The sequence below is a fragment of the Acinetobacter colistiniresistens genome, from assembly GCF_024582815.1.
Taxonomy (GTDB): domain Bacteria; phylum Pseudomonadota; class Gammaproteobacteria; order Pseudomonadales; family Moraxellaceae; genus Acinetobacter.
The window spans coordinates 2,248,578-2,363,920 of sequence record NZ_CP102099.1; the positions used below are offsets into that span (position 1 = coordinate 2,248,578).

The 115,343-nt window shown below is 41.0% G+C and carries 113 protein-coding genes, 1 other RNA gene and 6 pseudogenes (2 of these 120 cut by a window edge); 78 read left to right on the top strand and 42 right to left on the bottom strand.

Translation table 11 applies throughout. The annotated features are described in order from the left end of the window. The 3 genes from NQU59_RS10680 to NQU59_RS10690 form a co-directional block, all read right to left on the bottom strand. A protein-coding gene (locus tag NQU59_RS10680) for an IscS subfamily cysteine desulfurase (protein WP_005240848.1) crosses the window boundary here: on the bottom strand, positions 1 to 665 show its 5' portion. Its footprint begins 553 nt before the window's first position; the window shows 665 of its 1,218 coding nt (coding positions 1–665); the start codon lies at positions 663 to 665; the stop codon falls past the left edge of the window. A 1-nt stretch (position 666) separates the two neighbouring features. Further along, on the bottom strand, positions 667 to 1,140 hold the full coding sequence (locus NQU59_RS10685; RefSeq protein WP_005240855.1) for an Rrf2 family transcriptional regulator: 474 nt from the start codon (positions 1,138 to 1,140) through the stop codon (positions 667 to 669). Between the two features lie 107 nt (positions 1,141 to 1,247). After that, the gene (locus tag NQU59_RS10690; RefSeq protein WP_005240857.1) at positions 1,248 to 1,895 is read right to left on the bottom strand and encodes a hypothetical protein; all 648 of its coding nucleotides are present in this window, start codon (positions 1,893 to 1,895) and stop codon (positions 1,248 to 1,250) included. A 209-nt stretch (positions 1,896 to 2,104) separates the two neighbouring features. Here NQU59_RS10690 and NQU59_RS10695 point away from each other — a divergent pair, with 209 nt between their 5' ends. The 3 genes from NQU59_RS10695 to NQU59_RS10705 all read left to right on the top strand — a co-directional run bounded on the left by NQU59_RS10695 (position 2,105) and on the right by NQU59_RS10705 (position 5,012). Continuing rightward, positions 2,105 to 2,560, top strand: coding sequence for a phasin family protein (locus NQU59_RS10695; RefSeq protein WP_005240858.1), 456 nt, complete (start codon positions 2,105 to 2,107; stop codon positions 2,558 to 2,560). Positions 2,561 to 2,728: 168 nt separating this feature from the next. Next, positions 2,729 to 3,001: an HU family DNA-binding protein gene (locus NQU59_RS10700; protein WP_004639426.1), complete on the top strand. Its 273-nt coding sequence runs from the start codon at positions 2,729 to 2,731 to the stop codon at positions 2,999 to 3,001. A 139-nt stretch (positions 3,002 to 3,140) separates the two neighbouring features. Then, entirely contained in the window at positions 3,141 to 5,012 is a 1,872-nt protein-coding gene (locus NQU59_RS10705; protein WP_257063388.1) for a SurA N-terminal domain-containing protein, read from the top strand. 63 nt (positions 5,013 to 5,075) lie between these two features. On the opposite strand, the gene NQU59_RS10710 is transcribed toward NQU59_RS10705, so the two are convergent. Continuing rightward, positions 5,076 to 5,933 (bottom strand): YbgF trimerization domain-containing protein, encoded by an 858-nt coding sequence (locus tag NQU59_RS10710; protein WP_257063389.1) that lies wholly within the window; start codon positions 5,931 to 5,933, stop codon positions 5,076 to 5,078. Positions 5,934 to 6,256: 323 nt separating this feature from the next. Here NQU59_RS10710 and ffs point away from each other — a divergent pair. Further along, an RNA gene (gene ffs, locus NQU59_RS10715) (signal recognition particle sRNA small type) lies at positions 6,257 to 6,353 on the top strand. 10 nt (positions 6,354 to 6,363) lie between these two features. On the opposite strand, the gene NQU59_RS10720 is transcribed toward ffs, so the two are convergent. The 4 genes from NQU59_RS10720 to NQU59_RS10735 form a co-directional block, all read right to left on the bottom strand. Further along, a complete protein-coding gene (locus tag NQU59_RS10720; protein ID WP_257063391.1) occupies positions 6,364 to 6,852 on the bottom strand; it encodes a regulatory protein RecX in 489 nt (162 codons plus the stop codon). A 47-nt stretch (positions 6,853 to 6,899) separates the two neighbouring features. Beyond that, positions 6,900 to 7,946, bottom strand: a complete 1,047-nt coding sequence (gene recA, locus NQU59_RS10725; protein WP_005240862.1) for a recombinase RecA — start codon at positions 7,944 to 7,946, stop codon at positions 6,900 to 6,902. Positions 7,947 to 8,116: 170 nt separating this feature from the next. Then, complete coding sequence (locus NQU59_RS10730) at positions 8,117 to 8,545, bottom strand: RNA-binding S4 domain-containing protein (protein ID WP_004652990.1); 429 nt, start codon at positions 8,543 to 8,545, stop codon at positions 8,117 to 8,119. Further along, entirely contained in the window at positions 8,529 to 9,230 is a 702-nt protein-coding gene (locus NQU59_RS10735) for an HAD-IA family hydrolase (RefSeq protein WP_257063393.1), read from the bottom strand. The genes NQU59_RS10730 and NQU59_RS10735 overlap by 17 nt, the downstream gene beginning before the upstream one ends. Before the next feature lie 11 nt (positions 9,231 to 9,241). On the opposite strand from NQU59_RS10735, the gene NQU59_RS10740 reads away from it, so the two are divergent. From NQU59_RS10740 to NQU59_RS10755, 4 genes and pseudogenes are all read left to right on the top strand, one after another. Then, on the top strand, positions 9,242 to 10,099 hold the full coding sequence (locus tag NQU59_RS10740; RefSeq protein WP_257063394.1) for a 3'(2'),5'-bisphosphate nucleotidase CysQ family protein: 858 nt from the start codon (positions 9,242 to 9,244) through the stop codon (positions 10,097 to 10,099). 51 nt (positions 10,100 to 10,150) lie between these two features. Then, entirely contained in the window at positions 10,151 to 10,882 is a 732-nt protein-coding gene (locus NQU59_RS10745) for a histidine phosphatase family protein (RefSeq protein WP_005240865.1), read from the top strand. A gap of 184 nt (positions 10,883 to 11,066) precedes the next feature. Continuing rightward, positions 11,067 to 11,783 (top strand): annotated as a pseudogene (locus tag NQU59_RS10750) (ricin-type beta-trefoil lectin domain protein); the annotation flags it as partial. Positions 11,784 to 11,962: 179 nt separating this feature from the next. After that, positions 11,963 to 13,231 carry a hypothetical protein gene (locus NQU59_RS10755; protein WP_043970147.1) on the top strand — a complete coding sequence of 423 codons (1,269 nt, stop codon included), beginning with the start codon at positions 11,963 to 11,965 and terminating at the stop codon, positions 13,229 to 13,231. A gap of 47 nt (positions 13,232 to 13,278) precedes the next feature. Here the strand turns inward: NQU59_RS10755 and rpsT are convergent, their stop codons facing one another. Beyond that, a complete protein-coding gene (rpsT, locus tag NQU59_RS10760; protein ID WP_004652997.1) occupies positions 13,279 to 13,545 on the bottom strand; it encodes a 30S ribosomal protein S20 in 267 nt (88 codons plus the stop codon). Between the two features lie 213 nt (positions 13,546 to 13,758). Here rpsT and NQU59_RS10765 point away from each other — a divergent pair, with 213 nt between their 5' ends. From NQU59_RS10765 to NQU59_RS10780, 4 genes are all read left to right on the top strand, one after another. After that, positions 13,759 to 14,424, top strand: coding sequence for an NAD-dependent epimerase/dehydratase family protein (locus tag NQU59_RS10765; RefSeq protein ID WP_043970145.1), 666 nt, complete (start codon positions 13,759 to 13,761; stop codon positions 14,422 to 14,424). 12 nt (positions 14,425 to 14,436) lie between these two features. Next, complete coding sequence (rraA, locus tag NQU59_RS10770) at positions 14,437 to 14,949, top strand: ribonuclease E activity regulator RraA (RefSeq protein ID WP_005240879.1); 513 nt, start codon at positions 14,437 to 14,439, stop codon at positions 14,947 to 14,949. A 12-nt stretch (positions 14,950 to 14,961) separates the two neighbouring features. Then, the gene (locus NQU59_RS10775; protein WP_257063396.1) at positions 14,962 to 15,750 is read left to right on the top strand and encodes a glutathione S-transferase N-terminal domain-containing protein; all 789 of its coding nucleotides are present in this window, start codon (positions 14,962 to 14,964) and stop codon (positions 15,748 to 15,750) included. 117 nt (positions 15,751 to 15,867) lie between these two features. Next, a complete protein-coding gene (locus NQU59_RS10780; protein ID WP_043970143.1) occupies positions 15,868 to 16,221 on the top strand; it encodes a hypothetical protein in 354 nt (117 codons plus the stop codon). A gap of 85 nt (positions 16,222 to 16,306) precedes the next feature. Here NQU59_RS10780 and NQU59_RS10785 read toward each other — a convergent pair whose 3' ends face one another. Further along, positions 16,307 to 17,842: an acetyl-CoA C-acetyltransferase gene (locus NQU59_RS10785; protein ID WP_257063398.1), complete on the bottom strand. Its 1,536-nt coding sequence runs from the start codon at positions 17,840 to 17,842 to the stop codon at positions 16,307 to 16,309. Positions 17,843 to 18,065: 223 nt separating this feature from the next. Here NQU59_RS10785 and NQU59_RS10790 point away from each other — a divergent pair, with 223 nt between their 5' ends. The 3 genes from NQU59_RS10790 to NQU59_RS10800 all read left to right on the top strand — a co-directional run bounded on the left by NQU59_RS10790 (position 18,066) and on the right by NQU59_RS10800 (position 21,788). After that, positions 18,066 to 19,457 (top strand): 3-oxoacyl-ACP reductase, encoded by a 1,392-nt coding sequence (locus NQU59_RS10790; RefSeq protein ID WP_005271270.1) that lies wholly within the window; start codon positions 18,066 to 18,068, stop codon positions 19,455 to 19,457. A 142-nt stretch (positions 19,458 to 19,599) separates the two neighbouring features. Beyond that, on the top strand, positions 19,600 to 20,454 hold the full coding sequence (locus NQU59_RS10795) for a MaoC family dehydratase (RefSeq protein WP_257063400.1): 855 nt from the start codon (positions 19,600 to 19,602) through the stop codon (positions 20,452 to 20,454). An 80-nt stretch (positions 20,455 to 20,534) separates the two neighbouring features. Continuing rightward, positions 20,535 to 21,788, top strand: coding sequence for a serine hydrolase domain-containing protein (locus NQU59_RS10800; RefSeq protein WP_257063401.1), 1,254 nt, complete (start codon positions 20,535 to 20,537; stop codon positions 21,786 to 21,788). On the opposite strand, the gene NQU59_RS10805 is transcribed toward NQU59_RS10800, so the two are convergent. Then, the gene (locus NQU59_RS10805) at positions 21,785 to 22,303 is read right to left on the bottom strand and encodes a GNAT family N-acetyltransferase (protein WP_257063402.1); all 519 of its coding nucleotides are present in this window, start codon (positions 22,301 to 22,303) and stop codon (positions 21,785 to 21,787) included. The two genes, NQU59_RS10800 and NQU59_RS10805, sit on opposite strands and share 4 nt — an antisense overlap. 7 nt (positions 22,304 to 22,310) lie before the next feature. Beyond that, on the bottom strand, positions 22,311 to 22,901 hold the full coding sequence (locus tag NQU59_RS10810) for a TetR family transcriptional regulator (protein WP_005240889.1): 591 nt from the start codon (positions 22,899 to 22,901) through the stop codon (positions 22,311 to 22,313). A 126-nt stretch (positions 22,902 to 23,027) separates the two neighbouring features. Between NQU59_RS10810 and NQU59_RS10815 the strand changes: the two genes are divergently transcribed. Further along, positions 23,028 to 24,518, top strand: coding sequence for an MFS transporter (locus NQU59_RS10815; protein WP_043970132.1), 1,491 nt, complete (start codon positions 23,028 to 23,030; stop codon positions 24,516 to 24,518). 42 nt (positions 24,519 to 24,560) lie between these two features. On the opposite strand, the gene NQU59_RS10820 is transcribed toward NQU59_RS10815, so the two are convergent. Both NQU59_RS10820 and NQU59_RS10825 read right to left on the bottom strand, forming a co-directional pair. After that, the gene (locus tag NQU59_RS10820) at positions 24,561 to 25,154 is read right to left on the bottom strand and encodes a Maf family protein (RefSeq protein ID WP_005240891.1); all 594 of its coding nucleotides are present in this window, start codon (positions 25,152 to 25,154) and stop codon (positions 24,561 to 24,563) included. After that, on the bottom strand, positions 25,154 to 25,537 hold the full coding sequence (locus NQU59_RS10825; protein WP_004653014.1) for a DUF2237 family protein: 384 nt from the start codon (positions 25,535 to 25,537) through the stop codon (positions 25,154 to 25,156). Before NQU59_RS10825 ends, NQU59_RS10820 begins: the two co-directional genes overlap by 1 nt. Before the next feature lie 139 nt (positions 25,538 to 25,676). Here NQU59_RS10825 and NQU59_RS10830 point away from each other — a divergent pair, with 139 nt between their 5' ends. Together NQU59_RS10830 and NQU59_RS10835 are read left to right on the top strand one after the other, a co-directional pair. Further along, positions 25,677 to 26,864: a phosphoglycerate kinase gene (locus NQU59_RS10830; RefSeq protein ID WP_257063405.1), complete on the top strand. Its 1,188-nt coding sequence runs from the start codon at positions 25,677 to 25,679 to the stop codon at positions 26,862 to 26,864. A 154-nt stretch (positions 26,865 to 27,018) separates the two neighbouring features. After that, positions 27,019 to 27,264, top strand: coding sequence for a hypothetical protein (locus NQU59_RS10835; protein WP_005240893.1), 246 nt, complete (start codon positions 27,019 to 27,021; stop codon positions 27,262 to 27,264). 51 nt (positions 27,265 to 27,315) lie between these two features. Here NQU59_RS10835 and NQU59_RS10840 read toward each other — a convergent pair whose 3' ends face one another. Then, positions 27,316 to 27,696, bottom strand: a complete 381-nt coding sequence (locus NQU59_RS10840; RefSeq protein ID WP_005240894.1) for a hypothetical protein — start codon at positions 27,694 to 27,696, stop codon at positions 27,316 to 27,318. A 252-nt stretch (positions 27,697 to 27,948) separates the two neighbouring features. On the opposite strand from NQU59_RS10840, the gene NQU59_RS10845 reads away from it, so the two are divergent. From NQU59_RS10845 to ahpF, 20 genes and pseudogenes are all read left to right on the top strand, one after another. After that, a complete protein-coding gene (locus NQU59_RS10845) occupies positions 27,949 to 28,527 on the top strand; it encodes a nitroreductase family protein (RefSeq protein ID WP_010589949.1) in 579 nt (192 codons plus the stop codon). A 48-nt stretch (positions 28,528 to 28,575) separates the two neighbouring features. Then, a complete protein-coding gene (locus NQU59_RS10850; protein ID WP_257063406.1) occupies positions 28,576 to 29,649 on the top strand; it encodes an NAD(P)H-dependent glycerol-3-phosphate dehydrogenase in 1,074 nt (357 codons plus the stop codon). Between the two features lie 57 nt (positions 29,650 to 29,706). After that, complete coding sequence (locus tag NQU59_RS10855) at positions 29,707 to 30,162, top strand: SixA phosphatase family protein (RefSeq protein ID WP_005240912.1); 456 nt, start codon at positions 29,707 to 29,709, stop codon at positions 30,160 to 30,162. A 40-nt stretch (positions 30,163 to 30,202) separates the two neighbouring features. Next, entirely contained in the window at positions 30,203 to 31,342 is a 1,140-nt protein-coding gene (gspL, locus tag NQU59_RS10860; protein ID WP_257063408.1) for a type II secretion system protein GspL, read from the top strand. Further along, a complete protein-coding gene (locus tag NQU59_RS10865) occupies positions 31,342 to 31,821 on the top strand; it encodes a type II secretion system protein M (RefSeq protein WP_257063410.1) in 480 nt (159 codons plus the stop codon). The genes gspL and NQU59_RS10865 overlap by 1 nt, the downstream gene beginning before the upstream one ends. Positions 31,822 to 31,909: 88 nt before the next feature. Then, complete coding sequence (locus tag NQU59_RS10870) at positions 31,910 to 32,917, top strand: quinone-dependent dihydroorotate dehydrogenase (protein ID WP_005240919.1); 1,008 nt, start codon at positions 31,910 to 31,912, stop codon at positions 32,915 to 32,917. Position 32,918: 1 nt separating this feature from the next. Then, complete coding sequence (locus tag NQU59_RS10875; RefSeq protein ID WP_005240920.1) at positions 32,919 to 33,512, top strand: CvpA family protein; 594 nt, start codon at positions 32,919 to 32,921, stop codon at positions 33,510 to 33,512. A 24-nt stretch (positions 33,513 to 33,536) separates the two neighbouring features. Continuing rightward, on the top strand, positions 33,537 to 35,075 hold the full coding sequence (gene purF, locus NQU59_RS10880; protein WP_005240922.1) for an amidophosphoribosyltransferase: 1,539 nt from the start codon (positions 33,537 to 33,539) through the stop codon (positions 35,073 to 35,075). A gap of 100 nt (positions 35,076 to 35,175) precedes the next feature. Next, positions 35,176 to 37,065, top strand: coding sequence for a M48 family metalloprotease (locus NQU59_RS10885; RefSeq protein WP_026040172.1), 1,890 nt, complete (start codon positions 35,176 to 35,178; stop codon positions 37,063 to 37,065). Positions 37,066 to 37,191: 126 nt separating this feature from the next. Further along, complete coding sequence (locus tag NQU59_RS10890; protein WP_005271215.1) at positions 37,192 to 37,992, top strand: undecaprenyl-diphosphate phosphatase; 801 nt, start codon at positions 37,192 to 37,194, stop codon at positions 37,990 to 37,992. 106 nt (positions 37,993 to 38,098) lie between these two features. Continuing rightward, positions 38,099 to 38,896, top strand: coding sequence for a PaaX family transcriptional regulator C-terminal domain-containing protein (locus NQU59_RS10895; RefSeq protein WP_005240927.1), 798 nt, complete (start codon positions 38,099 to 38,101; stop codon positions 38,894 to 38,896). A gap of 122 nt (positions 38,897 to 39,018) precedes the next feature. Beyond that, on the top strand, positions 39,019 to 40,008 hold the full coding sequence (locus NQU59_RS10900; RefSeq protein ID WP_257063418.1) for a fatty acid desaturase family protein: 990 nt from the start codon (positions 39,019 to 39,021) through the stop codon (positions 40,006 to 40,008). A 50-nt stretch (positions 40,009 to 40,058) separates the two neighbouring features. Beyond that, positions 40,059 to 40,124 (top strand): annotated as a pseudogene (locus NQU59_RS18765) (thioesterase); the annotation flags it as partial. Between the two features lie 76 nt (positions 40,125 to 40,200). Beyond that, positions 40,201 to 41,407: pseudogene (locus tag NQU59_RS10905) on the top strand (IS256-like element ISAba26 family transposase). 44 nt (positions 41,408 to 41,451) lie between these two features. Further along, a complete protein-coding gene (locus tag NQU59_RS10910; RefSeq protein ID WP_257063420.1) occupies positions 41,452 to 41,802 on the top strand; it encodes a PaaI family thioesterase in 351 nt (116 codons plus the stop codon). 169 nt (positions 41,803 to 41,971) lie between these two features. After that, positions 41,972 to 42,964 (top strand): putative solute-binding protein, encoded by a 993-nt coding sequence (locus tag NQU59_RS10915; protein ID WP_257063421.1) that lies wholly within the window; start codon positions 41,972 to 41,974, stop codon positions 42,962 to 42,964. Positions 42,965 to 43,142: 178 nt separating this feature from the next. Then, complete coding sequence (locus NQU59_RS10920; protein ID WP_005240932.1) at positions 43,143 to 43,919, top strand: hypothetical protein; 777 nt, start codon at positions 43,143 to 43,145, stop codon at positions 43,917 to 43,919. A 12-nt stretch (positions 43,920 to 43,931) separates the two neighbouring features. Then, complete coding sequence (locus NQU59_RS10925; protein ID WP_010589946.1) at positions 43,932 to 45,062, top strand: toxic anion resistance protein; 1,131 nt, start codon at positions 43,932 to 43,934, stop codon at positions 45,060 to 45,062. Between the two features lie 30 nt (positions 45,063 to 45,092). Beyond that, positions 45,093 to 46,010, top strand: a complete 918-nt coding sequence (locus tag NQU59_RS10930; protein ID WP_257063425.1) for a hypothetical protein — start codon at positions 45,093 to 45,095, stop codon at positions 46,008 to 46,010. Positions 46,011 to 46,137: 127 nt separating this feature from the next. Then, the gene (ahpF, locus tag NQU59_RS10935) at positions 46,138 to 47,703 is read left to right on the top strand and encodes an alkyl hydroperoxide reductase subunit F (protein WP_005240935.1); all 1,566 of its coding nucleotides are present in this window, start codon (positions 46,138 to 46,140) and stop codon (positions 47,701 to 47,703) included. Positions 47,704 to 47,750: 47 nt separating this feature from the next. Here the strand turns inward: ahpF and NQU59_RS10940 are convergent, their stop codons facing one another. From NQU59_RS10940 to dnaE, 5 genes are all read right to left on the bottom strand, one after another. Continuing rightward, entirely contained in the window at positions 47,751 to 49,781 is a 2,031-nt protein-coding gene (locus NQU59_RS10940; protein ID WP_043974090.1) for an esterase/lipase family protein, read from the bottom strand. 124 nt (positions 49,782 to 49,905) lie between these two features. Beyond that, positions 49,906 to 50,805 carry an ABUW_2363 family tetratricopeptide repeat lipoprotein gene (locus tag NQU59_RS10945; RefSeq protein ID WP_005240938.1) on the bottom strand — a complete coding sequence of 300 codons (900 nt, stop codon included), beginning with the start codon at positions 50,803 to 50,805 and terminating at the stop codon, positions 49,906 to 49,908. Positions 50,806 to 50,919: 114 nt separating this feature from the next. After that, a complete protein-coding gene (cysE, locus tag NQU59_RS10950; RefSeq protein WP_043974093.1) occupies positions 50,920 to 51,732 on the bottom strand; it encodes a serine O-acetyltransferase in 813 nt (270 codons plus the stop codon). Further along, a complete protein-coding gene (locus tag NQU59_RS10955) occupies positions 51,725 to 52,564 on the bottom strand; it encodes an RNA methyltransferase (protein WP_043974096.1) in 840 nt (279 codons plus the stop codon). Before NQU59_RS10955 ends, cysE begins: the two co-directional genes overlap by 8 nt. A gap of 13 nt (positions 52,565 to 52,577) precedes the next feature. Next, the gene (dnaE, locus tag NQU59_RS10960; RefSeq protein WP_257063427.1) at positions 52,578 to 56,141 is read right to left on the bottom strand and encodes a DNA polymerase III subunit alpha; all 3,564 of its coding nucleotides are present in this window, start codon (positions 56,139 to 56,141) and stop codon (positions 52,578 to 52,580) included. Positions 56,142 to 56,357: 216 nt separating this feature from the next. On the opposite strand from dnaE, the gene NQU59_RS10965 reads away from it, so the two are divergent. Next, complete coding sequence (locus NQU59_RS10965) at positions 56,358 to 57,254, top strand: tetratricopeptide repeat protein (RefSeq protein ID WP_005240945.1); 897 nt, start codon at positions 56,358 to 56,360, stop codon at positions 57,252 to 57,254. Between the two features lie 35 nt (positions 57,255 to 57,289). Here NQU59_RS10965 and NQU59_RS10970 read toward each other — a convergent pair whose 3' ends face one another. Beyond that, complete coding sequence (locus NQU59_RS10970) at positions 57,290 to 58,720, bottom strand: pyridoxal phosphate-dependent aminotransferase (protein WP_005240946.1); 1,431 nt, start codon at positions 58,718 to 58,720, stop codon at positions 57,290 to 57,292. Between the two features lie 241 nt (positions 58,721 to 58,961). Between NQU59_RS10970 and msrB the strand changes: the two genes are divergently transcribed. The 4 genes and pseudogenes from msrB (at position 58,962) to NQU59_RS10990 (ending at position 61,439) form a co-directional block, all read left to right on the top strand. Then, the gene (gene msrB / locus NQU59_RS10975) at positions 58,962 to 59,381 is read left to right on the top strand and encodes a peptide-methionine (R)-S-oxide reductase MsrB (RefSeq protein ID WP_005240948.1); all 420 of its coding nucleotides are present in this window, start codon (positions 58,962 to 58,964) and stop codon (positions 59,379 to 59,381) included. Then, a complete protein-coding gene (locus NQU59_RS10980) occupies positions 59,378 to 59,863 on the top strand; it encodes a glutathione peroxidase (protein WP_005240950.1) in 486 nt (161 codons plus the stop codon). The genes msrB and NQU59_RS10980 overlap by 4 nt, the downstream gene beginning before the upstream one ends. Positions 59,864 to 59,932: 69 nt before the next feature. Next, a pseudogene (locus NQU59_RS10985) lies at positions 59,933 to 60,737 on the top strand (AraC family transcriptional regulator). A 72-nt stretch (positions 60,738 to 60,809) separates the two neighbouring features. Continuing rightward, positions 60,810 to 61,439 carry a LysE family translocator gene (locus tag NQU59_RS10990; RefSeq protein ID WP_257063429.1) on the top strand — a complete coding sequence of 210 codons (630 nt, stop codon included), beginning with the start codon at positions 60,810 to 60,812 and terminating at the stop codon, positions 61,437 to 61,439. 37 nt (positions 61,440 to 61,476) lie between these two features. On the opposite strand, the gene NQU59_RS10995 is transcribed toward NQU59_RS10990, so the two are convergent. The 3 genes from NQU59_RS10995 to NQU59_RS11005 all read right to left on the bottom strand — a co-directional run bounded on the left by NQU59_RS10995 (position 61,477) and on the right by NQU59_RS11005 (position 66,453). After that, the gene (locus NQU59_RS10995) at positions 61,477 to 64,626 is read right to left on the bottom strand and encodes an efflux RND transporter permease subunit (protein WP_257063430.1); all 3,150 of its coding nucleotides are present in this window, start codon (positions 64,624 to 64,626) and stop codon (positions 61,477 to 61,479) included. Position 64,627: 1 nt separating this feature from the next. Further along, complete coding sequence (locus tag NQU59_RS11000) at positions 64,628 to 65,818, bottom strand: efflux RND transporter periplasmic adaptor subunit (protein WP_257063432.1); 1,191 nt, start codon at positions 65,816 to 65,818, stop codon at positions 64,628 to 64,630. A gap of 182 nt (positions 65,819 to 66,000) precedes the next feature. Next, on the bottom strand, positions 66,001 to 66,453 hold the full coding sequence (locus NQU59_RS11005; RefSeq protein WP_005240958.1) for an Lrp/AsnC family transcriptional regulator: 453 nt from the start codon (positions 66,451 to 66,453) through the stop codon (positions 66,001 to 66,003). A gap of 152 nt (positions 66,454 to 66,605) precedes the next feature. Between NQU59_RS11005 and NQU59_RS11010 the strand changes: the two genes are divergently transcribed. Continuing rightward, positions 66,606 to 67,223: a LysE family translocator gene (locus NQU59_RS11010; protein ID WP_257063436.1), complete on the top strand. Its 618-nt coding sequence runs from the start codon at positions 66,606 to 66,608 to the stop codon at positions 67,221 to 67,223. Positions 67,224 to 67,292: 69 nt separating this feature from the next. On the opposite strand, the gene dapC is transcribed toward NQU59_RS11010, so the two are convergent. The 4 genes from dapC to NQU59_RS11030 all read right to left on the bottom strand — a co-directional run bounded on the left by dapC (position 67,293) and on the right by NQU59_RS11030 (position 72,952). Further along, a complete protein-coding gene (gene dapC / locus NQU59_RS11015; protein WP_257063438.1) occupies positions 67,293 to 68,462 on the bottom strand; it encodes a succinyldiaminopimelate transaminase in 1,170 nt (389 codons plus the stop codon). 25 nt (positions 68,463 to 68,487) lie between these two features. Further along, positions 68,488 to 71,151 (bottom strand): [protein-PII] uridylyltransferase, encoded by a 2,664-nt coding sequence (glnD, locus tag NQU59_RS11020; protein WP_005240963.1) that lies wholly within the window; start codon positions 71,149 to 71,151, stop codon positions 68,488 to 68,490. A gap of 71 nt (positions 71,152 to 71,222) precedes the next feature. Next, a complete protein-coding gene (gene purT / locus NQU59_RS11025; protein ID WP_257066254.1) occupies positions 71,223 to 72,440 on the bottom strand; it encodes a formate-dependent phosphoribosylglycinamide formyltransferase in 1,218 nt (405 codons plus the stop codon). Positions 72,441 to 72,562: 122 nt separating this feature from the next. Then, positions 72,563 to 72,952, bottom strand: coding sequence for a tautomerase family protein (locus NQU59_RS11030; RefSeq protein WP_257063440.1), 390 nt, complete (start codon positions 72,950 to 72,952; stop codon positions 72,563 to 72,565). A gap of 186 nt (positions 72,953 to 73,138) precedes the next feature. On the opposite strand from NQU59_RS11030, the gene NQU59_RS11035 reads away from it, so the two are divergent. Continuing rightward, positions 73,139 to 73,603: a hypothetical protein gene (locus NQU59_RS11035; RefSeq protein WP_257063442.1), complete on the top strand. Its 465-nt coding sequence runs from the start codon at positions 73,139 to 73,141 to the stop codon at positions 73,601 to 73,603. 59 nt (positions 73,604 to 73,662) lie between these two features. Here the strand turns inward: NQU59_RS11035 and NQU59_RS11040 are convergent, their stop codons facing one another. After that, the gene (locus NQU59_RS11040; RefSeq protein WP_005240970.1) at positions 73,663 to 73,980 is read right to left on the bottom strand and encodes a hypothetical protein; all 318 of its coding nucleotides are present in this window, start codon (positions 73,978 to 73,980) and stop codon (positions 73,663 to 73,665) included. A gap of 208 nt (positions 73,981 to 74,188) precedes the next feature. Beyond that, positions 74,189 to 74,896, bottom strand: a complete 708-nt coding sequence (locus NQU59_RS11045) for a Crp/Fnr family transcriptional regulator (RefSeq protein WP_257063444.1) — start codon at positions 74,894 to 74,896, stop codon at positions 74,189 to 74,191. A 106-nt stretch (positions 74,897 to 75,002) separates the two neighbouring features. Between NQU59_RS11045 and NQU59_RS11050 the strand changes: the two genes are divergently transcribed. From NQU59_RS11050 to NQU59_RS11060, 3 genes and pseudogenes are all read left to right on the top strand, one after another. Continuing rightward, on the top strand, positions 75,003 to 75,536 hold the full coding sequence (locus tag NQU59_RS11050) for an Mpo1 family 2-hydroxy fatty acid dioxygenase (RefSeq protein WP_257063446.1): 534 nt from the start codon (positions 75,003 to 75,005) through the stop codon (positions 75,534 to 75,536). 264 nt (positions 75,537 to 75,800) lie between these two features. Then, positions 75,801 to 78,671 (top strand): type VI secretion system Vgr family protein, encoded by a 2,871-nt coding sequence (locus NQU59_RS11055; protein WP_257063448.1) that lies wholly within the window; start codon positions 75,801 to 75,803, stop codon positions 78,669 to 78,671. Continuing rightward, a pseudogene (locus NQU59_RS11060) lies at positions 78,668 to 79,588 on the top strand (glycoside hydrolase family 19 protein); the annotation flags it as partial. The gene NQU59_RS11055 and the pseudogene NQU59_RS11060, both read left to right, overlap by 4 nt. 14 nt (positions 79,589 to 79,602) lie before the next feature. Here NQU59_RS11060 and NQU59_RS11065 read toward each other — a convergent pair. Beyond that, on the bottom strand, positions 79,603 to 80,472 hold the full coding sequence (locus tag NQU59_RS11065; RefSeq protein WP_161419859.1) for an IS982 family transposase: 870 nt from the start codon (positions 80,470 to 80,472) through the stop codon (positions 79,603 to 79,605). 99 nt (positions 80,473 to 80,571) lie between these two features. Between NQU59_RS11065 and NQU59_RS11070 the strand changes: the two genes are divergently transcribed. From NQU59_RS11070 to NQU59_RS18770, 4 genes are all read left to right on the top strand, one after another. Beyond that, entirely contained in the window at positions 80,572 to 80,889 is a 318-nt protein-coding gene (locus NQU59_RS11070) for a hypothetical protein (RefSeq protein ID WP_257063450.1), read from the top strand. Between the two features lie 372 nt (positions 80,890 to 81,261). Next, the gene (locus tag NQU59_RS11075; RefSeq protein WP_257063452.1) at positions 81,262 to 81,555 is read left to right on the top strand and encodes a hypothetical protein; all 294 of its coding nucleotides are present in this window, start codon (positions 81,262 to 81,264) and stop codon (positions 81,553 to 81,555) included. A gap of 223 nt (positions 81,556 to 81,778) precedes the next feature. Beyond that, on the top strand, positions 81,779 to 82,132 hold the full coding sequence (locus tag NQU59_RS11080) for a lysozyme inhibitor LprI family protein (RefSeq protein ID WP_257063454.1): 354 nt from the start codon (positions 81,779 to 81,781) through the stop codon (positions 82,130 to 82,132). A 327-nt stretch (positions 82,133 to 82,459) separates the two neighbouring features. Next, entirely contained in the window at positions 82,460 to 82,702 is a 243-nt protein-coding gene (locus tag NQU59_RS18770) for a hypothetical protein (RefSeq protein ID WP_306436569.1), read from the top strand. 124 nt (positions 82,703 to 82,826) lie between these two features. On the opposite strand, the gene ychF is transcribed toward NQU59_RS18770, so the two are convergent. The 7 genes from ychF to NQU59_RS11120 all read right to left on the bottom strand — a co-directional run bounded on the left by ychF (position 82,827) and on the right by NQU59_RS11120 (position 90,462). Then, positions 82,827 to 83,918 (bottom strand): redox-regulated ATPase YchF, encoded by a 1,092-nt coding sequence (ychF, locus tag NQU59_RS11090; protein WP_004653068.1) that lies wholly within the window; start codon positions 83,916 to 83,918, stop codon positions 82,827 to 82,829. 98 nt (positions 83,919 to 84,016) lie between these two features. Beyond that, the gene (locus NQU59_RS11095; protein WP_043973508.1) at positions 84,017 to 84,676 is read right to left on the bottom strand and encodes a methionine ABC transporter permease; all 660 of its coding nucleotides are present in this window, start codon (positions 84,674 to 84,676) and stop codon (positions 84,017 to 84,019) included. After that, positions 84,657 to 85,727, bottom strand: a complete 1,071-nt coding sequence (locus tag NQU59_RS11100) for a methionine ABC transporter ATP-binding protein (protein WP_043973509.1) — start codon at positions 85,725 to 85,727, stop codon at positions 84,657 to 84,659. Before NQU59_RS11100 ends, NQU59_RS11095 begins: the two co-directional genes overlap by 20 nt. Positions 85,728 to 85,738: 11 nt before the next feature. Further along, a complete protein-coding gene (locus NQU59_RS11105) occupies positions 85,739 to 86,569 on the bottom strand; it encodes a MetQ/NlpA family ABC transporter substrate-binding protein (protein ID WP_043973512.1) in 831 nt (276 codons plus the stop codon). 35 nt (positions 86,570 to 86,604) lie between these two features. Further along, a complete protein-coding gene (locus NQU59_RS11110) occupies positions 86,605 to 88,017 on the bottom strand; it encodes an LLM class flavin-dependent oxidoreductase (protein WP_043973514.1) in 1,413 nt (470 codons plus the stop codon). Next, positions 88,017 to 89,240 carry an SfnB family sulfur acquisition oxidoreductase gene (locus NQU59_RS11115; RefSeq protein ID WP_043973516.1) on the bottom strand — a complete coding sequence of 408 codons (1,224 nt, stop codon included), beginning with the start codon at positions 89,238 to 89,240 and terminating at the stop codon, positions 88,017 to 88,019. The genes NQU59_RS11110 and NQU59_RS11115 overlap by 1 nt, the downstream gene beginning before the upstream one ends. Before the next feature lie 10 nt (positions 89,241 to 89,250). Further along, positions 89,251 to 90,462 carry an SfnB family sulfur acquisition oxidoreductase gene (locus NQU59_RS11120; RefSeq protein ID WP_005240986.1) on the bottom strand — a complete coding sequence of 404 codons (1,212 nt, stop codon included), beginning with the start codon at positions 90,460 to 90,462 and terminating at the stop codon, positions 89,251 to 89,253. 358 nt (positions 90,463 to 90,820) lie between these two features. On the opposite strand from NQU59_RS11120, the gene NQU59_RS11125 reads away from it, so the two are divergent. Beyond that, a complete protein-coding gene (locus NQU59_RS11125; RefSeq protein WP_043973518.1) occupies positions 90,821 to 91,591 on the top strand; it encodes a glutathione S-transferase family protein in 771 nt (256 codons plus the stop codon). 456 nt (positions 91,592 to 92,047) lie between these two features. Then, positions 92,048 to 92,518, top strand: a complete 471-nt coding sequence (locus tag NQU59_RS11130) for an Lrp/AsnC family transcriptional regulator (protein WP_004661600.1) — start codon at positions 92,048 to 92,050, stop codon at positions 92,516 to 92,518. A 43-nt stretch (positions 92,519 to 92,561) separates the two neighbouring features. Here the strand turns inward: NQU59_RS11130 and NQU59_RS11135 are convergent, their stop codons facing one another. The 4 genes from NQU59_RS11135 to NQU59_RS11150 form a co-directional block, all read right to left on the bottom strand. After that, positions 92,562 to 93,311, bottom strand: coding sequence for a YebC/PmpR family DNA-binding transcriptional regulator (locus NQU59_RS11135; protein ID WP_005240991.1), 750 nt, complete (start codon positions 93,309 to 93,311; stop codon positions 92,562 to 92,564). Positions 93,312 to 93,453: 142 nt separating this feature from the next. Next, complete coding sequence (locus NQU59_RS11140) at positions 93,454 to 93,999, bottom strand: 1-acyl-sn-glycerol-3-phosphate acyltransferase (RefSeq protein WP_005240993.1); 546 nt, start codon at positions 93,997 to 93,999, stop codon at positions 93,454 to 93,456. A 542-nt stretch (positions 94,000 to 94,541) separates the two neighbouring features. Next, entirely contained in the window at positions 94,542 to 94,817 is a 276-nt protein-coding gene (locus NQU59_RS11145; protein ID WP_208727777.1) for a DNA-binding protein, read from the bottom strand. After that, a complete protein-coding gene (locus NQU59_RS11150; protein WP_257066256.1) occupies positions 94,818 to 95,069 on the bottom strand; it encodes a hypothetical protein in 252 nt (83 codons plus the stop codon). Between NQU59_RS11150 and NQU59_RS11155 the strand changes: the two are divergent. The 24 genes and pseudogenes from NQU59_RS11155 to NQU59_RS11270 form a co-directional block, all read left to right on the top strand. Beyond that, positions 95,011 to 95,625 (top strand): annotated as a pseudogene (locus NQU59_RS11155) (DnaB-like helicase C-terminal domain-containing protein); the annotation flags it as partial. The gene NQU59_RS11150 and the pseudogene NQU59_RS11155 sit on opposite strands and share 59 nt — an antisense overlap. 101 nt (positions 95,626 to 95,726) lie before the next feature. Further along, positions 95,727 to 96,128: a phage head morphogenesis protein gene (locus tag NQU59_RS11160; protein ID WP_257063464.1), complete on the top strand. Its 402-nt coding sequence runs from the start codon at positions 95,727 to 95,729 to the stop codon at positions 96,126 to 96,128. After that, a complete protein-coding gene (locus tag NQU59_RS11165) occupies positions 96,125 to 97,336 on the top strand; it encodes a DUF2213 domain-containing protein (RefSeq protein WP_257063466.1) in 1,212 nt (403 codons plus the stop codon). Before NQU59_RS11160 ends, NQU59_RS11165 begins: the two co-directional genes overlap by 4 nt. A gap of 11 nt (positions 97,337 to 97,347) precedes the next feature. Continuing rightward, positions 97,348 to 97,815 (top strand): structural cement protein Gp24, encoded by a 468-nt coding sequence (locus NQU59_RS11170; RefSeq protein WP_257063467.1) that lies wholly within the window; start codon positions 97,348 to 97,350, stop codon positions 97,813 to 97,815. 3 nt (positions 97,816 to 97,818) lie between these two features. Next, on the top strand, positions 97,819 to 98,814 hold the full coding sequence (locus tag NQU59_RS11175; protein ID WP_257063469.1) for a DUF2184 domain-containing protein: 996 nt from the start codon (positions 97,819 to 97,821) through the stop codon (positions 98,812 to 98,814). 70 nt (positions 98,815 to 98,884) lie between these two features. After that, a complete protein-coding gene (locus NQU59_RS11180) occupies positions 98,885 to 99,235 on the top strand; it encodes a hypothetical protein (RefSeq protein WP_257063471.1) in 351 nt (116 codons plus the stop codon). Between the two features lie 13 nt (positions 99,236 to 99,248). After that, positions 99,249 to 99,734, top strand: coding sequence for a hypothetical protein (locus NQU59_RS11185; protein WP_257063472.1), 486 nt, complete (start codon positions 99,249 to 99,251; stop codon positions 99,732 to 99,734). After that, a complete protein-coding gene (locus NQU59_RS11190; protein WP_257063473.1) occupies positions 99,735 to 100,121 on the top strand; it encodes a gp436 family protein in 387 nt (128 codons plus the stop codon). 2 nt (positions 100,122 to 100,123) lie between these two features. Beyond that, positions 100,124 to 100,567, top strand: coding sequence for a phage tail terminator protein (locus tag NQU59_RS11195; protein WP_257063474.1), 444 nt, complete (start codon positions 100,124 to 100,126; stop codon positions 100,565 to 100,567). 7 nt (positions 100,568 to 100,574) lie between these two features. After that, complete coding sequence (locus NQU59_RS11200) at positions 100,575 to 100,784, top strand: hypothetical protein (RefSeq protein WP_257063475.1); 210 nt, start codon at positions 100,575 to 100,577, stop codon at positions 100,782 to 100,784. Continuing rightward, positions 100,771 to 101,517, top strand: a complete 747-nt coding sequence (locus tag NQU59_RS11205) for a phage tail tube protein (RefSeq protein WP_257063476.1) — start codon at positions 100,771 to 100,773, stop codon at positions 101,515 to 101,517. Before NQU59_RS11200 ends, NQU59_RS11205 begins: the two co-directional genes overlap by 14 nt. Before the next feature lie 69 nt (positions 101,518 to 101,586). Then, positions 101,587 to 102,153 carry a hypothetical protein gene (locus NQU59_RS11210; protein ID WP_257063477.1) on the top strand — a complete coding sequence of 189 codons (567 nt, stop codon included), beginning with the start codon at positions 101,587 to 101,589 and terminating at the stop codon, positions 102,151 to 102,153. A 68-nt stretch (positions 102,154 to 102,221) separates the two neighbouring features. Next, positions 102,222 to 102,503: a hypothetical protein gene (locus tag NQU59_RS11215; RefSeq protein WP_257063478.1), complete on the top strand. Its 282-nt coding sequence runs from the start codon at positions 102,222 to 102,224 to the stop codon at positions 102,501 to 102,503. Positions 102,504 to 102,509: 6 nt separating this feature from the next. Further along, the gene (locus NQU59_RS11220) at positions 102,510 to 102,914 is read left to right on the top strand and encodes a Pmp3 family protein (protein WP_257063479.1); all 405 of its coding nucleotides are present in this window, start codon (positions 102,510 to 102,512) and stop codon (positions 102,912 to 102,914) included. A gap of 124 nt (positions 102,915 to 103,038) precedes the next feature. Further along, positions 103,039 to 106,929 (top strand): tape measure protein, encoded by a 3,891-nt coding sequence (locus tag NQU59_RS11225; RefSeq protein ID WP_257063480.1) that lies wholly within the window; start codon positions 103,039 to 103,041, stop codon positions 106,927 to 106,929. Beyond that, positions 106,929 to 107,351, top strand: a complete 423-nt coding sequence (locus NQU59_RS11230; protein WP_257063482.1) for a hypothetical protein — start codon at positions 106,929 to 106,931, stop codon at positions 107,349 to 107,351. The genes NQU59_RS11225 and NQU59_RS11230 overlap by 1 nt, the downstream gene beginning before the upstream one ends. Beyond that, positions 107,335 to 109,317 (top strand): hypothetical protein, encoded by a 1,983-nt coding sequence (locus tag NQU59_RS11235; RefSeq protein ID WP_257063484.1) that lies wholly within the window; start codon positions 107,335 to 107,337, stop codon positions 109,315 to 109,317. The genes NQU59_RS11230 and NQU59_RS11235 overlap by 17 nt, the downstream gene beginning before the upstream one ends. 1 nt (position 109,318) lies before the next feature. Then, positions 109,319 to 110,932, top strand: a complete 1,614-nt coding sequence (locus tag NQU59_RS11240; RefSeq protein WP_257063486.1) for a hypothetical protein — start codon at positions 109,319 to 109,321, stop codon at positions 110,930 to 110,932. A gap of 54 nt (positions 110,933 to 110,986) precedes the next feature. Then, entirely contained in the window at positions 110,987 to 112,246 is a 1,260-nt protein-coding gene (locus NQU59_RS11245; RefSeq protein ID WP_257063487.1) for a hypothetical protein, read from the top strand. A 41-nt stretch (positions 112,247 to 112,287) separates the two neighbouring features. Beyond that, positions 112,288 to 112,548: a hypothetical protein gene (locus NQU59_RS11250; protein ID WP_306436570.1), complete on the top strand. Its 261-nt coding sequence runs from the start codon at positions 112,288 to 112,290 to the stop codon at positions 112,546 to 112,548. After that, positions 112,545 to 112,940 carry a hypothetical protein gene (locus NQU59_RS11255; RefSeq protein ID WP_257063489.1) on the top strand — a complete coding sequence of 132 codons (396 nt, stop codon included), beginning with the start codon at positions 112,545 to 112,547 and terminating at the stop codon, positions 112,938 to 112,940. Before NQU59_RS11250 ends, NQU59_RS11255 begins: the two co-directional genes overlap by 4 nt. 14 nt (positions 112,941 to 112,954) lie before the next feature. Continuing rightward, positions 112,955 to 114,979 carry a hypothetical protein gene (locus tag NQU59_RS11260; protein WP_257063490.1) on the top strand — a complete coding sequence of 675 codons (2,025 nt, stop codon included), beginning with the start codon at positions 112,955 to 112,957 and terminating at the stop codon, positions 114,977 to 114,979. Continuing rightward, positions 114,972 to 115,202, top strand: coding sequence for a hypothetical protein (locus NQU59_RS11265; RefSeq protein WP_257063491.1), 231 nt, complete (start codon positions 114,972 to 114,974; stop codon positions 115,200 to 115,202). Before NQU59_RS11260 ends, NQU59_RS11265 begins: the two co-directional genes overlap by 8 nt. Positions 115,203 to 115,262: 60 nt before the next feature. Beyond that, on the top strand, positions 115,263 to 115,343 hold the 5' portion of the coding sequence (locus NQU59_RS11270) for a hypothetical protein (RefSeq protein WP_257063492.1). The gene runs 303 nt beyond the window's last position; the window shows 81 of its 384 coding nt (coding positions 1–81); it begins with the start codon at positions 115,263 to 115,265; the stop codon falls past the right edge of the window.

The following is a 115,343-nucleotide window of genomic DNA, read 5'->3' on the forward strand; positions in this document are numbered from 1 at the left end:
CTACGACGAACGAAAAGTGCACCAATGCCTTTAGGGCCATAAACTTTATGACCAGAGAAACTCATCAAATCAACTTTCATTGTTGAAAGATCAATCTCTACCTTACCAACAGCTTGAGCTGCATCGACGTGGAAGAATGTTTTGTTGGCACGAGTTAATTCACCAATCGCAGCAACGTCTGTTACGGTACCGATTTCATTGTTTACCATCATGAGGGAAACAAGAATTGTATCTGGACGTAGGGCTGCCTGAACCATTTCTGGGGTAATTAAACCAGTACGTGGTTCTGGTTCTAAATAGGTAATTTCAAAACCTTGTTCTTCCAGCTCACGGCAAGGATCTAGCACAGCTTTGTGTTCGATTTTACTTGTAATGATGTGTTTGCCTTTTGAACCGTAGAACTGAGCAATCCCTTTTAATGCAAGGTTGTCTGACTCAGTCGCACCTGAAGTCCACACGATTTCACGCGGGTCTGCTTTGATAAGATTTGCAACCTGCTCGCGCGCATATTCAGCTTTTTCTTCGGCTTGCCAACCATATGCATGTGAACGTGACGCTGGGTTACCAAAAGTTCCCTCGAACGTTAAACATTCCATCATACGTTCTGCAACTTCAGGCAGTACAGGAGTGGTTGCTGCGTAATCAAGATAAATTGGACGTTTCATGTCAAATACCTGTAACCGATAGAAGGGCTGAATCTAAACTTGAAGAATTTTGGCGTAAAGCAACAGTTTGGACGTTGTCACGCGCAATTAAATCAGCAAGCGTGATTTTTGCGAGATAATCGGCAATATGGTGGGAGAGTTCTTGCCATAAGTCGTGCGTTAAACACATCGCACCGTTCTGGCAGTTGCCTTTGTGGTCACAACGTGTTGCATCAACGGTTTCATTTACAGCTTCAATAATTTCTAGCACAGTAATTTCACTTGCATTGCGTGCAAGGTGATAGCCACCATTTGCACCACGAACGCTTGAAACTAACCCATGACGTTTGAGTTTCGCAAATAACTGTTCTAAATAAGCGACTGAGATGGATTGGCGTGCTGCTATTTCCGCAAGCGTGATCGTTTGTTCAGTTGGCTGCAAAGCTAAATCAAGTAGAGCAGTCACTGCGTAACGACCGCGAGTTGTAAGACGCATGATTCGGTACACATGGTTAGACTAGATGCTTAAATTTTATGAATTCCGACTAAAATAGTCAAGTTTTAAATTGCCATAATCAGCGTGAAAAGTGAAATATGTTGGAATTATTGTATCCACGTATTATAAACAAAAAAGGCAATGAAAATAAAGCTCAATACAGCAAAGCTAATGTTGATCAAGCGTTGACGTTTTTGCAGGCGATGAATGCGGTTCTGATATTGCTTAACTTCTACTAGCAATGTATTGATTTCAGAACGTTGTTGATCGATTTTTTCCAATAGTGGAGCAATACGCTGTTGGGTTGCAATGACTTCTGCTTCATCATTAAACAGGTTAAACCATTGTTTCCAGTTTGCTAAAATACTAGAGAGGGTTAGATGAGGAACTAAATCTAGAAACTCTTCTACAAGGGCTGCATCACCTAAAATGCGCATATTTGTAATGCTACGCTGATTGTTTAACACAAATATCTTAATCAAATCGATCAATGTGCTATTAATTTCCAGATCGATATTTCGATCCAGCGCTTTCATATCAAATAAAAGACCTTTTTCGGTAAATTGGATATAAAAGTCAAAGAAAGGAATATAACTATTGATTCGAATAGTCATTTTTTTGTCGATCAACTTTTTTGCTTGTAGGCGTAGGCCAGCATCATGCGTCAAGATGAAGGAGAAAAAAGTTTCTAAAACAATGATGACAATGTTTAGCAACAAATGGGGATGTTTATGTCTTTGTTGCGTATCACTCATAGATCTCTTTTCCTTACCAATAACGTTGCGAAACAATAAAATCTGTAAACCTGAGCATCCGTACTCAAATTATTAAAAATAATTTACATGACTTTATTGCTTTGTAGAACAGTTTTTTAAAACGATCAAGTCTTAACTTTGATATTATAAAAACATTTTTATGGTTAAATACGACATACTGTTTGTAAAGTGCTTAGGAGTAATGGTCAATGGATAACTCAAATATAGAAAATCCTAATGAAGAAGCTGAAGTAAAAACTAAGCCAAAATCAAAGAGTTCTAAAAAATCTGCACTTGATTTCAAAAAATATACACAACAAATTTGGCTGGCTGGTTTGGGTGCTTTTTCACGTGCTGAGGAGGAAGGCAATAAATTGTTTGACTCACTGGTCAAGGTGGGTGAGGAGCTGGAGTCTAAAACAGTCGATTTTGCCGATAACACTGTCGGCAAGGTGACAGAAAAAGCCAAAGAGTCTGTAACAGACACCAAAGACAAGGTTGAAAAGATTTTAGATACGAGTGTCAACCACTCGTTGAATCGTATTGGCTTGGTCACGCCAAAGGATCTACAGCATATCGAACAGTTACTGGTGCAACTCCATATTAAGGTTGATGCGTTGATCGAAGAAAATGATCAATTGAAGGCTAAATTGAATAAAAAGTAAAAAAATGGCAGGTAACTCGTCCGTTTATGTCGTATTTCAGTATTTATTTTAATTAAAAGGTCCTTCTAGTATTGCGTTCTCCCCCAAAGCATTGCTATAAAGGCGTCATGGCCTTTTAAACTATAGCCTTGGATCTTAACAAACGATATTAAGAGGATATTTTTTATCATGAATAAATCAGAATTAATTGATGCGATTGCTGAAAAAGGGGGAGTGTCTAAATCGGATGCTGGTAAGGCACTCGATGCGACAATTGCGTCAATCACTGAAGCACTTAAGAAAGGTGACACTGTTACTTTAGTTGGTTTCGGTACTTTCAGCGTGAAAGAACGTGCTGCTCGTACAGGTCGTAACCCTAAAACTGGTGAAGAGCTGCAAATCAAAGCAAGTAAAGTACCTAGCTTCAAAGCTGGTAAGGGTTTAAAAGATTCGGTTGCGTAATCTTTTTAAATCAATAAACGCACCATTTAGGGTGCGTTTTTTATTTATTGAATGAAAAAGTTAATTTGATTCTTATTCTGCATTCATTCGCCTTTGTTTTTCAGTTAAAATTGCCCCGAAATAAAATATTGGAATTCTTATGGAATCGTTTCGTACTCTCATTAAGGGTTGGCTTGGCAAAGTCCTGTTAGTTTTGTTTTTGACCCCTTTAGCACTTGTAGGTATTGAAGGATATTTTAGTGGCAGCAATAAAGCAGATGTTGCGAAATCGGTAAACGGTCAAGATATTTCTAATAAAGAATTAGAAAGTGCCACCAAAAACTATAAAGACCAATATCTCTCTTTGGTGAAAGGTGATGAGTCGCTTTTAAATTTACCTGTTATTCAGGAGAAAGCTTTAGATGCATTAGTTGCGCGTAGCTTATTACAGCAACAAGCTGAAAAGTTGGGTATGACTTTAAGTGATGTGCAACTTGAACAAATGCTGGCGCAGCAACCGAGCTTTCAAGAAAATGGTCAATTCTCTAAGACCTTATATGAAAATTATTTGCGTTCAGTGGGAATGACCAATCAAGCTTTAATTGCAAGCTTGCGTCAGGATCATGCATTGAAAATGATTTCAACGTCTTTAATGGATTATGCATTGGTTAGTAAGTCAGATGTGCAGCAATTGGCAAATCTACAAACTGAACAACGGACCTTGCATTTGGCGAGTATCAAGCTGGATGATTATAAAAAGGGTGTAACTGTATCAAATCAGGAAATTACCGACTACTACAACAAGCATAAAAATGAGTTTAAGCAAGTTGCGAGTGTTGATGTTGATTATGTGGTATTGACGCCAGCATTGCTTCCTAAAACAAATCTTGCAGTAACAGAAGCAGATTTACAGCAAGCTTATGCGGCATTTGTTGATGAACAGAAAAAAGCAGTTAAACGTCAAGTTAAGCATATTTTAATTACTACTGATGCACGTGATGCTGCGGCTGCTCAAAAGCTTGCCAATGAGGTGTATGCAAAAATTCAGGCAGGTGAATCATTTGCACAGGCTGCTGCTCAGTTCTCTGAAGATCCGAGCTCTAAAGCGAATGGTGGTTTGGTTGAGTCATATGCACCAGGTGTCTTCTCGGCTGATTTTGACAACGCAGTGAATGCATTAAAAAATGGTGAGATTTCAAAACCAGTAAAAACCCAATATGGTTATCACATTATTGAAGCTGAATCACCAATGGTGAAATTACCATCGTTTGAAGCTGAGAAAGCTCGTTTGACGGCTGAGGTTGAAAAGTCGAAAGCAGCGAATTTATTCAGTGATACGGTTAACAATCTCAATGAAATGGTTGTTGGAGGTGATTCATTAGATGTGGTTGCACAAGAAGTGAAAGGTGCACGTATTGAATCTGCAAATGCTGTGACCCTTACAACAAATAATCCATATTTAGGTGATTTAAGCGTTAAAGCAAAATTGTTTAATGATGATGTGAAAAACGGTGACCGTAATGCATCTTCAAATATTCAATTGGCGAATGGTGATACGATCTGGATTAAGGTTCGTAATTATCATGCAGCAGGAGTCAAGCCTCTAGATCAGGCAACTGCGGAAGTGAAGGCTAAAGTCATTGAAGCAAAGGCGTATAAAGCTGCTCAAGCCAAAATTGCAACGATTCTTGCTGACTTTAAAACTCAACCTGCGGCACAAGTGGTTGCAAAATCACAAGTGACTTTTGAAAATGCGGGTACCTTTGCACGTTCACAAGGCTTAAAACGTGCGATTGAGCGTGCTGCATTTAGTATTCCAGCGCCAGCTAAAGAGGGTTTATGGTCTGCAACCACAGCGAAATTGCCAAATGAGTTGGTGATTGTTGCGGTTTCAAATGTGAATAATAGTGTTGCAAGTACTTTGCCTGCTGAACAGTTGCAAGAGCTGAATAAGCTTTATCAACAGTTCCGTGGCCAGCAAGTCTTAGAAGACTATACTGAATACTTAAAATCACAGGCAAAGATCAAATAAGTTTGTTCTAAGCAATAAAAAAGCCAGTTCTGATCGACTGGCTTTTTTATTGCAAAAAGAAAACTACTTTTTCTGAATGAATTTCGCTTCTTCTGATTGCGGATATTGGCTTAAGAGTTTACTTCTGTATTGATTGGCTAAGGCGGTATTCTTATCCACTTCTTTGGCAATACTATAGAGTTGATAGACCGCACGAGATGCTTTTGCTGAGTTTGGATAGCGAGTCGCAACAATATTATAGTTTTGCTTTGCAGCTTTATAATCTACAGGCTCAACCGCTAAATAAAACTCAGCTAGCCAAAAGTAGGCATTACCAACATAAATTCCATTGGGATGGTTTTTGATGAAGTTCTGCATTGGCTGGATGGCTTTTTTTGCACCGCCTTGTTTATAAGCGTCGAGTGCAACGGTATAGGCTGCTTTTTCGAGCTCGATTTGATTGGTGGTATTGTTTGTTGTCGCTGTATTGGCAGGTGGTTGATCTGCAGCAGGTTCTGCTTTCGATGGAGCGGCCTGTTGCTGTTGCGCTGGAGCTGTTGGTGCAATCACGGGTGTTGCTGTCTCAGCATTGGCGGTTGCTGCAGGAGCAGTTCCATCTTGGGCTTCTGGATGATCTTCTGGTGGATCAATTTTTTGCGAAAGCAGTTCTAAGCGTTGATCTAGATCAGTGTAGCGATTGCTCAGTTCTTTTTTTAATTGCTCAATGGCATTGTCATGTTCTTCAAGCTGACCACGGAGCTTGCGAATTTCTTCTTCAAGCTTCTGGTTCTTTTGCATGATTTCCCAGTTTAGGCTAGGAGTACCAGCAACAACATTATTGGCTTGTTGTTGACTCAAAGAGCGGGATTCAATTGGAACATTGGCATATAAATGCGCACTACTGAGCAGGGCAATAAAAAGTACGGAATGCTTTTTTAGCATAAAAATTCATCCATAAGTTGAAAAATAAAGCTGTGGTCGAAAAGTCTTCACTTTTTACTTGCAACACACTAGATATAGATTTTTGATTAAGCCATTAAAACAGCAACTCATTTAAATGCAATAAGCATTTACAATCTTCAAGCACTTTTGCAGGGAATTGCGAGGTTGTTGTTTAATGTTTGTTCGTATTGAAAGTGAATAGATAACAAATATATAGCAGTTGACGAGGAATTAGGCAGTTGAATGCAAAACTTGCGGAAAAACAGCGAGAAGTCTTGCAACTCAGGTAAAAATCTCTATACTTTGTCAGGCAATGGTAGCCCTGCTGGTAGCTTCGCAATTGTACTCTACGAACCCCGCCAGGACCGGAAGGTAGCAACGGTAGTAGAACTATGATGTGCCGAAGTCATGCTGGTAGGGCTGCCACCATTTATTCTTCTCCGCTCGTTCGAGCAACCGCTTTCATAATAACTCCCATATCAAAGCCACGGTATTGTAAGAACCGAATTTGTCTTGCCTTGATTTTTGGATCAGTTGCCACTTCCTCTCCAAATTTTTTAACTTTAAGCTGATAGGCTTGATCAAGCCAATCGACCTCTTCAAGTTCTTCAGTAATTAGGTCGGTATCTAACTGCTTCGCTTTCAGTGCTTGTTTAATACGTTGCAAACCTTTGCCTTTTCTGAGTTGGCTCGCTAGGGTGAGTTCGGCCACGCGTTGATCGCTTTGATAATTGTGTTGCGCTAACTCTTCGACCAGTTTTGTGACTTCCTCTGGGTTGATCGCATATTGATTCAGTTTGGCAATTAATTCAGCTTGGGAATAATCGCGGCGCGTGAGTAGGGCAAAGGCATAGGAGCGTAATCTCGAGCCAGTGAGTGTTTTAGGCTTTTCAGTTTTTTCATTGTTAAAGTTAAACAAAATTTATTTCCTTCATTAAAGAAAAACGCCCCGAAGGGCGTTTCAGTTTAGCTCTCTAAGAAATCTGGTTCTTCTTCTTCAATTTCTGTATTTTCAGTTGGTTTGTTTTTGGTGAGTAGTTGTTCGCGAATCAGCTTTTCAATTTCTTGAGCCATTGCTGGATTTTCTTCAAAATGACGAATCACATTGTTCTTACCTTGGCCAATTTTATTGCCTTGATAAGAATACCAAGCACCCGCTTTTTGTACGATATCTTGTTGAACTGCAAGATCAACCAGTTCACCGAGCTGATTAGTCCCTTTGCCGTACATAATTTGGAAAACGGCTTCTTTGAAAGGAGGTGCCATTTTATTTTTTACAACTTTAACGCGTGTTTCGTTACCGGTAATCTCGTCACCTTCTTTGACTTGACCGATACGACGAATGTCTAAACGTACAGAGGCATAGAATTTAAGTGCGTTACCACCCGTTGTGGTTTCTGGGCTACCAAACATCACACCAATCTTCATACGGATCTGGTTAATGAAGATCACCATACAATTCGAGCGCTTTGCATTACCTGTAATTTTACGTAAAGCCTGACTCATTAAGCGCGCTTGTAAGCCCATATGTGAGTCACCCATTTCGCCTTCGATTTCGGCTTTCGGGGTCAATGCTGCAACAGAGTCGACAACGATTAAATCGATTGCACCAGAGCGCACCAGCATATCTGCAATTTCAAGTGCCTGCTCACCGTGGTCTGGTTGTGAAACCAAAAGATTATCAATATCGACACCAAGCTTGCGTGCATATTCTGGATCTAATGCATGTTCCGCATCGATAAAGGCACAAGTACCGCCATTCTTTTGACATTGAGCAATCGCCTGTAATGTCATGGTCGTTTTACCTGATGATTCAGGACCGTAGATTTCAATGATACGGCCTTTTGGTAATCCGCCAATCCCTAATGCAATATCAAGTGTTAAAGAACCTGTAGAAACCGCTTCAACGGCTTGTACTGTGTTATCACCTAAGCGCATCACTGTATTTTTACCAAATTGTTTTTCAATCTGGCTTAACGCAGCTTGTAACGCCTTACTTTTATTATCATCCATCTCAAAACCTCAAAACTTTATTTCTTAACGACTAACCCAAGTGGATGTATTGAATCTCAACTTGTTGGGACTTGAGTATAGTGGCAGATTCTCGTTGTTTATTCTACATCTGATCTGTGTCTATACGACACAAAATGACGCATCCAAAATTGAAAAATATCCATCAAAATCTACTCATCATGATAAGACCATGATTGGACATTTTCCTGTTTAAAACGATTGATATCACGACGATCTTTTTTACTTGGTCGGTGATCTGGTCGGGCTAGATTATGCAATTTTCGCTGAGATGCATGCAACTCTCTGCGCGCAATACTTTCTGTTGTTTCTTCATAAAGTAACTGGGCTGCCGGAGCGCCACCCCGGACGGCGGAAAGTGCCTTGACCACTACAGTTTTTTTCTCGAAACCTTGTTGAATGGTCAGTTCCATTCCAATACGGACATCTCTGGAAACTTTCACCCGATCATTGTTGTGGTGAACTTTACCACCTTCAATGGCGGCCTTGGCAATCGAGCGTGTTTTAAAAAAACGTGCTGCCCAAAGCCATTTATCAATGCGCATGGCATCCATGCTGTCTGGTTCATGCTGTTTTGGCATCTGTTACCTGTAAATTGGTTTCAAGATAATCAACGAGTTCGGTTAATTGATCAAGTGCGGGATAGGGTAGCTCTGTTGCCATTCTGGCGGATTTTCCGCTAGATGGCTGTAAAATGCTAAAGAGTTGAGTGATCCCAAAATCTTCAGCACTTTTGAGTACAGCAACTGTATCGTCAACAAAGACCGCTTGTGCTGGGTCAAATGGATGAAGTTGTTGTAACTTTTGCCAAAATGCGATTTCTTCTTTGGCGTGCCCAAGTTCTTCGCTACTGATCATAAGTTCAAAGTAAGGGCTCAGTTCGACATTTTCAAGTTTGAGTTTTAGGCTGGCACGATCGGCATTGGTGAGTAGCCAACAGCGATAGCCTTGCGCATTTAACTGTTGTAACAGTTGATGGCAACCAGTTCTTGCACGGATTTTTTCACGATGCTGGTATTGTAGTTGCAACACATCAACACCTACTTTAGACGTCCAGTACGCCGAAGAGTACCAAGATAGTGTATGCTTATGTTGTTGGTAAAATTGAAATAAGGTCTGTTGGCTTTGTGCAAGTGTGCATTGATGCACTTGAGCGTGTCGTTCAGGCAAACAATGATTCCAAATCAAATCATCAAAGGCTAAATCGAGTAATGTGCCGTCCATGTCAAACATGGCAATCGGCTGCTGTAAATCTGAATATGACATAAGGTTGGTCTATGTTTATAAAAACGCTTGCCCCACAAGATCAGTTAATTACACAACTTGTTCCAATTATGGCGCAGGCTAGTCAAATATTGCTGGAAGAATACCAAAGTTATTGTGCGGGTTGCGAATTTAATATTCAGGAAAAAAGTGATGATTCTCCAGTTACGCAAGCCGATTTAAAAGTAAATCACTTTTTATTGAAGCATTTAGCAACAGTGACACCACAATTACCCGTGTTGTCAGAAGAAAGTGATTATTCTGCACGTGCGGCATGGTCGCGTTGCTGGATGCTGGATCCACTGGATGGAACTAAAGAGTTTATCCATGAGCGTGATGAATTCACCATTAATCTTAGTTTGATTGAAGAGCATCAAACCACTTTTGCGATTATTGCAGTGCCGTGCGAACAGGTGATGTATATCGGTTACACCTCGCAACGACCTTATAAATATAGCTTTAGCCGACAAGAATGGGCGCAATATCAGTTAGAAGAACATGACTTGGCAGCACCACTGCAAATTGGTTTGAGTCACAACAGCAAAAATCCTAAATATAAAAATTTTATTGAGCCGATTTTGCAAAATCGTGAAGTGGAGCGTCGTGAAGCCGGCAGTGCTTACAAGTTTTGTATGATGCTGGAAGGTGAAATTGACATTTATCCTCGTTTCCATCCGACCTCTGAATGGGATACCAGCTCAGGACAGGCTTTACTAGAAAGTATTGGGGGTGGTTTGATGACGTTGGACGAAAAACCTTTTATGTATAACCAACGTGAAACAGTTTTGAATGGCGGCTTTATCGCTTATCGAGATCAACATTGCAAAAAAATTGCTTACCAGGCCTTGGCGCTTTCTGGCATTTTAGATTGAGAGTCATCCTGCTCATGCTATAGTGGAGTAAATCCGAACTTGTGTGTGAATATGGCCCTGCATTTATTGCCTAAAAGCATGTTTGAAGCAATCGATTTATTACCCGATGCTTCAACACCTGTGACGTTATTTACTCGTCATTCCCTGCGTGAGTTGGTGAATGGACAGGGCTTGGCGGGTTATGATCTACAGTTGACTGAACAGGGGCGAGAGTTGGCCTATGCTTGGGGCGAATATTTAAGCCAGCATAGTGATCGTGCAATCCAGCATTGTATTTCAAGCCCAATTCAGCGTTGTGTGGATACTGCAGCCTTGATGATTGAAGGGGCTGATCAGACCCGTAAAGCCGTGAATACCCATCGTATTGAAATTGTGGAACAGCGTTTATTGGTTGAGCCTGGTAGTTTTGTGTTGGATATACAGCAAGCAGCCCCGTACTTTCGCAAGCAGGGAGCTTTGGGGTTTATTAATAGTTTTGTGAATAATGCATTACCAGGAATGAAGCATCCGATTACAGGTGTGTTTGATGTACTTGAATTGCTTTACCATACGCATCCCACACAAAAGAATGGTCTGAGTTTAGCGGTTAGTCATGACACGATTATTGCAGCAATCCTTGCTGTGATTTCAGGTAAAAATCAAATTGAACAAACAGATTGGCCCGCAATGATGGAAGGATTGTTTGTCTGGTTTGAGGGCGAGGATTTTGTTGAAAGCCAGTTGAAATGGATCTGGCGTGGTGAACTTAATAAATTAGATGTTAAACAGTTTTTGCATCAATAGCATTAATAAACGACGGGCAACTTTATAAGAGTAAAAGGCACTGAATCGCTGTTAATTTGAATCCAAATGCTATATTGGGATTTATCTATAGCTGAGTGCAAAATAATCTAATTATCGGCCTTTTACTAATTTCTGTCCTTCGATACTGCTAAGGTGGGCTTACAACGTGGTTGAGATTGAGCCTAATAAAGATAAGGCTGTTGTAAATCTTTCGCCTGAATCTAAACTGTTGTTTGATTCATACCGAGGTTTTAAAGATCAGCTTTCTTCAGATGCTCAGAATGAAATGGTACGTTATACCCAGCAGCAAATTAAGCTGTATCGTTTAAATCGCTGGATCAATGTGTATCGTTCAGATTTAGATCATTTAAATGCTGATGCAGTAACGGCATTTCAGGCCTTTGTGGAAAAGCTAGCGCTTAAAGGTGATTTGAACCTTGCTTCGAGTACCAATTTAATGAACCGTACCAACTGCCTAAAAGCTGAAACTTTGGCCAATGGACAACTCAATGCATTTATCAGTGGTTCTACGGGTTGTGTTGGTAATGATTCGGAAAAGTGGGTCTACGATGCCTTGGGTAAAATTCATAACAAGCAATATATCGATCAATGTTTAACGACCACCGCAGGCAATGTGATTAATCTTATGCCTTGTAGTGGCGTGAGTAGTCAGGTTTGGGAAATTGATACGACTGCACAAGCGATTAAGCAGTCAAATCAGTGCTTTGATTTGGAGGGTGGTTATTTAACCAATAATCGTGCACGCTTAATTCGCTATCGTTGTACCAGTGGTGCGAATCAAAAATGGACAATTCCTGTAGCAAATAACAGTTTGATCCTTGCAGGTTTGTCTGCCAAGAATTTACCCGTTGCGAGCAAGATTTTGGCTGTTGCCCCTTAATATTTTTATTTGTGTGTCATAAATGAATGGTATGAAGCTCTTCGGAGCTTCATATTTTTTTATCCAGAATATATTTGTTATAAAGTTTAAAAATAATAAAAGTGCACTTTTAAAATTTATCATTTTTCGTCATGATAAGGCTATAAAAAGAGAAACTTGACACATAATTGGATAAAAAGATGTTATCAAACACAATTTATTTATGGGAGCCTGAAATTTTTACAGGTAAAGTTCCCGCAGAAGATGATTCATATCAAGTTGCTTTTGAGTTGCATCAGCAATATCGTAATATCTCTAGTCATGGCAGAACTTTGCAGGCGTGGTTAGAGTTATTTAGCAACAAGATTGGTGATCCACAATATCAATCCTATTTTTCTGAACAGACCCTACAGTGGGTGCAAGAAATTAAGAATAAATTTGCTCAGGGCATATGTGCCAGTATCCAGTTGGAAACTTGGGCAAGTGAAGCGCAAAATGATGCGGTATATCGGGTTTTCTATGAGGCGGTTCATGAAACAGGGATTGGCTTCTATGAGCCGAATTATAATGTATGGGCTACAGGAGAGTTGCAATCTCCTGAAAATGCGGTTTCCCATATGCTGCAACCTTATTTATTGGAGCCTTTGCATACTCAGCAGATCGAAGCTTTGGTTGAACCTGAGCCTGTTAAGGTTGCAGGTGAGTTACCAGCCCCACAGAATATGCCTGAGGCTGAGCAATTGATCAGTCAGTGGTTTGAACAACAATTCTATACCCAGCAGTTAAGTCTTAATGTGTTTAATGTTGCTCATGACTTTATTTCAAATTGGGGGAATATTGGTCGTCCTGAATTGGCTTTGGATACAGGCTATCGCTGTTTTTTATTGACGCAAAAACAACTGGGTGTTTTTTATCAGTTAAAAATGGTGCTAAGAAAATTAACAGTTAGTCCAATGCTATCTTTTGCGATGGACTTGACCGACCGCTTTATTCCTCAGCAGTTGCAAGAACAGTTATCAGAGCGTTTGATTTTTAGGCTGCGCTCTATGGATGTACATAAGAATACAGGGCAGAAGTATCACGCAGAACCGTGTTTTGCCTTAACAGGTCGATGGGATACACAGGCTGATATTCAGAATTTCTTTAAAAATCTGGATGATTATATCAATTTTATCTTTTCTAATTTGGGACAAAGCCGATTAGAGGTGTTGCAGGCCTGGGCGTATGGGGATATGCCTGAAGGAATTAAAATTGATCTGGATTTTCGTTTTGAATTAATGATGCTGGCGTTGAGCCAAGATGAACTATATTTGCAAGAGCGTTATCAGTATCATAAAACTGTGCTGACACAGAATCATGCACGTGCCAGTGATTTAGGTTTACTTGAAGAAAGTCATAACTTTTGTCAGAAGTTAGTCAGGATCGTGACAGAAGCGGGAACAGGGATGCAGCCTTACATCAAAAATTAAACACAATAAAAAAGCCCGAATATTCGGGCTTTTTTATATGCATCAAATTAGTTAGCTAATGCTTTAACTTGAGCGTTCAAGCGGCTCTTATGACGAGCAGCTTTATTTTTGTGGATAATGCCTTTATCAGCCATACGGTCGATAACTGGAACAGCAGTTTTATAAGCTTCTGTAGCAGTAGCATAATCACCAGCAGCGATCGCATTTACAGTACGTTTGATATAAGTACGAACCATAGAACGTAAGCTTGCGTTGTGTTTACGTGCTTTAACGTTTTGACGAGCACGTTTTTTAGCTTGAGCAGAGTTTGCCACTCGTGCACTCCTTGAAAATAAGTTGGTCTGGGCGGGCTGAAGTTAAAACCAATAAAACATTAGCAACATTCACCAGCCCGTAAACAAGTGCCATATTTTGAGGAAACTAAGCCGCGAAGTCAAGTCTTGTGATACTTTTAAGTAGATTTAACAGGTGAAAAACGTGCAAGAAAACGTTACATTAGCCTTAGTCATTGATTGGAACAAATAAAAATGAAAATAGGTGATAAAAAGGCAATTGTTATTGGCGCAACAGGCTTGGTTGGTCAAGCCCTTGTAGATGCGTTGCAGCAAGCAGGTGATTTTAGTTCAATTACAGTGGTGGTTAGAAAAAGTTCAGAAATATTAAAATCTTACAGCAAAGTAACACAGCTGATATTAGAAGACTTTCTGCTATTGAATGATGAGGATGTAAGTCCCTATACCCATGCATTCAGTTGTTTGGGAAGTACGATCAAACAAGCAGGATCTAAAGATGCTTTTTATGCGATTGACTATGAAATCAATGCCCATTTTGCAGATTTAGTTCAGGATAAAAATATTCATTTATTGGTGGTGAGTGCATTGGGAGCGAATGCTAATTCGCCAGTTTTCTATAATAAAGTCAAAGGCGAATTGGAAAACTACCTAAAAAACCTGTCAATTTATAAGCTATCAATTTTCCAACCCTCACTGTTAATTGGTAAGCGTAGTGATATTCGCTTGCTTGAGGACTTGGCGCAGACCGCATTTAAGCTGGTCGAAAAAGCATGGACCAGACCGTTTAAATTTAAACCTGTTACTGCTGAGCAATTGGCGCATACTATGTTGATTGCAGCACAAACTCAAACTGCAGCATTCAAATACTATGATAATTTAAGCATACAACAAACTAGATAAAGGAGCATTTCAGTGACCGCAATCCCTTTCGTAACATGTGATTTGTTAGATGATAATCCTGAAAAAAAGTTACAAGTCGTAACACCATCTCTAGATGGTAAATTCTTTAAAAGTTATGGTGCCCGTAAGACATTTGGTGGACAAGCCGTGACCGTTAAGTGTTTTGAAGACAATTCACGTGTAAAAGAATTATTGGCAACCGATGGTACGGGTAAAGTGTTGGTGGTTGATGGTGGTGCTTCGATGCGTTGTGCGCTCATGGGGGATTTGATTGCTGAGTCAGCGGTTAAGCATCACTGGAATGGTGTCGTGATTTATGGTTGTGTCCGTGATGTTGATGCGATTGCAGAACTCGATTTAGGCGTACATGCATTGGCTGCCATTCCACAAAAAAGTAATCGTAAAGGCATAGGTGAAGTGGACATCACATTGTATTTTGGTGGTGTGACAATCAACTCTGGCGATTATATCTATGCAGATAATAATGGCATTGTGATTGCAGAAGAAAAATTAGTCGACTGCTAAAAGGATAATATTATGTTGAAAATGGTGAGCCATCAATTCAAGGTTTTACAATCTGTATGTGCAACTTTAATTGAAGGTGGAAGAGGTGTTTCTGGTACACCATTTCCAAATCAGCCTGCAAAAGCACTTAAGTTCTACGAGTTTGAAGGTTCTCCATTTTGCCGCCGTGTTCGTGAAGTAATGACTTTATTGAATCTGGATGTAGAGATTTATCCCTGCCCAAAAGGGGGTCAGAAATATCGTCAGATTGTCAAAGCAACTGGTGGTAAAAAACAGTTTCCATTTCTGATAGATGAAAATACGGGTGATCAGTTATATGAGTCACAGCAAATTATTCATCATCTGTTTAAACATTATGGCAAAACAGGACAAACACCAAAGAAGTTTAGTTATTATCCAAAGCTCCCGTATGTATCTGCTTTAGCTTCTGCTGCCAATGCTGCGCGTGGAGTATGGATTAATCCGCAGATTGTTGACCGACCAGCGCCAGCACAGTTACTGGAGCTGTGGAGTTTTGAGGCAAGCCCTTATACACGGCTGGTTCGTGAAGTCCTGACTGAGTTCGAACTGCCTTATCTTCTGCATAATGTTGCTAAAGAGCGTTGGCAGGATATGGGACCAGCAATTTTGCGTTTGAAGCCTGGAAAATATATTCCACTGCCCAATGGTAAACGTGAAAAAATTGTTGAAGTAATGGGGCGCGATATTCAGGTCCCATATTTGGTTGATCCGAACACAGGCGTGAAAATGTTTGAGTCGGCTAAAATTGTGGAATACCTCAAGCAGCAGTACGGGCAATAAAATGAAGGCAGAGAAGGCATCTTTTGGAAGATACTTTTTTATGTGAGATGAAGTGATTGCTTCCATCGAAGATTTAGCGGTTTAATAGACCCGAAAATAGTTATGTGATCATCCACCATGTTGAGTCAATTCACCAATCTCTTTAAAAGTTCCAAAGAAACACCTGAGCAATTATTTTTAAAAGAACATGCTTTGGTGTTTGATGCTGAGCAAGGCGCCATTCTGAATGGTGTAGTGTTGAATGGGTTGAGCGTTCGTCTGGAATATTTTTCTAATCGAAAATTAGACCGATTTGATGATCTGGAGAAGTTATTTCGGATTACACCGCAAATTAATGAAAAGATTGATTTGGAATTGCATTCGCAACGTTTTGTTGAGCGATTGGGCAACACTGAGAAAAATCTAAAGGAATTGAAGCAAGCGATTAACGTGTTAAACGATTATTATGTGAAGTTTAAACGGGCGAGATGAATGCAGCTACTGTGTAAGTCAAAGATGTGCTCTAAATAAAAAAGCTGAATCAAATGATTCAGCCTTTTTATGGGTAGGTGAACAATTATTTTTCAATAATCGCGGTCACACCTTGACCACCAGCAGCACAGATCGAAACAAGGATACGACCTGAACCTTTTTGGTTTAAGATTTTCGCAGCAGTCGCGATGATACGACCACCTGTAGCAGCAAATGGGTGACCCGCAGCTAAAGAAGAACCTTTGATGTTTAACTTGCTACGATCAATTGAACCTAAAGGTGCATTTAAGCCTAAACGCTCCTTACAGAATTTCTCGTCTTCCCAAGCTTTCAATGTAGAAAGCACTTGTGATGCAAATGCTTCGTGGATTTCATAGTAGTCGAAATCTTGAAGTTTAAGACCAGCACGCTCAAGCATACGTGGAACTGCATAAGCAGGTGCCATCAATAAGCCTTCTTTCTTGCCAACGAAATCAACTGCTGCAGTTTCCGAGAAAGTCAGATAAGCAAGTACTTCATGACCATTGGCTTTCGCCCATTCTTCAGACGCTAAAAGTACACAAGACGCACCATCAGTTAATGGTGTTGAGTTACCCGCAGTCATGGTTGCAGCTTCGCCTTTACCAAAGACTGGTTTTAATTTTGCTAATTTTTCAGCTGTAGAGTCTGCACGTAAGTTGTTGTCACGGCTTAAACCCAAGAATGGTGTGATTAAGTCATCGAAGAAACCTTCTTCATATGCTTTTGCCATTTTTTGGTGAGAAGAAGCAGCTAGAATATCTTGCTCTTCACGTGGAATACCCCACTCAAGCGCAGTAATTGCTTGATGGTCACCCATCGATAAACCTGTACGTGGTTCACCATTTTTAGGTGCATCCATAAGATCTTTCACATTGATTTTCGCTAAAGCTTTTAAACGGTCTTTACCTGTTTTCGCAATGTTAAGTTCAAGTAGGGCTTTACGTAAGCCATCACCGAAAGCAATTGGCGCATCAGAAGTGGTATCAACACCACCTGCGATACCCACTTCGATTTGACCTAAAGCAATTTTGTTTGCGACAAGGAATGCTGCCTGTAAACCCGTACCACATGCTTGTTGAATGTCATATGCAGGGGTTTCTGGCGCAAGTTGAGTATTTAATACACACTCTCGTGTCATGTTGAAATCACGGCTGTGCTTTAATACAGCACCAGCAACCACTTCGCCTAGGCGTTGGCCTTGTAGGTTGAAGCGCTCAACCAAACCGTTTAACGCAGCTGTAAACATATCGATGTTGGAAGCTGTGAAATAAGCGCCGTTAGAGCGAGCGAAAGGAATACGGTTGCCGCCGATAATGGCAACTCGGCGCACAGTGTTTTGGCTCATGGTTTTATCCTGTTGAACAGAAGGTTTGGTTGTTTTAGCTGCAACTGCTTTCGTTGTTGTCGAAGAAGCAGTGCTTTTTGTCGTAGCTGCACTACGCGCGGTAGAGCGAGCACGCGTTGTTTTTGGTGTCGTCGTTGCGGCTTTTGGAGTTGTGCTTGCAGTTTTACGTGAAGTTGAAGCTGCTTTTGATGTATTTGACACAGTCTCTTGAGCTGAAGTCTCGACTGCTGGATTTTCTTGAGTTGTTTTGCTCATAAGGCTTTTCCAAGCATAATTGCGATATTCTTGCTACAAACATACCATATTTCCAATACTGCTGTATTGACTAGAATGACGCTTGAGACCACATTCAGGTCAAGACATCCAGACATGAACTCAAGTATGATTTGCGATGAGTCAATCAGACATTGATTTCATGCCATATCCCAACATGATTCATGTGTTTGTAACAAATTCATTTGTATGAGAGATAATAACCATGACTGATCAGTACCAAGCATTTACACAATCACCATTAGGTAAGTTTGTCGTAAAAAATCTAGGTTTACCATCGCCAGTTGCGCTAGATCGTTTTGAAAGTGCTCAACCAGTTGTAAATGGTGCAGTATTGCTTGGCGCAGCACCATCAAGCACGATTTCTGCTGCGATTGCTCAGGTTTTGAGTAATATTCATGCCGATAGCTATGTCGGTAATAATGTTGAATTACAACAAACAGCTGCGAAAGTAGGCTTAAACCTTCGTCCACTGAATTCAGATGATAAAGAGTCTAAATTTAAAGCGGTTGTATTTGATGCTTCTGGTATTCAAGATTCAGAGCAGTTAAAAGCGTTATACGATTTCTTCAATCCTATTGCTCGTCAGATTTCAAGTTCAGGACGTGTGATCGTGATTGGTACCACACCAGAAACTGCAAAAACAGTCAAACAGGCGATTGCACAACGTGCGCTAGAAGGTTTTATCAAGTCTGTTGGTAAAGAGTTCAAAAAGGGGATTACTGCACAAGTGGTCTATGTCGATCAAGGTGCGGAAGCAAACCTTGAATCAACTTTACGTTTCTTGATTTCACCACGTTCAGCTTATGTTTCTGGTCAAGTGATTCGTGTTTCTAAAGCAGATGTGGTTGATTTGGACTGGGCAAAACCACTTGCAGGTAAAACTGCATTAGTGACTGGCGCGAGCCGTGGTATTGGTGAAGCGATTGCACATGTTTTGGCACGTGATGGTGCACATGTGATTTGCTTAGATGTACCACAACAACAAGCAGATCTTGAGCGTGTTGCGGGTTCAATTGGTGGTTCAGTATTGGCAATCGACATTACTGCTGCTGATGCAGGTGAAAAAATCAAAACTGCTGCTGCAAAACAAGGCGGTTTAGATGTAATCGTGCATAATGCGGGGATTACTCGTGACAAGACTTTGGCAAACATGAAACCAGAGCTTTGGGATCTTGTAATTAACATTAACTTGTCTGCCATTGAGCGTGTTAACGATTACTTACTTTCTCATGATGGTTTAAATGCAAATGGCCGTATCGTTTGTGTATCATCAATCAGTGGTATCGCGGGTAACCTTGGTCAAACCAACTATGCTGTGTCTAAGGCGGGTGTGATTGGTTTGGTGAAATTTACTGCACCGACATTAAAGAATGGAATTACCATCAATGCAGTTGCGCCAGGTTTCATTGAAACGCAAATGACTGCTGCGATTCCATTCGCGATTCGTGAAGCGGGTCGTCGTATGAACTCAATGAACCAAGGTGGTTTACCTGTAGATGTCGCTGAAGCGATTGCTTGGTATGCATCAACAGGTTCAACAGGCGTGACGGGTAACGTTGTTCGTGTCTGCGGTCAAAGCTTGTTAGGTGCTTAAGAACTTCAAGCTATAAAATCTCCCCTAACCCCTCTTTAAAAAGAGGGGAATTCCTAAAAATTAAAACCTGTATAATTTGTGGAAGCTCCCTCCTTTATGAAAGGAGGGTTGGGGAGGATTCCTAAAATATAAAAGGTTTATTATGAATACACGTCATTTTAGTCAACTGCCAAAACCTTATTTAGCTTATCCAAAAGTCATTCAAGGTCTGATTTTCAAAAAGCCAAAGGGTGAAAAAGTATTACCACAAGTTGAATATGTGGTGGATACACTTAAGATTGATAGCAAACATTTAGAAAGCTATAACGAGATTTGTGGTTTTAAAAATGATGGTTTCGTGCCTGCGATTTATTTAGCTGTTTTGTCGCAAAGCCTGCAAATGCACATGATGACCAGCGAAGCATTTCCATTCCCGATCTTGGGTTTGGTGCATATTCGTAACCAGATCAAGCAAACTCGCAAAATTACTGTAAATGAGCAAATTACGCTGTCTTGTAAATTTGGTGAGTTAAAACCACACGACAAAGGCTTACAGTTTGATTTCATTACCACTGCCAAAGTGGGTAGTGAAGTGGTGATGGAAAGTTTAACCACTTATTTATCCCGCCAAAAAACTGAGAATAAAGCGACTGAAAAAGCCAAAGAGTCTCAAGAGCCAGCTTATCAATCACAGGCAGAATGGAATATTTCTGAAAATACCGGCCGTCGTTATGCCGTGATTTCAGGGGATTTTAACTTGATTCATATCCATGCCGTAACTGCAAAGGCATTTGGCTTTAAACAGGCGATTGCACACGGGATGTGGAGCAAGGCTAAAGCTTTGGCGAGTATTGAGCTTCCAGCAGCGTATGAAGCAGATGTCTGGTTCAAATTGCCAATGTATTTACCTTCAACGGTAGAGTTTTTAACTGCGGCTGAGCCAAAACAAACAGACTTCTTGATCCGTAATGTGAAATCTAAAAAGCCGCATGTTGCAGGTACAGTAAAAGCCCTTTAATACCATCATGTCGTGCAAATGATCCCTGTTGTTCGCAACAGGGAGATTATAAAAACATAAATATCATAAGGAATTGAGCCGTGATTAAAGAAATTCTATTTGCCGATACGCAGCATTATCATGGCAGTGTTGATGAACGCTTTATTGATTTAGCAAGCCAATTTAGTCGCTTGCAAGATGCGCGTAGCCAGCAAGGTGGTGCGGCATTGGTGGTGTATTTCCAAGGTCAAAAAGTGGTTGATATTTTCACGGGTAAAAAATCTCAACAAGAAGATTGGCAATCCGATACTTTAGCGATGTGCTACTCAACCGGTAAAGGCATTCTGGCAACACTTGCACATATATTGGTCAGTGAAGGTGTGTTGGATTATGAGCAGCCGATTGCCTATTACTGGCCTGAGTTTGCTCAGAATGACAAAGCCAATATTACGCTACGTCATGTCCTGTCACATCAAAGTGGTCTGTTTGATATTCGCAATACCATTGAAACTGCAACAGAGATGTTGGATTGGTCGCATATGCTGGAGGTTATGGCTGCGGCGACACCACGTTTTGCAGCAGGGCAAAGTTTTGCTTATCAGCCTTTAACTTATGGTTGGATTTTAGGTGGTGTGATTGAGAAAGCAGCCAAACAGCCCTTAAGTTGGCTCATGCAGCGTTATCTGGTACAACCGCTTGAGTTGGATGGCGCGTATTTTGGTACACCAACTTCAGAATTGGGCCGAGTAGCACGTTTATTGGAAAGGCCAAAAGCACCATCAACAAGTGCGCCACAAAGCAAGAAAAACAATGCTCCACGTAAAGCATCTTTATCAGAAAGATTATTAGAGCTTTCAGGGCAAAACCCACAAGATTTTCAGGATGCCATGATCCCTAAAGGGATGCGCAATTTTAGCTTCTATAGTGATGAAGGATTGCAAGCTGTCATTCCTGCGGCCAATGGCGTATTTACTGCGGATAGTTTGGCAAAAGTCTATGCCATGCTGGCCAATCAAGGACAATGGCAAGGGCAGCAACTGATTCGTCCAGAGGTATTTAAGCAACTTAGTACGGTGCAAAGTAAAGCACGTGATCGCGTGATGCCGATTCCAATGCATTGGCGTTTGGGATACCACCGTATTTTAACGATGGGCAAACGTGCGCCACATGGCTTTGGGCATGTGGGCTTTAATGGTTCAGGTGCGTGGTGTGATGTTGATCGTGAACTGAGTTTTGCTTATACGCATAATTTTAATGTCACCTCGGCAACAGGGGATTATCGTCTATGGGGCTTGAGCCAAGAAACCCTACGATGTGCAGATGAAATTCTAATAGGGCGAAAGGGCTGGTTCTAATTGGACTTTGCTTGATAGGGCGGAATATGATAAATCACGGCATCATATTTCTTTTCGGTTTTATGTGCAGCAACTGTTCCACCTAAAAATTCAGCCAGTTTTCGACTTGGCTGATTTTCGGTTGCAACTGGATATAAGAAATATTCGGCAGAGAGATGTAATGAAGCCCATTGAAATACTTCAAACAAGGCTTCTTTAGCAAAACCTTGATGATGACAATCTTCCCGAATCCATAATCCCAGTTCGGGTATTGAGGTCTGCATTCGATGAACCCCAATGAGACCAATAAAACGTTGATCTTGTTTGCTGCGTAAAACAAAATGTCGGTCGGTATTCTTTGTTTCTTTGACTAGCCAGTCTTGACCAATTTTTTCTTGCGTTGCGAAATTTCGAGCGGGTTCCCATGCCATATAACGGGTTAATGTTGTTGTCACACAAGGATAGATGTCAATCAGATCATCCATTTGAAATACAAATAAATCGAGTCTTCGGCTTTGTAATAATGGTCGTTTCATTGTTTACTCATTCTGCTTTTTTAAATAGTTCTGCTTGAATAATGGCTTCGGTATGGCGTTTAAAATCAGTTTCATTTAAACCGATTAAGCCTAATTTATAAATACCTTCTAAGCCACAAACAAAAGCGATGAGTCTCCATGCAATATCATGGTGATTGGTGTCAAAATGAAATTCGCCGTGTGCTTGGCCATCTTCAATGATTTGAACAATAGAACGGTGCCAGTCTTGCATGGCAATGTTATAAGCAAGTTTGATTTCCTGATCTTGGTCGATTAAAACCTCTGCTTCATTCCAAAGGCGTAAATAGGGCTGAATTTGTTCAATATTTTCACAGCCAAGCAAGAGGGAAAGACGTTGTAGATAATTGGCAGTCGTCACCTGATTTTCAATTTCGTCCAATTGCTGCATCAGTTTAACAAAAGCTTCGGCTTTGAGCTGTGAGCTAGAGGCGAAGTGATGATGAACTTGCCCAGTCGAAGTTTGGGCTTCAGTGGCGATACGGCGAACCGTCATTGCAGAAAATCCTTCGTTTAAGGCAACTTGCATGGCGGCCTGCAAAATCATGTCACGACGCTGTTCGCGGTTTAAATAAGCCATTCTTTCTCTAATACCTATTGCATATACAAATCAGAAACAAACTCACTTAAATCCAAAAGTTGGACAAGTGTTCAATTTTGGTTATAATAACGCCAATTTGAACAGTTGTCCAATTTAGAGGCATTTATGTCACGCAAGTGGTTAATTCTTGCAATTGTTGTATTGATCTATATTCCTGTCGCGATTGATGCAACCATCCTACATGTAGCGACGCCAACTTTGAGCGAGTCGCTTTCTTCCTCAGCTAACGAGCTGTTATGGATTATTGATATTTATTCACTGGTCATGGCAGGGCTGATTTTACCGATGGGTGCCTTAGGGGATCGTATCGGTTATAAACGATTGATGATCATTGGTGCCTTTTTATTTGGTCTTGCTTCATTGGCAGCCGCATTTTCACCAACGGCACTGGCATTGATTGCTTCACGGGCTTTATTGGCCGTGGGTGGGGCAATGATCCTGCCTGCAACCTTATCGGCAGTTCGCAATACTTTTCTGGATGAAAAACAACGGAACTTTGCTTTAGGAATCTGGGCGACAGTTGGTGGTGGTGGTGCAGCTTTTGGTCCACTGCTCGGTGGTTTTTTGCTTGAGCATTTCCATTGGGGTTCAGTCTTCCTGATCAATGTGCCTATCATGATCACCGTGGTGGTATTGGCTGCATTTTTGATTCCAAAACAAACAGGTCAGCCAAAGCAAAACTTGAATTTATTGCAGGCGCTCGTTTTGGTGATCGCCATCTTGAGTATGATCTATGCAGTGAAATCGGTGATGCATGGTTTTAGCGTGTGGTCGGTTCTGATCTTTGCCGTCGGTTTTAGTTTGTTGGTTGGCTTTATTCGTCAGCAGTTGACCTCGAAATCACCAATGATTGATATTCAATTGTTTAGACATCCCGTTATTGCGACTGGCGTGATTATGGCGATTGTTTCAATGATGGCTTTGGTGGGATTTGAATTGCTGGTTTCGCAAGAACTGCAATTTGTGTATCAGCTTTCGCCATTGGCCGCTGGGGCATTTATTTTACCGTTCATGATTGCGATTAGTTTAGGTGGTCCAATTGCCAGTCTGTTGGTGAACCGTTTTGGTCTACGTTCTGTTGCTTCATTGGGTATGCTGATGAGTGCGATGAGTCTGTGGGGCTTGGCCAATACAAACTTTATGCAAGCACAAATCCACGCATGGGCATGGATGGTGTTATTAGGCTTGAGTGTGGAGATTGCTTTACTTTCTTCAACCTCTGCAATTATGTCTTCCGTTCCACCGAGCAAAGCAACGGCTGCGGGTGCGATTGAAGGAATGGCATACGAGCTAGGTGCAGGTTTGGGGATCGCATTTTTCGGTCTGATGTTGTCATGGTTCTATGCCAACTCGATTGTAATACCAAGCGATGTACCGAATAACATGCTGCAGCAGGCGAGTAGTTCAATTGGAGAGGCGATTCAAGCGGCGAAACAATTACAGCCAACAATTGCTGAACATTTGATTCAGGCAGCGAAACAGGCCTTTAGCCAATCGCATCGATCCGTATTGAATGTGGCTGCGTTATTGTTCTTGATTCTGTCGATTTTTATTTGGTTTGCTTTGCCAAAAAGAGTCACTGTGGTCGAGGAGTAAGCATTGACCCTGATCTAAATTAAGTTTAGGTCAGGGTGTTTTTTAAGGTGCACTTATTCCAAACTGACGTAATATTTTACACAGCTGAATCATCGGCAAGCCCATCAAGGTGGTTTGATCATCACCCATCATTTTCTCAAATAGACTAATCCCTAAACTTTCACATTTAAAACTACCCGCACAATGTAAGGGCTGATCAAGTTCAATATAGCGCTCGATTTCCGGCAATGTCAGTTGACGAAATTTGACTTGGTAATGTTCAACCAATGTGGTTTCAAAGCCAGATTGCAGATGTTGGACGCTCAGCGCAGTACTAAAAAATACGGTTCGACCTGAATTTTCCTGTAATTGCTGAATCGCATTTTCAACGCTTAAGGGTTTGCCAATAAAATCATACGGGGCATGTTCACGCCAAGCCACTTGATCCGAGCCAATGATAATCGCATCGGGATGTTGTTCTGCGACGACACGGGCTTTCTCAAAAGCGAGTCGTTTTGCCAAATCATCGGCATGCAATTCACCTGCTGCTGACTCATCAATATCTGGTGAAATACAACGATAATCAAGCTTTAACCGATCCATCAGATCTTTACGGGTTTGGCTGCTAGATGCCAGAATCAGTTCACGTTGATGCATCAGACTGCGTATTCCACCAGAATATTCAATGGAACATAATGCAAAACGGCATTGTGGCAAGCATTCAACTTAATCGGTGGTGCTTGTCCTGCTTGATAGGCTTCGACCCAACGGGTAACACAGATACACCAGAAATCACCGGGTTTAAGTCCAGGAAAGCCAACTTCGGGTAAAGGCGTGATCAAGTCATTGCCGACTTTTTGTGAGAAATTTAAAAACTCAGACGTCATTTGCGCACACATGGTGTGCTGACCTAGATCAGTGACCGCCGTATGGCAAAAACCATTACGAAAATACCCTGTAATCGGATCATAACAACAGCTGGCTAAAGGTTCACCAAGGACGTTTAAACGATTAATTTTAGGATCTGGATGAATAGACATAATAATATAAAACTTTAGTGATCCTGATTATCATAATCAAAACTGAAGCTTTCGGCAGCTTTTCTGCAAAAAAACTCACCTTTATTTCAGAGAATCATTTAAAATTACGCCGTTTTTAAAATCAATTAGAGAGCCATCCATGAATTTTCAGCGCATGACTGATCTTGATTTAGCAGGTAAACGTGTTCTTATTCGTGAAGACTTAAACGTTCCTGTAAAAAATGGGGAAATTACCAGTGATGCACGTTTACGTGCTGCATTGCCAACCATTAAAGCGGCTTTAGAAAAAGGCGCGGCAGTGATGGTATTTTCTCATTTGGGTCGTCCTGTAGAAGGTGAGCCAAAACCAGAACAATCGCTTGCTCCAGTCGCTGCTTATTTAAGCAAAGCCTTGGGGCAAGACGTAAAATTATTCACAGATTATTTAGATGGTGTTGAAGTCGCTGCGGGTCAAGTGGTGTTACTTGAAAACGTTCGCTTCAACCATGGCGAAAAGAAAAATAACCAAGAGCTTGCAAAAAAATATGCAGCTTTATGTGATGTATTTGTGATGGATGCATTTGGTACGGCGCATCGTGCAGAAGCTTCAACAGAAGGTGCTGCACGTTTTGCACCAATCGCCGCTGCGGGTCCTTTATTGGCAGCTGAGTTAGATGCGCTTGGTCGTGCAATGCAAACTCCAGAAAAACCAATGGTGGCAATTGTTGCGGGTTCTAAAGTATCAACCAAACTTGATGTCTTAAACTCATTGTCTAGCATTTGCGATCAAATTATTGTGGGTGGTGGTATTGCCAATACCTTCCTTGCAGCAGCAGGCTATAACGTTGGTAAATCACTGTATGAAGCTGATTTGGTTGAGACTGCAAAACAAATCGCTGCAAAAGTGAGTGTTCCATTACCAACTGATGTTGTGGTTGCAGATGCAAGCCAAATCAACTTTGAAGACTTCTTGGGTTCATTGGCAAACGCACAAGCGGTTGTCAAAAATGTTGCGGATGTTACAGACACAGACATGATCTTGGATGTAGGTCCTGAAACGGCTAAAGCATTTGCAAACATTTTAAAAACATCAAAAACCATTCTTTGGAATGGTCCTGTCGGTGTGTTTGAAGTGGATCAGTTTGGTGAAGGAACTAAAGCGCTTTCACTGGCAATTGCTGAGTCTGCTGGTTTCTCGATTGCAGGTGGTGGTGATACGCTTGCTGCGATTGATAAATACCAAGTTGCTGATCAAATTGGTTATATCTCAACAGGTGGTGGTGCATTCTTGGAGTTCGTAGAAGGCAAAACTTTACCTGCTGTTGCAGTATTGCTTCAGCGTGCATAATCAGGTTGCAATGAACTGATTCATCAGTAGATCATTCAAAAAGAGCCGATGTCCATCGGCTCTTTTTACTTTTGTACAACGATGCCGTCATGAAAATGTCATATATCTGAAATATGATTGTCACAACTTAACCAAGTAACTGTGGAAAGCCGTGATGAAATTCAAATTAACCCTTGCCGCTTTAATCATTGCTCCAATCATGCTCAGTGCATGTGCAAAGAAAGAAGAAGCGAAAAACGCTGAACAGCAAGACCAGACAGCTGCTGCTGTATCAACACAGACGACCCCAGAGCAGCAAGCTGCAATTGATGCACTTGATAAGCCGAATTTAGATGAACATAATACGGATGCTGTTGCACAAGAAGCCGCTTCCGAAGTCGCTGCGAGCGAAGCTCACTAAGTGACAGTGCAGAAAAAAGCCGATGTTTGAACATCGGCTTTTTTGTATTTATCAATTGGCTTTGCAATAGAACGTGAGCGTCGTTTGATAATCGTCATCTTTTGCTAAAGATGCATTTTTACCTGTAAGAGTACCAAGTACACCTGCTGCAGCTTCGACCATTCGGCCTGTTTGTTCATCGACTACACCTTTTAATACCCCTTGGTATGCAGTTTTTTCATCAACAACGACTGGCGCCGTATTGCGCGTACAGGTTTTTTGCGCTGCTGCAATCGCATTGTTTTTCGCGATTAGACTGGTTTTACCAATACCGGTCACTTCATATTGATTATTTTCTTTCTGAATCGCTAAGGTATTGGTCGGTGTTGAGGCACATGCCGTTAAACCAAGGGCTAAACCACCAAGTAAACTCATGATGACGGTTTTTTTCATGTTTTTTCTCAATTTGCTGCTGAATGGTATTATTTGAACATAAAAACGCTGAGTGCTTTTGCAGATTATGTACAGTTTGTGCAGGGACTCTGTTAATTTTTTCAAATGAATGATGAGCTTAGCATTTATTACATTGTCGATTTAACAGCAAGAATCAGGATATACAGATTTTATAAGTACGAATAAGCGTAGTGGAAATCATTCAGGTTATGCTAATCTAGGGCCATCCTTGTGTTAGTTAGATTCATTTCAATGACGGACTCAATTATAGAGACAATTCATCAAAATATTCATCAACGTCAATCTATTGGGCAACTCATTGAGCCAGCGCCGAATACAGAACAACTCGAAAAAGCGGTGCAAGCAGCATTGACAGCGCCTGATCATCATCGCTTAAAACCCACCCGGTTTGTAATTATCACACCTGAGCAACGAGCTACTTTTGGCGAGCATTTGGCCAAAGCTTTAGCTGATTTGGGTGAAGCTGATCCAGCACAGCTCGATCGCGTTAAACAGCATCCATTTCGTGCACCATTATTGGTATTAGCTTTAACATCGATTCAGGATCATCCTAAAGTTCCACATTTTGAACAGATTTTAAGTTCAGGTGCAGCGATTCAAAACTTTTTGCTGTCTTTACAGGCGCAAGGTTTTGCAACAATGTGGCGTTCTGGTGCCGTCGTAGAGTCGAACTGGTTAAAGCAGCAATTGGGCTTAAAACAGCAGGATTTAATTTCAGGGATTATCTATATTGGCACAGCAGCGAAAGCGATTGCACCCCGTGCCGCGATTGATAGCCAAGATTTTGTAAAAATATGGCAAGACAGCTAAGCTTTTTTAGCTATTTATTAAAGAAAAAAATTCGTTTCAGGATAAAAAATGTCAGAGTTAAATTTTAGCGATCTGGTTGAGCCAGTTGCCGTAGATCAGAAAACAGCATTGAGAATGACCGTCTTGGGCGGTGGCAGTTTTGGTACGGCGATGGCAAATTTAGCGACTAGAAATGGCTGCGATACCATGATCTGGATTCGTGATGCTGCTGTTGCCGAAGAAATTAATCAAACCCATATTAATAAACGCTATTTACCTGATTATCCATTAGAGGTGGGTTTGCGTGCGGTTGCTGATCTGGAACTTGCAGTACGTGATCGTGACATTATTCTGGTTGCGATCCCAAGTCACTCTTTCCGTGATGTATTAAAACAGATTGCGCCGTTTATTAGCTCACAAGCAGTCGTTTCGTTGACCAAAGGGATTGAAGCAAAAACCTTTAGTTTTATGAGCGAAATTATTCGTGCCGAATTACCAGAAGTCCCTTATGGCGTACTATCTGGTCCAAACCTTGCCAAAGAAATCATGGCAGGTATGCCATCTGGCACGGTTATTGCCAGTGAATCGGAACTAGTACGTTATGCCGTGCAACATGCTTTGCATAGTGCCTTGTTCCGTGTATTTGGCAGTGATGATGTGCATGGTGTTGAATTGGGTGGCGCATTAAAAAATATCTATGCCGTTGCCATGGGCATGGGTGGTGCTTATAAGATTGGTGAAAATACCAAGAGCATGATTTTAACCCGTGCTTTGGCTGAAATGAGTCGTTTTGCGGTCAAGCAGGGTGCTAATCCCTTGACCTTCTTGGGCTTGTCGGGTGTGGGGGATTTGTTCGCAACCTGTAACAGCCCGTTAAGTCGTAACTATCAAATTGGTTTTGCATTGGGTTCGGGTAAAACACTGGATCAGGCAACCAAGGAATTAGGTCAGACTGCGGAAGGTATTAATACCATCGTGCAAGTACGAACCAAAGCCGAAGAACTGGATGTGTATATGCCGATTACCAATGCGCTATATGAAGTGATTTTTGAAGGCGCGCCACCAATGACCATTGCATTATCTTTGATGAAGAATGGTCATCGCAGTGATGTGGAATTTGTTTTGCCGCATCATGAAGTCTAATCAAAAAACTGTCATCAATCATGGTTATGCTATAGGAATAACAAATAAGGTCGTTTTATGCAGTTAACTTTAGTTCGTCACGGTGAAGCGTCTCCAGCTATTAATGGAAACGATATGCAACGCCCGCTCACGCCACGGGGGCATCAACAAGCTGAGCAAACAGGCCAGTTTTTAAAAGATATTATCCAGCCAGAAATTTTTGTGGTGAGTCCTTTATTGCGTGCTCAGGAAACTTTGGCGCATATCAAAGCATATTTTTACGGTATCCCAGTTTTAATTTGCGATAAGATTAAACCCGATGATGATGCTAAAGATGCGATTGAATGGTTATCCAAATTACCCTATGAGTCGATTGCAGTGGTGTGTCATATGAATGTTGTGGCACATATTGAAGAACAATTGACACATGAAGGCTTTAATCCATTTGCATTGGCAGAAGCTCGTATTTATGATCAAGCTGTGATCGCAAATGGTTTGTCGACGCAAAAGAATCGTTTTACACCAACATTATAATTTTTATATATCCGCAATAGGATAAGGGTACTGAACACCGATGCTGTATTTATGGATGCCCGAAACCAATGGAACATGGTATTGGTCGGCAGGGGAAAGTTGGTTGCAGGCACCGAGCCTTGAACAGTTGATTCAGGACTTGCAAGAGCATCATGGAAAAGAGGCTGTGGTTTATTTTCCAAGCCGCAATGCGCAATTATTACAACAACCGATGAGTAAAGTGCATTACAAACAATTGGGACAGGAGGGTGTTAAATACCTCTTGGAAGAATTTGTGACCTTGCCGATTGATCAAATGAAAGTGGTTCATCATTTTCAAAATGATCAGCTCAATATTCTGGGGGTTGCACAATCATCGATTGAAACTTGGCAACATGCACTCAGTCTTTTACCGATTCAGATTGCCGCATTTTTACCAGATTTTTTGATCGTAGCTGAGCCTGAACCGAATCAGGTGGTGCTGCTCAATCTATATGATCATTTATTGGTAAGAGAAAATACATGGTCTGGGAACTCAATTGATGATCTGGCGCTATATCTCGAGTTTCAGACAGCCGAAACCCAGTATAAATTTGCGAATTTGAATGCTGCTCAGTTAGAGAGCCTAGCGACTATATCTACTAAAGATCAACGCACTGAATTTAGTTATCAATTTGAACCGTTGTTAAGACCTAAACAGCATCCGTTTAATGTTTTACCCAAAGCAAAAAATGCAGAAACGCAATGGTCAGGTTATTGGAAAGCTGCCGCAGCAGTCCTGTTGGCTGTAATTGTTGTACAGCTTGGCTATGATGCTTTGCGTTGGTCGAAGTTGAAAAAAGTGGCTGATCAAACCTCGGCTCAAGCGATTGAACAATATAAAGCTTGGTTTGGTGAAAGTGGTCGTGTGACTGAACAAAATCTGAAAAGCTCGTTTGAAGCACAACTGCGTATGAGCCAACTTGGTGATACGCAAGCGTTGTTACTTTTGAGCCGTGTTGGTCCAATCTTGATGCAAAAACAGATCGTAGCGCAACAAGTGAGTTATGATGCCTCGACCTTGGCTATGTCGCTTAAAGCAAAATCTGCGGATGATTTACAAGGCTTAACACAGCAATTGAACCAACAAGGTTTTCAAGCTGAATTAGGCAATGTACAGGCAGATAGTGTCGGTGCAATTGGGGTGGTGAAAGTAAAATAATGAAAGCATTAACTCGATTACAGAACAGCTTCGATCAGAAGGTTGAAGCATTAAATGAATATCTACAAAGCTTATCTGCCCGTGAACGGGTGATGGTGATTGTCACCACCATTTTTGTGGTTGTGGCCGCCATTGGTTCATCTTTATGGCAAATGCATGTTTTGGCAGACAAGCAACAGAAACGTTTGAATGATCTAAAAGATATTACCGTGTGGATGCAGAGCAATGCAGCAACCATGAAGCCTGCCAATGAGCAAGGGTTAACGGCGGCAGATAAAATCCAGCGTACCGCACAACAACAAGGTCTGGCTGTTTCTTCACAACAAAATGGCGAGCAGATCCAGTTGGTTGCTGAACATCAGAACTATGCGGTATTGGCTAACTTTTTGATGCAATTGTCACAAGCAGGCATCAGTATTCAAAAAATGGATCTGGTCTCAAATAATAATCAGATTAAATTAACTGCAACAGTACAGTAAGCAATTAAAAACCCTATGTCAGGCATGGCGTTTTGGTACGCCTATGCCTATAATACGTTTACTTGAAAATCAGTAGACTGTGATTGGTATGTTATATTCATTGGCTCGCCCTTTGTTGTTTACTTTAGCGCCAGAGCGTGCACATGAACTTACACTTTCTATGCTAGATAAAGCGCATAAACTGGGCTTTATGCATCAGAAAGTTGCTGCAAAACCTGTGACATGTATGGGCATTGAGTTTCCAAACCCTGTCGGTCTTGCTGCTGGACTAGATAAAAATGGTGCACATATTGACGCTTTAGCGGCATTAGGTTTTGGTTTTATTGAAATTGGAACCATTACACCGCGTCCACAGGCAGGTAACCCTCAACCGCGTTTATTCCGTATCCCACAAGCAAAAGCGATTATTAACCGTATGGGCTTTAATAATGATGGGGTTGATAAGCTAATTGAGAATGTCAAAGCGTCGAAATTTAAAGGTGTTTTGGGCATCAATATTGGCAAAAATGCGGATACACCTGTTGAAGATGCAGTATCCGACTATCTGATTTGCTTGGAAAAAGTTTATAATTACGCGTCGTATATTACGGTTAATATTTCATCACCAAACACCAAGAATTTACGTAGTTTACAAAGTGGTGATGCGCTCACAGAATTGTTGCACACTTTAAAAGATCGCCAGCTCGAACTGGCAGATCAATATAATCATTATGTTCCTCTCGTCCTTAAAGTTGCACCAGATTTAACTCCTGAAGATATTCAATTTATTGCAGCACAATTATTGCAATTCAAAATTGATGGTTTGATTGTGACCAATACCACCTTAGGTCGTGAAGGTGTGGAAAACTTGCCAAATGGCAATGAGGCAGGTGGTTTGTCTGGCGCCCCAGTTTTTGAAAAGAGTACCGAGTGCTTACGTCAATTTGCTGAAGTATTGGCAGGACAAATCCCATTGATTGGCGTTGGTGGCATTTTAGCTGGACAACAGGCTGTCGCGAAACAACAAGCAGGTGCGCGTCTGGTACAAGTTTATAGCGGACTGATTTATACAGGCCCAACACTGGTCAAAGACTGTATTGATGCGATGACAGTGTGAAATGAATACACTTGATATCATTATTCTGGTCATCTTGCTCATTGGAGGGCTGAACGGTTTGCGTCAAGGATTTATAAAAGCCTTTGCGAACTTGATCGGATGGATATTCGCATTGATCGTTGGGGCAAAGTACGCCGTTGTATTGGCACCTGCGATGAGCAGTTTAAGCCAAGATCCTGTTGTACAGAAAATTGCGGCTTTTGCCTTTATTGTATTGATCATTGTGGTCTGTACATGGATTGTGTCTGCCTTACTGAATGGCCTCTTGAAAAGTTTGAAATTGGGCCCATTAAATCGTTTAGCAGGTGGTGCTTTTGGTTCGTTAAAAGGACTTTTAATTGTCCTCATTGCAATGCAAGGTTTAGGACCTTGGGTTGAGAGCTCGCCGCACTGGAAACAGTCTAAATTTGTACAGATTCTATTACCTTATGCGCCTTTGGCAACTGAATTGTCCAAAGATGCAGCAAATCAAGCTTTAAATCAAATGACATCTGAGGGGGCGTTATTACATCGCCCTTCGAAAGAAATGGACGAATCAGAACGAGCTTCAGTCAATGAACGTTCTGATCATTCGACGAAAAACCCTTTTTATTAATCGCTAGCTTGTCGCGAGGTTGCTATGTGTGGAGTTGTTGGGATAGCCGGTAAATCACCAGTGAACCAAATGTTATTTGATGCCTTAACGATGCTGCAACATCGAGGACAGGATGCTGCAGGGATCGTAACCTGCCATCAAGGGCGTTTATTCCTCCGCAAAGATAACGGTATGGTACGTGATGTATTCCATACGCGTCATATGCGTGCATTACTTGGAAACTATGGGATCGGACATGTTCGTTATCCTACGGCAGGTTCATCAAGCAGTGCCGAAGCACAACCATTTTATGTAAACTCTCCCTACGGTATTACCCTTGCGCACAATGGTAACCTGACCAATGCCGCTGAAATTCATGATGACCTGTTTAAAACAGATTTACGTCATATGAATACAGATTCTGATTCTGAAGTTTTACTGAATGTGTTTGCGCATGAGTTACAGAAGATCGGTACTTTAAATCCAACACCAGAAGATATTTTCCACACCGTTTCTCGCGTACATGAGCGTTGTAAAGGGGCATATGGTGTTGTCGCGATGATTACAGGCCATGGTTTGGTTGGTTTCCGTGATCCAAATGGTATCCGCCCTTTGGTTTACGGTTCACGTGAGACCGAACAGGGTGTAGAGTATATTATTGCTTCTGAATCAGTTGCGATTACTGCACTTGGTTTTAAAGTTGAACGTGATATTGCACCTGGTGAAGCAATTTTTATTGATAGCGATGGTCAACTGTTTACCAAGCAATGTGCTGTAAATCCTGAATATCGTCCATGTATTTTTGAATATGTATACTTTGCGCGTCCAGATGCAACCATTGACGGGATTTCAGTATACAAAGCCCGTTTAAAAATGGGTGAGAAGCTGGCGCACAAGATTCTGAAAGAATGGGGTGAGCAACACGACATCGATGTCGTGATTCCAATTCCAGATACCAGTCGTACTTCTGCTTTAGAGTTGGCGAATATTTTAGGTGTGAAATTCCGTGAAGGTTTTATGAAAAACCGTTATATCGGACGTACCTTTATTATGCCGGGTCAGCAACAACGTAAAAAGTCAGTCCGTCAAAAGCTGAATCCCGTTGCGCTTGAATTTAAAGACAAAAACGTTTTATTGGTCGATGACTCGATTGTACGTGGTACAACTTGTAATGAAATCATTCAAATGGCACGAGACTCTGGCGCGAAGAAAGTTTTCTTTGCTTCTGCTGCACCAATGGTGAAATATCCAAATGTGTATGGTATTGATATGCCAGCAAAAGCCGAGTTGATTGCTTCTGAGCGTAGCGTTGAAGAAATTCGTGAAATTATTGGTGCTGACCGTTTGATCTTCCAAGACCTGGAAGATTTAAAAAATGCAGTTCGTACCAGCAAAGTTCCTGATCTAACTGAGTTCGATTGTTCAGTATTTGATGGTGTTTATGTAGCTGGTGGTATTGATCAGGCCTACCTTGATAACCTTGAACAAAAGCGTAGCGATTCTGCGAAAAATAAATCAGATAGTTATATTGATGTGAATATCGATGCAGCATCGGTCGATTTAACTGGTATTAAAGAAGAGTAATCATCTTAATCCATAGAAAAGCGGGAATTTCCCGCTTTTTTATTTTATGATAGGGGTTAAGAAAACCTTAACTGAAACAATGTAATCGGGAAAACTTACATTGAAAGAAATGAGCCATTATTTAATTGAAAATAAGAATATTGCATGGTCAGTCAGCTTTTGCCTTCTTGCGATGTTACTTACCGTCTTTATTCTCAATTTGATTTTGGGATTGGTCGTTCATTTTTTTGATTATTCACAACCGATTTGGTGGCATGTTCTTAGCCCGTATTTTATTGTTTTACTGTTTTTTGTTTTGTTCTGGTCGGTTGGCGTAGAGCTGTATGTTTTGCGTGAAGGTGGTCATTCACTGGCGAAACAGCTTAAAGCGCGGCGTCTGGTTTTTGATGAAAGTATTCCAGAAGAAAGTACCGCATTAAAAGTGGTCGAACAGATTGCCAAAAGTTTTGATATTGATACACCTGCGGTTTATGTACTCCCCGATGAAGTGGGCGTGAATGCACTAACAGCAGGATTTAGATCTCAGGATATCGTAATTATTCTGACGTGGGGTGCACTACAAAATCTGGATGAACTTGAGCTTTATGGTTTATTGAGCTATGAGTTTAACCAGATTCTATCTGGCGAAGCAGTAGAAAATACCAAGCTGAAAATTCTATATAGTGGGTTAACGACGTTTAGTCAGTGGGGAAGTAAGCTAGCGCAAGCAGGTTATAACCCTTATGTTACGTCTTATCGGAATAAATTTGAGACCATCTTTGTTGCAATTGGTGGGGTGATTTGGCTGATTGGAAGTTTAGGCATTTTGATTACCCGTTGCATTAAATATCTGACGCTCAGTGGTCGTACTTTTCGTAATGATCTGAAAACCATGCGTTTAATGAACAATAATGCCAATATTCAGACTTTGTTGCGGATTTATGTGCATCATTCAGGCTCTCAGATTCATAGTGCTTATTCTGAATCGATTTCACATATGTGCTTCGCCAATTCATTGAGTCCGCAAAGTTGGATGAATATCCATCCAAGTATCAAAGACCGAATTTATGAACTTAATCCAACCTTGTTGCAAGACCTACAATTAGAAAATTTAAGAAAGCTTCGTAATCGGCCCTTGTTCAGTTTATTTCGTTCCTTGGAGGAAGAGGGTGCTGATATTGCAATGCCGTGGAGTTCACCACAGCCATTACCTTTACTACGTTTATCACCGATTAGTTTTGCTTTAAATGATGCAATTAAGCCGCTGAGCTCAGAAGTCCGCAAGAATAAAAAACGCCCAGAGTTAATTCAACGAGCAATGCAGACCGCAACGGGTTCACGGGAAGTCATGGTCGCGATTTTAATGATTCGTCAATATCGTGAATTTATTCCTCAAGAAGCCCCAGTCAGTCATGCAATTGTCGATGCTTTATTGAATTTGGATGGCCGTATTCATGTACAGATTTTTCATGATGCCTGTAAAAACATTGGTCATATGCCGACCAGTATTGCCCGCCAGTTTCTCACCAAACTTGCTTGTATTATTCAAGAAGATGGCGAGGTTGGACTGCTTGATGCCTTGTTGCTGGAACGCGTCAAGCAAGAACTTAATTTAATGCCTGTACATTTACCTACGGCTTTTGAGGATATTAAATCTCAGATTGTGCATTTGATTGATGCGCTATTGCATGTGCAGCAGATTAATAGTCCAAATCAGTTAGAGGTACGTGAACGTATCTTACAAATGCTGCTGACCGAAGATGAAATGCAAACTTATGCTGATATTTCAGATGAGCCACTCGATTTGGCTGAAATATTGAATGATGTTTCGGGTTTGTTGTTACGTGATCGTCTGAATATTTTATCTATTGCAGAACGATGTCTCTGGAATGACCGTATTATCACACAGGATGAACTCGATGTTTTAGCACTTTTATATTGGCGTTTAGGTTTTGATACGCATGAAGTGGTCGAGCAAATGCAAAAGAAAAATAGTCTGATGATTATTTAAGGGACATTTTTATCTTCATCTGAATTTTTCGTAAAAACGTTACGTGACAGTCACATAAAATGACAACATTTCAGGGTAAGCTTGCCATTTATTTTTATTTTTATATTACGTACTTTTGAGTAAGTTATGGAACATATTGAAATTTTAAAAGCCTTATTTTTGGGTTTTATTGAGGGTCTTACCGAATTCCTACCCATTTCAAGCACCGGTCATTTGATTTTATTTGGTCATATGATTGACTTTCATTCTGATGACGGTCGTGTGTTTGAAGTTGTTATTCAGCTTGGTGCAATTTTGGCTGTGTGCTGGCTATACCGTCAAAAGATCTTTGACTTGGTTAAAGGCTTCTTTAGTGGAGATGCAGAATCGCGGCATTTTACTTTTAGTGTCTTACTCGCTTTTATTCCAGCCGTTGTGATTGGTATTTTTGCGGTTGACTTTATCAAAAGTGTTTTGTTTAGCCCGCTTGTAGTGGCATTCGCTTTGATTATTGGTGGTTTAATCATTTTCTGGGTTGAGTCCAAGAACTTTGATCATAAAACTACAGAGGCGACTAAAATCACTTACAAGCAAGCATTTTTGGTGGGTTGTGCACAATGTGTCGCGATGATTCCAGGTACATCTCGTTCAGGTGCAACCATTGTGGGTGGAATGTTTGCTGGCTTGTCTCGTAAGGCAGCAACTGAGTTTTCCTTCTTCTTGGCCATGCCAACCATGTTGGGTGCAGCAGTCTTTGACTTAGCGCGTAATGCGGATGTATTGACGCAAGACAACATGTTGAATATTGGCGTTGGTTTTGTGGCAGCATTTTTTTCAGCGCTGTTGGTGGTGAGTGCACTGGTGAAGTTTGTTGAACGCCATACTTTACGTGTGTTTGCTTGGTACCGTATCGTGCTCGGTATTATCTTATTGTTTGTGTTCCTATAAAAAATAAAAATATCTCCCTTTTGGCAAATGCGAAAAGGGAGATTCTCAGTTAAAATCCCTTCTCTTATTTAAATATTTTCTATGTGAATACTGGTTCTACTGCGACATGATAATAGCGAAAATGAATGCTCGAGACTTAATTATTGATTTATTGTTAGGTCTTCAGGGGCGAGCGATTTCCATTAAGCAAATTATTGTTGCAGCAAGGCTATTTGAGATTAGTGAAAATAGTATTCGTGTTGCGGTTACGCGTTTATCTGGCGATGGGGTAATCGAGGCCATTGAACGTGGAACCTATCAATTTACCCTTCAGTCACATGAATGGGCCAATGTGATGCTGAACCGTAAGCATGGCACCAAACAAACGAAAGTGTGGAATCAACATTATCTGGCTGTTTTTACGGGTGAGTTAGGACGGGTTGATCGAACTGCATTGAATCGTCGGGAGCGGGCCTTAAAGCACTTTGGCTTTAAAGAGTTGGAACAAGGGATCTATATTCGTCCTGATAATTTAGTAATTTCTTTTGAGCAGCTTTTTGCTGAATTGCAGGTGTCTGGTTTAGAGGCCAGCGCAAAAATTTGCCAAATTAGCCATTTCGATACCATGACTGTGGATCGAATTCCAAAATTGTGGGCCACACAGAATTTAAATCAAAACTATGAAAAATATAACCATATGATTCAAACTTGGCTATCGACAGTTCATCAACTGAGTTTAGAAGAAGCTGCTCGAGAGTCGTTACTACTGGGACGACAGACCATTTCACTGTTGATGAATGATCCTTTGCTGCCTGAAAGTTTTGTGGACGTACAGCTTCGCGAGCAATTTGCACAAAGTGTACAACAATTGGATCAGACTGGTTTAGAGGCTTGGCGAAAATTCTATGAGGGTCAAATTGAGTAAATATTAATTACAAATATTACATGTAATTTAATTTTAATAGATTGACAGAAATATTACTTAATTTAAAATAAAAATATAAATTGTGTAGTTTTAGAAAAATAGAACACATAGAGGGAAGGAATATGAATACACGTGTGGCGATTAGCGACCTATTTAGTCGGGAAGAAATTACTGAGCTTACGAGCAAATCAGACCTGCATGGCAGTTGGGCTGTATTTTCAACTTGGGCGGTGATTGGTGGAACTTTTGCTGCGGTTGCAAGCTCTTGGGAATATTTACCTGCTTGGGGCAAGTTACTGATGTGTATTGCCGCTTTGGTGATTTTGGCAGGCCGTCAGTTAGCTCTTGCAATCATTATGCATGATGCCTCCCATCAAAGTTTATTTAAAACCAAATGGCTGAATGACACCTTAACCGATTGGCTTTGTGCTCGCCCGATCTGGAACGATTTGCATAAATATCGAAAGCATCATATGCGCCATCACAGTAAAACTTCAACAGAGGATGATCCAGACCTTTCCCTTGTAACAGGATTCCCAACCACTAAAAAGTCCCTAATGCGTAAATTTATGCGTGATTTGTCTGGTGTAACGGGGTTCAAATTTGCGGTTGGGCGTGTATTGATGGATGTTGAGAAAATGGAATGGACGGTCTCGAATGATCGTCGCTGGATTTCGCAGGAAGGGCGACATTGGACGGATTATCCCAAAGCATTCTTAAAAAATAGTGGGGGTGCAATTGCAACCAATGCGGCTTTATTTTCAGCCTTATGGGCGACAGGTCATCCTAAACTTTATGCGCTTTGGGTATTGGCCTATTTAACCCCGTTTCCATTATTCTTAAGGGTGCGTTCTATGGCAGAACATGCAGGGATGCCAAGTAGTCATAGTGCCTTGAGCAATACTCGTACGACTAAAGCAGGCTATATTGCACGTGCTTTGGTTGCTCCAATTCATGTTAATTATCATAAAGAACATCATTTAATGGCAGCGGTACCTTATTTCAAACTACCTAGAATGCATGAGATGTTGCGTGAACGTGGGCATGTTTCAGAGCCACCAAGCTATTGGCAAGTACTAAATGAACTTTCAAATCAGGAAGATAAATCATAGTTTTTTGAATTTAAAGTGAAAATAACACAATATATGGGATTGAAAAACGCATGGCAGCAACGAAAGAAGAAATTAAGGGATTTTTGGCGCAGGAATTTCCACAAGCACTGAAAAAAAGGGACTGTTCTAAATTTTGTGTAAGTACTTAATTTTCATTTATCCTTCAGAGGATAATTACAAAAGGTACTTCACATGGATGAAGCAACAATCAAAAGTATGGCTGCCGAATTGGCTAAAGGTCTAAAAACACCAGAAGACTTAAACCAAATGACAGCAGTCTTTAAAAAATTCATGATTGAAACTGCACTCAATACTGAACTTTCAGACCATCTCGGTTATGAAAAGCATCAGTCCAGGAAAGGCTCAAATAGCCGTAATGGGTTTAGTTCTAAAACCATTACAACTCAAGATGGACAACTGGCTTTAGATATTCCCCGTGATCGAGAAGGTTCATTTGAGCCACAAATTATCAAAAGCACCAAACACGCATCACCAGTATGGATGACCAAATCCTCTCACTGTATGCAAAAGGAATGACTAATAGGAAATTGTAGCCTTCTTCAAAGAAATGTACGATGCCGATGTCTCAGCATCTCTCATCAGCAAAGTTACCGATGCTGTGATTGAGCAAGTGACTGAGTGGCAAAATAGAGCCTTAGATAGCCTTTATCCTGTTGTCTATCTTGACTGTATTGTTGTCAAAGTCCGTCAGCACTCCAATGTGATTAACAAGTCCGTATACCTTGCTTTAGGCATCAATATGGATGGACAAAAAGAATTACTGGGTATGTGGATTGCTCAGACAGAAGGTGCCAAATTCTGGCTGTCAGTCATGACAGAGCTAAAAAATCGAGGAGTACAGGATATTCTTGTTGCCTGTGTAGATGGATTAAAAGGCTTTCCTGACGCGATAGCCTCCGTTTACCCTCATACTGATATTCAACTGTGTATCGTGCATGTTGTACGCAATAGCCTGAGATTTGTAAGCTGGAAAGACTACAAGGCTGTTACCTCGGGTCTGAAAGCGATTTATCAGGCAAGTACAGAGGAAAATGCTTTAAAGTCCCTAGACATCTTCTGTGATCAATGGAATCACCAGTATCCCAAAATTGGAGAATCCTGGCGGGCCAATTGGGAAAATATCCGAACGATCTTTAGCTATCCAGCCGAAATACGTCATGCAATTTATACAACAAATGCGATTGAGTCGTTGAATAGCGTAATACGCCATTCAACGAAGAAGAGGAAAATCTTTTCATCTGATGACTCAGTAAAGAAGGTCATTTACTTAGCAACATCAAATGCTGCGAAGAAATGGACGATGCCAATTCAAAATTGGCGTTTAGCAATGAATTGGTTTACGATTCAGTTCGATGATCGATTAAAAGATCATTTATAAAAAATGGAACTTACACAAAATAATTTACAGGCTCGAAAAAAAGTGTGATTGAAGAAATTACACCGAAAGGTGCGCAACTCCTTTATCGTGTCGATACAGGGGATTTACGGCCTGGTCAAACGGTTTCAGGTCCGACGCTCATGTTAGTTGCCGACTATGTACTCTATATTGCAATTATGGGGCACTTAGGTCTGGTCGCGATGGCAGTCACCACCAATATGACCATTAACTTCTTCCGGAAGCCCAATGGCAACCGTGATATTCGGGCGGTATGTAAATTAATCAAAGTGGGGAAAACTTTGGTAACGGGTGAGGTCTGGTTATATTCGCTTGATGACGATGAACCTGTCGCACATGTGATCGGGACTTATGCGTTACCGTCAAGTCAAGCTTAGAAATTAAGCTATTCATTAACAAAAATTTTTATTAAAACCCGAAAGCACCCGATTACTGAGGAATTGACTGCAAATCTGTTAAAAATGGAAAACATGTCATAGGATAATAGAAATAAATCAGGTGTGATGGAGGAGGATAGAGACAATAAATCTTATCGGGAAGAAAAAAATGATAATTAGAAATAGTTTAATCGGTTTAACACTACTTGGATGTGCAATAACAACTCAAGCTAAGCAGACGGTTTGTGTTTTTGATCCAGTTGGTAAGTCGGGTGATGCATTCGCATTGGCAAAGGATTATGCGCTCGAAGCTAAAAAGTGGGGTGCTGACATTGATTTAAGAGCTTATGTGGATGAACGCGTCGCTGCCGAGGATTTAAAAGTTGGGCAATGTGATGGTGCGATCATCAGCGGTTTACGTGGGCGTCAGTTCAACAAATATATTGGCTCTTTAGATGCGATTGGTGCATTGACCGATTTAAAAACCGCCATTCTTGCCTATCAGTTACTGTCTAAGCCCCAAGCTGCAAAAAGTATGATTAATGGGCCTTATGAAATTGCAGGTTTAGGAACGATTGGCCCTGCATATTTGTTTGTAGTAGATCGAAGTATTAATACACTGGCAAAGGCGGCAGGTAAAAAAGTAGGGGTCTTTGCTTATGATGAAGCACAACCTAAGCTTGTTGCGCAAGTGGGTGCCCAGGCGGTCTCCGTCGATGTGACCAATGCTGGAGCAAAGTTTAATAATCATCAAATTGATATCGTGCCTGCACCAATCGTCGCCTACAAACCATTTGAATTGTATAAGGGGTTGGGAGATAAAGGCGGAATTGTAAAATTTCCACTGACACAAATCTCGGCAAACTTTATTATTCGAAAAGATAAATTTCCCGAAGGATTCGGGCAGAAATCACGTGAATGGGTGGCAGGGCAATTGGGACGTACCTTTAATATTATTGCCAAATATGAAAAGGAAATTCCTGCAAAATACTGGATGAATATTTCAGCAGAAGAACAGGTGAACTATATGAAAATGATGCGAGAAGCTCGTATCGCTTTAACCAAAGCTGGAATTTATGATCCCAAGATGATGAACTTCTTGAAAAAGGTGCGTTGTAAACAGAGTCCTAATAATTTTGAATGTGCACTCAATGATGAATAAACATGACTTAATCGGCTGAATGAACCCTCTCTTTATTCATTGTAATTCAGAGGGTTTTTCATGAATAGCAGGGCAAGCGTTTTTAAAAAACATAACAACATTTAAGTATGCGAAATAGCGAGAACATGCTACAACTAAGCATGTTCAAATTTATTTGTTGTTACGATTTTCAACTGATATGACGCTACCGCTCGACCTAATACCTTTATCGCAAATTGAGTCTAATCAAGAGCATATTTTAGCGATTAAGCGTAATGACCTGTTGCCTTTGCTCAATGATCCTCATCGTCTCAATTATTATGCAGATCACTTAGTGCAGGCGCAAAGTGTCTTATTAAATGGCGTAGACCCTAGACTGAATCAACAATTAAGTGAAGTGATTGCTCAAATCATTCAGCAATTGTCATCATCTAAAAAATATTTGGCTACACGCCGTTTTAATGCGCTGCAAAAATGGTTAGGTATTGATATTGAGTATGATGCAGGGCAGGTCAAGTATGTCAAAGATCTGGATCGTTTAATCAATGAGGCGAACCATTTAAGCCAGAGATTGCAGATCGAGATTCAAAAGTCACAATCGCGTTTACAGCAAGCCCTAGGGTTAAGAGAACAAATGGCTGCCTATATACAGGCTGCTGATGAGTTCCTAAAAGAATATCCTCAATTTACGAAACAGCAAATACTAGACCATTTTGTTGAACGGCTCTCTAAAAAGATCAATACGTTGCAGACATTGCAAACAAGCAATGATATTGCGATGAAACAAATGCAATTATCCCAGCACTTATCTTTTAGTCTTCTGGATCGTTTCAAAGAGGCGCAGCAAGTCTTGATTCCTGCATGGCGCTACCATTTAGAACAAAGCCGAGCGTCTCATTCAACAGCGACACTGGATCAGCTAGATCAGAGCCGAGAAGATTTAATTCAAAATTTGAAAAAATCATTACAGAAATAAGAGGGAAATATGATGTCAGATTCAGAACTTAGCAAGGTATCTCATGAGCCTGAAATTCAGACAGCGCAACGTTTTGAGCAGTTGAACCTTAAAGATTTAGGCTTACAGCCACAAGATTTTGCTGAAGTGATGGATGCGCACAAAGAGCTGGCAGATATCAGCACCACTGTAGTGGCAGAATATGGCAAAAATATTGCCAATAAAACATCCACTTATACCGATGAATTACTGAGTTTGGTTCAAAATAAGGACTTAGATGCTACAGGGCAAAAGTTGAATGAAGTGGTGCAGGTTGCACAACAACTCAATACCTCAAGTATTTTGAATAAGTCTAAAAATTCAGGCTTCTTTGGTGGCTTGCTGAGTAAATTTAAAGGCGCCAGACAGAGCTTTGATCAGCACTTTAATACGACTAAAGAGCAAATCGATGTGCTGGTCAAAGAAATTGAAAGTTCACAGACTGGTTTAAAAGCACGTGTTGGAACATTAGATAAAATGTTCGATGCAGTACAGGATGAATATAAGCAACTGGGTGTTTATATCGCTGCAGGACAATTGAAACAGCAAGATATTCAGCAGCAGATTTCGGCACTCACCACGCAAGAGCAAGATCAGCAAATCACTCAGCAGATCTATGATCTTAATCACTTGGCCAATAACCTTGAAAAAAGAGTCAGTGATTTGCAGGTTTTACAACAATCTGCGATGCAGACCTTGCCGATGATTCGGATTATTCAGTCGAATAACTTGATGTTGGTGGATAAGTTCTATGCCATTAAAAATATTACGTTACCGGCATGGAAAAACCAGATTAGTCTGGCGATTTCATTACAAGAGCAAAAGAACAGCGTGCAGTTAGCAAAAGCGATTGATGACACCACCAATGAATTATTGCGTCGTAATGCGGAGTTATTGCATCAAAACTCCGTGGATACTGCTAAGGCCAATCAGCGTTCAGTGATTGATGTGGAAACGCTTGAACATGTACAAAACACCCTCATTAAAACGGTAAATGATGTGATTCAAATTCAGAAAGAGGGCATGCAAAAACGTGCCGAAGCGACCACTCGTTTACGAGCATTGCAGGAGAGTTTAAATCATTTGGTTCTGGAGAATAGTGGACAGAATCCATCTAAATCTTGAGATGTGTTTTAGTTATTAAAGGAAAGATCATTGTCGCCTATAGAAGATTTTAGCGTACAGCCGATAGACCAACGTTTGGATGTTCTGAAAAAGCGTCAGCGACATTTAATGCTCTGGTTTATTTTGACCAGTATGTTAGTGGTAGTGAGTATTGCATCGCTATTTTTGCAAAAAGAATTCATCTATCGGCTCTTTGATCTTTCGACACATGTTCAGACCTTGGATTTGCCTTATCATGTTCAAGAATTTATCCCATTTAAACAACCTGTCGATTATTTATTTAATTTGTTGTCCTGGTTTGGTTGGCTGTTTCTGAAAATATTTATTTCATTCATTGGTGCATTTTTACTGGTCAGTTGGGTGAAGAAATTTAAGTTTTTTCAACAGCGTTTTCAGGCGTGGTCGCAACGAATCTTGGCTTGGGTCATTGCATTTATTTTGCTTTGGTCAGGCCTGAGCTATATCCAATATGACTGGAAAGATGAAACCAAACAGGCTTATCAACAATGGATGAGTTATCAAAATAATATTGTTGAGAGCCAAATTGCTCAAGACTTACAGCAAGCTGACATTGAGCCGACTGAAAAAGCTTATGTTTTAGCGCAGGTTGCAATGTTACATCAGCCTATTGATCGCAAGACTGCAAATAGTTATGTGAATCAATTGATCGAAGCTGAAAAGCGTAATCCAGTTCAGTTTAAAGCCTATGATTTTAAGCCTGAACAGTTGTGGGTGATGCAGCAGCAGCTCTATGGTAAAAGCATTACGGCAATCACCCAGCCTTTAGATCTCCGCGCGCAACAAGCAGAGCGGATCTCTCAGATTGTAAATATAATCTTGTGCGGATTGCTTATATTGGCGATTGCTTTAAGCACGGCCTTATATGCACTTGCCAATAATTTGAAAAAGCGTCGTGCTCGGATTAGTCAAAAGCTCGATGTCTTATAAATCTTGGTTCGGTTTATCCGATCAAATCCATAAAAACATACTGTTTTACCTATTTAGTACTTTTGCGTACTATAGCCTTATTGAATGAATTTAGCTGATTTGAAAGTCTTAGCGTTTGGAGAAATATATGTTAGATCAAAATATTAAAACTCAATTAAAAGCTTACTTAGAACGTTTAGAAAGTCCAATCGAGTTGGTTGCTGCTTTAGATGACTCAGACAAAGCAGACAAAATCAAAGAACTCGTGACTGAAATTGCTGAGCTTTCTGACCAAGTTACGGCGCGTTTTGACGGTTCAAACGCTCGCCGTCCTAGTTTCGGTGTGGCCAAAGCAGGCGAACAACCTCGTGTGTTCTTTGCTGGCTTACCGATGGGACATGAGTTTACTTCTTTGATCTTGGCATTGTTACAAGTGTCGGGTTATGCCCCTAAGGTCTCTGATGAAGTACTGACTCAGATCAAAGGTTTAAATTTAACTGCAAACTTCGATGTATTCGTATCGTTAAGCTGTCACAACTGTCCAGATGTAGTGCAAGCTTTAAACTTGATTGCTATCAATAATCCAAATACCACGGCGACCATGATTGATGGTGCCTTCTTCCAAGACGAAGTTGAAGAACGCAAAATCTTGGCTGTACCCATGGTATTCCAAGACAATCAGCATATTGGCCAAGGCCGTATGACACTGGAAGAAATCGTAGCCAAACTGGATAGCAATTCAGCTGAGAAAGATGCAGCCGCAATCAATGCCAAAGATGCATTTGATGTGTTGGTGATTGGTGGTGGTCCTGCGGGTGGTACAGCGGCAATCTATGCAGCACGTAAAGGCATTAAAACCGGTATCGTGGCTGAACGCTTTGGTGGTCAGGTCATGGATACCATGGACATTGAGAACTTCACTACGGTTCAAAAAACGGTAGGTCCACAGTTTGCCCAAGATATGGAAGCCCATGTGCGTGAGTACGGTGTAGACATCATGAACCTGCAACGTGTCAGCAAGATCACGGGGGCAGATCAAACGGCCAATGGTCTGGTTGAAGTGGAACTGGAAAATGGTGCCAAACTTGAATCGAAAACCATCATTCTTTCAACGGGTGCACGTTGGAGAGAGATGAATGTCCCAGGTGAAGCAGAGTATCGGACGCGCGGTGTTGCGTACTGCCCACACTGTGATGGCCCATTATTCAAAGGTAAACGTGTTGCGGTGATTGGTGGCGGTAACTCTGGTGTAGAAGCAGCCATTGACCTTGCAGGCATTGTTGAGCATGTGACTTTGGTTGAGTTTGATACCAAACTTCGTGCTGACCAAGTATTGCAGGACAAATTAAACAGCTTGCCAAATACCACCGTGATCATGAATGCCTTGAGTACTGAAGTGGTAGGTGATGGTTCACAAGTCACGGCGCTGAAGTATAAAGACCGTGCCACTGATGTTGAGCATACTGTTGAACTTGCAGGGATCTTTGTACAAATTGGTTTATTGCCAAACACTGACTTCTTGAAGAACAGTGCAGTAGAGCTGAGTAATCGTGGCGAGATCGTGATTAATGAGCGCAACGAAACCAATGTCAAAGGGGTATTTGCCGCAGGTGACTGTACTACAGTGCCGTACAAGCAGATTATCATTGCGACCGGTGAAGGCGCGAAAGCATCATTATCTGCCTTTGACTATATGATCCGTTCTGGCGTGTAAACTACCCGATAAAAAAGCCCCAATTATTTGGGGCTTTTTTATCGCAATTAGTTTTTGGGCTTATATAAACCGTGATCTACTAAATGCTCACGTAAAATACGACGAAGTTCTAAAACAGCCTCTGGCGTTTCCTGAATGGAGTGGCCACCTGTAAAGATCTTTTCAGAAACTGCACCCTCTAAATGTGCGCTTTTATAAGGGACAATCCCATCGGTAATTACATTCGGATCATCACTTTTAGTAATGTTACCCATGATTGAATGAAAAACCAGACCATTTTCTGGCGGAATAGAGGCTGTTAATTCCATGAACTTGGATTTCTTGCTTAAATCGCTTGGCCCATTTTGAATAACATCATTGGTTAGGGTTTGGACAAAGTCTTTCAGATCCATATCATCACTGGTCAGCGTATCGGCCAATGTGGTCAGGAATGTGGCTGGAAGTTTGATAATTTTTCGTGCGGCCAGCGTAAACCAGCGATCCGCATAATCGGTGCCGCGATGTGGCGCAGCAAGGAAAATGGCACGATCAAAATTATGAATGGGCTCCATTTTGAGTCGTTCACCGATCACAGGATGTTTTCTTAAACGGGCTTGTTGGCGACTATTCATCATTGTCAAAGCCTGTTTTGAAATATCAGCATTGCTTACCAGAAGTCGGCTGATAATTCCCCCCATACTATGTCCGACCAAGACCGCATCCTGAGCAGCAGCATCTTTAGGATTGAGTGAAGCAAATGTTTGTTTTAACAAGGCATAAATTTGGAATCGACTTTCCAAGATTGGCATATTGGTTGAGTAGAAGACTTGCCATACTTGATAATGTTCACGTAGTACAGCATCACCCATAATATCATTGGTCACTGCAATCCACGCTTCTGGGCTGCTGGCAAGTCCATGCACCAATACAATGACCTTTTTATTTGGATTATATGGTTCGAGCATATATAAGTGCGGCATAGTGAGATGCTGATCACGGTCAATCAAGGTTAAATAAGCTGCTGCGCCTAAGTTGTTTTCAGCCAGCCATAAACCATAGGGAGCGGAGAAGTTTGCTGCAAGCGAATATTCTTTTCCTGCAATATTCACTTTTTCCACACTATATGGGTCGTAAACTTTCACTTCAAAGTTTGGATTATTTAAAACATCATTGATTGTGGCAGCCGCATTTTTCGGTTGCGCGATAATGGTAGCGGCTAAATAGCGTGCTTTGTGAATGTTTGGATTAATGCCATTAGGATAGCTATAGCTTAATGGATCCAGAATATATTTATTGTCGCCATGTGGCGCATCGGCAGAAGGGAAAACCGCGACAAAGTCTGAGCCGAAACCATCACGGCGATTGATGGCTCTTAAACCAGAAAAGTTCATGTTATAACTGGAGATAAATTTCTCAAGCTTCATGCTTTGCAGGCGTTGATAAGATTGAATATCAATCGTATAGGTGCTTTTACCAATCTGGATTGTTGGTGTAATAGTTTTAGATGGGTTTCTTAGGCTGTGAACATTTACCAGTTTAGTCAATGCCTGATTGTAGAAATCTCGAATTTGAACCTGACGGTTATCAAAAATACGCTCTTGTGGCTGTCGGGCAGTTTTGAATAAATATGCATAACTATAGCGGATGCTTTTATCTAAAGCTTCCAGCTCCTGATCCAGGCATTGCTCATAGTTTTGTTGAATGTCACTTTGTTCCTTGGCTTTTCCCTGTTTTTGCTTGTGTTTGGTGAGTTTACTTACCTTACATTCTGAAGAGTCAGACAGTGACATGGCTTTAGCAAGGTATAATTCACTGGCTGTCGATAAAAGCTGTTCGTCTTGGATTTGGGGAATTTTATGTAGATCTGCAATGCAATCATTTGGAGTCTGCATGCAAGTTTTGGCTTCTTTGCCAGACATGGACAAGACGTTTAAACTCGCTTCGCTGAGTTTTTTTTGTGTCAGTATGCTGTTACGTTCATTGGCAATCGTTACATTAACCGCTTGTTGCTTAAGGCTGACAACTTGGCAGCCACTCATTGTAAGAGCGCTCAATAAAGAGAGAAGAACTAAAGGTTTTTTTGAGTTAAATGCTTGCATAGATGTTTAGCAAGTTCGTTGGAAGATTCTAGCTATAATACGAAAAACGAATGTTTTTTCAATGATAGAGAAAAAAATAGACTGCACAAGGCAGTCTATTTTTTAGTGCAGAATTGAAACTAAGTTAGTTCAATACTTGCCATACATTCCAACGCTTTCCAGATTCCACCTCTTTGATCAAGCGATCTGTTACCTCGGCTTCATCTGGATAGCTTACTTTATAGTTTCTTAAGGTTTGCAACGCATTTTTCTTTTGCTCTAACCAAAGGTAGTTATTTGCAGCAGAAAGGTAGGCTTCTTGAACCCCCCCTTTCATCGCCTTATCTAAATAAGGAATTGCCTCGCGTTGACCACCACCTTCAGACAGACCAAAACCAAACCAGAAGTTGGTTTCAGCATCATTTGGATTGATCGCAAGAATACGTTGCGCATAGGTCAATGATTTGGTGGTGTATGCCGTTCCTAAATCCATATTACGTGCCATGACACTGGCTTTAAATGCACGTGTCAATATATCAAGTGAAGCATTTGGTTTTTCAGCAAGTGCATCAAGTTTTTGCGTAGTTTCTTTTAGCTTCGCTTCATAGCCTTTGCGTTCTTGACGGTCAGGAAAGCGTGGCGGGTAATGACGTGCTTTACCTTCAACCAGTTGCAAGAAGTCATCCACTTCAGTGATATCAATTTCATTGTCACCTGCAAGAACGGCATATTTCATGCTGCGCTGTTTACTATCAATAGTAGGAACAATCAGTTTGTTGATATCAAGTGTAGTTGACTTTGATGGATCGTTTTGTAATGACACAACCATTTTAGTCACAGGTTGAGCCGCAGCATCTTTAATGGCGACTTCAAAACTTGGTGGTGCATCATAATTGATTGGATTTAAAGCATAGAATGGAGGTGTTGGATCTGGCTCTTTGAATACAAACGGTTCAGATGCTTTATCTTTTTTTACTGGGGCGACGCCACAGGCTGTTAAAAAAGAGGTTGAAAGTACAAGTAGTGCCAAAGGCTTAAAATTCATGCTTTAACATCCATTAATTTTAGTTAAATGAGAAGTAGATCGTTGGTTTCAACAGTCTAGGAAAAGCAAAACCAACTTGCAATGAGAAGCTTGTTACATTTCTTATATATTCGCTTATGTTGCTGAAGTTTTGTTCTGTGCTTCACATTCACGTCTAACTTCTTCAATAATTTTGAGTTCTTCTTTACTTAATGGTTGAGTTTTTGAACTTTGCGGTGCGAAGCTTGGATCAAGTTCTGATAAACGCTGACAAAGTACATTCATGCGTTTTTCATTTTTTTGCATCCGGTCAAGCAGAACGCGGATTCCTTCCAAAATTGGGTCAGATTGCTCTTGTGTCGTGGCATAAGGTTGGAAACCAATGCTTTCAGCATAGTCACGACGACTTGCTTCATCTTGCTCAACTTGATTTTTGTCTTTAAAAATATAACGGGCAGGGTTACCAACCGCAGTCACACCTTCAGGAACTTCTTTGGTCACAACCGCATTAGAACCGACTTTAGCCCCTTTATGTACCGTAAATGGGCCCAGGATTTTTGCACCAGCACCAACGACCACACCATCTTCAAGTGTCGGATGACGTTTGCCTTTATTCCAAGTTGTGCCGCCTAAAGTTACCCCATGATAAAGTGTGACATCATTCCCAATTTCTGCGGTTTCACCAATCACAACCCCCATACCATGATCGATAAAGAAACGCTTACCAATTTTAGCGCCTGGATGAATCTCAATTCCTGTGGCAAAACGACTTAATGAAGAAAGTAGGCGTGCTGTGCCTTTATATTCTTTTTTCCAAAGCTCATGTGCCAGACGATGCATAATAAGTGCATGAATACCGGGATAGGTGGTCAAGACTTCTAATGTGTTTCTGGCTGCAGGGTCACGTGCAAATACAGCCTGAATATCTTCTTTAAGCTGTTTAATCATTGGCGTGATCCTCCGAGTTGGTTTTTTTCCATGAGCCGTTGGCTAAAGCCTGTACACGGCTGAAAATTCCGCGCAATAAATGATACTCCATACGATCTAATTGTATCCTTCCGAATAAACGACGCAAGCGTAATGGGAGTAAACGGGGATTATTGGGATCTAAAAACTCGATTTCGGTGAGCATTTTTTCTAAATGAGGATAAAACTCTTCCATTTGTTGCTGTGTCACCAAAGGTTCGTCCCACTCCATGCTTTGTTGTTGTTTCAACTGCATGTGACCGTCAGGAATAGCGGTTGCTTGTGTGTTTTGTTCAAGCGCGGCCATTCTTAATTCATAGCAAACCACTTGAATGGCTTGAGCAACATTCAACACACCATATTCAGGATTGACGGGAATGGTTAAATGATAATTGGCTAAAGCAAGCTCTTCATTGGTCAGACCGCGGTCTTCACGCCCAAATACAATTGCAATATTCTGCGCTTTATGTGCTGCTTGTAGAGCTTCTTGTGCTGCGGGACGAACATCGAGTAATGGCCATGGAATGGTACGACTACGGGCACTGGTTCCGAACACCAGATGACAATCTTGAATCGCTTGCTCTAAGGTCTCAACAATCTCAATTTGTTCAATTAAATCTTGCGCACCTGCTGCTAAAGCATCGATATCCGGATGTGGATAGGTTTTTGGTGCAACCAAAACCAGTTTAGATAATCCCATGGTTTTCATTGCACGTAAGGCACTACCAATATTGGCTGGCAGGGTGGTATTGACCATAACAATACGCACATGATCCAAATGTTTGGACACGTTATTTGAGTCAAACTGGTTCATATATCATCCAAAATTAAGAATATTGAGAGACTTCAGCTTGATAAAGATCAAGTGCTTCATCCATGGACATATTGTCCGGTGGTGGTGCGATCGTCGCGACTTTTGGCATTTCTGCGACTTTTGCTGCTTTGGATTTTACTTGGTATTCGATAAAAATCGCTTCTTTACCAAAATAATCACGTAATTTGCTTAGCAGTTCATCTAAAGGCGCGACTTTCCACTGTGGGCCGAGATGAAGCTCTGCTGTAGCAAAACTTTGCTCAAGCTGGATTTGTAGCGCAATATGTTGGCACATATCAACATTACAATAAGGCAGTAGAATTGCCTGTAAATCTTTGGCTAAAGATTTGGTCATTAAATCTTGAGAAAGGCGAACCTGAACGCTTTGAGCCCGTTTTTGACGAATTTCATTTAAACTAAAAGCTTTACTTAGGCGAGCCATTGGGCGGTCAAAACCTTCGCGCTCATAAATTTCACCTTCGATCACCACGACTTGCTCTAAGCGAACAATATCTTTATAACGCTGGAAGCGTTCATGATTACAACTGATTTCAACCCGGGCGGTACCATCATCTAGCGTGATCATGATACGGTTTGGGAAGTTGGCAATATCCACGACTAAACCGGCAAAAACGGTGGTGACGCCTCGGCGGGTTGGGGTAAGTTCATTTAATTTCGCAGGGATAAATGATTTTAACTCAGGACGATATACATCAATAGGATGACCTGTAAGATACAGGCCAAGGGTATCTTTTTCACCTTTGAGGCGAACTTCATCCGACCATGGTTTGACTGGTTTTGCTGGTTTACGTTGAACTTCTTCAACCTCGCCAAACAAATCCATAATTCCCGTTTCACGGTTACTGCGGGCTTGTTCGGCTGCTTGTACGGCTTCTGGTAATTGTGCCATTAAGCTCGAACGTTCAATACCGAGACAATCCAGCGCACCCGCACGGATCAGGGCTTCTAAAGTACGTTTATTGATTTTTTTCAAATCAATACGATGACAGAAGTCGAATAAATCCTTGTATGGGCCTTCATTAATGCGTGAGTCGATGACCGATTGCATCGCTTGCTCACCAACGCCTTTAATTGCACCTAGACCATACACAATGGTTGCTTCATCGCTGGCATGGAAATGGTACAAAGACATATTGACCGAAGGCGGTAGCACTTCCAGCTTGTTATTACGGCAGTCGTCAATCAGGAACACGATACTGTCAGTGTTCTGCATTTCCGAAGATAAAACGGCGGCCATGAATTCAGCAGGGTAATGTGCTTTTAACCATGCCGTATGGTAAGCAACCAAGGCATAGGCAGCAGCGTGTGATTTGTTAAAACCATAGCCTGCGAATTTTTCCATATAGTCGAAGATATGGTTGGCTGTGGCCTCATCAATATCTTTTTTCGCAGCACCTTCAATAAAGATTTGGCGCTGTTTGACCATTTCTTCAGGTTTCTTTTTACCCATGGCACGGCGAAGTAAGTCCGCACCACCGAGTGTATAACCCGCACAGAACTGGGCGGCCTGCATGACCTGTTCTTGGTAAACCATAATCCCGTAAGTCGGTTCTAATACACCTTCCAGCAATGGATGTAGATATTCAAACTCACCACCATGCATACGGTGAATAAAGTCAGGAATAAGATCCATTGGGCCCGGACGATACAAGGAAACGAAGGCAATAATTTCTTCGAATTTACTTGGTCTTGCTTCCTTGAGCATTTTTTTCATGCCGACGGATTCAAACTGGAATACAGCAGTGGTATTTGCTTCAGCAAAGACCAGATAAGCATCTCTATCGTCTAATGGGACATTGGCAATATTGAGCGGTGTTTCAGATTTGATTCTTTTATTAATATTCTGAACTGCATCTTCGATTACGGTCAGGTTACGCAGACCCAAGAAGTCAAATTTAACCAGACCGGCTGCTTCAACGTCATCTTTATCGTATTGCGCAACGCGGTTGGTACCATCAGCATCACATAATACTGCGGAGTAATCGGTAATTTTGCCTGGTGCAATTACCACACCACCTGCATGTTTACCTGTATTACGGGTAATACCTTCCAATTTGAGTGCCATTTCCCAGATTTCTGCGGCATCATCATTATCAGGGTTGGATGGGTTGGTGACGATATCTTTGAGTTGGGGTTCCATGTCAATTGCAGTTGCCAAATCCACGCCGAGTGGTTTGGTTGGAACCATTTTAGAAATACGATCAGCAAGACCATAGGATTTACCCAAGACACGGGCTACATCTCGAATTGCACCTTTCGCTGCCATCGTACCGAAGGTGGCAATCTGTGATACCGCTTGGCGCCCATAATTTTGTGCCACGTATTCAATCACGCGGTCACGACCTGCAATACAGAAGTCGACGTCAAAGTCGGGCATCGAGACACGTTCCGGGTTTAAGAAACGTTCAAAGAGCAGATCATAACGCAATGGGTCAAGATCGGTAATTTTTAAGCTATACGCAACCAGTGAACCCGCACCTGAACCACGACCAGGACCCACAGGCACGCCATTATTTTTGGCCCATTGAATGAAGTCCATAACGATCAGAAAGTAACCAGGGAATCCCATCTTGAGGATGATATCGACTTCGTATTTAATCCGTTCATCATAAGGTTTGCGAATTTCTGCCCAATCATCATCACGTTCAGCAATAGGGTAAAGATGATTTAAGCGTTCCTCTAGCCCTTCACGAGATAAATGTTCAAAATAGGTGTCGATGGTATAACCATCTGGAATTGGGAAATCAGGTAGGAAATAAGTCCCGAGCTTTAAGGCAACATTACAACGTTTTGCGATCTGGTAAGTGTTTTCGATGGCACTAGGAATATCTGAGAATAGCTCAGACATTTGTTCGCCCGTTTTAAAATATTGTTCAGTACTGTAGTTTTTTGGGCGTTTATCGTCCCCTAGAACATAGCCATCTGCGATACAAACACGGGCTTCATGTGCTTCAAAATCATCTTGTTCAACAAAGTGCACATCGTTATGAGCAACCACACCAATTTGATATTTGGCTGCGAGCTTTACCGCTTGCTGAATAAAATCTTCTTCACCGACACGTTCTGTACGGGTTAAAGCGAGATACACCCGATTGCCAAATTTTTCAATCCATGCTTCTAATAAAGGTTCTGCTTTTTGTGGGTTGGAAGAACAGAGCATTTTCCCAACATCACTATGTTGTCCAAGTAGGACAATCAGGTCATCGGATTGCTCAAGTATCCATTCTTTTTGTACACAAGGAATGCTGAGTTGTTGGCCTTCGATAAATCCTCGGGACACAATTTCAGTAAGATTAAGCCAGCCCGTACTGCTCATTGCGAGTAATGTTGCACGGTGTTCGGCATCATTGAGTCGAATGACACTGCCTAAAATAGGCTTGATGCCTTTTTTTAGACAAGCTTCATAAAATTTGACTGCTGCATGCAGGTTGGATAAGTCGGTAAGTGCCAGTGCTGGCATTTCATCTTTTACGGCAGCTTTGACCAAATCAGGTATGCGAACAATCGACTCTGTAATCGAAAATTCTGTATGGATACCGAGATGAACAAACCGCATAGAAGGACTATCCTTTTTCAAAACAAGGCATAGTTTAGCATGCAAAGTTAAAATGACATGCTTAATATTTTGGCAAACCGTGTCTCAGCTATGTTATTTTGATAAAAAATTCAAAATTAGTTTTTGATTTTCCTGAAAATATAAATATTGGTTTACATGAAGTGATTTGCCGTTAGAATGTAATTGCGTAAAAATGTAACAATGTGAGCAAAAATAATGAAATTAAAAAATATCGTATTTTCAATATTATTAACGAGCAGTCTATTCAGTTTGAGTCATGCAGATGATGTTGCATTTAGCCAAGAACTTGTACAGCGAGCAACAGCAGGTGACGCGCGCGCCCAAAATAATTTAGGTGATGCTTATTATTATGGAAATGAAGTAGATCAAGATTTCGGCAAAGCGCTTGAGTGGTTTAAAAAAGCAGCGGCTAAGGGCAATGTAGATGCGATTTTTTCAGTTGGTTATATGTATGACTACGGAGAGGGTGTAAAGGAAGATAATCTAACCGCTTTAAAGTGGTATACCCAGGCTGCACAAAAGGGTCAGCTATATGCACAATACTATCTCGGCTATTTATATCTCTATGGCGATGATCATGTAAATGTAAATACCAAAAAGGGCTTGGAGTGGATGACCAAGTCGGCTGATGCTGGTCTGGATATGGCTCAAGCGGAACTGGGGCATTTATATAATGATGGGACTGATGAAGTAGCACAAGACCTACAAAAAGCATTGCATTATTATCAATTGGCTGCGAAACAAGATGAATCTTCTGCAATTAACAATTTAGGTATTTTTTATTTAGAGGGAAAGGCGGGGTTAAAGCAGGATTATAAAGAAGCCTTGCGCTTATTTAGTTTGGCCTCAGGCGCAGGAAATGGTTTGGGTTCTTCAAACATTGCCTATATTTATGAAGAAGGTAAAGGGGTCACTAAGAATTATAAGAAAGCAGCAGAATTTTATGAACTGGCTGTGGCGCAAGGTGAAGATGAAGCCTTATTGGATTTATCTCGTATATATGAAAAAGGTGGGTTTGGTTTAAGCAAAAACTTAAAGAAATCGAAAGAATATGAAGCACAGTGGGATGCGACCCAAGATTCAGATTCTTAAATATAAAAAATCCCCCGATTCAGGGGGATTGTGCATTAACGCATTTTTGCTAAGAAGCGGCTTAAGCGATTAATGGCTTCACGAAGTTCATTTTCAGCAGGTAAGAACACAACACGAAAATGATCTGGTGTAGGCCAGTTAAACCCAGTTCCTTGTACTAGAAGTACTTTTTCTGCTTTTAAAAGATCCAGCATGAGTTTCTCATCATCTTCAATTGGATAAACTGCTGGATCAAGCTTAGGAAAGCAATACATTGCACCCTCAGGTTTTACGCAGCTTAGACCTGGGATTTCATTTAGCATTTCCCATGCAATATTACGTTGTTCGTATAAACGACCACCCGGGCGAATCAAGTCATTGATTGACTGGTAACCACCAAGTGCGGTTTGAATCGCATATTGTGCTTGATGATTGGCACATAAACGCATAGAAGCCAGCATGTCCAGACCTTCGATATAGTCTGCGGCACGTGCCTTATTACCCGTAATTGCCATCCAGCCTGCACGATAGCCTGCAATACGATAGGCTTTTGATAAACCGTTAAATGAAATACACAGTTGATCACCTGCTAAAGCTGCAACAGCAACGTGCTCAATGCCGTCATAAACGATTTTGTCATAGATTTCATCGGCAAATAAAATCAGGTCATGCTTTTTCGCCAGCGCCACAATTTGTTCTAATACATGGCGTGGGTAGACTGAACCAGTAGGATTGTTTGGGTTGATAATGACAATACCACGGGTATTTGGCGTGATTTTGCTTTCCATATCTGCAATATCTGGATACCAATAGTTTTCAGAATCACACTTATAGTGAACTGCGGTACCACCTGACAGATTTACAGCCGCTGTCCATAATGGATAGTCGGGCATAGGCACCAACATTTCATCGCCATCATCCAGTAAACCTTGCATCGCCATAACGATGAGTTCAGATACACCATTGCCAACATATACATCATTGACATGCATATCGAAAACACCTTTTTGCTGGTAATACTGGCAGATCGCTTTGCGTGCAGGGAAGATCCCTTTTGAGTCGGTATAACCAATCGCATTTGGAAGATTTAAAGCAACGTCGTTAATAATTTCTTGTGGTGCTTCAAAACCAAAAGGTGCTGGGTTACCGATATTGAGTTTGATAATCTTGTGTCCTTGCTCCTCCATTTCATTGGCGGCGCGTAATACTGGTCCACGAATGTCATAACAAACATGCTCAAGCTTAGATGATTTTTTAATTTCTCGGCTTGATTGGATAGACGGGGAAACAACAGTATTTTTAGACATAGCTGGATTCACTTTTGCATATCGGTATAAATAACTTTTAAAGGTTTCGACACTGACCAAATTTAGATCATGTTGATCTCTCAGTAATTCAACAATTTTTTCGTGGGTAAAACCTGATTGTTGATATTGTCTGATCGTTGGTAATAAGTTTTGGAAAACCACACTTTTTTTCTGAGACATGTTTTGTCCTGTATCACCGTGCGAAATTAGAATACCACCATATTTGCTTACATAAAATAGAGGAATGTTGAAAATTGCTTACTTTTATAAAAATAAAATGCTTACTTTTTGCTATTTTGTTTTTTAATGCTGAAAATTCATTAAATTGTACGAACTGAGACTAGAGTTTTTTTTGTGAATGGCGTAAATATAAAACCTGATCATCAAGATAGTTTTAACAACAGAATAAAAGGTGCAGGTTATGGGAAAAGTCAATAAAACAGACCGGGAATGGCAAAGAGAGTTATCACCTGAAGAATATCGCATTACTCGTCAAAAGGGCACAGAACCAGCATTTACAGGACAATATTGGAATAATAAACAGCATGGTACTTATGTCTGTCGTTGTTGTGGTGCAGAATTATTTTCTTCGGATACAAAATACGATAGTGGCTGTGGTTGGCCTAGCTTCTTTAAACCAATTGACAGCATTGCTATCGAAGAGCATGAAGATTTATCTCATGGTATGGTCAGAACAGAAATTGTCTGCCATGATTGCGATGCGCATTTAGGCCATGTATTTGAAGATGGTCCACAGCCGACAGGACTGCGTTACTGCGTAAATTCGGCATCATTACAACTTAAAACAGAAGAAAAGAACGACGAGGAAACTTATCCATGAGTAATATTTATCAGTTTGAAGCTGAATTGTTAGAGGGAGAAACAAAAGCGCTCGCTGATTATAAAGGCAAGGTCATGCTGATTGTAAATACTGCAAGCAAGTGTGCCTTTACCCCACAATTTGCAGGACTTGAGAAACTTTATGAAAAATACAAATCTCAAGGTTTAGAAGTTTTAGGCTTTCCATGCAATCAGTTTGGAGGGCAAGATCCGGGAACCAATAAAGAAATTGGCGCATATTGCCAGCGTAATTACGGAGTTAGTTTCCCCATGTTTGCCAAGGTTGATGTAAAAGGCCCTGAAGCACATGTGATTTTCCGTTTTTTAACCCGTGAAGCCAAAGGCCTTTTAGGTCGTAATATTAAATGGAATTTCACCAAGTTTTTGGTTGGACGTAATGGCGAGGTTTTAGAGCGTTATGCGCCGACTACAAAACCTGAAGCATTGGAAGCCGATATTGAAAAGGCGTTGGCGAAAAAGTAGATGAGTAGAGTTTTGGTTGAGGTTTGAATTATTTTGGACTCAACTGTCGAGTTTTGGAATCATCCTGACATGCCTTATGTTGAAACACGTAGGGCATGTCAAAGTCGAATCTGTTATAAATCGCATAGCCATCCGACATTTTCAATCGGGGCAGTTGATGCAGGGCAGAGTTATTTTTCAAGTTTTTTTAGTCCAGGATCGTTTGATTCAGCCAGGTAGTATTGTTGTTATTCCTGCTCATGTAGAACATTCCTGTAATCCTCTTCAGAATCAGGCATGGAGTTACCAGATGATGCATCTGGATGCAACATGGCTGGCTGTATTGATTGAGGAGCTGCAACACAATACGCTTCTAAAAATAGATGTTGATACATCATATTTTCCCCAATTAAAGCCAAATATCATCAATGACTTATATGTCTATCATGCATTCTCTGGTTTAAATGCGATCTTATTTAATCCGCAAATCTCACTCTTGGAAAAAGAGCATTATTTAATTCAGGTTTTAACTGATATTTTATTGCCAAACTTTAACTGGGAGAAAATCATCCCATCTCGTTACTTTCAGCAGTATTTACCTGATTTATTGCAGTGTCTTGAGGGCAATATTGATGGTTTGTCCTTGCAAAATCTAGCTGAAAAGATGCAGATCAGCCGTTATGCATTAATACGCTTATTTAAACATTATTTTGGTTTAACACCACATGCTTATCAATTGAATGCCAAGGTGAATCAGGCTCGGCAGCGCTTGAGAGAAAAGTGTGATTTAGCGCAGTTAGCGCATGAACTTGAATTTACGGATCAAAGCCATTTCCATCGTGTTTTTAAGCAACATACTGGCATAACCCCAAAGCAATATTATAAAAAATCTTAGTTCACGCAATTTCATACAAGAATTAAGCATGGCACTTTCTTAAGCTGACTCCCATTGATTTGGAGAGGATGTATGGAGCTTTTTCTGACGATTGCGATCACTCATTTTATCGCTTTGCTGACACCAGGGGCAGATTTCTTTTTAATTTTAAAAACAGTCATACAAAGCAGTAAAACTGTAGCGAGATATACCTGTGCAGGAATCGCATTTGGCAATGCGATTATTTTAATTGTGATTTATTACAGCCTATTCCTGATGGGACAGATTAATGCTGACTTATTAATCTTACTGAAATGGTTGGGTGTAATGTATTTTGCTTATCTGACCATTCAATGTTTTCGTTTGGCACACTCAGTAAAAATAGCCAACAATCATACCGAGTATCATATCAAAAAACATCGAAAAAATAGCGAGTTGAAGGCGCTTCTATCCGGCTTGCTCTCAAGCTTGTTAAACCCGAAAAATTTGATGTTCTATACGGTATTGGTAATCTTGATTTACCCTCAATTTAGTGTTGTTCAAAATGCTTTGGTCTGTTTTTGGATGGTCGGTTTGGTGTTGATCTGGAATCTCACTATTGTTCAATTGATCGGTTCAAGTATTTACCTGTCAGGGTTAAATCGGCATCTGCATCATTTATATTATTTAGCAGGTTTCGCTTTTCTGCTATTTATGTTAGCGCTGATATTGTATTCAAGATAAAAAAGGCGGTTCAAACCGCCTTTTTTATACACACTTATTACGTTGGTCCAATAGTTTTGGCTTCGGTCTTCCTCAAGCTGTGTATCTTGCGATTAATATCATCAATAAAGGTATAGACGACAGGAATCACCAGTAATGATAAAAAAGTACTGGTAATCAAGCCTCCAATTACAGCGATTGCCATTGGTGCGCGAAAGCTCGGATCTGTACCGATACCGAGAGCAATCGGTAACATCCCAGCACCCATTGCCAGTGTGGTCATGATAATCGGACGTGCCCGTTTATGGCAGGCATCAAGTAGTGCGTTCAAGCGAGAATAATGCTTCTCATTCCTTGCAATAATGGCGTAATCGACCAGTAAGATTGAGTTTTTACTGGCGATGCCCATCAGCATGATCAGACCAATCAAGCTTGGCATAGAGAAGCTACTTTTCGCTAATAGCAGCATCACGAATGCACCACCAAGTGATAAGGGTAAGGCGACCAGAATGGTAATAGGTTGTAAAAAGTCTTTGAATAACAATACCAACACCACATAGATACATAACACACCCGTTAGCATGGCGAGACCAAAACTCGAGAATAATTCCTGCATGACTTCGGCATCCCCAATATTGGTGCGTTTAACCGTTGGTGGCAGATTTTTCATGGTTGGTAGTTGGTCCACTTTTGCGGCAATATCTCCCAAAGGTTGATTATTCAACTCAATATTGAAGTTGATGTTACGTAAGCGATTAAAGCGATCAATTTGTGATGGGCCGCTTTCAATGTTGACTTCGGCAATGCTACCCAACATCACTGGACCATGACTGCCTTTGACCATGAGGCGTTTCATCAACTCCTGGTCCTGTCGAGCAGCCAGTGGAAGCTTGATCACAACCGGCACCTGGCGTTGAGATAAATTTAACTTTGCCAGATTTTGATCAAAATCACCTGCAGTTGCGATTCGTAAAGTTTCAGCAATATCATAGGTGGTTACGCCAAGATCTGCTGCCTTGGCGAAGTCTGGACGAATCACCAATTCTGGACGGATCAGGGCTGCACTTGACGTGATACTGCCAATATTGGGAATGGTTCTCAGCTCACGTTCAAGGCTTCGGGCCGTTGACATCAGTGCATCAGGATCATCTCCAGAGAGAGCAATCTGATATTGACCATTATTACCTGCAAGTCCGACTTGAATTCGCGCACCGGGAAGAGGAGCGAGTCGTTGCCGAATTTGATCTTCAATATCTTGCAAGCTTGCACTGCGATCTGACCGTTCGGTGGTTTGAATGGTCAATGTAGCCTTACGTGGTTCACTGGATGCACCACCCGAGAAGGGGTCTGTTCCAGCCGCACCACCGCCAATGGTGGTGTAGATGCTTTTAATCTCTGGATAATCTTTAATTAGGTTACGTGCATATTCGGCTGTTTTAAGGGTGTCTCCAAATTGAGAACCCGGTGTTAGCTCTAGGCGAACTTGGGTTTGTCCAGTATCTGGTGGAGGAACGAAACCAGTCGGTAACAATGGAATCAACATCAGTGAGGCAATAAAGAAGGCAATTGCTCCGCCTAAGGTGACCCATCGATGATTCAGGCACCACGTCACCAAACGCATATAGCTGCGCATGACTTTGCCATCTTTTGCGCGGTCATTGGCGAGTCTGCTGTTCCCTTGGTCGGTTATCGCTTGGGCAGTTGTGAATTCATCATGTTGTTCTACCTTCCCGATCCAAGGTTTTAGAATGTAGGCGGACATCATTGGCGTGAGTAATCGTGCGACTAAGAGCGAGGCAAAAATTGCCAACGCTGCAGTCCAGCCAAATTGAACAAAAAATTTACCTGCAATACCACTCATAAATGCAGTTGGTAAGAACACGGCAATCAGAGTAAAGGTAGTCGCGATGACGGCTAGACCAATTTCATCGGCGGCTTCCATCGCGGCTTCATAGGGTGTTTTGCCCATACGTAAATGCCGGATGATATTTTCAATTTCAACAATCGCATCATCGACCAGAATCCCCACCACCAAGGACATGGCTAATAGGGTGACAGTGTTGAGGGTGAAACCAAAGAAATACATACCAATCATGGCAGGTAAAATTGACAATGGCAGGGCGGTTGCGGCAATAATCGTAGCGCGCCAGTCTCTCAAGAACAACCACACTACTAAGATCGCAAGGATTGCACCTTCATAAAGTAGGGACATCGAACCATGATAATTGTCAACTACCGGATTCACGAAGTTAAATGCTTCGGTAATCTTGATATCGGGGTGTACTGCTTTGAGTTTTGCAAGTGCTTCGGTCACACCTTTTTGAACATCGACCTCACTGGCACCTTTGCTGCGGGTAATTTCAAAGCCAATCACAGGTTGGCCATTTAACAATGCTGCGGAACGCCGTTCAGCAATCCCATCGCGGACAGTCGCAACTTGATCAAGACGGATATGCCGACCATCACTCAAGGCGATATCCAGAGCACCGATTTCAGCTGCTGATTTGACGGTGGCAATCGTTCGAATGGATTGTTCACTGCCGCCAATTTTGGTTTGTCCACCAGAAGCATCTTGCTGGGTCAAACGAAGTTGACGCGTGATATCAGTTGCAGTTGTATTGAGTGCTAATAATTTTTCAGGATCGAGTTCAACTTCAACTTGACGAGTTACTCCTCCCACACGTGAAACTGCACCAACCCCTTTAACTTGTAGCATCGCACGGGCAATATCATAGTCTACAAACCATGATAGTGCTTCTTCATCCATTTTGGGGGATTGTATGGTATAGGTCAGAATGGGTGAGCCAGAGAGATTAATTTTACTGACAATCGGATCGCGTAAATCGGCGGGTAGATCGGAGCGTACTTGAGAAACTGCATTCCGAACATCGTCCACCGCTTCTTGTAATGGTTTTTCAAGTTGAAATTCGGCTGTAATTGTGACTACGCCATCTTTGATATTGGTGTATTGGTTTTTTAATCCTTGTAAGGTTGCAATAGAATTTTCAATTTTACGTGCAACTTCGGTTTCAAGCTGGGGTGGTGCTGCACCGGGAAGTGCGGCAGTGACAGTAACCATTGGCAGTTCAATATCTGGGAACTGCTGGATTTTCATCCATTTAAAACAGAGTAAGCCCGCTAATCCAAGCATAATAAATAATAAAATGCCAGGAATAGGATTTCGGATTGACCAAGCGGAGAAATTCATCTTATTTCTCCTGTACAGTCACAAGCTGTTTGCTTAATGGGGTGTCTGGAATCTCTTTGACGATGTTGACGAGATCTCCATCTGTCAGGAAGCCAGTGCCTGACGAAACCACTTTGACATTCGGGGCTAAATTCAGGATTTCGACGCGATCACCAAGACGACGACCAACGGCAACCTTTTGTTGGCTTACACGATTGTTATTCGCAACAATAAACACATATGAAAAACCATCACGTAACAGTAGGGCGGTTTGAGGAATGGTTGTTGCTGGTTTTTGGCCTAAATCAAACTCACCTTTGACAAACATACCCATCCGGACTGCCTGTGTGGTTGGAATATCCACATAGACCAGCCCGTAACGGGTTTGTGGATCGATGACAGGTGCAATCATTCTTACTTTGCCGATAACTGCGGGCTGTGCTGGATCTGGTGAAACAATATGTGCTGCCATCCCTTGCTGGAGTTTGTATAAATCAGACGTCGTGACTTCTGCACGCCATTCCAGACGATGATTGCGAATGAGACGAAACAGTTCTTGTCCTGTTTGAGCTAAAGCACCAACAGTTGCTGTACGCGCTGAAATCACGCCATTATCAGGTGAAATCACTTGGGTTTGGGCTAGGCGTAATTGATTGCTTTCGATCTGAGCTTTAGCTGCATCAAGACGTGCTTGTGCCGTGGCCTGAGAGGTTTGGTATTGGGTGGATTCCTGAGCTGAAATTGCCCCAGTATTTTTGAGTTGCTGGATACGTTTATTATGGGTGATGGCATCACTCAGCACAGCTTGCGCTTCTGCATAACTTGCTTTGGCTACAGCGAGGTCGGCGCGAATGGTGTCACTGTTAATTTCTGCTAAGACCTGACCGCGTTTGACTTCATCACCCACATTGACGTTGACATGGGTCAGACGTTGGCCCGAGAGCTCACTGCCAATGACCACTTCTTGCCAAGCAGCGATATTGCCATTTGCAGTCAAAGTTTGTTTCCAGTTTTGTAGCTCAGGTTGGGCTACGGTAACGGTTAAGGCTGCTTTCTGTGTAGCTGTAGTGCTACCTTTTTGTGGTCCAGTATCTGTTGTTTTTTTAGTCGCCCCAGTCTGCCAAAGAATGATGATAGCAATAATAAGTACAATAACGATTGCTAAAATCAGCCAACCCTTTTTGTTTATTTTCGTGGCAATGTGAGAAGTCATCTTTCCATAGTCATCAAGTTTTGATGGCTAAGTATAGACGAAGATTTCAGCAGTTGGTCAAGAGAGATTAAGCAGATAAAAAAATTAATAAAGTCGCTTATGTTTATGACTTTTCAGCTTAGGAAAAGTGTGAATTGCTTCAATCCCGAACTTTTTATTCTACCCCAAATGATTATTATTGCTTAAAGAGGCAGTAAACGATTGGAGACCACATTTTTCATGACAATGGTTGAGGTCAAACGTTGAACATTGGGTAATGCAGAGAGGCTGTCATCGTAGAGTTTTTGGAAACTGGCCAAGTCTTTAGCAACCACATGCAATAAATAATCTGGATTTCCAAATAAACGTTGTGCCTGAATCACATTGGCAATTTCAATAACTTTTTCTTCAAAAGCAGAAAGGGCTTTTTTATCTCCATCTTTTAAGGTGACAAAGATAATGGCTGAGAAATTAAGCCCAATTTTTGAGGCTTCCAAATCGGCATGATAGCCTTTGATTACTCCTGTTTCTTCAAGTGCTTTGACGCGACGGTGGCAGGGAGACAGACTTAAACCGATTCTTTCGGCCAGCTCTGTGATAGATAATCGCCCATTTGCTTGTAGTTCAGCAATAATTTTCTTATCAATGCGATCCATTTAGAAGAATCTCCCTTAGGACTTTAAAGATGTAGAAGTATTTAGAATAACATTTTCTTCATTAAAGCATATCCTTTCTCAACAATCTTCACCGAACGGTGAAAAAAAAGGCTGTTGAAAATAGCATTTATGAATTGAGAAGGGCGTTGCTAATGGAACTCAGTGTGATTTTTGCGTTTTGGTGTGTTTCGATTTTATTCGTTTTAACACCTGGTGCGGATTGGGCATATGCCATTCTTGCAGGTGTTCGAGGGCAGTTTGTTTTAAATGCGGTCACAGGCTTGGTGCTCGGGCATCTCATGGCAATTTTATGTGTTGCTGCGGGGGTCGGTGCATTGGTACAACATTACCCGATTTTACTCACTGTAATGACAATCATGGGGGCTTGTTATTTATTCTGGATGGGAGTGCGGCTATTTATGCATCCTGCCACTATTTCTACTGAGAGTAATACAACACAATCTTTAGATTCTGCACGTTCATGGTTAATTAAAGGGGTTGGTATTAGTGGTTTAAACCCAAAAGTGTTATTGCTATTTTTTGCTTTATTACCCCCCTTTATTCATCCTCAAATGGCATTTTCACCGACAACCCAGATTATTTTGTTGGGGATGGTTCATTTACTCAGTTGTGCGGTAGTGTATGTACTGGTCGGGATTGCAGCTAAAAGAATACTGAGAACGCGACCGCTGGCAGTGAAACGGGTTAGCCGTATTTCTGGGGGATTAATGGTTTTGATTGCCACCCTCTTGCTTATTGGGCAGGTTTGATACAGTAGGGTGCTTTAATCGCTGTAAGTTCCCTAGAAAAAATCCCCGAATGTTCGGGGATTTTTTAATTTAAAGGATGGCTTTCAGGCGTTTGACCACTTCTTCACATTGTGCTAAATCAGCCACTAAGGCCATTCTGACATGACCTTCACCGGGATTGCCTTGTTCAGTATCTCTTGACAAATAACGACCTGGTAAAACCTTGATATGCGCTTTTTCCATCAGCATTTTGGCAAAAGTCTCATCGTTGTCCACTTTTAACCAATAATAGAAACCTGCATCTGGTTTTTGTAATGGCAATAGATGACCAAGTTCAGACTGGAATAAATCAAACTTTGCATGGTACTGTTGACGATTTTCTTCAACATGCGCTTCGTCGTTCCATGCTGCAATCGAAGCCAGTTGATTTTGTACTGGCATTGCAGCGCCGTGATAGGTACGGTATTGCAAATATGGCTTTAACAGGGCTGCATCACCCGCAACAAAACCAGAACGCATGCCCGGTAAATTTGAACGTTTAGAAAGTGAATGAAACACGATACAATTTTTATAATCATCACGTCCCATTTCAGCACAGACTTCTAAAAGCCCAATCGGTGCTTGATCAAACCAAAGTTCCGAATAGCACTCATCCGATGCAATCACGAAACCATATTGGTCAGACAATGCGATCAGCTTTTTAAATTGTTCTTTTGAAAGTACTGTTCCTGTCGGATTGCCCGGGGTGCACACAAACAGTAATGCTGTTTTTTCCCAGACTTCTGCAGGGACTGCATCAAAGTCACCGAGGTAAGCATTTTCTTCGGTACAGTTAATGAAATAAGGTTTTGCACCCGCAAGTAGGGCTGCACCTTCATAAATCTGATAAAACGGATTTGGCATTACCACATAGGGTGCATCTTCACGTTTAATCAAGGCTTGTACAAAAGAGAAGATCCCCTCGCGTGTTCCAGAAACAGGCAGAATATGATCTTCTGCACTAATATGGTTCAACTTGAAGCGATTGCTAAGCCACTGTGCAATACTTTGGCGCAACTCAGGTAGGCCCTTACTGTTTGGGTAGGTTGATAAGTGGGCAAAATTATCAATAATCGCTTGTTTAACGAACTCTGGGGCTGGATGTTTAGGCTCACCAATCGATAAAGGAATCAAAGGTAAATTGGCAGGTTGCACATCTTTAAATAGTTGATTTAACTTTTCAAAAGGATAGGGATGCAATAACGACAAGCTAGAGTTCATTTAAACAGTTACCAAACAATAAAATTTAAGATGGATTACAAATTTGATTCGAGGCTTCATCTAAAGCGGCTTTTAAGCTTTCCGCAAAAGTTTTCACTTCTTCATCGCTGAGCAAGACACCATTTTTCTTGGTGACAAAGAAAATATCTTCCGCACGTTCACCCAGTGTGGCAATTCTTGCAGAATGGATATCCAAACCTTGCAACATGAATAAACCACCGATACGTGCCAGTAGGCCCGGATGGTCAAGGGTCGAAATTTCAACCATGTGTTGCTGTAACGTCGGGTTCAAGACAATATCCACGGTATTTTGCACATCAAAATGACGCAAATGACGGGGGATACGGCGTTGCATGATCCCTGGATATTGATCCGAATGGCTTAATGCATCAACCAAAGCGGCTTTCACTTTGCGTTCGCGATCTGGGTCAGTCAGTAAAGTACCAAAACGGTCAAGCACCAGGTAGGTATCTAAGCTGAATGAGGTTGAAGCAGTGATAATGCGTGCATCCTGAACATCAAGGTTCATACGATCCAGTACCGCAACCGTGGTGGCAAACAAGTTTGGTTGATCACGGGTATAGATAAAGATCTGAACCGCATCATCGGCCGCATTACGATGTGCACGTAATAATACCAAAGGTTCTGGATTATCGCCGTGTTGTAAAATCGCTTGGGTATGCCATGCAATTTCATTGGCGGATTCTTTGACAAAGTATTCATCGCCTAGTTCTTGCCAGACTTTCTCTACTTCAGCCAGAGAGAAGTCATTGACTAAGAGTTCACTTGCAGCAAATTTGGTATCTTCAATCAGCATTTGATAATCAACTGGACGGCCCAAGCCTGAACGAATCACATCACGTGCATAGGTATACAGCTGGCGCATGAGTGATGCACGCCATGTATTCCAAAGTTTTGGATTGGTCGCGTTAATATCGGCCACCGTTAGGGCATAGAGATAATCAAGATGCTCCATGTCACCGACTTTTTCAGCAAAGTCTCTGACTTCATCTGGGTCGGAAATATCTTTTTTCTGTGCGGTAAGGGACATTAGCAGGTGATTGTTAATCAGCCATGCAACCAGTTTGCATTCACGTTCGGTAAATCCATGGGTACGACAGAATTCAATTGCATCTAATGCCCCCAGTTCACTGTGATCACCACCACGACCTTTGGCAATGTCATGGAAAATCGCGGCCATATAGACGATGTCATGGCGAGAGATACGCTGAAACACAGAGCTAACCACAGGAAATTCTTTGGCAAATTCGGGTTCTTTAAAGCGACTTAAATTACGCAGTAATAGGAGCGTATGTGCATCGACCGTATAAATATGGAATAGGTCGTATTGCATTAATCCAGTAATTTGCCCAAAAGCAGGAATGTAATTGCCCAATACGCCATAACGCTTCATCGCTACCATGGTGTCATATAAATGAGGTGAGCGAATAATCGACATAAACAAAGCTTGATGTTCTGGATTATTACGGAAGCGCTGGTCAATCCGTTTGGCTGCAAGCACAAGCAGACGCAAGGTACGGGCGCGAATCCCGGTAATTTCAGGACGGTTAGCCAACAGATAGAACAATTCTAAGATGGCAATTGGTTCTTCTGAAAAGACTTTGTGATGCTGAACAGCCAATTTGCCATCGACAATTTTAAAACGCTCATTGATGTCGATGATATGACGTTCATAATCAGGCAGACGCGGGGTAATCACCGATTCATTGAAATAGGCGAGTAGCATTTCATTCAGCGTTGAAACTTGCTGCGCAGTACGATAGTAGCGCTTCATGAACTGTTCAACGGCAAAATTAACAGGCTGACCTTCTTCACGTACATAGCCAAACTTTGCTGCGATATCACGTTGATATTCAAACAACAGACGATTTTCATCGCGTTTGGCTAAACGGTGTAAGTGGGTACGAATTTCCCATAAGAAACTTTCCGCTTCTTCCAGTACACCCAATTCAAACTCAGTAATAAAGCCTAAATGGACTAAATCATAGATGCGATTGACACGGAAATGACGTTTGGCGATCCAGCCGATTTGGTTGATATCGCGAATACCACCCGGTGCATTTTTGATATCAGGCTCTAAATTACTCTCAGTATTATTGTGTTGTGCATAGCGTTTGGCTTGTTCTGCCATTTTGGCATCATAGAAGGTTTGATCCGTCCATGTTTGCGCAACAATACGGCGTGGCCATTTGGCTAATTGTTGATTGCCTGTAATGAGACGGGCTTCAATCAAGGTGGTGGCAACAGTTAAGTCATTAATGGCTTGTTCGACACAGTTCTGAATGGTACGGACGCTGATGCCGGGTTTGAAATTACCGACATCCCATAACGATGAAATAAAGGTCGAGATCAGTTTTTCTTGTTCTTCACTGATTTCATCCTCAGATAAAATCATGATATCGGTATCAGAATAAGGCAGCATCTCATGGCGGCCATAGCCACCGACTGCAAATAAACCTAATTCAGTTTGATCTAGGCCTGCGTGGTTCCAAAGGAAGATCAAGGCTTCATCAATCGAATCTGAACGCGCACCAATCACATCACGAATGGGTTGTCCATTTTCATAACTCTCCTGTAATTGCTTTTCTACATCCGTACGCCATTGGTTAATCGCTTGAATATCATGAAGACTGGTGACGTAGTTCAACAAAGGAGAGGTCTTGATCATAAAGCTGAGTCTTCTATCAAAGCCCCTCTAAAAAAGAGGGGAAGTTGTGATGATAATAACCTAAGGTCATCTTAAGCGTTGGTTTGTACACTCACTTGGTCTGCGGCATGCTGTGCTAATTCACGTGCAAGATCGGTTGTTTCAGCACGAGCTGTTGCGACACCCATACGGCGGCGTTTAAAGCCTTCAGGTTTACCAAATAGACGTAGATCAGTGTTGGGATTGGCTAATGCAAGATTCAAGCCAGTGAAACTCAGGTTCTTGGCATCTACACCTGCATAAATCACTGCACTTGCAGCGATACTATGACGTGCTGTATTGACAGGCAGACCGAGAATTGCACGTGCATGTAATTCAAATTCGCTCTGGAATTGTGAAGCTAAAGTCACTAAACCCGTATCATGTGGGCGTGGCGAGACTTCGCTAAACCAGACTTTATCGCCTTTGATAAACAGTTCTACCCCGAAGATACCACAACCACCTAACGCAACTGTGACCTTATTTGCAATCCGTTTTGATTCTTGTAACGCAACAGGCGTCATGGCTTGGGGCTGCCAGCTCTCGACATAGTCACCAGCATCTTGACGGTGTCCGATCGGATCACAAAAATGTGTTTCGATTTCACCTGTTTCTGGATTTTTGGCGCGGACTGTGAGCAGGGTAATTTCAAAATCAAAATCAATCTGTGACTCAATAATTACTGTACCTTGATTAACCCGACCACCTTGCATTGCGTAGTCCCAGGCCGCATCCACCTCATCAAAACTCTTAACGCGAGATTGGCCTTTACCTGAAGAAGACATCACGGGTTTTACAAAGTTTGGATAACCAATGTCATCACAGGCTGCGCGGAAGCTTTCCAGTGTATTCGCGAAGCGATAAGCAGAGGTAGGTAAGCCAAGTTCTTCAGCAGCTAAACGGCGAATCCCTTCACGATTCATGGTGAGATTGACTGCTTTAGCCGAGGGAATTACCGTTGCAGTTTGGCTTTGTTCAATTTCAATTAAAACTTCAGTAGCAATCGCTTCAATTTCGGGAACGATCAAATTCGGTTTTATGTTTTCAATTAATTGTTTTAATTCGGTTGGATTTGCCATATTCAGGGTGTAGGCATAATGTGCAACTTGCATGGCAGGTGCATGATCATAACGATCTGCAGCATGAACTTCTACACCTAAGCGCTGCAAAGAAATCACAACTTCTTTACCAAGCTCTCCAGAACCTAACAGTAAAACCTTAAATGCAGAAGATTGAAGTGGAGTTCCAAGAGTGACGCTCATGCGAATGATCCTATCCTGAGTAATTTGTGTTTAAGCATAGCAGAACTTTGTGCTGAATTAAGCCCGTATATCACAAAAAAACATGGTTTTTGTTAGACAAAAAAATAGCACTTAGGAGGGTATTTGTCTGTTTAAACATTGACCTGATAATTGAGCTGTAATTCATCCGCATTTTGACCACGGATTCCCCAATTGCATTTGGGTGTTTCAAAAATTGTGATTTCAATGTCTTGGGGTGAAATCCCGCATTGTTGCTCAATATTGCTGAAAATGCTTTGGATCAAGCTTTTTTTTGCTTCGATGCTTCTACCTTCAAACATCGAAATTTCGATAATAAGGTAGTACTGACTACGATCACTGGGATAAATAAAGTTTTCTGTAGCTAAAGCAATAAAACGCTGAAATTTCTTTTCCATAGGATAATTTAAGCTTTCAACCAAAGCCTGATGGATTGCATGTGAAAGTTGAGGTCTAAACTGCTCAATCGTGGACTGCAAGGCATAAATCTTGATGTGTGACATGCTGGTTTTCTTCCTTTTTGAAGTTTTAATTTTTATATATGAGTAAGTCTGACTTTATGCTGAACAAGAATATAAAATCAATTGTTTAGAATAAAAGGTATACTGCTGAGTAAATAAGTAACAAGCATTGAGAATTATTCCCAAATTGACTAGCATAATGGCCAAATGTTTCATCGGCAATTTGATATGTCTAATCCAAACTTTCGTGTAGCTGCAATTGTGATATGCAGTACTTTTTTATTGGCTGCTTGTGGAAACTCAAGTACTGAACCAAAAGAAAAGGTCGAAATCAAACCTGCGCCGAAACTGAATAATGATGCAACAACCTATGCCAATGCGGCATGGACGTTGATTAATAACATCGATTCGATTGTTTACAATAAACAGACTGCCGATATTGAAGAAAAAGTCAGAAAACCTTTGCGTCAGCTCAGTACCGATTGGCGAATCAACGTTAAAATGACTGACTCGGTAACCGAAGGAAAATATGCACTTTGCCGTAAAGCACTGACCAGTCTGGATACATGGGCGCGTGATGTAAAAGATAATGGCAATGGGTCAGCACAAAAACAGGCTGATTACGAACGTGATAAAGCGCAATGTAAAGATGCGATTGATAATCCTGCCTTGGGGAATACCTCGCCAAAATGAGAATAAAAAAAGCGAGATCAATAATCTCGCTTTTTAGTGGTTAAAGCTATTGCTAAAACTTAATGGGTTTTAACGGTTTTAGCTGCATCTTGTTTCACTTGAGTTGTTGTGGTACTCGCTGCTTTTTTAGTATCTGTCGTAGCCTTCATCGCTTCATGCTTGGTTGTATCTTTGGTTTTAACCGCTTCTTGTTTCGCTGTAGTGGTTGCTTTAGTTGTTTCTTTTTTGGTTTTCACGACACCAGTTGCAACACATTTTCCACCTTTATGATTTGGTCCTGTACCACCTTGGATTTGAGTTCCTTTTGGGCAGGCAAATGCGCTAGCACTTAATACTGTAAATAAGCCTGCTGTTAGAATAGTTGCGATTTTTCTCATGATTGTATTCTACATTTTAGTAAGCGATAGTGCTTAGCCTTAATTTAGATGAGTTTATAAGGAAAAAGCACAATAATTTTGTGACATATTTTAATTTGTAAGTATCATTTTATAGTGAGATTTTTCTTTTAATTTAGCTTTAAGATTAACGCGATATTGACCAATTTAGCTCACAGGTCTGTTTAAAAATAATACAAATCACATGCTGCTAGTGCTCTTTTATATATCCCACTGCTGCTAATTGTCTCAGTCGAACTATATCAATTACTTCAATTTTTTTAAAACCGAGACGAATGATGCCCTGTTTTTCAAATAAATTGAGTTCCTGATTTACAGTCTGTCGGGAGATTGTCAGCATATTAGCCAATTGGTCTTGAGAGATTTGGATACTAAAATCCTGAATCTGAGCGCGGTTACCATAGCCTTCTAAAATAAACAGTAAGCGTTGTGCCAGACGTTGGCTAATGCTTTGGGTTTGAATTGCGATTTGCTCTAAAAACACATAGCGTAATTTTTGGCTGGTCAGCAAGGCGAAGTAATACCAGTAATACGGATTTTTAAGCAAAAAATCATTCAGTGGCTGTGCGGGGATTTTTAAGACGACACTTTTTTTCAGGGCGATCGCATCATGCGAACGGGGCTGCTGGTCAATCAGGGAAATTTCACCGAACCACATGATCGGTTCTGCAATAGCAGCAATCGCTTCATTGCCATTGACATCGATATAACCCAAGCTGATTGAGCCTTCTAGTACCCCATAAACACCATCAAACTTATCTTGTGCACTAAAAACGGCTGCATTTTTTTCAACGATCTGTTTCTTGCCATACTCAATAATAAAATTTTGAAAGGGCTCTGCCAGATGACTAAACCATGAATTTTGCTGCAAATGTTGAATATAAACACGATCTAACACGGCTGTTCCTTGATTAAAAATAAGTCCATTTGTCAGCTACATGACAACTTCACTGCAATATTTCTTATAGATTAACAGTATAAACAAATGAAATGAGGAATGAGAAATGACAAATTTGGAACGTCTACTCAGCCAATATGCGGCTTATCACTTAGATCGAAATAATATTGTGACCCATTTTGTGGGTATTCCTTTAATTGTTTTTTCTATTCTATGTTTAACCGCACGTGCAGGTATAGAAATTTCCAGTGTTTCAGTCACATTGGCATCGGTGCTAATTGTATTAAGTACAATCTATTATCTTTCACTCGATAAGCTATTTGGTCTTTTGATGCTGGCTTTATTGGCCTTGGTATATCCACTGGCTGTGAAAATTGCGGCTTTACCAATGTGGAGTTGGTTAGGGACCAGTATCGGTATTTTTGTGGTGGGCTGGGTGTTTCAGTTCGTGGGGCATTATTTCGAGAAGAAAAAACCAGCCTTTGTCGATGATGTGATTGGTCTAGCGATTGGACCATTATTTGTATTGGCTGAGTTTGTCTTTTTACTTGGATTCCGTAAGCCGTTACATCAGCGCATTTTAAAAGAGGCACAAATGAAACGTGCTGAAATGGATATGAAACCACAAACAGTATCTTAAGTCGCCAGCCTGCTGTAAAAGCCCAGCATATAACCCCTGAAAATGTCTAATTTTTAGGGTTTTTATGCATTTTATTTGTTTTTATTCTAATTAAATTTATAGCCTAAATGCTAAGCTTAAAATAAAAAAGATTAACACAGGGTTGTATTATCTTGGAGTAATAAAGGAATAAGTTGTTTTATAAAATGTCCTAAAGTAGCAAATAGAAGACTATGAGCCGATTTATAATAAATAATTAAATTTATTTTATATAACAATATGAATATGAAATTAAATAATATTGAGCTCTTATTGAAAAAAATAGGGCTGACTGCACATAAACGTGCCATTCATATTCAGTTTTCAAGTCAGAGTTTAAACTCTCAAATTTTTTTGCAGCATATTGAGGGCGTTCATGGCCTGAATCAAGGACTTAAGGCTGAACTAATCTGTCTGTCAACGGATGCCAGCATTCCGCTCAAGCAATTCATTGGCAGTCAGGCTGCGATAGATACAGTGACGGATCAGGGGCAGCTTAGCCGTGTCACTGGGATTATCACTCAAGCATCACAAGGGGTATCTGACGGCAGTTTAAGCCTCTATAAACTGACTTTAGAAGATCCAACCGCGCTGTGGCATAAAAGACGAAACTCCCGCGTCTTTATGAATAAAAGCATGTGTGAGGTGGTGCAAGTCATATTTAAGGAATGGCAACACAGGAGCCCATTATTTGCTTCAAGCTTGACACTGGATTTAAGTGGGTTGAGCAAAGACTATGATGTACGTCCATTTATTATGCAACATAATCAAACCGATGCAGAGTTTTTAACATTTTTGATGCGGAGTGAAGGGGTGAGCTGGTTGGTCGACGAAGCCCAGCTTATTGTTCCGACTATCAATAGTCCAATCCAAGCGCAAAAACTACGTTTGATAGATGACAATAGCCAGTATCAAGCCTTGGCGCGAAGAACGATCCGTTACCATCGAAGTGATGCGACTGAACAATACGACAGCATGACCAAACTGAGGGCAGAACGCAGCTTACAACCGATCGCCGTGCATATCCAGCGTTGGCAAGCTGATGCATTGGAACAAGAGGACGGAGCAGGAAGTATCCAAAGTACGCATCAGCAGAGTGAAAACTATGATGCAGCCTCACTTGGGCTCGAAGATGCATGGCATTTCAGTCCAGCATGGATACAGGACCTAAAGGGTGAAGATGGCGCAACTCCGTCAGGCTATGCACAAATTGAAAAGCTTAATCAGCAGATTGGGCAATACCACGACTTACAAGCAAAGCAATTTGTGGCGAATAGCACCGTTCGAGACGCCCATGTGGGGTATTGGTTTGAACTGTCAGGACACCCTGAAATAGATCAACATCAAGGAGATGATAAGCAATTCTTGATCACTGCCAAGCAGTTTTACAGTCAGAATAATTTGCCGAAAGACCTAAGCCAACAGATCCAAGATCTAATCAACCAGAGTCGGTGGCAACAACAGACAACTGGCGCTGAACAACGTCAGGCAAATCAACTAACACTACAACGCCGTAATATCAAAATCGTACCTGAATATAATCCCTTAACTCATAGGCCAACTGCTCACCCAATGCGAGCTCGAGTTGTTGGCACAGAAGGAGAAGAAATCCATGTGGATGAGTGGGGGCGTATAAAAGTTCGTTTTCTATTTACCCGTACAGAAGACCATAGCCATGATGGTGGTGCAGGAACCAACGATGATGATACTGACTCAGCATGGGTCGATGTCCTGACCCCTTGGGCTGGCGAAGGTTTTGGTGCACGGTTCTTGCCTCGTGTCGGTGAAACAGTGGTCATTGACTTCTTTGATGGCAACCTTGATCGTCCTTTTGTACTGGGGAGGATTCATGAAGCGCAGCGTTCACCCACTCAGTTTGATCAAATAGGAAAACTACCTGAGACCAAAAAACTGTCAGGCATTCGATCAAGCGAATATAAAGGTGAAGGCTTTAATCAATTGCGTTTTGATGACAGCACAGGGCAGATCAGCGCACAACTGCAAAGTAGCCATGCCGCCAGCCAATTAAATCTCGGTCAGCTCAGTCATCCAAAAAACAAGGGTGAAAGTGAAGACCGTGGTGAAGGTTTTGAACTGCGTACCGATTTATGGGGTGCAGTACGCGCAGGAGAAGGTTTATTGCTTTCAACCCATAAGCAAGATCAAGCTCAAGCTGAACACCTTGATGCCCAACCAGCCAAGCAACAGCTCGAAGGCAATCAAAACAATACCAAAGCCTTGAGTGAAGTTGCCAAAAATCAGCAGACTGATGAGATTGAATCACTGGATCAACTGAAAGAATTTGCGGAACAGATTCAAGAAAAAATTGCCAAGTTTAACAAGGCGATGCTGTTATTGAGTTCGCCAGCAGGCATTGCCCTGAGCAGCAATGAAGACATTCATCTCTCTGCGGATGGGCAGATCAACCAATTTGCTGGCGATAGTATCAATGTAACGACACAGAAAAGTTTAATTTCACATGCTCAAAATAAAATTAGTTTATTTGCAGCACAAGGTGGGATGAAACAAGTGGCTGCTAAAGGTAAGTTTGAGATACATGCACAAGGCGATGGCTTAGATATCTTGGCAAGAGCAGGAATACAAATTATCTCGACCGAAGATCGGATTGAGATTATTAGTCCCAAGGAGATCGTTTTTAAAGGGGATACATCTGAGCTTAAGTTGAATGGTTCGGGGATTTTTCCAACGACTGGCGGCAAGTTTGAAGTGAAGGCAGGTCAGCATCTATTTGAAGGTGGTGCGAATATTGTTGTACCAAAATTGAGCCTACCAACAGTCAAGACACTCTTTAGCAATCAGATTAACTATAACTGGGATATAAAATCTGACGGCAACAAACAGATTTTTATTATTGATCAGAAGACCAATCACTTAATAAAAACAAAAATGGATCAACTTGATGCTGAAAATAAGCTGAGTTCATTACGTTTCCATACACCGCAAGCCACAGACTTTACGGCACTCATCTTTAATTCGGATCTTCCTCGTTTAAAGCAGGATCTACCTGATCGTGAAAACATTGATGAATTGTTAGAGGAGGCACTTCTGGAAGAACAAAACGGTGAGACTTATACGGATGAGGACGCTGAGCAATGAGTAACTTAGTCACTATTACAGCACAGTTTTATGATAAATCTGGAACTCATTTTAATCAGTTGAATGTTCAGTCGAGATATCAGGGTTCATCTAAGGCCAATACTCAACAAACTGATTCCAACGGCTTTTTTGTATTTCAGGCATCTCCAAACAGAAGAGTAGAACTATTAGCTAAGCCCCCAAATCAAAAAGATTATATTGTTTTTAAAACTCTAGATTCTTCTATTCTTTCTTCAAAAGACAATCCTGTTAAAGTTCAACTGCCTAAAACCATAGATGAATATAAACAGGTGAAACAGCCTACACTTGCTAAAGGAATTGTAAGTACCTTTTTTAAGGTGGTGGATCTTAATGGGAAAGTGATGAAGAATTTTCCTGTTCAGTCCAGACCGAAAGGTAAAGGTAATTCACCCGATAAATTCACTGATGATCAAGGGATTGTAGAAGTGAAGTCTTCTCCGAATCGAGATATTGAAGTTTTGGTTCTGACATCTAATGATCAATTTATTCTAAAAAGTTCAGTCAATTCAGCTAGCGGAAGTTCACAACCGATTCTGATTAAATTAGATGAGCCTTATGCAAACTTTTTAAGTCGATCTATGATCAAAATCTTAGATCGGGATGGGAAGGCGTATGTTGTAGAAAAAACCAATGTAGAAATGTTAATTGTAGAGAGTGGCAAGAAGCAGTTGTATAGCATATCCAATGGGAAGTTAGCTCTAGAGAGTATGGTTGGGCAGAAACTGGAATTTATTGTGTATAAGCCTGACGGTAAACCATTGAAACCTCAGCCTTATATGGCGACACGAATAAAAAACAATCCTGCTGAGTTACATCTGGATGTGGATGTAACCAAAGGAACGACGGCACCCAATGATCCAGAGATTAATAAAACGATTACAGTTGATATATTAATTAACCCGGATCCTGCTTAAGCCGATGATTCCTTAATTTGAATTGTTGGCTTATTTTGATGGGTTAATTGATATGCGCATAGCGAGGCATAAATTCCTCCAAGAAATCCATGAATACTACGTGCTTTACTCGTCACTAAATTGTATTGCCCCTTCAATAAACTGAATAATGTTTCTATCTTATTGCGTTGTCTTAGGTGATATTCATCTGATGCACAGAGTTGAATAGCCTGCATATTCTTTCGATGATAAGTAATTAAATCAATACCTTGATCTTTCAATCTGATTTTTAATTCTTGGCTGATGTAACCTCGATCCCCGTAAAGTTTTGCTTCTATACCAGCAACCAATTGCTCAACCATTTTTATGTCAGCAACATGTCCATTCGATAAAGCAGAACAGGCAATTTCACCAAATTGATTCATCGCAATATGTAATTTACAGCCATAAAACCAGCCCATTGAGCTTCTACCACGTGATGCAATTTGGACTAATGATTTATGACGCTGAATCCGTTGATTTTTACAAACTGGCAGAGTTGTTGAATCAATCCATAAATATTGTGTAGTTTGGTCTTTCATCAGCGCCACATGTAAAGCGTGTAGGGCCAATTGGTGCATATTGATCAGATGAATCATCCTTTGATAGCAAGGCAAGTACTTAAATAAATGGCTTTTATCTTCTTTTAACCAGGTGAAAAAGGCTTTGAAATTATTGAAATGAGAGCATTTGTACCAAATGGCAATAAAGCAGATTTCTGAAATTTTGAGTTGAGCAGTTCTGATTCTTAAGGAACCACAGTTTTGTTTGAGAAACTCCCAATAAGTTGATTCAAATTTAAGAAAAAAATCATCAATTACGCAGAATAATTCGGTACTATTGAACATCAGGACTAGAGTTGTGAGTTTGGTGTGGTAACTCAACTGATGGCTCTAGTCCTCTTATTTTTCAAGTCAATTTCTTATCCGCGATTCGGGTTAATTACGATGGAACAAATGCAAAAAATGTGGCCAGCTGTTAAGAATGTAGAACGAATCAAAATTATTTTAGATGAATTGAATAATGGAATAATAGATTATAAGTTAGATACTAGATTAAGGCAGGCACATTTTATGGCTCAAGTATTTGCTGAATCTGGTTATTTATTTAGTCTGAGGGAGAATATAGCTGCATATACTGAAAAAAACTTATTAGATAACATGGGGTATTATCAGAGAAATCGAGCTGAAGCCAAAATAGATGCAGCAATAAAAGATAAAGCATTAAAAGAAAAACAATTTGTAATAAAGCATATATGGATGTGAATAGAGCAAAAGGAAGAAAGTTAGGTAATGTGATAGATGGAGATGGATATAAGTATATTGGCCGTGGTCTAAAGCAGTTAACAGGTAGATATAATTATAAAAATTTAATGAATTTTATCCCAGAGCATGGCCTAATGAAAATTTGAATTTTATAGAGAATCCCGAACTAATTGAGCAACCTAGATATGCAGCTAGAACAGCATTAGTGTATTGGCTTGCCAATAAATTGTACAATTATGCTGATGAAGGTTTTACTTATAGCGTTGTTGATAAAATTACAAAGGGCGTAAATGCTGGAGCAACCTCAAAAATGATAGAAGGTAGACGTTCTTTTTTGACAAGTCTAAAAATATTTTTAAATAGTGAGGTCTTATGAAATTTCTGTTAATTACAATACTCTTTTTAATGATTGGTTGTACTAATGCAAAAACGAATGATACTTATGAAGGCTGTGATGTAAAATATACGAAAATAAGTCTTAAGGTTAAAAATGATTTTCGAATAGTAAGTAAATCTTGTAATGAAGAAAATCCTGTTGTGATTAATTATTTAGAAGGAGGTAATCAAAAAATATTTATTAATAAATATGATATAAATATAGGGAAGTGGTTGCCGAAGTTGGAAGCTGTAAGTGTTTATAAAAAGATAATCAGAGACCATTGTTAATTACACTTCATACACAAGTATGGGATTCTCCAACAGTCAATGGTATTCTTTATAATGTTAACTTATATGAAATTTATTTAACTGAGAAAAGAGTTAGGTTGGTTGATGTAAGTAATATTCTTGGGAACTCTCAGAGTGGGTTGGAGGGAGTATCTGATGATTATATGCATTTTAAATTCAAAGACATTGCTACTATTAAAAAATGGCTGGATAAGAATTATAAATGAGAGTATTTGTTGGGTTGTATTTGATATGGTTAACTATGTATGTCTATGCAGATAAAAATATTCTGACTTGTAAACCTGAAAGTACTGTTTTTAATGATATATTGAACTGTTATTTAATTGATTACAAAGAAAATGATAAAGAGCTAAACTCAGTTTATAAAAAGAAAATATCTAAACTTTCCAAAGATGAAAAAGAAAAGTTAATAAAATCTCAAAGAAACTGGATTAAGAAGAAAGAAACGTTATGTATTGAAAATGAAGATGATTTTGGACGAGAAAGTCATTTTGAAATGATAGCTTGCCAAACTGAAATGACAAAAGAGCGCATTTTATTCCTAAGGAAATATTGAGTTTTCTATGAAATTTAAATTAATATTTGAATGGTGTTGGATTGTTAAATGAAAAACACCTTTTACATTTCTTTTTATTGTTTTACCTTTATTTTGTTATCAAAATGCACTTGCTAAAGACCAATGCCATATGCAAGAAGTCATAGATTTGAGTGTTTTTAAGAAAAATGACTATAAATTATTTAATTATACGTGCTCATCGGAGCAAGGTGAGACTTTAAAAATTATATTGGAAGTTCCAAAAACAAGGTTCTTGTAAATGAATACTTTGATTTTTCTGCTAGAGAAAACCCTAAACTTTTAGCCGTTAGTGTTTATAGACCAAAAATGAAAAAATTACCTTTAATTATAACTCTGCATACATCATATTATTGTTGTACTCCGCAAATAGAAGGTAATTCTTATGAAGTTAATCTTTATCAGATAGATAAAAATATGAAGTTAACAGAATTAACAAGTCTACTAGGTGACGATTCGGAAGGTTTTGAAGGACAGGTAGAGGGGCGGGTTTATTATAAATTCAAAGACATTGCTTCGATTAAAAAATGGCTTGATAAAAATTATAAATAAGCGTCTTTGTTGGATTGTTATCTATACGCATCGGTATTCATAAAGTTTTTATTTTCGATGAATATTTTAAATAAAAACCGCCAATAAGATCCTCATTGGCGGTTTTTAAAATCAGAGCACTGATTTATACATTAAAACGGAAGTGCAATACGTCGCCATCTTGAACGACATAAGTTTTACCTTCTAAACGCCATTTACCAGCTTCTTTAGCACCACTTTCACCGTTGTATTGAATGAAGTCATCATAAGCAACACATTCAGCACGGATAAAGCCTTTTTCGAAGTCAGTATGAATCACACCAGCCGCTTGTGGCGCAGTCGCACCGACTTTAACTGTCCAAGCACGAACTTCTTGTACACCCGCAGTGAAGTAAGTTTGTAAGCCAAGTAAGCTATAACCTGCACGAATCACGACGTTTAGACCTGGTTCTTCCATGCCCATCGCTTCCAAGAATTCAGCACGGTCTTCATCTTCTAATAATGAAATCTCAGCTTCGATCTGGTTGCAAAGTGGTACAACAATCGCATTTTCTTCAGCAGCAAGTTTTTTAACTGCTTCAAGATGCGGGTTATTTTCAAAACCATCTTCTGCAACGTTGGCAATATACATGGTTGGTTTAAGTGTCATTAAACCAAAACCGCGAACTGCTTTACGTTCGTCATCAGAAAGGTCAGCGGCACGTGCTGGTTTACCTTCATCAAGCAAAGGTTGGATTTTTTCTAATACAGCTTTAGTTGCAAGTGCTTCTTTATCGCCACCTTTCGCCGCTTTAGTCAAACGTAACAATGCTTTGGCAACGGTATCAAGGTCAGCAAGTGCAAGTTCAGTGTTGATGGTCGCGATATCATCTAAAGGATCAATTTTACCATTTACGTGAATCACGTTTTCATCTTCGAAACAACGAACCACGTGGGCAATTGCATCCGTTTCACGGATATTGGCAAGGAATTGGTTACCCAAACCTTCACCTTTTGATGCACCAGCAACCAAACCTGCGATATCAACAAATTCCATCGTAGTCGGAATAACACGTTGCGGTTTAACAATTGCTGTAAGTTTGTCTAGGCGTGGATCTGGAACAGGGACAATACCTGTATTCGGTTCAATGGTACAAAACGGAAAGTTTTCAGCTGCAATCGCTGCCTTTGTTAATGCATTAAACAATGTAGATTTACCTACGTTTGGCAGACCAACAATACCGCAATTAAAACCCATGAAACCACTCACAAATGTGTTATTTAAAATTGCTGCTGATTTTACATGAAAGCCATGACAAAGTCAGGTCATGGCGCGTGCGGATTTTTATTTCGGACTTAAACTTTGCGTTTATCAAGTTGTTTGGCAATATTATCGCCTGTGACTTGTACCAACATCACCAAAACAATCAGCACTAAAATTACCGCCAGCATCACTTGCATATCAAAACGTTGATAGCCGTAACGGTAAGCAATATCGCCCAAACCACCTGCACCAATGGCACCGGCAATAGCAGAGGAACTGATCATGGTGACAATGGTCACGGTAAAGCCTGCAACAATCCCTGGTAAAGCTTCAGGAAGCAATACATGCCAAAGAATCTGCTTGCGGTTACAGCCCATTGCTTGTGCGGCTTCAATCAAACCTTGATCGACTTCCCGTAGACTGACTTCAGCAATACGAGCAAAGAACGGAATTGCGGCAATGGTTAAGGGTACAATTGCAGCCAATACGCCATAGCTAGTACCAACAATCCAGCGGGTAAATGGAATCAATGCCACCATTAAAATCAGGAAGGGCACGGATCGTGTGATGTTGATGACCCAGCCCAATGACTGATTGATTTTCTTAGAAGGATAAATCCCAAAATCAGCAGTACTCACTAGAATTAAAGCAATTGGCAGACCAATCAAAAAGGCGAGAATCGCAGAGACACCGACCATGATTAAAGTATCGGTCGTGCCTGTCAGTAACAGATCAATGAGTTGATTGTACATAACCGATCACCTCAAGTTGTGTTATTGCAGGATGTTTTTCAAATTGTGAGTGGTTGAGATCAAAGTCGAGATTGCGAATCCCGATGATCAGTGAGCCGATGATACGCTGCTGAATGCTATCTATCTGACTGTGATAGACCTGAACGGGGCTATTAAAATCATCCAACAGTTCATATAAATCAGGCACCGTTTTCGATTCACTGACATATTTCAGTTTTAAAATCTGATGTGTACTCTCAGGCAGAATGGTTTGACTCAGTTCAAAAGGTAAATTTACCTGCTCAAAATTGAGTAATTCCTGAGTGATCTGTTGTTGCGGATTGGAAAATACCGACCAGACTTGCCCAGACTCAATAATCTCACCTTGATCAATCACGATCACCTGATCACAAATCTCTTGAATGACTTGCATCTCATGAGTGATCAAGACAATGGTTAAACCGAGGTCCTGATTGATCTGCTTTAACAACGACAGAATATTGGCAGTACTTTCAGGATCCAGTGCCGAAGTTGCTTCATCACAGAGCAGAATTTCAGGCTGAGAAACCAAGGCACGGGCAATGCCCACACGTTGCTTCTGCCCACCAGAGAGTTGAGCAGGGTAATCCTCTCGCTTTGCTGCTAATCCAACCAGCGTCAGTACATCATTGACCCGTTGCTCAATTTCGGTCTTGTTATAACCGGCGATACGTAGCGGTAGCGCCACATTTTCCCATACGGTTTTTGCAGACATTAGATTAAAATGCTGAAAAATCATGCCAATTTTCTGCCGAGTTTTGATCAACTCGGCATGGCTGAGTTCAGCAATATTTTGCTGATGAATTAAAATACTGCCTGTATCAATCGACTCCAGACCATTTAAGGTACGCAGCAGGGAGGATTTACCTGCACCGCTTTTCCCGATAATCCCAACAATCTGTGCTTTGGGAATATCGATATTAATGTCTTTTAAGGCATGTAAGCGTTGGCCCTGTACATCATAAAACTTATTTAAACCGCGTATTTTCAGATGCGGGACTGAAAAATCAACCTGTGCACCAAAACTCACCATGATTGTTCTCCTTATTTCCAGCCAGGGAACCACAACGTTGGACCAAAATCGCTATCCAAGGCCGCTTTGACTTTCGGTGAATTTTGATAAATCTCGACAAACTTCTGTAGTTTGCTGTCTTTATCCTGATAGTTATCACGCACCACAAATAAAATCGCATAACGCTTATTGGTATTGTCATCAAACAATAACGCACTTTCAGGATCAGCTGTTTTGGCTAGACGTAGGTAATGTGGATAGCCAAATGCCAGATCAACATCATCAATGGCACGTGCAGTTTGTGGGCCTTCAACTTCGGTAAATTTCAGGTTCTTCGGATTTGCAGTAATGTCTTTCAGTGCAGAAAGGTGATTATTACTATCTTTCAGTTCAATCAACTTGGCTTGTTGCAATAGCAATAAAGCACGCCCTTGATTGACAGGATCATTCGGAATCGCAACAGTTGCACCATTCGGCAGTTCATCAAAACTTTTATATTTTTTTGAATACAGTCCGACATGCGATGCTGCACCTGCCGCAAATGATTTTAATTTAAAGCCTGTTTCTTTAATGGCATTGTCCAAGAAGGGCTGATGCTGGAAAAAGTTGGCATCAATATCACCATGATTTAGCGTAATGTTCGGCGTATTCCAATCGGAAAACTCGACCAATTTGACATTTAAACCTTGCTGTTTGGCTTCATCCGCAGCGACTTGTAACGGATGTGCAAAAGACGGACTAATCCCAATCACCAGTTCACTGCTGTGGTTCTGTCTTTGCTTATTCCAAATCAATAAGGCAATAATCGCAACAACAACGACAAGGCCAATACCCAACCATTTTTTAGAGGCTGTTTGAGCCATATATTTCTCCAATTCTATTCTTAAATGTTTAAATGCTAAGCACTAATTTCTTCAATGGTTTTTAAGTCATGTGTGTTGTTATGCGTTCTACATCGAAACTGATCAGCAGGATGACTTGCAGCTAAATGATCGCCTTGCGCAAACAGTTTATTGCGTAATGAGCCTGTGGCATATTCTGTTTTATAACGTCCACGCTGCTGTAACTCTGGAATCACCAGTCGAATAAAATCATGATGAGATTCAGGTGCAACGGTACGAGTCAGGTTAAAACCATCAATGCCCGTTTGATCGAGTAGCTCAATCAGATATTCCGCAACTTCTGTAGCACTCCCGACAATCAGCGGATAACGTCCACCCAGCACATGTTGCGCTTTTAAGTCATTCTTGCTGATGCGCTGTTCTTTAAACTTCTCATTGACGGAAGCAATGCTATTGCTCTTTTGATAAGGAATCGCTTCATCATCTGCAAACTTGGCAAGATCAATGCCGACTGAACTGGCATAATGCGCTAAACCTGCTTCTGGGCTGGCATATTGGCGATATTCAGCCAGTTTCTCTTGAGCAAGCTCATGTGTTTCAGCGACCACCACGGTGATGCCGACAAAGATTTTAATCGCATTTTCATCACGACCTTGCTGTATTGCTTGTAAGCGTATTTTATTGACTTGCTGACGAATCTTTTCAGGTTGATCACCACCAATAAAAATACATTCCGCATGACGTGTGGCAAATTGCAGACCTTTCGGTGATGCACCTGCTTGGAAGAGTGTTGGGGTACGCTGTAGCGATGGCGCAACCTGAAACACTCCTTGGCTTTGGTAATATTGGCCTTGATGATTGATCGAGTGGACTTTATTTGGATCGGTAAAAATACGCTGTTGCTTATCTTTCTTTAAGGCGTCATTTTCCCAAGAGCCTTCCCAATATTGATAGCAAAGCTGTAAAAACTCCTCGGCCTGATCATAACGCGCATCATGATCTTTCAAGCCTTTTTGCCCAATTAAGCGTTCAGCACTGTCCAGATAGCCTGTGACAATATTCCAGCCCAAACGACCTTGAGTTAAATGATCCAGACTGGCAAATCGCCGTGCAAATTGATAGGGCTGCTCATAGCTAAGATTGACCGTGATACCAAAGCTTAAATTCTGCGTGACCAAGGCCATGGCCGAAATCAGGGTAGAAGGATCATGGCTTGGCAGTTGAATGGACTCTTTTAGGGTCAGCTCAATCCCATTCTGATAGACATCATAAACCCCTGTAATATCCGCAAGGAATAAACCATCAAAAAGACCTTGTTCCAGCGTTTGGGCTAACTCAGTCCAATAATTGAGTTCATTAAATCGATGTGATTGATCACGCGGATGCGTCCATAAGCCATGATTAATATGACCGACACAATTCATATCAAAGGCGTTCAGTAAAATTTTCTTCGGCAGGTTTTGACTCATTATAAAGTCCCCCGACGTGGTGGCAGAATGCCATTCAACACATAATTACCAATGAAGTAATATTTCCAGCGTGCAGCATCGTGCAGGGTATGAACCCGTGCATTACGCCAATGCCGATCCAGACCATCAGCACGTTGACTGCCACGACTGCCGGCCAATTCAATCAGTTTAGAGGAGGCTTTTAAGGCAGTTTCGGTACTATGCGCACGGACTTTTGCCACATCAATTGAGGCTTTAGCTAAGCTCTCTGCATTGAGATCCTGTTTTGCTTTATCGACGGATAGAGCTGCCTGTTTGAGGAGTAATTCGCTGGCTTTGACATCGGTTGCGATACGACCCAGCTCAGACAGGGTTAAAGGGTCTTGTGTGGCGGAATCAATATTGGCATCAATCCAAGGGCGGGCAACACGCACACGCTCCAATGTTTCCTCAAAGGCAGCACGAGCAATGCCGACTTCAATCGCAGCATGCATAATTTGAGCAAATGGGCCAACCAAAGACAGTTGCTTAAAGGCAGTATCAAAAGGAATCACATCCTCTTTGGCAACAAAGACCTGATTAAACTTAACTGTGCCGCTGCCTGTGGTGCGTTGCCCAAAGCCAGACCAGTCATCAATCAGTTCTAAGCCTTGACTGTCGCGTTGTACAAAAGCCAGAAACTCATTACCCTTTTCATCAACCACTAGGGTAGGAATACGATGTGCAAACAAGCTACCCGTGCAATAAAACTTTTCTCCCTGAATCAGATAACCGTTTTCGCTTGGGATTATGGTGGTTTGTTTATGTGCAGAAGTGCGGGTTTTAAATTCAGCTAAGGCATTGCCAAAACGTGCACCCTGTAATACTTCGTGATAAAGACGTTTCTTTTGCGCTTCTGTGCCTGTATTTCGTAATACTTCCAGTGCATAGAAGTGATTTTGTGGAATTTGTCCAATCGAACCATCCGCACCACTAAACAGCGCAATCACTTTAGCGACGGTTAGGCTGGAAACTTCTGCACCACCATACTGCTTAGGTACAGTAATCGCCCATAAACCTGATTGACTATAGGCTTCGATTTCAGTAAATGGCAAGTTGCGATTGACATCACGTTCAACAGCAGCTTGTTTAAACTGCTGACTCAGTTGTGTGGCAATGTCCAAGGCTTCAGCATCGTTTTCAATAATGTGAGCCGCTTTTAAATGGGTTTTGGCAAAACCTTGTAATTCTTGGTATGAGGTCATGATGTACTCCTTAAATCCAAGCATGGCGGGCAGGGTGGGTACCATTGAGGTAATAGTCACCGATGGCATGGAATTTCCAACGCACAGGATCATGTAGGGTATGCACACGAGCATTGCGCCAGTGTTGATCAAGATTATGTTGGCTCAGGCTGGCACGGCTTCCACCAAGTTCGAGTAGCTTTTCGGAGATATGTAGGGCGGCGTCATTGGCATAAATCTTCGCTTCTGCTACTAAAATAGACGCACGTGCGGCTTGTTCGGCAGAGATTTCTGTAAGTTGATCCAGTTCATCCAGATATTCGGCAGCATCATCGAGTAATAATATGGCCGCATCGAGCAAGATATTGAGTTTGCCAACTTCTTGTAGGGTGTAATGTTCTTCACTGGCTTTTTCTACACCTGCATCAATAATTGGGCGTGCTTTACGAATGCTGGATAAAGTGTCATCAAAGGCTGCTTCAGCAATTCCGACATCAATGGCAACTTGAAGAAGTTGAGAATACGCACCGCGAACGTTGGGGGTATCTGCAATAATACGCTCATCAAAAAATAAGGACGGATCGGCAATGACGTTATGAAGTTTAACTGTTCCGCTGGCTGTAGTACGTTGACCAAAGCCATTCCAGTCATTAATCACTTCAACACCATCGGCATGACGGTCAACCAGAGTCAATACGATATAACCATCTGGATGAAGTGCTCGAATCGCAAGCCAGTCTGCAAAGCTGGTTCCAGTTGAGTAGAATTTTTCCCCGTTTAAGAAGTATTGACCATTTTCCAACCTTAAAGTGGTTTGGATGGCTTTGGTATCTCTAGAATTTTTTTCAGGCCCACCATTGGCAAGGCGTTTTCCTGCGAGTATTTCAGCGTAAATAAACTGTTTTTGCGCATCTGAACCTGTGATATTAATAAAATTTAATAGTCCGAACTGGTTTTGTGGGATTTGTCCAACGTTGGCATCGGCTTTACTTAAAATACGAAACACATGTGCCAAGGTTTTATTCGAGACAAAAGCACCGCCATATTGTTGTGGCACACGAATTCCACCAAGCCCCTTTTGGCTAAACTGAATAATTTGTTCTGTGGGCAAAACCCGATTTTGATCACGATTATTTCGATCTTCTAATGCAAAGTCAGCAACTTGATAGGCAGCATTGATGGCCTGCTGATCATTTGAAATCAGTTGTGTTTGAGCTTGAATCACTGATTGATTACTGGACATGTGAGCACCTCTAATAGATAAGAGAGACTTTACAAAAGTTTTACTTTTCCACTAAACCATCAGTTATGGCTTGTATATCACAATAATTCCTAAGCATTTATTATGAGAAAAATAACAGAAAAGTAGATATTAAATATTTATTAAAAACATAGGTTTAAGGCTGCTGTTTCTATATTAATCAATGCGAAAAGTCTTTTTCTATGAAATAAAGGAATAATCTCACCACGAATATTTATAAAGCAAACTCGCTGAAATTATGAAAGATCGAGCAAAAAGGACATTGTATTCATTCATTTTTACTTCTACAGTAAGGAAAACCTTCGGTTTGATTGAGTAGAAAAATAAATTTGGAGAGTCTATGCGGGTTTTATACCAATTTCCTTTGTCTCACTATTGTGAAAAAGCTCGCTGGTTGTTAGATCATAAGGAATTGGACTATGTGGCACATAATTTAATTCCTGGTTTTCATCGTGCTTTTACCTATCTGAAATCTGGGCAATACTTATTGCCGATGTTGAAAGATGATAAACACTGGATAGCCGATTCAACACAAATCGCTTTATATCTGGATAGTACCTATCCTGAGCATGCTTTGCTTAGACGGGATGAACAGTTGCGCGAGCAAGCTTTAGAAATCGACAAATTGACTGATGAACTTGGTGTCCATGTTCGTCGCTGGTCATTGGCACATGCGTTGTCAGTGGGTGATCATCCGCTTGAAATCATGATGGGTGAGCAAGGTTATTTACGTCAGTTTGAAAAGATTTCTAAACCAATATTAAAAAGTCTGGTGTCGACCAACTATAAACTGAGTCCTGAAAAAGTGGCGCAGTCCAAACTACGTATGACGGAGTTGATTACCGATCTCAACCAGCGTTTGATCGATAATCAAGGCCGTTATATGGTCGGTGATCGTCTGGGCTTGGCCGATATAGCTGTTTGTTCTATTCTTGCGCCGTTATTGGTGATTAAAGGCACACCGTGGGAATTGGAGAATGATGATAATGAGCAATTTAATGGCGAATTGAAACAATATCATGATTATTTATCTGATTTGCCGATTGGACAATATGTACAGCGTATTTATGCCACTGAACGAAACGCACGTGTCGATTGGCGCGGTTTATAAATGATTTTTTGAGTTAAAAAAGCCCTGATTGTTGAATTGGGGCTTTTTATGGGAAATAAAATAGAAAAATGACCAATAAAGTAAAAAATTATTAATGAATAAAATTAATTTTTAAAAGAAAATTCGTTTTAAGCAGAAAATATTAGAAATTATTGCCAAATTTACTTTAAAAAACTGAAAAGAGGGAAATAATTATAAAAAGGCTTTGTTATCTTATGTTTCAGGGTGTGATGGGGATCGAAACGAGTTGTTCAACTATTGGGAGATCAGTTGAACAGTTGCTCAAAAGGTCTTGTTTCGGCTTTGAGACAGAGATAAATCAAAAGTTTATCGGAATCATGTTTGCGTTATCCATGCAGCATTGTCAAAAGTTAAACGAATGTTTTCCCTTGACCCTTAAAAATTACTGAGTGAGCAGTTCCGATAAAAACATAAATTCAGAGTGAGAACTGTAGAATGGAATTGGATCGTTTTGATAAACAAATTCTTGAAATTTTAACCCATGAAGATGTCAATCTGAATGAACTATCAGAACGCATCAATCTTTCGGTGAGTTCAGTGCATCGTCGGATTAAGAACTTGATTGAATCCCAAGTAATGGGGCAATTGAAACGAGAAATTAATTTTAATAAACTCGGTTTTAGTTTACATATTCTGTTACAGGTTTCATTGAGCAAACACGACAGTGAAACCTTTGATAAGTTCTTACAAGAAATCGAAGATATTCCAGAAGTGACCAATGCCTTTCTCGTAACGGGGCAGAGTGCTGATTTTATTTTGGAATTAGTGGCACGTAATATGGATGACTATAGTGAAATTCTATTACGCCGTATTGGTAAAATAGACAGTGTGGTTGCACTGCATTCAAGTTTTGTGATTAAAGAATACAACGTATTTAACTGCTATAAACTTTTAAATAAGCTATAAAAATGCATCTAAAAAGATGCATTTTTTTATTCGTCTGAGTGGCTTAAGCATCAAGTTGCGTTAATACATCTTCAGAGAATTCAACGTTGGTATAAACGTTTTGAACATCGTCAAGATCTTCAAGCATATCAATCATTTTCATGATTTGTTTAGCTTGATCGATATCATTGATTTCAGCTTTAGTCGATGGGCTCATTACAACTTCGGCATTGTCAGATTTTAAACCTGCAGCTGTAAGCGCATCTTGGACATCACCAAAACTTTCAGGACTCGTGATAACTAAGATCGTATCTTCATCAATCTCGATATCGTCAGCACCTGCTTCTAAAGCAACTTCCATGACTTTGTCTTCCAAAGAAACATCTTCAAAAGAAATTTCGCCACGCTTGGTGAATAGGTAAGCCACTGAACCATTGGTACCCAAGTTGCCATTGGTTTTAGAGAAGCAATGACGGACATCTGGTACAGTACGGTTTAAGTTATCGGTCATGGTCTCAACGATAACCGCAACACCACCAACACCATAACCTTCATAGGTGACTTCTTTTAAATCATCGTTATCTTCGCCACCAGCGCCACGCTGAATCGCACGATTGATGGTATCGCGTGTCATATTCACAGAAAGTGCTTTTTCAACAACAGCACGTAAACGTGGGTTGCTTGCAGCATCTGGCCCGCCCAAACGTGCAGCGGTTACGATTTCACGGATATATTTAGTAAAAACTTTACCGCGACTGGCATCTTGTTTAGCTTTACGATGCTTAATATTGGCCCATTTAGAATGACCCGCCATGGAAGTAACTCCAAAAAATAAAACTTAAAAAAAGTGCAGGAATATTAGCATAGCGATGGTTTTGTTGAAAACTAGCATCGCTCATATTCAAACTTTAAAATCCTGATCAGGCGTCAAAGATTGATCAAATAGATTGAATCAATTAGCTAATTTTGACGTCTATGTCGTATTCGGCATAAAGTACTTTGATCTTTTCTAGATCTGATTGTAGATCGCTTGGATAAATTTTCCCTAGAATGCCGCCTTTCTTGGTACGTGCATTGGCATACATTAAAATAATGGGCACATTGGCAGCTTTAGCGATATGCCAGAAACCCGTACGAATGGGGTTACGTACTTCACTATCTTTGGCACGCGTTGCTTCAGGTGCAATTACCAGATTAAAACTGTCATTTTGATTAAATAGTTCAACCATTTGCGTGACAATATCTTTGTTGGCTTTACGGTCAACAGGGATGCCACCCAAACGTTCTAAAATTGGTTTTAATGGACCTTTAAACAATTCTTTCTTGATTAAGGTATGAATTTTTAACTCTAAAATTTCAAATAATGCGAGTGATAGAATGGTATCTAAATTGGAAGTATGTTCGAAGCCGATAATGACTTGTTTCTTTTCTAAAATGGCCGGATCAACCTTGTATTCCCAACCTGTTGCTTTAAAAATAGATTTTCCTAAAAATTTTTTCATGTTTGTCATCATAGGCTTTGAATTGCAGCAGTGTAATACGACTTTTCAGGAAAATACATATCCGAAAATACCAGATAAAAAGAAATTTAGATGGCTTATTAATGATCAAAATAGCACATTAAGATCTTTACTCAAGCTGGGGAGATCAGATAGAATCAGCGCAGTTTATGATTTTTAACATTATTTTGGTAATTTGATAAAATCATCTGCTTGTAATTTAAGTTAAATTTAACTAAGATCAGGCAGTATTCATCATATACACAATATGATTCAAGTTTAGGGCCTATAGCTCAGTTGGTTAGAGCAGCGGACTCATAATTCAAAAGTTACAAAAAATACCTCGCAACAATAGACAATAATAAACAATAATTCGCAATAAATTTCCTCTCTAAGTCGTTAATTTAAATCACTATATTTTAAAAATTGCACTAATTCGCAATAATATACACTAATTCGCAATAATCTAAATGCCTACAAATTGCCTACAAGTTTTTTTGTAGACTGCCTACAAAACGCCTACACGCCTACAAAGAAAAAAGCCGCTAAATGTAAGCGGCTGATGATGTACTTTCATGGAACTGTTTGGAGAAATAATCCATAGCATCTTGCTTCTTATAGAGGATAGTGCGTCCTTCTTTGCTGAATGGGATGCCTCCACCAGCGCAACGTTTTAGCTGGAACCAAGGTAAAGATTTTTTATAAACAATTGCCAAAACCTCTGGTGTGAAAGTGGCATCATTTGGAGCTGCCCAATATTTAATTGCTTCAGCAGCTTTTTCCTCAGAAGTCATTCGGTCCAACTTTGTTAAGCGTGACATTTAACTTTCCTCCGCATCCGCTTTTGGTTCTAAAACCACGCCATCATAAGTACCGTCACCCCCACAGTTTAGGCAATGTGTATAAACCCCTAAACCATCTTCATCAGGACTAAAGTTTTCAGGAAATGGCTCATCTAAAAATACTGTTCCATCGATTGGTTTGGTGTGTATATGAGGGGCTAATCCGTAATATGAGGCTATCTCGCGCGCTACGGATCGATTGATCCAAAAGGCTGAGGCTAAGGCAAACAAGCAATACACTGGTGTGCAATTCAACCTTACTCATGTTGATCACCTGGTAGGAATGATTCAAAAAGGTCATTTCTGTGTAGTAGGAGGTCGTCCAGGATCAGGAAAGTCAACACTTGCTCAAATGCTTGTGATCCAGACTGCAATCCAGTATCGCGAACCTGTTCTGGTGGTGTCAGCGGAGATGGATGTAGAGACCTTTACGAATCGTTGTATCTCTGCTTTGACTTCAATCCCATATGACAATATTCACAATGCTGAATTGTTTGATGGGATGTTAGGCCAATTTGCAGATGCTCAAAAGCGTTTCAGTAAACTGCCAATTCATATCGAAGATAAGCAAAAGCCAACGATAGCTGAAATCCATTCTTATGCACGTAAGGCGAAACGCAAATATAAGCGCCTTGGCTGCATTGTTATTGATTACTTGCAGTTAGTGCGTGATCCAAGCAAGAAAGACCGCTATCAAGAAGTCAGCTCAATTAGTCGTGATTTAAAAGCATTGGCGAAAGATTTTAATTGCCCAGTTATAGCATTGGCACAGCTTAATCGTGAGTCTTTACAGGCCTCATGCGTGATGAGGATCTGCAGAACGCCGTTGAAGATGCTATTGCTGCAAATGTACGTCTCATTCGATCTATACCAAGTCTATATTTTGATTTGATCGAGGGCGCAATTCTAACAGGGCTGCAGACTGGCCAGAGAGCAGATTTTATTAAACAAGAGATACTTAAAATTGGTAAGTCTACCGATTCACGTGCTCTCTTAATTGCAATTGATCAGCTTGGAAAAATAAATGGGCGACTAACACAAATCAGACAGCAAAAATTAGGTATAACGCACTACACCTGGTCAACAAGTCATGATGAGAGGGTAAGGCATTCTCATCGCCCTAGGGATGGGCTTTTATTTGCTTGGGATAATCCGCCTGATGATGGGCATCCTGGTATTCCCATTCGTTGTCGTTGTGTGGCCATACCTTATACAAAGCATTTATTTGATAAGAATGCGCCAACGCCTGAGCAGGTAATGGCAGAGCAAAATAGAAAGGATGAGAAATGAAACGTTATTTACTTCACTTAAAGCTGGGTGACTTTGCACCTGCACAATCGACAAGAACCCTCACCCCTGAGGGTTTTTTATTGTGCAAAGATGCCCGACTCGGCAAGGCACCTCAGGTACGTCAGTACTACGCTGGTGAATTTAATGGGATCGAGGGTTATACCCCTGATCAAGTCATCAATGTCTACAGTTCTGCTGAGGAGCTATTTAGACCTGAAACTATTCAAAGTTATCAAGGTGTGGATGTTACTGACAATCACCCTCCTGGTAATACAGTAAATGCAGCTACATGGAAAACTCACTCGATCGGAACACTGTCAAACGTGCGACAGGAAGGTGATTTCCTAGTAGGGGATTTGCTAATCAAAGATAGCGATGTGATCAATCAGATCCAAAGCCAAGAGCGTTTAGAGCTATCGCTAGGCTACGGCGCTGAATTGTATTTTATCAGCGGAACAGCACCAGATGGTACGCCGTACCAAGCTGAATTTAAAAACTTCTTTGGCGATCATATTGCCCTCGTCAAATATGGCCGATGTGGTGGCGATTGCCGCATTGGTGATCAAAAACCAAATCCAAACAATATGGAGAAAACAATGCAAATCATTGTAAACGGCATCCCTTTTGATGTGGCAGATAATTCTGCATTAGCAGCTGCCCTTAAAAAGGATCAGGACCTTTTGGCCACATTGCAGCAGGCGGCTGATGCAAAAATCAAAATCGGTGATCAGGAATTTTCAGTTTCTGAATTACCTGCAGTTCAAGCCGTGATTGATAAGGTAATTGCAGATGCAAAAGCCAATGCTGAAAAGATTACTACCCTTGAAGCGAATCAAGTCACCCCTGAAAAGCTTGAAGCATTAGCAAATGAGCGTGCAGCAGTTATCACTGATGCAAAAAAACTCAATGCAAGTGTGAAAACAGAAGGATGTTCATGTGAGCAAATTAAGCGCGAAGCCATCACAGCTAAAGCAGGCGATGCAATTGTTGGCGCAATCTTGGGGGCAGTTACAGTTGGTGATGCTAAGCCTGAGCAAGTTGACATGGTTTTCCGTGCATTGGTTGCCACCAGTGGAACTCAAAATAAACCACACCCGCTTAATACCATCAATGCAGGAGATAGCAAAACTACCCCGCCTGCAGGTGGGGATGGCAGCCCGCAAGAACAGGGTTATGACAAAACAACAGCTTGGAAAAAAGAGATTTAAGGAGTTTGCGAATGCAACTTAATGCAAATGTCGCGCTGGTAGGGCAGCGCCTAAAAAGTACCCCTGAAGATGTTCGCTCTATGCCTATGGCAGGTGCAGGAACATTAAATGATGGCCAAGTTGCGTGTGATGCTGGTGACGGCGTTCGTTGTGCGGCTGTAGATGGTGTATTGCGACCTGTAGGCATCATTGTGCACCAGCACATTGGGAAAAACGGAACTGACGCGAATGGTAAAGAGGCTTACAAGCAATTCGATGTGCCTCCTGTTATGCGCGTTGGTCGAATTTGGGTGAAGCCCGCCGTGCCGATTACTGCAACAGGTGGCAAGGTTTACGTGCGTACAGCGAACGCAACAACAAATAATCCGCTGGGTTCATTGCAGACCAGTGCAACGGATGGTACCGAGTTAGTCGGTGCAACTTGGGACAGCATTTCTAGTGCTGATGGAAAGGCTATTGTTCAATTACGCGGGGCTTAATACATGAATCGTGAACAACTTATTAATCGAAAGCTCGCCCTGTTTGGTGGTGTAGCACCTATCATGCAGGCCCAGGTGGGCGATGCATTTAATCTTAAAAATCTGGTGACACTACTTGTTAATTTGGAAACAAGTAATGAAATGACACCGCAAATGACAGAAGCAACCGAATATGCTTCGTATATTCCAGTGAAATCCAATTTCCCTGCAGTGGTTGGTACCAAGCATACATTACAACGTAAAAATGGTGTGGGTGAAGGTCAGGACCATAGTGGCACAGGTGACGACTTTCCATTGGCCGAGGTATTTTATGATACCGTTGACCTTGGGGTTCGTTCAGGGGCAATTGGTTATCAATATTCGATTCTAGAATTGGCCACGGCATCCCAAGCGGGTATTACTCTTGAAACTGACAAGATCCAAGCAGCACGATTAGCATTTGAAAAGCATATGTCTCGTATTGCTTGGGTTGGTGATATCAATTCTGGATTGCGTGGCTTGTTTAACCAAATTGGTGTGAACGTTCAAACGGCTTTAAAGGCATGGGAAACAGCAACACCAGATGAGATTCTTGCCGATTTTAACGACATTTTATCTGATGCGATTGAAGCGAGTGAGTTCAATCCTTCAATCGTTCCAGATACGGTTATCCTGCCAACAAGTCTGATGCGCATTCTTACTCAACGCCGTATTGCGGCAAATTTAGAAACCACAATTTTTGAATGGGTTTCTAAAAATAACTTACTTGCACTTGAAGGGAAAAAACTGACGATCCGAAGTACTTCACGTACCGAAAGTATGGGGGTTGGTGGCATTCGCCGTATTACAGTCTATCGCCGTGATCCTGGTTGTATTGAAATGCGCATCCCTAAAGACTTAGAGTTCTTGGCACCACAAGCAAAAGGTCTAGATCTTTTCACACCAGGTTATTACTTATATCAAGGTGTATGGCTCAAGCGTGTAGATAGCTTGCGTTATATGGATGTTCCTAAAGCTTAATTAACCAACATAAAAATCATGACTAAATAGCCGCAATTAAGCGGCTTTAGTCATTTTTGGAGCAATGAAAATGCCGAAATATACATATCAGGGTGAAATGGGTCGCGTTTCTGCACGTACTGCAGTAGGTCCAATCGTACTGCCGAAAGGCGAAGAAGTAGAAATTACAGATGAGCAGCATGATGCTTTAGCCAATCATCCTGTTTTCACAGCTTTGGAAAAGTCAGGTGTGTTAATTGTCACCGATGTTAAAAAGGCGAAATCCGGGGCTAAAGGCGGTGGTGCTGCTGCAGAAGCTGCAAAGGCAGCTGAAGAAGCAAAAATCGCTGAAATCAAAGCTGAGCTATCAAGCCTCAATGTCGAATTTGGTGAAGATGAGTCACTTAAAGATCTTCAAACCAAGTTAGATAAAGCCAAATAACTGGTGAAAATGCATGAAGGTAAAAACTAGTATCATTCAGACAGGAAACTGGTTTTTTAATAAGTTGGTGTCTCAAGCAACTAAGATTACTGGCCATGCTGAAGTGGGGGTGTTCGGTGGTAAACCGAGAATCACAGACTTAAAGCATGGTGGTAAGCGTTCAATTGATATGGCTGATTTAGCAGCAATCCATGAATTTGGTGCACCTGGTAAAAATATTCCTGAGCGTTCTTTCCTTCGTGCAAGTTTACAGCTAAACCAGGGTAAATACAGTCAGTACCTTTTAGGGCAATTAAAACCAATGCTTTTGGGTAAAACCTCGATGGCAGCTACATGGCAATTCTTGGGGCAAGAGGCTCAGGCTGATGTTCAAAGTTACATGATTAACGGAAAGTTTGTTCCGCTTAAGCCAAAAACAATTAAACGAAAAGGCAGTAGCAAGCCTTTAATTGATACTGGCCAACTACGCCAATCAGTCACTTATAGAGTGGTGAAATAAATGGGCTATTTATCCCGTGAAGAATTGATAGCGCGGTTCGGTGACAATGAGATAGTAAAGCTTGAACGCAATATTGCACGCACTGACGGAGAACACCCACCAACGTCAGAAAAAGCCATTTCAGATGCTGAAGAAATGGTAAACGGCTATATTGCTGTTCAATACCCTTTACCATTACCCAGCACAACAGAACCTGTAAAAAGAGCTGTTGCTGTGATTGCGCGTTATTTCTTATACAAAGACAGGCCAACTGAAATCGTCCGGCAAGATTATGAGGATGCAATTAGTTGGCTAAAGCAGATTGCAACAAGTAAGGCAGTTCTGATTTTTCCTGTAGCTGATGATCAGCCGCAGCGGATGGTTGGAACGGGAATTTTTGTGGTGTAACTATGACAGCAATTAATGACTATTTTGCAGTAGAGCCGCTATTGGTTGAAAGACTTCAAACAGAAATGCCCGAGATTTTGGATGTTAACACCCCATTTACAATCGAAACAATGCTCGAAGGTACTAATAATGCGCCGTCAATCAGTGTTATCTATTTTGATGATCGAGTGGGTGAAAGTGCCAGCAATGGAAGTTCTGCAACCATTTTTCAGCAATGGTTAGTAGTGCTGTGCATTCGGGATGCTGAGGCTCAACTGCAAAATACAAACACACTTCGTAAAGAAGCAGATCCATTTATTCGGAAGCTCTTGGATACACTGCAGGGATTTAATCCTCAAGTGCCAGGATATCGAATGTTCAAACGAGCGAATTCACCGGTGCGAATTGGTAATTCACCTGGCTTTGCTTATTTCCCTTTTATGTTTGAAATTCAAGTTTTCACATGAGGTATTCATGACCAAGCAATATAAAGCATTAAAGCCTGTTGGCCGTTGGGCTGAGGGCGAGACAATTGGAGCCTTGCCGATTGCGCAAATCCTCCAATTAGAAAGTGACGGAATTATCAAAGCAATTGAGGAAAAAGCTTCAGTAGAGCAGATCCCCAAAGCAGAGGTAAAACAACCAAACAAAAAACAGGTAGGGGAAAACAATGTCGAAGCCTGATTTACTCTCGCTACAAGGCGAACTGCATTTAGCAAAATACGTTAATGGTGTACCAGGTCCATTATTAGCAATTGGCAACATGCCATCTTTAAAATTGAAGATTACATCAGATAAAACTGATCATTTTGATAGTCGCTATGGCTATCGCGCCAAGGACGCAACGTTATACAAGCAGACTGGTGTCGAAATTGATGGTGAGCTTGATACAGTGAACAAAGATAGTCTTGCACTTGTCATGAGTGGTAAGAGCCTTGAAATCCCGTCAAAAACTATTACTGATGTTTCATTAGGGACGATTACAGTTGGCTCAATGATTGACCTTGGTCTGCGTAATCTAACTGGTGTTACTTTTAAAGACAGTGCCGATGCTGCTATTGATGCAAGCAAGTATGTTCTTGATTCAGTATTTGGCACTGTAACTTTTGTTGAAACAGTTACTGGTGCAGTGAAGTGGTCAGGTACCGCAGCTGCAAAAACACGGACAGTGATTGCCAATAATATTGGTACTGAGTACAAGGCATTGTTCAAAGGCATTGATACTTACACTGGCGATAAAGTTGTTGTCGAGCTGCATCGTTTAACCTTCTCACCTGAAACAGAGTTCGACCTGATCAATGAGGATTTTAATAAGTTCTCAATCTCAGGCGATACGATCGCAGACAATAGCAAAGCGAATGATGCAGAGCTAAGTGTTTTCGGTCACATTGAACGTTTCAAAGTAACTACACCGTAAAACAGAACTTACAGGCACAGGGGCGCATAAGCGTCTTTTTTTGTGCCTGTACCTTTCAGGATTCTTTCTATGAATGACTTCTTTCTAGCGAACAATGAATCATTGCCCCATGTTTTTGTTGACCATGAAATCCATATATTACAGATCCAAGTGAAGAACTTGGAACGATTCGCCATATATGCCAATGACATTAAAAACTCATTGGAAAGTTATTCAATAGAAACAATTACGCCGTTAATTGAGCCTCAATTGCTTAATATCATGGGTTTGTGCTCACTGGTTGCGGATATTAGCCCAGATCAGTTTATAAAGCACACGGCGCAAATCAGCGCGATTGCTGAGCTTGTTTTAAAGATCATCCAAGTGAACGATGCATTTTTTAAAAAAGAAGAACGGCGCAATCGTTCAAGAGATGAGGCTGATAACCCAAGTTGGTTTTATGCTTTTGCATATTTGGTGAGGAATGGCCACCGGCACGATGATCTTATGAATCTGACTTATGGGGCATTTTTGCAGTACTTAAAAGAAGCACAAGCTTTAGAACGACAGCAAATCAAATCCTACGCCGTGGCAACGCGTGTTGCGAACAATACTGATAGAAGTGGATTTGAAAAATATTTGAAGCAGTTAGATTAAAAACTATTTTGATGACTTAAAATCCGCCTTTTGATAAATTATGTGCAATATAACAAATGGTTTGAATTATGAAGTATTTAATATTAGGGGTTATTTCAATTTTCATCTCAGCAAATGTTCTTGCTCACGATACGCGCTCTATTAGAACAACAACGGAAGCGGTATTTATAGGTGATACTGAAGAGAGCATGATTTCTAAACTAGGGCGATCAAAGCCACGTTATTTTGTATATAACGAAAACGGCGTAGTATGTGCTGCAACTGAATATAAATATGAAATCGATATGTCTTTGTATACAGTTATAGTATGTGGGAAAAAAGTTTTAAAGATTGATGTGACTTCTAGGTGATAAAAAATGAGTATTCAAACTGTTGAATGCATTGTCTGTGGGCATGTAGGGGCAACAAAAACGAAAGGCAGTGTTGCTATAACTATTTTTTTACTTTTTTGGGGGATATTACCTGGTGTTGTTTATGAAATTTGGCGAAGATCAAGCGGTAAAGTCTGCAGTGCTTGCGGAAGTAGCAATGTAAGACTTTTCATCCCTCGACCTATTCAAAATCAACAACAAAATATAGAGCCACCTAAAATCTCTGGAACTAAATTAGTTGCCGCAGATGCATATGCATTTAATAAAAGTGAAAATGGGTCAATAAAATTTGATGAAAATGGAATTGAATTAAAAAATTGCCCCGATTGTAAGGAGCTTATTAGGATTGATGCTCGAAAATGCAAACATTGCGCAAGTATATTTGAGTAACATATTTAGTATTTAAAGCCCGACCATGAGTCGGGTTTTTTATTGTCTTATTTTTTAGTTTTACCATACGGATATGTTGTGCCCATATCTATATGATCTTTTAAATCAGTAAAGAGGTATGCATATGGCTAATGATCTAGTATTTAAAGTTTTATTGGATGCAGATACAAAAGACTATGTATCGAACATTACACAATCAGAAGATGTTACCAAAGCGATTGTAAAAACAATCAGAGAAGAAGCGGACAAGCTTAAAGATACATCGGAAAAAGCCGGCAAAGAAGTTGGTAAGATTATTCCAGATGATATTAAATCTAAAGCTGACGATGCAAATTCAGCAATGATAAAAGTCACAAAAGCCGCAGATGATTTAGGTAAACAATCCAATTCTGCATCTGATAAGGTTGAAAATCTGAATGAAAAAATAAAAGCGACAGGTAAAGATGCAAGTACAGCTTCAAAAAATATTGAAGATTTAATCCCTAAGGGTACTTTAGATCTAGCAGGAGCATTAACAAGCAACTTAAATAATGCGACAGCTGCTATACAAGGTGCTGGATCGAATGCTAGTCAAACTGCAAAAGAATTCGCAGAATTCGGAAAAGTTTCAGAAAAAGCCTTAGGGGTTTTAAAATCAGATTTAGATCAGGCAAAGCAAAAATTACAGTCATTTTCTACAACGAACGCAACACCACAAGATATTGCTCGTGCGCAAGCAGAAGTAGATAAATTAGAAAAAGAAGTAAGCCAGGCGGATCAGGCGTTTAAAAATTTTCATCAAGCAAGTGGCCAAGCGAACCAAAGCCTTAAAGAGACTGAAAGTGCAGCAAATAGCGCCCAAAAAGGCGTTAATACTCTTAAGTCTGGGGTGACGGCATTGGTTAGTGCATTTGCTGCACTTGGGATAGGTTTAGGAGTCAAGGAGTTAATTGATGCAGCTGATGCTTATAATACATTAGCGGGTAGAATTAAAATCGCCACTCAAGATGGTGGTAATTTTGCTGAAGCAATGAATGGGGTCCAGCGCGTTGCTATCAGTACAAATTCATCATTAGAAGCTACGGCCACTCTGTTTACCAAGGTTAATGATGTTGGTAAGCAAATGGGACTTACCCAACAGCAGACATTAGATTTAACAGAAACTATCACAAAAGCGATGCAGCTTGGTGGTGGAAGTGCACAATCTAGTGAAGCCGCTGTGGTCCAGTTGACTCAAGCGCTGCAATCAGGGGTTCTTCGAGGCGATGAATTCAACAGTATTATGGAGCAAGCACCAGCAATCTCTAAACTGTTGGCACAGTCTTTAGGAGTGACCACAGGTGAACTGCGGAAAATGGCGAATGAGGGTGAGTTATCTACTAGCCGTGTTATAAAAGCATTTCAATCGCAAAGAGCTGCAGTAGATGCTGAGTATGCTCAATTACCTTTAACCGTGAATAAATCCCTACAGAAAATCAAAACGGAATGGATGATTTTAATAGGGGAAATGGATACCCAGGCAGGAAATATAACCGGATCAATTGCGCAAATGTTATCTGGCTTAGCAGACAACATGGATGTGGTGAAAATAATCTTTAAAGATGTTATGTCAGGTATTGATGCTATTGGCGCAAGATTTAGCAGCTTGGTTGATGGTGGAACAATCCTGGCATTAAAAAATGCTGTCGGAAGTCTCTATGAAAGCTTTAAGAATTTGGTTAGCACAACATTCGATTTAGGGAATTCATTGCAGGACATTTTTGTCACCCTAATTAAAAATGCTATAGGAACCTTAGGCTCATTTTTTGGCATCGTTCAAGATGGTGATAAAGACTTAAATCTTTTGAATACTACACTAAATGGTATTTCTATTGCCTTGGGCTTAGTGAGTGACGGCATTACTGGAGCAAAAATTGCGATTGAGTTTATTAGTGGTGCTGTTATCGCTTTTGCAGGAAGTTTTCTCAAAGCTCAAGGAGAGATTCTAGACTTTATTCCGTTGATGGGTAATGTTGCTGAACAAGCAAAATTGAATGGTGAACGGTTAATTGCTGAGGGTAAAAAACTAATTGGTCAGGCTAATGATGATGCAATGGCCTTTGAAAGTGAGGGGAAAAAGAGACTAGATCGATCCATTGAATCTGAAGCTCAAGCCAATGCCAGAATATTAGCAGAAAAGCGCAAAGCACTAGATGATACCTTATCACTTCAGTCTAGTGAGGAATTGGGTAATGCCAAGTTACAGGCGCAAAAACTAGCGGCAGTCGAAGAGTATGCTAATGGAGTAATCAAAGCTAATGATGGGTTGTTAAGCAAAGATTTACAGCTTGAACTTGCAAAAAAAGGATATTACACCACAGTTGATGAAGGTGGAAAGGTCGTAGTTAGCACCTTAACCGAGCAAGAGCAAGCAACTATAGAAGCAACTTTAAAAACTAAGCAACAAGAAGAGGCTTTTAGAAGTGCGGCAGCAGCGGGCCAAAAATTCGGTATAGACGTTGCAGCTGAGGTTAATAAGGCATCAAAAGAATTTGTAAGTTCTAAGGGTACACTTACAGAATTTACGAACTCTTTAAAAGATTCAGGAATCATTGGTGCTCAAGCCGCCGACATGACATATCAGGCTTGGCAAAAGTGGTTGAGTCAGGCAAAAAATACAGCTGAAGTAGACGTAGCTAAATCTAAACTCATGGCAATGGGTGTTGCTGGCCAAGTATCTGGCGAACAAATCAATGCAGGTTTTAAGCTTGCTGATGCCGCAGCCAAAGACTTGAATCCTACGCTTAATGCAGCCCGTGAAGCAGGGAATGCATTAGGCATAGATATTGATAAAACGGCAAATATCATGTCTAAAGGGTTTGGCCAGGGAAGTGTTGCATTAGATGACCTTAAGGCAAAACTTAAAGAGTCAGGGATCGTTGGTCAAGATGCATCAAATACCATTTATCAAGCATGGCAGGCATGGTTAGGCAAAGCAGATAGTAAAGTCGAACTTGATGCAGCTCAGGCTAAATTAAAAGAGTTTGAGGCTCAGGGTGTGTTTTCATCTAAGCAAGTCGAAAACGGCATGCTTGCATTAAAACAACAGACTGAAAAAGTTGCAGAATCTACGGATGAAGTGACACAAGCTTTTAAGCGCCTTGGCATCCAAACCAAGGAACAATTAAAGCTTGCTGCAGATTCAGCGCTTGCTGATTTCAACACTATACAAGCCAGCGGTAAAGCAACGGCGGAAGGACTTAAACAAGCTTATGAGCGCGTTATGCAAGCCGCCGCCGCATCGGGTGATCAAGCTGTAATTGCAAACGCTAAAGCCCGAGGCGCATCTGTTGGGCTACAAGCTCAGATCGATGAGACTGGTAAAGCCTCAGTAAAATCAACTCAAGAGATTGTAGATGCTCTTTATAAAGTTGGTGATACGGCGCGAGGCTCAGCTTCACAAGGTTTCCGTGATCTTGGTCGTGTAGCCCGTGAAGAAGCAAGAAGCACTGCTGATGAATGGGAAGCAGCAATGAAGAAGGTTGATGCTGAACGTAAAGCGCAGGCCGCTTCTACGGCGAAAGGAATGGGTCAGGCTATGGATGATATGGCAGCCAAAGCAGCTGACTATGAGAAACGTTTAGCAGCTGCTGGCATGGATGCGGCGCAGGCCAAAAAAGCTGGCAAAGACGCCTTAGACAGCATGATGTTTGCTTACTCTCAAGCGTTAAAAATGGGATCTGTAACTGACTTTAGTACGCCGTTACTTAAAAAGATGGATGACACTCTCGCTTATTGGCAGGGTAAAAAGTCTGGATCAGGTGGCAGCTCTGTTTCGGTCGGTGGTAAATCACCTGCAGTCAATGTACCCAACATTCAAGCGCCGTCAATTGAGTCGCCTAAGGTGCCAAGTAGCTCTGATATCTCAAATCCTAAAACTGTTACTTATAAATTTCAGTGGATGGGTAAGGAAATGGAGCTCAAAGGCGATCCTAATCAACAAAACTTAGTGAATGATTTTCTAACCGAACTTGAACAATTGAACAGGGCAAGATAATGAAGCTCAAGCGCAATTTAACAAATGAAACCGTCCAACTTGAGGATGGTTTTTTATGGTCTGACGAATTTGACTGGAAGCCCATTGAGCAATCACAAGAGCGTGCAATTGACGGCACCTTAATTGTTCAAGAAGGCAAGAAGAAGTCTGGCAGACCTATTACTTTAACGCCGCCACCAGAACAAGGTTGGGTAAAGCGCTCTGAACTATCAATCATTAAGGATTGGTCTGCACTTCAGAATGAGCAATTCACGCTAATTTTTGAATATCCGCATGACACCCGCCAATTCAATGTGATTTTCAATCATGCGGAAGGCGCTATCGAAGCAAAGCCAGTACTAGGTTTCCCAACAGTATCTGATGGTGATTTCTACGAAGTCACTTTTAAATTTTTAGAGGTGCCAAATGCCGGTACAAACTAACAATCTAATTTTATACAAGTCTGAGCGTTTGACTGATACACCAGACGGCGGCGGTAAATACTCTGGGCAAGTTGTGGTTGATGGGGAGAGTAATAACCTTTTCCCTGATGTGTCGGAACTTGATAGAACTATGGGCCGTGTGTCAATTCGGAAAATCTTTGCTGGCATTAATAACAACGATACAGCGGCATTAATGGGGTCCACGGTTTTTGTTTCCAAGAATCCAGATGATCCAAATGTTTCAGCTTTGCTGTTTAGTACTAAGTCGCATACGGATATGCGTAGCGCAGCTGCTAATCGTATCGAAAGCTATTTAGCCAAGGGTGGCCAAGCAGTAGGGACATTGCTTGATACAGCGTACATCGGCATGAAGTCAGTTCAGGCTGTGATGGGAACCAATGAAGCCGAGAACAGTGTTGGTGACACTCTCGTTCTTGTGGTGAATGAAGGTACTGTAAATGAATTCACTCAATTCTTTCGGATTACAAAAGTTGAAACACGCATTCAAAAGTTTCGCGCTGGCAGTGGTGGCGGTGGTTCTGAGGGTGAAAAGGAATGCAAGATTGCAACTTATACTTTCAATGATCCACTTGCCCGTGATTTTGTTGGCCTAAGCATTCTACAGTGGTGGCAAAATGCTAAATCACCGACTTTGATTCGCGATACTGTGATTGCAGATTCAGGTAAATATTATGCCAGTGTAGGTGTGGCGCAAAACGTTGGCGTGGGTAGCTTTACGATTCAAGCCAAGACGATCTTTAGCCAGCTTATCCCATCGTCGCAGACTGAAACGCCGTTGCTAGATCTTAATGCAGTCAGTGAAAACCTTGCATTGGTAGCTGGTAATAGCGGTACCATCACAGCACAATTCACTACTAACGTGAACAATAACCAAAGCTTGTATATTGGTTCGAGTGTGCTTCCTGCGAGTGTTTCATTCACTTTATTTGGGCAAGCAATCATCGATAACGGCGGTACTTTACGCACAGTAAACGGCACTCAAATCGGCACAATCGACTACCAAGTTGGGCATATTGTATGGACCAATGCAGTCGGTTCAGGCAATGCGATTGTGAATATCACATTTACACCCGCAGCCGCACCGGTTCAGCCATTTGAGTCTTATGCTCTACCAGTCACTGCGGCGAATCAGGGTACCAACTGGACTGGCGTATTAACACCTATCCCTGCACCTGGTGCACTCAGTATCTCTTATATGTCTCAGGGTAAGTTCTATGTGATTCGGGATAACGGAACAGGGCGTTTATCTGGCGCGACTGATTCTATTGGTAGCGGCTCAATCAACTATCAAACAGGGACTTGGCTGCTAACTACAGGCGCACTTCCTGATGTTGGCACGCCGATTTTACTGCAATGGGGTAGCCCGATCAGCACGTTTGCAAGAGCTAATTCGCCAGTACTTCCTGCAGGTTTTGACTTTCAGTTATTCCAAAACGGGATTACAAGCCTCACGGCGACATGGCAGCTGGAAGGCGAAACCAAGACTGCAACGGTCGATAGTTCAGGACAGTTCACTGGTGATGCCATCGGATCGATGACGTTCAATAACGGGAAAGGCCGAATCATTCCGAAGAAGTTGCCGCAGAAAAACACAGCATTTGTGCTGACGTATAACTACGGTACTGGGAAAACCCAAACGGTTTCGAATGTTAATCCTGATTCTAATCAAAAGTTGCTTTTCACGATTGGTACTGGGTCGGCAATTCAACCGTCATCAGTAGGGCTTGAACTGCCAGTCAATTCAACCAGTGGAAGTGCAGACAAGCGGATTGTGACCTTGCACGATGTTCCCATCGATGCAACGACAGGGAACTTGGTCAATGAGTTTGGCGAAGTGCAGGGCAAGATTGTTTATGCAACTGGCGCTTGTGAAGTCACACCAGTTCTACAGCGTACTGTTTATCGAACTGTTTATGAACCTTTAGTTTTCTATGTGAGTGGTTAATATGACTGAACTTCTTTTACCGCAAAAATCAAAAGTGGTCACAAGCACTGAATCATTAAAAGCATTTGATCCAACAACGATCAGTGTGCGGTACCGCGACACTTCTGGTTCAGGCAGTGATACTAAAACGATTAATGCAGACAAGCTTAGCTTTGATTTAACACAGGGCTTTGATGAGCAGATCTTATCGAACTCGGTTCGCTTTAAGTTAGGTGCAGATACGTTTATCGATCGAACAGGCCTGTTGTATCGTAATGTCGACAGTTCAACAGGTAGTGGGACGCAATCAGGCGCAATTCAATATGGTACCGGTGTTGTTGAGTTCGACACTTGGACACCGAATGTCGATAATCAGTTAACACTGCAGTCGATGACGACCACAACTGACATGCTGCCCGTGCATCATGTCGGTTTCCGTACACCAACTATCCCGATTCGCCCTGGTTCTTTAACGGTGGTGGTTGCGCCGTTGAGTGGTGGCCAATTAACTGTGACAGCAAATGAAGCGGGGGTAATTGAAACACCTCAGGCACACGGTAAAATCAATTATGACACTGGGTTTGTTGATATTTACTTTTATGAGAAAAAGCGAAAATCAGAAATTCCTGATGTCATAAATCAGCCATGGTACAGCCCTGAATTGGAATACACAGAAGGCGGGGCAATCTATATCAATGTGCCGTTCTGGATTGATCCAACTAGCGTACGCTATAACGCCATTGCTTACACGTATATCCCGCTTGATAGCGAGATCCTTGGTTTATCTGCGACACGTTTACCGCCTGATGGCCGTGTGCCAATATTTCGTGTTGGTGATACGGGTGTTATTGCATCATCTAAAAAGCAAGAGTTACCAAGCCATGTGGCAGGTCAGACATACGATCTAAATGATCAGCGTATTTCGTGGTGCGAGCTTGAGGATTCGAACGGCGTTAAGGTACCGCATGACATGTACACGGTTAACTATGATTACGGCAAAGTAACATTAAGTGGTGACTTTGCTTTGAATAGTCTTGTTGCACCGATCTTTGCTGCATATCGTTATCAAGATATTGGCTTGATCAATGATGTACAGATCAGCGGTCAAGTGACATTCACCAAGCCTTTAACGCATAACTACAGTAAGGACGATTCGATTGTTGGATCTGTTGTGGTCGTAGGTGATATGTTCAGCCGCTATTCAACCAAGTTTGTACAAGGCACATGGAATAGTGTTTGGGCTGATGAGCCATCAGGTCAGCCAATCACTCCAAACTACAATGATGCTTTGTATCCGATCCTGATTACAAATAAAGGTGCAATCCAAGAGCGTTGGGCGATTGTATTCACCGATATTTCATCATTTCGAGTAATTGGCGAGGTATCTGGACAGATTGCTACCGGTACAACAACAATGGATTGTAAGCCGATTAATCCCATCACAAATGAGCCTTATTTCAATATTAAGAAAGAAGGTTGGGGCACAGGTTGGGCAAGCGGCAATGTTCTACGCTTGAACACAGTGGCAGCAATGCAGCCGATCTGGTGCATACGTACAGTGAAGCAATCTGAACCGACGGTTCTAAGTGATAACTTTCAAATCATGTATCGCGGCGACATTGATCGAGTGATTTAAACTTTTAACCCTTAAGGGCTGCACATGCAGCCTTTTTTATTGAGTAAATAAAACATGGCTACAGATATCAAAGTGCAGTTTTTTAGCCATCTAAATGGCATTAATCTTGGTAATAACTGGGGTGATTTGATTCGGATGCTGGATACCTGCTTGGTAAATGGCTTACCTTTTACCAGCGTTACAGCGGCTAGTATCGATGCAAACGGCGATATTAATCTGACTTTCTTTGCAGCGCATAATGCCGTTTTATTCCAGATTGTTGAGCTATCAGGTTTCTCGCCGTCAAATATTAATGGGAAATATCGTATTAAGGGCTTACCAACATCAACTCAAATGATTCTTAAAGCTGAGTTGTCAGGTAAATCAATTACAGCGAATGGATCAGCGAAATTAGCAGCACTTGGCTATGACATTATTTTTCGTGATACTAACGATGTTAAGCGGGTATATCGAGCAAAAAATCCAAGTTCATTACACCCATTCATCCGAGTAGATGAGTCAATTTCTGATGGAACAAATTCTTATAATTCAGCTTACGCAAAATTTGCGATGGTTGGGCTTCTTGAGAACATGTCACATATTAATGATTATGAAGATCCCAATAAATTACAGCTGCCTCTAGATACTTCTAATTTTAAACGTAATTGGCAAATAACTGGCACAGGAACAACGGTAGTTCGAGGTTGGTCACGTTGGTATTGGGCGAGAAATTCTAATGTGTACAATGGTTCAGCGGATCAAGCTGCACCTTCTGAGGGAAACATACAATTCACATTTTGTGGAGATGAGGATGCGTTTTATTTTATTCGTCCTTACACGCCAACGATAAATCGTAAGGTAATTTCAGGATGTGGAATTTTTAATGCAGCTTTAGATAGTAGTATTGTTTCGAACTGGTTTTTAATGACTACTTACAATGCGGCAAATGCCAGTTTTGGGCAAGATTTTAGTAGTGGCATTCAAGGAGGTTTACCTCTTGCTCTTAATGAAAATACGTCTTGTTTTCTCACAACCAAATATACTGTTAACGCTCGTATTGCAAACACAGATATTGCAAAACCTATTGTTTTCAATTATGCAAGCGGAGGCGGTGCATTCAATTCCTCTCAAGTCGCAGCATTAGAAATCCCCTTTCGAGATAATTCAGGTTTTTTAAGGGGGACATTAAAGCATGTCCTATATTCTGGTAACTCAAGAGGGGGGATAAACACAACACCGTTGATAAGCGATACGTCAATGTATGTTACTGATTCTATTCTAGCTATAGATTTCAATCCTGGTGGGCTTTATTTTTATTTAGGGGAGCTTGAATAATGAGACCGTGCACAAGAAGAGTTTTTCGAAGTGATTATATAATGCAAAATTTAGGCTTTGGTTCTAAAAATACAGTTGCAAGCATTAAGGGATCAACTAAAAAGCTCGGAGTGAATTATGCTGATGCGTTAGTTGCTCTTTATAACAAAGAGAATCTCGCACTGATTGGAGTAAGAAAGCCCGATGCAAATGGGGGATATCAATTTTATGGTCTCAATAATTCAGTTAATTGTTTCATTGTCGCTTTTGACAATAAAAAGCAATATAACGCTGTCATTCAAGATGGAGTGGTCCCAAAATGAGTGTAATTCCTTCTTTAGCCGCAGGCTTGGCACAGCTTCAAGCGCTGGCAAACTTTCTAGATACAGGTAGCAATAACGCTACCTTTATTTTTTATGACGATGCTAAACCCACAAGTGTGAATATTGCCGCTAATGCTAGTGCAAAGCTTACGACTCTGACGTTCCCTAAACCGTGCTTTAAGAAACTTAATACAGATGGAATTGAACTGAATCAAACTGATGCTGCACTGGTTATTAAAGCAGGTACGGCGACATGGGCACGGATTTATAATGGCAAAGGTGAGGCTGTGGCGGATTTTGCTGTGGGTGCTGAAATTACTTTGGCCCAGCCCAATCTTGCTTTGGGCAGTACTTTGATGATCAATTCATTTGTATTAAAACCGACAACTTAAATTGAGGTGTGCATGTGTCAAATTACATTCCACCAGATGCACATAATATCAGCCTAAATTTAAAAGATGAGTTAGTGGCTGTTGATTCCCATAATCTCATTTTAAACTTTGGTGCTGATGAGCAAATCAATGCGGCTGTAAATGCAGGAGTAGCAACCTCGTTTATTGCTGAAATCGTTGCCACTCAATACACATATAATTCTGTTAAAGCTGTTGTTCAAACTGCTTTTGATGCTGCCATTGGTGTATTGCCTGGTGAAGCTGTCCAGGTAAGCGGAGTTGTAGAAACTTCATTTTATGTTGATATCCAAGCGATAGTTGTAAATCAGTCTTGTCGTGTTGAAGCTGTGATTTCAACAAGTATCAATCCGTTTATTAATGCACGTTTTGATATCAATTCAGCGTTTGGTTTAAGTCATCTAAGTGTTTTGGAGTATCAAAGAACATTACCAGCACTTCTCGAAAATAAAATGAGGTTTGGTAAACCGCTATTTAAGGCGCATAACAGCGCCTTTGTTTTTGAGCGTGGTTTGACATTATCAAACGCTGTTTTAAGTGCCTTTGAAAAATCTGGCACTTTGCATTGTGCAGTTAGAACTGTCTTTGAAGAAACAACAGGATTGGCCAGTACTTCTAAACTTGTTTGGCAGGAAAACGATAAACGATTCATTGCAAGTACTTTGGTCTTTGAAGAGTCTGAAAAGCTGCTGATTAATCGCCATACAAGTTGGGATGAAATGATTAAAAAGCGTAAGAAAATTACGTTTAGTCATGAAGTCGCAGCAGTCTTTGAAAAGTGGTTCACATTCAAGCATGACAATGGTTTAGAACTGGTCACTACTGACTCAATTCCGTGGGAAGTGGCAAGAGCCGTTTATTACCGCAAATCTTCAGTAGATCCGATCGAGCCGCAGCCAAAGCCTGAATATGTTGGCTCAACCGATCTGAATTTTTCTTGTCATTGTGTAGATGTGGATTCTCACAATGTCATTCTTAATTTTGGTGCAAGCGATTATCTGCCTATTTCTGAAAATAAGGAGCTTTGGTATATCGTGAATGATTTAAATGTGTCGCGCCTTGATAATGGCCAGACAATTCAAGTAAACAACGGCGACTATCGTTGTGACCGTAGCTCTTGGTGCTGGTCATATAATTTAACCATTCCATTTTATGAAAAGTCTAAAACTGAGCCGATCGATGGAAAGCCGATGATCTTGAAAATCATGATCAATGGCAATGAGCACAGGATGCTGCTTGAGAATATTTCACGCTCAAGACAGTTCGGCAAAGATGTTTATAAGCTTTCTGGTCGCAGTCCTTCAGCCTTACTTGATGCGCCGTATTCACCAACTCGATCTTTCACTCAAGAGAATGAACGGACTTCGGTGCAACTGGTTCAAGCTGAGCTTGACCGGGTGAATAGTGATATCACTTTGAATTGGGAGTTGATTGATGCATTGGGGTGGGTGTTGCCCGCTAACAGCCTCAGCTATTCCAATTTAACGCCAATGGACGCTATTAAGCTGATTGCCGATGCAGCAGGTGGGTTTGTTTATAGTGAGCCAAACAGCAACACACTGACGATTAAGCCACTCTATAAGAAAGTGTATTGGGATGCCGTTCAGCAATCTGATTTTGATCGGCTGATCCCTGAATCAGTGGTGATTGATCTATCAACGGATTATGCGCTTTATCCGGACTACAACGGCGTATTTCTAACGAACGATCGAACCGGTGAAACGGGAACAGTAAAACGGCGTGACACTGCAGGTGATGTGAAGTTAGAGCCGATCAATGATCCGCTGTTTACGTCAGTTAGTGCTATGCATGAGAAAGGGCGCTCTGTGCTTGCAAAGGCAGGCATGGTTGAAAGTCACAGCCTGCTAATGCCAGTAGCGAATGAAATCGGCTTGTGTACGCCGTCAGACCTAATTGCATTTAATGCTGAATGGTGGGGCGTGGCAGATAGTGTTAGCGGATCTTTCTCAGAAGGGAAAGTAACTCAAACAGTATCAGTGGAGCGAGTGAATCATGAGTAATGCATTATCACGGCTTTTAGATTTATTGCCCAAAACACCCGAGTTTATCGCAACAGTTCAAAGTGCTGATCATCCTAGCTATAAGGTGCTGGTGGTTGATGGGACCGGGCTTGTGTTGTGTACCAGTTCAACACCTTTTAATGTAGGGGATCGAGTTTATATCAGTGGAAATGAAATAAAGAGAAGTGCGCCCACGGGCGTTGTATATCAAATCGAAGTTTAACTTTAAACATAACTATAGACCGCCAATAAAGGCGGTTTTTTAAATTGGAGCAATGTAAAAATGGCTGAGCCAGTTAGTAGTAGCGCAGGGGCGGTAGCAATCAAAATGTACGGTCTTGGTGTGCTTATCGCTGTTGTAATT

What these genes read in the sequence shown, in the direction of transcription:
- NQU59_RS10685 (WP_005240855.1), bottom strand. Translation starts at nt 1,140, where the DNA reads ATGCGTCTTACAACTCGCGGTCGTTACGCAGTGACTGCTCTACTTGAT.
- NQU59_RS10690 (WP_005240857.1), bottom strand. Translation starts at nt 1,895, where the DNA reads ATGAGTGATACGCAACAAAGACATAAACATCCCCATTTGTTGCTAAAC.
- NQU59_RS10695 (WP_005240858.1), top strand. Translation starts at nt 2,105, where the DNA reads ATGGATAACTCAAATATAGAAAATCCTAATGAAGAAGCTGAAGTAAAA.
- NQU59_RS10700 (WP_004639426.1), top strand. Translation starts at nt 2,729, where the DNA reads ATGAATAAATCAGAATTAATTGATGCGATTGCTGAAAAAGGGGGAGTG.
- NQU59_RS10705 (WP_257063388.1), top strand. Translation starts at nt 3,141, where the DNA reads ATGGAATCGTTTCGTACTCTCATTAAGGGTTGGCTTGGCAAAGTCCTG.
- NQU59_RS10710 (WP_257063389.1), bottom strand. Translation starts at nt 5,933, where the DNA reads ATGCTAAAAAAGCATTCCGTACTTTTTATTGCCCTGCTCAGTAGTGCG.
- recA (WP_005240862.1), bottom strand. Translation starts at nt 7,946, where the DNA reads ATGGATGATAATAAAAGTAAGGCGTTACAAGCTGCGTTAAGCCAGATT.
- NQU59_RS10730 (WP_004652990.1), bottom strand. Translation starts at nt 8,545, where the DNA reads ATGCCAAAACAGCATGAACCAGACAGCATGGATGCCATGCGCATTGAT.
- NQU59_RS10735 (WP_257063393.1), bottom strand. Translation starts at nt 9,230, where the DNA reads ATGTCATATTCAGATTTACAGCAGCCGATTGCCATGTTTGACATGGAC.
- NQU59_RS10740 (WP_257063394.1), top strand. Translation starts at nt 9,242, where the DNA reads ATGTTTATAAAAACGCTTGCCCCACAAGATCAGTTAATTACACAACTT.
- NQU59_RS10745 (WP_005240865.1), top strand. Translation starts at nt 10,151, where the DNA reads ATGGCCCTGCATTTATTGCCTAAAAGCATGTTTGAAGCAATCGATTTA.
- NQU59_RS10755 (WP_043970147.1), top strand. Translation starts at nt 11,963, where the DNA reads ATGTTATCAAACACAATTTATTTATGGGAGCCTGAAATTTTTACAGGT.
- NQU59_RS10765 (WP_043970145.1), top strand. Translation starts at nt 13,759, where the DNA reads ATGAAAATAGGTGATAAAAAGGCAATTGTTATTGGCGCAACAGGCTTG.
- NQU59_RS10775 (WP_257063396.1), top strand. Translation starts at nt 14,962, where the DNA reads ATGTTGAAAATGGTGAGCCATCAATTCAAGGTTTTACAATCTGTATGT.
- NQU59_RS10780 (WP_043970143.1), top strand. Translation starts at nt 15,868, where the DNA reads ATGTTGAGTCAATTCACCAATCTCTTTAAAAGTTCCAAAGAAACACCT.
- NQU59_RS10785 (WP_257063398.1), bottom strand. Translation starts at nt 17,842, where the DNA reads ATGAGCAAAACAACTCAAGAAAATCCAGCAGTCGAGACTTCAGCTCAA.
- NQU59_RS10790 (WP_005271270.1), top strand. Translation starts at nt 18,066, where the DNA reads ATGACTGATCAGTACCAAGCATTTACACAATCACCATTAGGTAAGTTT.
- NQU59_RS10795 (WP_257063400.1), top strand. Translation starts at nt 19,600, where the DNA reads ATGAATACACGTCATTTTAGTCAACTGCCAAAACCTTATTTAGCTTAT.
- NQU59_RS10805 (WP_257063402.1), bottom strand. Translation starts at nt 22,303, where the DNA reads ATGAAACGACCATTATTACAAAGCCGAAGACTCGATTTATTTGTATTT.
- NQU59_RS10810 (WP_005240889.1), bottom strand. Translation starts at nt 22,901, where the DNA reads ATGGCTTATTTAAACCGCGAACAGCGTCGTGACATGATTTTGCAGGCC.
- NQU59_RS10815 (WP_043970132.1), top strand. Translation starts at nt 23,028, where the DNA reads ATGTCACGCAAGTGGTTAATTCTTGCAATTGTTGTATTGATCTATATT.
- NQU59_RS10820 (WP_005240891.1), bottom strand. Translation starts at nt 25,154, where the DNA reads ATGCATCAACGTGAACTGATTCTGGCATCTAGCAGCCAAACCCGTAAA.
- NQU59_RS10825 (WP_004653014.1), bottom strand. Translation starts at nt 25,537, where the DNA reads ATGTCTATTCATCCAGATCCTAAAATTAATCGTTTAAACGTCCTTGGT.
- NQU59_RS10830 (WP_257063405.1), top strand. Translation starts at nt 25,677, where the DNA reads ATGAATTTTCAGCGCATGACTGATCTTGATTTAGCAGGTAAACGTGTT.
- NQU59_RS10835 (WP_005240893.1), top strand. Translation starts at nt 27,019, where the DNA reads ATGAAATTCAAATTAACCCTTGCCGCTTTAATCATTGCTCCAATCATG.
- NQU59_RS10840 (WP_005240894.1), bottom strand. Translation starts at nt 27,696, where the DNA reads ATGAAAAAAACCGTCATCATGAGTTTACTTGGTGGTTTAGCCCTTGGT.
- NQU59_RS10845 (WP_010589949.1), top strand. Translation starts at nt 27,949, where the DNA reads ATGACGGACTCAATTATAGAGACAATTCATCAAAATATTCATCAACGT.
- NQU59_RS10850 (WP_257063406.1), top strand. Translation starts at nt 28,576, where the DNA reads ATGTCAGAGTTAAATTTTAGCGATCTGGTTGAGCCAGTTGCCGTAGAT.
- NQU59_RS10855 (WP_005240912.1), top strand. Translation starts at nt 29,707, where the DNA reads ATGCAGTTAACTTTAGTTCGTCACGGTGAAGCGTCTCCAGCTATTAAT.
- gspL (WP_257063408.1), top strand. Translation starts at nt 30,203, where the DNA reads ATGCTGTATTTATGGATGCCCGAAACCAATGGAACATGGTATTGGTCG.
- NQU59_RS10865 (WP_257063410.1), top strand. Translation starts at nt 31,342, where the DNA reads ATGAAAGCATTAACTCGATTACAGAACAGCTTCGATCAGAAGGTTGAA.
- NQU59_RS10870 (WP_005240919.1), top strand. Translation starts at nt 31,910, where the DNA reads ATGTTATATTCATTGGCTCGCCCTTTGTTGTTTACTTTAGCGCCAGAG.
- NQU59_RS10875 (WP_005240920.1), top strand. Translation starts at nt 32,919, where the DNA reads ATGAATACACTTGATATCATTATTCTGGTCATCTTGCTCATTGGAGGG.
- purF (WP_005240922.1), top strand. Translation starts at nt 33,537, where the DNA reads ATGTGTGGAGTTGTTGGGATAGCCGGTAAATCACCAGTGAACCAAATG.
- NQU59_RS10890 (WP_005271215.1), top strand. Translation starts at nt 37,192, where the DNA reads ATGGAACATATTGAAATTTTAAAAGCCTTATTTTTGGGTTTTATTGAG.
- NQU59_RS10895 (WP_005240927.1), top strand. Translation starts at nt 38,099, where the DNA reads ATGATAATAGCGAAAATGAATGCTCGAGACTTAATTATTGATTTATTG.
- NQU59_RS10900 (WP_257063418.1), top strand. Translation starts at nt 39,019, where the DNA reads ATGAATACACGTGTGGCGATTAGCGACCTATTTAGTCGGGAAGAAATT.
- NQU59_RS10915 (WP_257063421.1), top strand. Translation starts at nt 41,972, where the DNA reads ATGATAATTAGAAATAGTTTAATCGGTTTAACACTACTTGGATGTGCA.
- NQU59_RS10920 (WP_005240932.1), top strand. Translation starts at nt 43,143, where the DNA reads ATGACGCTACCGCTCGACCTAATACCTTTATCGCAAATTGAGTCTAAT.
- NQU59_RS10925 (WP_010589946.1), top strand. Translation starts at nt 43,932, where the DNA reads ATGTCAGATTCAGAACTTAGCAAGGTATCTCATGAGCCTGAAATTCAG.
- ahpF (WP_005240935.1), top strand. Translation starts at nt 46,138, where the DNA reads ATGTTAGATCAAAATATTAAAACTCAATTAAAAGCTTACTTAGAACGT.
- NQU59_RS10940 (WP_043974090.1), bottom strand. Translation starts at nt 49,781, where the DNA reads ATGCAAGCATTTAACTCAAAAAAACCTTTAGTTCTTCTCTCTTTATTG.
- NQU59_RS10945 (WP_005240938.1), bottom strand. Translation starts at nt 50,805, where the DNA reads ATGAATTTTAAGCCTTTGGCACTACTTGTACTTTCAACCTCTTTTTTA.
- cysE (WP_043974093.1), bottom strand. Translation starts at nt 51,732, where the DNA reads ATGATTAAACAGCTTAAAGAAGATATTCAGGCTGTATTTGCACGTGAC.
- NQU59_RS10955 (WP_043974096.1), bottom strand. Translation starts at nt 52,564, where the DNA reads ATGAACCAGTTTGACTCAAATAACGTGTCCAAACATTTGGATCATGTG.
- dnaE (WP_257063427.1), bottom strand. Translation starts at nt 56,141, where the DNA reads ATGCGGTTTGTTCATCTCGGTATCCATACAGAATTTTCGATTACAGAG.
- NQU59_RS10965 (WP_005240945.1), top strand. Translation starts at nt 56,358, where the DNA reads ATGAAATTAAAAAATATCGTATTTTCAATATTATTAACGAGCAGTCTA.
- NQU59_RS10970 (WP_005240946.1), bottom strand. Translation starts at nt 58,720, where the DNA reads ATGTCTCAGAAAAAAAGTGTGGTTTTCCAAAACTTATTACCAACGATC.
- msrB (WP_005240948.1), top strand. Translation starts at nt 58,962, where the DNA reads ATGGGAAAAGTCAATAAAACAGACCGGGAATGGCAAAGAGAGTTATCA.
- NQU59_RS10980 (WP_005240950.1), top strand. Translation starts at nt 59,378, where the DNA reads ATGAGTAATATTTATCAGTTTGAAGCTGAATTGTTAGAGGGAGAAACA.
- NQU59_RS10990 (WP_257063429.1), top strand. Translation starts at nt 60,810, where the DNA reads ATGGAGCTTTTTCTGACGATTGCGATCACTCATTTTATCGCTTTGCTG.
- NQU59_RS10995 (WP_257063430.1), bottom strand. Translation starts at nt 64,626, where the DNA reads ATGAATTTCTCCGCTTGGTCAATCCGAAATCCTATTCCTGGCATTTTA.
- NQU59_RS11000 (WP_257063432.1), bottom strand. Translation starts at nt 65,818, where the DNA reads ATGACTTCTCACATTGCCACGAAAATAAACAAAAAGGGTTGGCTGATT.
- NQU59_RS11005 (WP_005240958.1), bottom strand. Translation starts at nt 66,453, where the DNA reads ATGGATCGCATTGATAAGAAAATTATTGCTGAACTACAAGCAAATGGG.
- NQU59_RS11010 (WP_257063436.1), top strand. Translation starts at nt 66,606, where the DNA reads ATGGAACTCAGTGTGATTTTTGCGTTTTGGTGTGTTTCGATTTTATTC.
- dapC (WP_257063438.1), bottom strand. Translation starts at nt 68,462, where the DNA reads ATGAACTCTAGCTTGTCGTTATTGCATCCCTATCCTTTTGAAAAGTTA.
- glnD (WP_005240963.1), bottom strand. Translation starts at nt 71,151, where the DNA reads ATGATCAAGACCTCTCCTTTGTTGAACTACGTCACCAGTCTTCATGAT.
- NQU59_RS11030 (WP_257063440.1), bottom strand. Translation starts at nt 72,952, where the DNA reads ATGTCACACATCAAGATTTATGCCTTGCAGTCCACGATTGAGCAGTTT.
- NQU59_RS11035 (WP_257063442.1), top strand. Translation starts at nt 73,139, where the DNA reads ATGTCTAATCCAAACTTTCGTGTAGCTGCAATTGTGATATGCAGTACT.
- NQU59_RS11040 (WP_005240970.1), bottom strand. Translation starts at nt 73,980, where the DNA reads ATGAGAAAAATCGCAACTATTCTAACAGCAGGCTTATTTACAGTATTA.
- NQU59_RS11050 (WP_257063446.1), top strand. Translation starts at nt 75,003, where the DNA reads ATGACAAATTTGGAACGTCTACTCAGCCAATATGCGGCTTATCACTTA.
- NQU59_RS11055 (WP_257063448.1), top strand. Translation starts at nt 75,801, where the DNA reads ATGAAATTAAATAATATTGAGCTCTTATTGAAAAAAATAGGGCTGACT.
- NQU59_RS11065 (WP_161419859.1), bottom strand. Translation starts at nt 80,472, where the DNA reads ATGTTCAATAGTACCGAATTATTCTGCGTAATTGATGATTTTTTTCTT.
- NQU59_RS11070 (WP_257063450.1), top strand. Translation starts at nt 80,572, where the DNA reads ATGGAACAAATGCAAAAAATGTGGCCAGCTGTTAAGAATGTAGAACGA.
- NQU59_RS11075 (WP_257063452.1), top strand. Translation starts at nt 81,262, where the DNA reads ATGAAATTTCTGTTAATTACAATACTCTTTTTAATGATTGGTTGTACT.
- NQU59_RS11080 (WP_257063454.1), top strand. Translation starts at nt 81,779, where the DNA reads ATGAGAGTATTTGTTGGGTTGTATTTGATATGGTTAACTATGTATGTC.
- NQU59_RS18770 (WP_306436569.1), top strand. Translation starts at nt 82,460, where the DNA reads ATGAAAAAATTACCTTTAATTATAACTCTGCATACATCATATTATTGT.
- ychF (WP_004653068.1), bottom strand. Translation starts at nt 83,918, where the DNA reads ATGGGTTTTAATTGCGGTATTGTTGGTCTGCCAAACGTAGGTAAATCT.
- NQU59_RS11095 (WP_043973508.1), bottom strand. Translation starts at nt 84,676, where the DNA reads ATGTACAATCAACTCATTGATCTGTTACTGACAGGCACGACCGATACT.
- NQU59_RS11100 (WP_043973509.1), bottom strand. Translation starts at nt 85,727, where the DNA reads ATGGTGAGTTTTGGTGCACAGGTTGATTTTTCAGTCCCGCATCTGAAA.
- NQU59_RS11105 (WP_043973512.1), bottom strand. Translation starts at nt 86,569, where the DNA reads ATGGCTCAAACAGCCTCTAAAAAATGGTTGGGTATTGGCCTTGTCGTT.
- NQU59_RS11110 (WP_043973514.1), bottom strand. Translation starts at nt 88,017, where the DNA reads ATGAGTCAAAACCTGCCGAAGAAAATTTTACTGAACGCCTTTGATATG.
- NQU59_RS11115 (WP_043973516.1), bottom strand. Translation starts at nt 89,240, where the DNA reads ATGACCTCATACCAAGAATTACAAGGTTTTGCCAAAACCCATTTAAAA.
- NQU59_RS11120 (WP_005240986.1), bottom strand. Translation starts at nt 90,462, where the DNA reads ATGTCCAGTAATCAATCAGTGATTCAAGCTCAAACACAACTGATTTCA.
- NQU59_RS11125 (WP_043973518.1), top strand. Translation starts at nt 90,821, where the DNA reads ATGCGGGTTTTATACCAATTTCCTTTGTCTCACTATTGTGAAAAAGCT.
- NQU59_RS11130 (WP_004661600.1), top strand. Translation starts at nt 92,048, where the DNA reads ATGGAATTGGATCGTTTTGATAAACAAATTCTTGAAATTTTAACCCAT.
- NQU59_RS11135 (WP_005240991.1), bottom strand. Translation starts at nt 93,311, where the DNA reads ATGGCGGGTCATTCTAAATGGGCCAATATTAAGCATCGTAAAGCTAAA.
- NQU59_RS11140 (WP_005240993.1), bottom strand. Translation starts at nt 93,999, where the DNA reads ATGAAAAAATTTTTAGGAAAATCTATTTTTAAAGCAACAGGTTGGGAA.
- NQU59_RS11145 (WP_208727777.1), bottom strand. Translation starts at nt 94,817, where the DNA reads ATGTCACGCTTAACAAAGTTGGACCGAATGACTTCTGAGGAAAAAGCT.
- NQU59_RS11165 (WP_257063466.1), top strand. Translation starts at nt 96,125, where the DNA reads ATGAAACGTTATTTACTTCACTTAAAGCTGGGTGACTTTGCACCTGCA.
- NQU59_RS11170 (WP_257063467.1), top strand. Translation starts at nt 97,348, where the DNA reads ATGCAACTTAATGCAAATGTCGCGCTGGTAGGGCAGCGCCTAAAAAGT.
- NQU59_RS11175 (WP_257063469.1), top strand. Translation starts at nt 97,819, where the DNA reads ATGAATCGTGAACAACTTATTAATCGAAAGCTCGCCCTGTTTGGTGGT.
- NQU59_RS11180 (WP_257063471.1), top strand. Translation starts at nt 98,885, where the DNA reads ATGCCGAAATATACATATCAGGGTGAAATGGGTCGCGTTTCTGCACGT.
- NQU59_RS11185 (WP_257063472.1), top strand. Translation starts at nt 99,249, where the DNA reads ATGAAGGTAAAAACTAGTATCATTCAGACAGGAAACTGGTTTTTTAAT.
- NQU59_RS11190 (WP_257063473.1), top strand. Translation starts at nt 99,735, where the DNA reads ATGGGCTATTTATCCCGTGAAGAATTGATAGCGCGGTTCGGTGACAAT.
- NQU59_RS11195 (WP_257063474.1), top strand. Translation starts at nt 100,124, where the DNA reads ATGACAGCAATTAATGACTATTTTGCAGTAGAGCCGCTATTGGTTGAA.
- NQU59_RS11200 (WP_257063475.1), top strand. Translation starts at nt 100,575, where the DNA reads ATGACCAAGCAATATAAAGCATTAAAGCCTGTTGGCCGTTGGGCTGAG.
- NQU59_RS11205 (WP_257063476.1), top strand. Translation starts at nt 100,771, where the DNA reads ATGTCGAAGCCTGATTTACTCTCGCTACAAGGCGAACTGCATTTAGCA.
- NQU59_RS11210 (WP_257063477.1), top strand. Translation starts at nt 101,587, where the DNA reads ATGAATGACTTCTTTCTAGCGAACAATGAATCATTGCCCCATGTTTTT.
- NQU59_RS11215 (WP_257063478.1), top strand. Translation starts at nt 102,222, where the DNA reads ATGAAGTATTTAATATTAGGGGTTATTTCAATTTTCATCTCAGCAAAT.
- NQU59_RS11220 (WP_257063479.1), top strand. Translation starts at nt 102,510, where the DNA reads ATGAGTATTCAAACTGTTGAATGCATTGTCTGTGGGCATGTAGGGGCA.
- NQU59_RS11225 (WP_257063480.1), top strand. Translation starts at nt 103,039, where the DNA reads ATGGCTAATGATCTAGTATTTAAAGTTTTATTGGATGCAGATACAAAA.
- NQU59_RS11230 (WP_257063482.1), top strand. Translation starts at nt 106,929, where the DNA reads ATGAAGCTCAAGCGCAATTTAACAAATGAAACCGTCCAACTTGAGGAT.
- NQU59_RS11235 (WP_257063484.1), top strand. Translation starts at nt 107,335, where the DNA reads ATGCCGGTACAAACTAACAATCTAATTTTATACAAGTCTGAGCGTTTG.
- NQU59_RS11240 (WP_257063486.1), top strand. Translation starts at nt 109,319, where the DNA reads ATGACTGAACTTCTTTTACCGCAAAAATCAAAAGTGGTCACAAGCACT.
- NQU59_RS11245 (WP_257063487.1), top strand. Translation starts at nt 110,987, where the DNA reads ATGGCTACAGATATCAAAGTGCAGTTTTTTAGCCATCTAAATGGCATT.
- NQU59_RS11250 (WP_306436570.1), top strand. Translation starts at nt 112,288, where the DNA reads ATGCAAAATTTAGGCTTTGGTTCTAAAAATACAGTTGCAAGCATTAAG.
- NQU59_RS11255 (WP_257063489.1), top strand. Translation starts at nt 112,545, where the DNA reads ATGAGTGTAATTCCTTCTTTAGCCGCAGGCTTGGCACAGCTTCAAGCG.
- NQU59_RS11265 (WP_257063491.1), top strand. Translation starts at nt 114,972, where the DNA reads ATGAGTAATGCATTATCACGGCTTTTAGATTTATTGCCCAAAACACCC.